General features: G+C 60.8%; 108 protein-coding genes and 4 pseudogenes (1 of these 112 running past the window's edge). 45 read left to right on the forward strand and 67 right to left on the reverse strand.

The genetic code is table 11. The features are described 5' to 3' along the window. Positions 1 to 211 (forward strand): hypothetical protein (locus INR99_RS17445; RefSeq protein ID WP_228098280.1); only part of this gene is annotated, 211 nt, incomplete at its 5' end. Here INR99_RS17445 and INR99_RS12080 read toward each other — a convergent pair. Beyond that, positions 183 to 1208, reverse strand: a complete 1026-nt coding sequence (locus INR99_RS12080) for a CDP-6-deoxy-delta-3,4-glucoseen reductase (RefSeq protein WP_194116602.1) — start codon at positions 1206 to 1208, stop codon at positions 183 to 185. The genes INR99_RS17445 and INR99_RS12080 overlap by 29 nt on opposite strands. A gap of 52 nt (positions 1209 to 1260) precedes the next feature. Between INR99_RS12080 and INR99_RS12085 the strand changes: the two genes are divergently transcribed. Then, complete coding sequence (locus INR99_RS12085; RefSeq protein ID WP_194116603.1) at positions 1261 to 2151, forward strand: NAD-dependent epimerase/dehydratase family protein; 891 nt, start codon at positions 1261 to 1263, stop codon at positions 2149 to 2151. A gap of 69 nt (positions 2152 to 2220) precedes the next feature. On the opposite strand, the gene INR99_RS12090 is transcribed toward INR99_RS12085, so the two are convergent. After that, on the reverse strand, positions 2221 to 2982 hold the full coding sequence (locus tag INR99_RS12090) for a DsbC family protein (RefSeq protein ID WP_194116604.1): 762 nt from the start codon (positions 2980 to 2982) through the stop codon (positions 2221 to 2223). A gap of 15 nt (positions 2983 to 2997) precedes the next feature. Further along, positions 2998 to 4167: a UbiH/UbiF family hydroxylase gene (locus INR99_RS12095; RefSeq protein WP_194116605.1), complete on the reverse strand. Its 1170-nt coding sequence runs from the start codon at positions 4165 to 4167 to the stop codon at positions 2998 to 3000. 31 nt (positions 4168 to 4198) lie between these two features. Here INR99_RS12095 and INR99_RS12100 point away from each other — a divergent pair, with 31 nt between their 5' ends. Together INR99_RS12100 and INR99_RS12105 are read left to right on the forward strand one after the other, a co-directional pair. Continuing rightward, positions 4199 to 6472 carry a DNA internalization-related competence protein ComEC/Rec2 gene (locus INR99_RS12100; RefSeq protein ID WP_194116606.1) on the forward strand — a complete coding sequence of 758 codons (2274 nt, stop codon included), beginning with the start codon at positions 4199 to 4201 and terminating at the stop codon, positions 6470 to 6472. Next, on the forward strand, positions 6472 to 7266 hold the full coding sequence (locus tag INR99_RS12105; protein WP_194116607.1) for an MOSC domain-containing protein: 795 nt from the start codon (positions 6472 to 6474) through the stop codon (positions 7264 to 7266). The genes INR99_RS12100 and INR99_RS12105 overlap by 1 nt, the downstream gene beginning before the upstream one ends. Positions 7267 to 7344: 78 nt before the next feature. On the opposite strand, the gene INR99_RS12110 is transcribed toward INR99_RS12105, so the two are convergent. Both INR99_RS12110 and INR99_RS12115 read right to left on the reverse strand, forming a co-directional pair. Then, a complete protein-coding gene (locus tag INR99_RS12110) occupies positions 7345 to 8250 on the reverse strand; it encodes a response regulator (RefSeq protein WP_194116608.1) in 906 nt (301 codons plus the stop codon). A gap of 80 nt (positions 8251 to 8330) precedes the next feature. Then, positions 8331 to 9110 carry a ParA family protein gene (locus INR99_RS12115; RefSeq protein ID WP_194116609.1) on the reverse strand — a complete coding sequence of 260 codons (780 nt, stop codon included), beginning with the start codon at positions 9108 to 9110 and terminating at the stop codon, positions 8331 to 8333. Positions 9111 to 9277: 167 nt separating this feature from the next. On the opposite strand from INR99_RS12115, the gene htpG reads away from it, so the two are divergent. Beyond that, the gene (gene htpG, locus INR99_RS12120) at positions 9278 to 11182 is read left to right on the forward strand and encodes a molecular chaperone HtpG (RefSeq protein WP_194116610.1); all 1905 of its coding nucleotides are present in this window, start codon (positions 9278 to 9280) and stop codon (positions 11180 to 11182) included. Positions 11183 to 11474: 292 nt separating this feature from the next. Here htpG and INR99_RS12125 read toward each other — a convergent pair whose 3' ends face one another. The 6 genes from INR99_RS12125 to INR99_RS12150 all read right to left on the reverse strand — a co-directional run bounded on the left by INR99_RS12125 (position 11475) and on the right by INR99_RS12150 (position 15239). After that, positions 11475 to 12179 carry a YceI family protein gene (locus tag INR99_RS12125; protein ID WP_194116611.1) on the reverse strand — a complete coding sequence of 235 codons (705 nt, stop codon included), beginning with the start codon at positions 12177 to 12179 and terminating at the stop codon, positions 11475 to 11477. A 61-nt stretch (positions 12180 to 12240) separates the two neighbouring features. Continuing rightward, positions 12241 to 12609 (reverse strand): hypothetical protein, encoded by a 369-nt coding sequence (locus INR99_RS12130; protein WP_194116612.1) that lies wholly within the window; start codon positions 12607 to 12609, stop codon positions 12241 to 12243. Continuing rightward, positions 12609 to 13310, reverse strand: coding sequence for a DUF2461 domain-containing protein (locus INR99_RS12135; protein ID WP_194116613.1), 702 nt, complete (start codon positions 13308 to 13310; stop codon positions 12609 to 12611). Before INR99_RS12135 ends, INR99_RS12130 begins: the two co-directional genes overlap by 1 nt. A gap of 145 nt (positions 13311 to 13455) precedes the next feature. After that, positions 13456 to 14202 carry a GntR family transcriptional regulator gene (locus INR99_RS12140; RefSeq protein ID WP_194116614.1) on the reverse strand — a complete coding sequence of 249 codons (747 nt, stop codon included), beginning with the start codon at positions 14200 to 14202 and terminating at the stop codon, positions 13456 to 13458. 46 nt (positions 14203 to 14248) lie between these two features. Continuing rightward, the gene (locus tag INR99_RS12145) at positions 14249 to 14647 is read right to left on the reverse strand and encodes a YccF domain-containing protein (RefSeq protein WP_194116615.1); all 399 of its coding nucleotides are present in this window, start codon (positions 14645 to 14647) and stop codon (positions 14249 to 14251) included. Between the two features lie 52 nt (positions 14648 to 14699). Continuing rightward, the gene (locus INR99_RS12150; RefSeq protein ID WP_194116616.1) at positions 14700 to 15239 is read right to left on the reverse strand and encodes a GNAT family N-acetyltransferase; all 540 of its coding nucleotides are present in this window, start codon (positions 15237 to 15239) and stop codon (positions 14700 to 14702) included. 184 nt (positions 15240 to 15423) lie between these two features. On the opposite strand from INR99_RS12150, the gene INR99_RS12155 reads away from it, so the two are divergent. Together INR99_RS12155 and INR99_RS12160 are read left to right on the forward strand one after the other, a co-directional pair. Next, on the forward strand, positions 15424 to 16245 hold the full coding sequence (locus INR99_RS12155) for a flagellin N-terminal helical domain-containing protein (protein ID WP_194116617.1): 822 nt from the start codon (positions 15424 to 15426) through the stop codon (positions 16243 to 16245). Positions 16246 to 16309: 64 nt separating this feature from the next. Next, on the forward strand, positions 16310 to 16708 hold the full coding sequence (locus INR99_RS12160; protein ID WP_194116618.1) for a YkgJ family cysteine cluster protein: 399 nt from the start codon (positions 16310 to 16312) through the stop codon (positions 16706 to 16708). A 112-nt stretch (positions 16709 to 16820) separates the two neighbouring features. On the opposite strand, the gene INR99_RS12165 is transcribed toward INR99_RS12160, so the two are convergent. Beyond that, positions 16821 to 17699 carry a Tim44 domain-containing protein gene (locus INR99_RS12165; RefSeq protein WP_194116619.1) on the reverse strand — a complete coding sequence of 293 codons (879 nt, stop codon included), beginning with the start codon at positions 17697 to 17699 and terminating at the stop codon, positions 16821 to 16823. A gap of 135 nt (positions 17700 to 17834) precedes the next feature. Here INR99_RS12165 and INR99_RS12170 point away from each other — a divergent pair, with 135 nt between their 5' ends. Next, on the forward strand, positions 17835 to 18536 hold the full coding sequence (locus INR99_RS12170) for a peptidoglycan DD-metalloendopeptidase family protein (protein ID WP_194116620.1): 702 nt from the start codon (positions 17835 to 17837) through the stop codon (positions 18534 to 18536). Between the two features lie 63 nt (positions 18537 to 18599). Here INR99_RS12170 and INR99_RS12175 read toward each other — a convergent pair whose 3' ends face one another. The 5 genes from INR99_RS12175 to coaBC are packed head-to-tail and all read right to left on the reverse strand — an operon-like array spanning position 18600 to position 22792. Further along, positions 18600 to 19577: an AraC family transcriptional regulator gene (locus INR99_RS12175; RefSeq protein WP_194116621.1), complete on the reverse strand. Its 978-nt coding sequence runs from the start codon at positions 19575 to 19577 to the stop codon at positions 18600 to 18602. Between the two features lie 30 nt (positions 19578 to 19607). After that, positions 19608 to 19856: a hypothetical protein gene (locus INR99_RS12180; protein WP_194116622.1), complete on the reverse strand. Its 249-nt coding sequence runs from the start codon at positions 19854 to 19856 to the stop codon at positions 19608 to 19610. 31 nt (positions 19857 to 19887) lie between these two features. Beyond that, entirely contained in the window at positions 19888 to 21063 is a 1176-nt protein-coding gene (locus tag INR99_RS12185; RefSeq protein ID WP_194116623.1) for a hypothetical protein, read from the reverse strand. A gap of 25 nt (positions 21064 to 21088) precedes the next feature. Further along, a complete protein-coding gene (gene dut, locus INR99_RS12190) occupies positions 21089 to 21538 on the reverse strand; it encodes a dUTP diphosphatase (protein ID WP_194116624.1) in 450 nt (149 codons plus the stop codon). Between the two features lie 51 nt (positions 21539 to 21589). Continuing rightward, positions 21590 to 22792, reverse strand: a complete 1203-nt coding sequence (gene coaBC / locus INR99_RS12195; RefSeq protein ID WP_194116625.1) for a bifunctional phosphopantothenoylcysteine decarboxylase/phosphopantothenate--cysteine ligase CoaBC — start codon at positions 22790 to 22792, stop codon at positions 21590 to 21592. Between the two features lie 69 nt (positions 22793 to 22861). On the opposite strand from coaBC, the gene radC reads away from it, so the two are divergent. From radC to putA, 4 genes are all read left to right on the forward strand, one after another. Continuing rightward, a complete protein-coding gene (gene radC / locus INR99_RS12200) occupies positions 22862 to 23536 on the forward strand; it encodes a RadC family protein (protein ID WP_194116626.1) in 675 nt (224 codons plus the stop codon). Positions 23537 to 23591: 55 nt separating this feature from the next. Then, the gene (locus tag INR99_RS12205) at positions 23592 to 24581 is read left to right on the forward strand and encodes an SPM autocatalytic domain-containing protein (RefSeq protein ID WP_194116627.1); all 990 of its coding nucleotides are present in this window, start codon (positions 23592 to 23594) and stop codon (positions 24579 to 24581) included. Between the two features lie 252 nt (positions 24582 to 24833). After that, positions 24834 to 26039 carry a branched-chain amino acid ABC transporter substrate-binding protein gene (locus INR99_RS12210; RefSeq protein WP_194116628.1) on the forward strand — a complete coding sequence of 402 codons (1206 nt, stop codon included), beginning with the start codon at positions 24834 to 24836 and terminating at the stop codon, positions 26037 to 26039. 124 nt (positions 26040 to 26163) lie between these two features. Next, a complete protein-coding gene (gene putA / locus INR99_RS12215) occupies positions 26164 to 29634 on the forward strand; it encodes a bifunctional proline dehydrogenase/L-glutamate gamma-semialdehyde dehydrogenase PutA (protein ID WP_194116629.1) in 3471 nt (1156 codons plus the stop codon). A gap of 4 nt (positions 29635 to 29638) precedes the next feature. On the opposite strand, the gene msrB is transcribed toward putA, so the two are convergent. Beyond that, positions 29639 to 30043, reverse strand: a complete 405-nt coding sequence (gene msrB, locus INR99_RS12220; protein ID WP_194116630.1) for a peptide-methionine (R)-S-oxide reductase MsrB — start codon at positions 30041 to 30043, stop codon at positions 29639 to 29641. 4 nt (positions 30044 to 30047) lie between these two features. Next, positions 30048 to 30854, reverse strand: coding sequence for an alpha/beta hydrolase (locus tag INR99_RS12225; RefSeq protein WP_194116631.1), 807 nt, complete (start codon positions 30852 to 30854; stop codon positions 30048 to 30050). 70 nt (positions 30855 to 30924) lie between these two features. Between INR99_RS12225 and INR99_RS12230 the strand changes: the two genes are divergently transcribed. From INR99_RS12230 to INR99_RS17925, 4 genes and pseudogenes are all read left to right on the forward strand, one after another. After that, entirely contained in the window at positions 30925 to 31254 is a 330-nt protein-coding gene (locus INR99_RS12230) for a hypothetical protein (protein ID WP_194116632.1), read from the forward strand. 716 nt (positions 31255 to 31970) lie between these two features. Then, entirely contained in the window at positions 31971 to 32288 is a 318-nt protein-coding gene (locus tag INR99_RS12235; RefSeq protein ID WP_194116633.1) for a DMT family transporter, read from the forward strand. A gap of 80 nt (positions 32289 to 32368) precedes the next feature. After that, positions 32369 to 33159: pseudogene (locus INR99_RS17920) on the forward strand (DUF5939 domain-containing protein); the annotation flags it as partial. Then, complete coding sequence (locus INR99_RS17925) at positions 33154 to 33786, forward strand: adenylate/guanylate cyclase domain-containing protein (protein ID WP_265588343.1); 633 nt, start codon at positions 33154 to 33156, stop codon at positions 33784 to 33786. The pseudogene INR99_RS17920 and the gene INR99_RS17925, both read left to right, overlap by 6 nt. Before the next feature lie 135 nt (positions 33787 to 33921). Here INR99_RS17925 and INR99_RS12245 read toward each other — a convergent pair whose 3' ends face one another. Beyond that, a complete protein-coding gene (locus INR99_RS12245; protein ID WP_194116634.1) occupies positions 33922 to 35418 on the reverse strand; it encodes an aminoacyl-histidine dipeptidase in 1497 nt (498 codons plus the stop codon). 809 nt (positions 35419 to 36227) lie between these two features. Here INR99_RS12245 and INR99_RS12250 point away from each other — a divergent pair. Next, positions 36228 to 37214, forward strand: coding sequence for a serine/threonine protein kinase (locus INR99_RS12250; protein ID WP_194116635.1), 987 nt, complete (start codon positions 36228 to 36230; stop codon positions 37212 to 37214). 225 nt (positions 37215 to 37439) lie between these two features. Here INR99_RS12250 and INR99_RS12255 read toward each other — a convergent pair whose 3' ends face one another. Then, positions 37440 to 39176: a carbohydrate-binding protein gene (locus INR99_RS12255; protein WP_228098296.1), complete on the reverse strand. Its 1737-nt coding sequence runs from the start codon at positions 39174 to 39176 to the stop codon at positions 37440 to 37442. 384 nt (positions 39177 to 39560) lie between these two features. Between INR99_RS12255 and INR99_RS12260 the strand changes: the two genes are divergently transcribed. The 3 genes from INR99_RS12260 to INR99_RS12270 are packed head-to-tail and all read left to right on the forward strand — an operon-like array spanning position 39561 to position 43135. After that, entirely contained in the window at positions 39561 to 41807 is a 2247-nt protein-coding gene (locus INR99_RS12260) for a glycosyl hydrolase family 18 protein (RefSeq protein ID WP_194116637.1), read from the forward strand. 49 nt (positions 41808 to 41856) lie between these two features. Then, positions 41857 to 42360, forward strand: coding sequence for a GNAT family N-acetyltransferase (locus tag INR99_RS12265; protein ID WP_308431488.1), 504 nt, complete (start codon positions 41857 to 41859; stop codon positions 42358 to 42360). Continuing rightward, positions 42353 to 43135 (forward strand): pseudouridine synthase, encoded by a 783-nt coding sequence (locus INR99_RS12270; RefSeq protein ID WP_194116639.1) that lies wholly within the window; start codon positions 42353 to 42355, stop codon positions 43133 to 43135. Before INR99_RS12265 ends, INR99_RS12270 begins: the two co-directional genes overlap by 8 nt. A gap of 21 nt (positions 43136 to 43156) precedes the next feature. On the opposite strand, the gene INR99_RS12275 is transcribed toward INR99_RS12270, so the two are convergent. Further along, positions 43157 to 44014: a transporter substrate-binding domain-containing protein gene (locus tag INR99_RS12275; protein ID WP_194116640.1), complete on the reverse strand. Its 858-nt coding sequence runs from the start codon at positions 44012 to 44014 to the stop codon at positions 43157 to 43159. A 182-nt stretch (positions 44015 to 44196) separates the two neighbouring features. Here INR99_RS12275 and lplT point away from each other — a divergent pair, with 182 nt between their 5' ends. Genes lplT through INR99_RS12290 form a run of 3 tightly spaced genes read left to right on the forward strand, consistent with a single transcriptional unit; the run spans position 44197 to position 49693 of the window. Further along, entirely contained in the window at positions 44197 to 45489 is a 1293-nt protein-coding gene (lplT, locus tag INR99_RS12280) for a lysophospholipid transporter LplT (RefSeq protein WP_194116641.1), read from the forward strand. Beyond that, positions 45482 to 46630, forward strand: coding sequence for an efflux RND transporter periplasmic adaptor subunit (locus tag INR99_RS12285; protein WP_194116642.1), 1149 nt, complete (start codon positions 45482 to 45484; stop codon positions 46628 to 46630). The genes lplT and INR99_RS12285 overlap by 8 nt, the downstream gene beginning before the upstream one ends. A gap of 3 nt (positions 46631 to 46633) precedes the next feature. Continuing rightward, positions 46634 to 49693 carry an efflux RND transporter permease subunit gene (locus INR99_RS12290; protein ID WP_194116643.1) on the forward strand — a complete coding sequence of 1020 codons (3060 nt, stop codon included), beginning with the start codon at positions 46634 to 46636 and terminating at the stop codon, positions 49691 to 49693. Between the two features lie 63 nt (positions 49694 to 49756). Here the strand turns inward: INR99_RS12290 and INR99_RS12295 are convergent, their stop codons facing one another. The 3 genes from INR99_RS12295 to hemN form a co-directional block, all read right to left on the reverse strand. After that, positions 49757 to 50098, reverse strand: coding sequence for an FKBP-type peptidyl-prolyl cis-trans isomerase (locus tag INR99_RS12295; protein ID WP_194116644.1), 342 nt, complete (start codon positions 50096 to 50098; stop codon positions 49757 to 49759). A gap of 22 nt (positions 50099 to 50120) precedes the next feature. Then, complete coding sequence (locus INR99_RS12300) at positions 50121 to 50795, reverse strand: sulfite exporter TauE/SafE family protein (protein ID WP_194116645.1); 675 nt, start codon at positions 50793 to 50795, stop codon at positions 50121 to 50123. Positions 50796 to 51044: 249 nt separating this feature from the next. Then, a complete protein-coding gene (hemN, locus tag INR99_RS12305) occupies positions 51045 to 52454 on the reverse strand; it encodes an oxygen-independent coproporphyrinogen III oxidase (RefSeq protein ID WP_194116646.1) in 1410 nt (469 codons plus the stop codon). A 151-nt stretch (positions 52455 to 52605) separates the two neighbouring features. Here hemN and fnr point away from each other — a divergent pair, with 151 nt between their 5' ends. The 4 genes from fnr to INR99_RS12325 all read left to right on the forward strand — a co-directional run bounded on the left by fnr (position 52606) and on the right by INR99_RS12325 (position 56077). After that, entirely contained in the window at positions 52606 to 53355 is a 750-nt protein-coding gene (fnr, locus tag INR99_RS12310) for a fumarate/nitrate reduction transcriptional regulator Fnr (RefSeq protein WP_194116647.1), read from the forward strand. A 13-nt stretch (positions 53356 to 53368) separates the two neighbouring features. Beyond that, positions 53369 to 54073, forward strand: coding sequence for a hypothetical protein (locus tag INR99_RS12315; RefSeq protein WP_194116648.1), 705 nt, complete (start codon positions 53369 to 53371; stop codon positions 54071 to 54073). Positions 54074 to 54108: 35 nt separating this feature from the next. Beyond that, positions 54109 to 54855, forward strand: coding sequence for a dienelactone hydrolase family protein (locus tag INR99_RS12320; RefSeq protein WP_194116649.1), 747 nt, complete (start codon positions 54109 to 54111; stop codon positions 54853 to 54855). 61 nt (positions 54856 to 54916) lie between these two features. Next, positions 54917 to 56077, forward strand: coding sequence for a glycerate kinase (locus INR99_RS12325; protein ID WP_194116650.1), 1161 nt, complete (start codon positions 54917 to 54919; stop codon positions 56075 to 56077). A gap of 126 nt (positions 56078 to 56203) precedes the next feature. Here INR99_RS12325 and INR99_RS12330 read toward each other — a convergent pair whose 3' ends face one another. From INR99_RS12330 to yajC, 12 genes and pseudogenes are all read right to left on the reverse strand, one after another. Continuing rightward, complete coding sequence (locus tag INR99_RS12330) at positions 56204 to 56941, reverse strand: transporter (protein WP_194116651.1); 738 nt, start codon at positions 56939 to 56941, stop codon at positions 56204 to 56206. Positions 56942 to 57218: 277 nt separating this feature from the next. Further along, positions 57219 to 58311 (reverse strand): IS3 family transposase gene (locus INR99_RS12335; protein ID WP_194116652.1). Its coding sequence is split into 2 segments (ribosomal slippage): positions 57219 to 58062 and positions 58061 to 58311, totalling 1095 coding nucleotides; the frame shifts between segments, so codons are not numbered across the junction. A 99-nt stretch (positions 58312 to 58410) separates the two neighbouring features. Next, positions 58411 to 58776: pseudogene (locus tag INR99_RS17990) on the reverse strand (transposase); the annotation flags it as partial. Positions 58777 to 58903: 127 nt separating this feature from the next. After that, positions 58904 to 59974, reverse strand: coding sequence for a porin (locus INR99_RS12345; RefSeq protein WP_194116654.1), 1071 nt, complete (start codon positions 59972 to 59974; stop codon positions 58904 to 58906). Positions 59975 to 60142: 168 nt separating this feature from the next. Next, complete coding sequence (locus tag INR99_RS12350) at positions 60143 to 60898, reverse strand: flagellar brake protein (RefSeq protein ID WP_194116655.1); 756 nt, start codon at positions 60896 to 60898, stop codon at positions 60143 to 60145. 89 nt (positions 60899 to 60987) lie between these two features. After that, the gene (locus tag INR99_RS12355; RefSeq protein WP_228098282.1) at positions 60988 to 61587 is read right to left on the reverse strand and encodes an SCO family protein; all 600 of its coding nucleotides are present in this window, start codon (positions 61585 to 61587) and stop codon (positions 60988 to 60990) included. A gap of 2 nt (positions 61588 to 61589) precedes the next feature. Further along, positions 61590 to 62279 (reverse strand): dethiobiotin synthase, encoded by a 690-nt coding sequence (gene bioD / locus INR99_RS12360; RefSeq protein WP_194116656.1) that lies wholly within the window; start codon positions 62277 to 62279, stop codon positions 61590 to 61592. A gap of 53 nt (positions 62280 to 62332) precedes the next feature. Next, entirely contained in the window at positions 62333 to 63223 is an 891-nt protein-coding gene (gene bioC, locus INR99_RS12365) for a malonyl-ACP O-methyltransferase BioC (RefSeq protein WP_194116657.1), read from the reverse strand. Further along, positions 63220 to 63867 (reverse strand): DedA family protein, encoded by a 648-nt coding sequence (locus INR99_RS12370; RefSeq protein ID WP_194116658.1) that lies wholly within the window; start codon positions 63865 to 63867, stop codon positions 63220 to 63222. Before INR99_RS12370 ends, bioC begins: the two co-directional genes overlap by 4 nt. 79 nt (positions 63868 to 63946) lie before the next feature. Next, the gene (gene secF, locus INR99_RS12375) at positions 63947 to 64882 is read right to left on the reverse strand and encodes a protein translocase subunit SecF (protein ID WP_194116732.1); all 936 of its coding nucleotides are present in this window, start codon (positions 64880 to 64882) and stop codon (positions 63947 to 63949) included. Between the two features lie 16 nt (positions 64883 to 64898). Then, positions 64899 to 66728 (reverse strand): protein translocase subunit SecD, encoded by a 1830-nt coding sequence (gene secD / locus INR99_RS12380; RefSeq protein WP_194116659.1) that lies wholly within the window; start codon positions 66726 to 66728, stop codon positions 64899 to 64901. A 71-nt stretch (positions 66729 to 66799) separates the two neighbouring features. Next, a complete protein-coding gene (yajC, locus tag INR99_RS12385; RefSeq protein WP_194116660.1) occupies positions 66800 to 67129 on the reverse strand; it encodes a preprotein translocase subunit YajC in 330 nt (109 codons plus the stop codon). A 645-nt stretch (positions 67130 to 67774) separates the two neighbouring features. On the opposite strand from yajC, the gene smpB reads away from it, so the two are divergent. Continuing rightward, positions 67775 to 68266: an SsrA-binding protein SmpB gene (gene smpB, locus INR99_RS12390; protein ID WP_265588341.1), complete on the forward strand. Its 492-nt coding sequence runs from the start codon at positions 67775 to 67777 to the stop codon at positions 68264 to 68266. A gap of 182 nt (positions 68267 to 68448) precedes the next feature. Beyond that, positions 68449 to 69537 carry a porin gene (locus INR99_RS12395; RefSeq protein ID WP_194116662.1) on the forward strand — a complete coding sequence of 363 codons (1089 nt, stop codon included), beginning with the start codon at positions 68449 to 68451 and terminating at the stop codon, positions 69535 to 69537. A gap of 29 nt (positions 69538 to 69566) precedes the next feature. Here the strand turns inward: INR99_RS12395 and INR99_RS12400 are convergent, their stop codons facing one another. The 7 genes from INR99_RS12400 to INR99_RS12430 all read right to left on the reverse strand — a co-directional run bounded on the left by INR99_RS12400 (position 69567) and on the right by INR99_RS12430 (position 76580). Then, entirely contained in the window at positions 69567 to 71348 is a 1782-nt protein-coding gene (locus INR99_RS12400) for a M61 family metallopeptidase (RefSeq protein ID WP_194116663.1), read from the reverse strand. A gap of 22 nt (positions 71349 to 71370) precedes the next feature. Next, on the reverse strand, positions 71371 to 72630 hold the full coding sequence (locus INR99_RS12405) for a GGDEF domain-containing protein (protein ID WP_194116664.1): 1260 nt from the start codon (positions 72628 to 72630) through the stop codon (positions 71371 to 71373). 48 nt (positions 72631 to 72678) lie between these two features. Continuing rightward, positions 72679 to 73071, reverse strand: a complete 393-nt coding sequence (locus tag INR99_RS12410; RefSeq protein ID WP_308431489.1) for an RNA-binding S4 domain-containing protein — start codon at positions 73069 to 73071, stop codon at positions 72679 to 72681. Positions 73072 to 73134: 63 nt separating this feature from the next. Continuing rightward, positions 73135 to 73413 (reverse strand): cupin domain-containing protein, encoded by a 279-nt coding sequence (locus INR99_RS12415; RefSeq protein ID WP_194116665.1) that lies wholly within the window; start codon positions 73411 to 73413, stop codon positions 73135 to 73137. A 206-nt stretch (positions 73414 to 73619) separates the two neighbouring features. Continuing rightward, positions 73620 to 74576, reverse strand: a complete 957-nt coding sequence (locus tag INR99_RS12420) for an NAD(P)H-quinone oxidoreductase (protein WP_194116666.1) — start codon at positions 74574 to 74576, stop codon at positions 73620 to 73622. Between the two features lie 81 nt (positions 74577 to 74657). Then, the gene (gene zapE / locus INR99_RS12425; protein WP_194116667.1) at positions 74658 to 75824 is read right to left on the reverse strand and encodes a cell division protein ZapE; all 1167 of its coding nucleotides are present in this window, start codon (positions 75822 to 75824) and stop codon (positions 74658 to 74660) included. 150 nt (positions 75825 to 75974) lie between these two features. Beyond that, positions 75975 to 76580: a peroxiredoxin gene (locus INR99_RS12430; RefSeq protein WP_194116668.1), complete on the reverse strand. Its 606-nt coding sequence runs from the start codon at positions 76578 to 76580 to the stop codon at positions 75975 to 75977. 188 nt (positions 76581 to 76768) lie between these two features. On the opposite strand from INR99_RS12430, the gene INR99_RS12435 reads away from it, so the two are divergent. Next, on the forward strand, positions 76769 to 77647 hold the full coding sequence (locus INR99_RS12435; protein ID WP_194116669.1) for a transporter substrate-binding domain-containing protein: 879 nt from the start codon (positions 76769 to 76771) through the stop codon (positions 77645 to 77647). A 71-nt stretch (positions 77648 to 77718) separates the two neighbouring features. Here INR99_RS12435 and INR99_RS12440 read toward each other — a convergent pair whose 3' ends face one another. The 5 genes from INR99_RS12440 to rlmE all read right to left on the reverse strand — a co-directional run bounded on the left by INR99_RS12440 (position 77719) and on the right by rlmE (position 85201). After that, complete coding sequence (locus INR99_RS12440) at positions 77719 to 80148, reverse strand: EAL domain-containing protein (protein WP_228098284.1); 2430 nt, start codon at positions 80146 to 80148, stop codon at positions 77719 to 77721. A gap of 107 nt (positions 80149 to 80255) precedes the next feature. After that, complete coding sequence (gene glmM / locus INR99_RS12445; RefSeq protein WP_194116671.1) at positions 80256 to 81617, reverse strand: phosphoglucosamine mutase; 1362 nt, start codon at positions 81615 to 81617, stop codon at positions 80256 to 80258. A gap of 31 nt (positions 81618 to 81648) precedes the next feature. After that, positions 81649 to 82476: a dihydropteroate synthase gene (gene folP, locus INR99_RS12450; RefSeq protein ID WP_194116672.1), complete on the reverse strand. Its 828-nt coding sequence runs from the start codon at positions 82474 to 82476 to the stop codon at positions 81649 to 81651. Between the two features lie 85 nt (positions 82477 to 82561). Next, positions 82562 to 84478, reverse strand: coding sequence for an ATP-dependent zinc metalloprotease FtsH (gene ftsH / locus INR99_RS12455; RefSeq protein WP_194116673.1), 1917 nt, complete (start codon positions 84476 to 84478; stop codon positions 82562 to 82564). A gap of 102 nt (positions 84479 to 84580) precedes the next feature. Then, the gene (rlmE, locus tag INR99_RS12460) at positions 84581 to 85201 is read right to left on the reverse strand and encodes a 23S rRNA (uridine(2552)-2'-O)-methyltransferase RlmE (protein ID WP_194116674.1); all 621 of its coding nucleotides are present in this window, start codon (positions 85199 to 85201) and stop codon (positions 84581 to 84583) included. Between the two features lie 38 nt (positions 85202 to 85239). On the opposite strand from rlmE, the gene yhbY reads away from it, so the two are divergent. Then, on the forward strand, positions 85240 to 85551 hold the full coding sequence (gene yhbY, locus INR99_RS12465; RefSeq protein ID WP_194116675.1) for a ribosome assembly RNA-binding protein YhbY: 312 nt from the start codon (positions 85240 to 85242) through the stop codon (positions 85549 to 85551). 57 nt (positions 85552 to 85608) lie between these two features. Here the strand turns inward: yhbY and INR99_RS12470 are convergent, their stop codons facing one another. The 6 genes from INR99_RS12470 to INR99_RS12495 all read right to left on the reverse strand — a co-directional run bounded on the left by INR99_RS12470 (position 85609) and on the right by INR99_RS12495 (position 93000). Then, entirely contained in the window at positions 85609 to 86046 is a 438-nt protein-coding gene (locus INR99_RS12470) for a DUF4149 domain-containing protein (protein WP_194116676.1), read from the reverse strand. Positions 86047 to 86107: 61 nt separating this feature from the next. Next, entirely contained in the window at positions 86108 to 86590 is a 483-nt protein-coding gene (greA, locus tag INR99_RS12475) for a transcription elongation factor GreA (RefSeq protein ID WP_194116677.1), read from the reverse strand. Positions 86591 to 86685: 95 nt separating this feature from the next. Then, complete coding sequence (carB, locus tag INR99_RS12480) at positions 86686 to 89895, reverse strand: carbamoyl-phosphate synthase large subunit (protein WP_194116678.1); 3210 nt, start codon at positions 89893 to 89895, stop codon at positions 86686 to 86688. Positions 89896 to 89907: 12 nt separating this feature from the next. After that, entirely contained in the window at positions 89908 to 91035 is a 1128-nt protein-coding gene (carA, locus tag INR99_RS12485) for a glutamine-hydrolyzing carbamoyl-phosphate synthase small subunit (protein ID WP_028453131.1), read from the reverse strand. Positions 91036 to 91153: 118 nt separating this feature from the next. Further along, a complete protein-coding gene (locus INR99_RS12490; protein WP_194116679.1) occupies positions 91154 to 92515 on the reverse strand; it encodes a C13 family peptidase in 1362 nt (453 codons plus the stop codon). Beyond that, positions 92512 to 93000, reverse strand: coding sequence for a glutathione peroxidase (locus INR99_RS12495; RefSeq protein ID WP_194116680.1), 489 nt, complete (start codon positions 92998 to 93000; stop codon positions 92512 to 92514). The genes INR99_RS12490 and INR99_RS12495 overlap by 4 nt, the downstream gene beginning before the upstream one ends. A gap of 37 nt (positions 93001 to 93037) precedes the next feature. On the opposite strand from INR99_RS12495, the gene INR99_RS12500 reads away from it, so the two are divergent. Continuing rightward, on the forward strand, positions 93038 to 94084 hold the full coding sequence (locus tag INR99_RS12500) for an FIST C-terminal domain-containing protein (protein ID WP_194116681.1): 1047 nt from the start codon (positions 93038 to 93040) through the stop codon (positions 94082 to 94084). Positions 94085 to 94099: 15 nt separating this feature from the next. Beyond that, positions 94100 to 94546, forward strand: coding sequence for a DUF1841 family protein (locus tag INR99_RS12505; RefSeq protein WP_228098285.1), 447 nt, complete (start codon positions 94100 to 94102; stop codon positions 94544 to 94546). Positions 94547 to 94596: 50 nt separating this feature from the next. On the opposite strand, the gene INR99_RS12510 is transcribed toward INR99_RS12505, so the two are convergent. From INR99_RS12510 to cyaY, 3 genes are read right to left on the reverse strand one after another with little or no spacing between them, the layout of a single operon-like run. Continuing rightward, positions 94597 to 96036, reverse strand: a complete 1440-nt coding sequence (locus INR99_RS12510; RefSeq protein ID WP_194116682.1) for a M48 family metalloprotease — start codon at positions 96034 to 96036, stop codon at positions 94597 to 94599. Positions 96037 to 96061: 25 nt separating this feature from the next. After that, a complete protein-coding gene (locus INR99_RS12515; RefSeq protein WP_194116683.1) occupies positions 96062 to 96466 on the reverse strand; it encodes a YqaA family protein in 405 nt (134 codons plus the stop codon). Continuing rightward, positions 96463 to 96783 (reverse strand): iron donor protein CyaY, encoded by a 321-nt coding sequence (cyaY, locus tag INR99_RS12520; protein WP_194116684.1) that lies wholly within the window; start codon positions 96781 to 96783, stop codon positions 96463 to 96465. Before cyaY ends, INR99_RS12515 begins: the two co-directional genes overlap by 4 nt. A 65-nt stretch (positions 96784 to 96848) precedes the next feature. Between cyaY and lptM the strand changes: the two genes are divergently transcribed. Next, positions 96849 to 97037 carry an LPS translocon maturation chaperone LptM gene (gene lptM, locus INR99_RS12525; RefSeq protein ID WP_194116685.1) on the forward strand — a complete coding sequence of 63 codons (189 nt, stop codon included), beginning with the start codon at positions 96849 to 96851 and terminating at the stop codon, positions 97035 to 97037. Positions 97038 to 97087: 50 nt separating this feature from the next. Here lptM and INR99_RS12530 read toward each other — a convergent pair whose 3' ends face one another. The 4 genes from INR99_RS12530 to INR99_RS12545 form a co-directional block, all read right to left on the reverse strand. Further along, positions 97088 to 97741 (reverse strand): Crp/Fnr family transcriptional regulator, encoded by a 654-nt coding sequence (locus tag INR99_RS12530; RefSeq protein ID WP_228098286.1) that lies wholly within the window; start codon positions 97739 to 97741, stop codon positions 97088 to 97090. Between the two features lie 47 nt (positions 97742 to 97788). Next, positions 97789 to 98448 carry a Crp/Fnr family transcriptional regulator gene (locus tag INR99_RS12535; RefSeq protein WP_194116687.1) on the reverse strand — a complete coding sequence of 220 codons (660 nt, stop codon included), beginning with the start codon at positions 98446 to 98448 and terminating at the stop codon, positions 97789 to 97791. 14 nt (positions 98449 to 98462) lie between these two features. Beyond that, entirely contained in the window at positions 98463 to 98858 is a 396-nt protein-coding gene (locus INR99_RS12540) for a hypothetical protein (RefSeq protein WP_228098287.1), read from the reverse strand. Between the two features lie 124 nt (positions 98859 to 98982). Then, positions 98983 to 99339: a dihydroneopterin aldolase gene (locus INR99_RS12545; RefSeq protein WP_194116689.1), complete on the reverse strand. Its 357-nt coding sequence runs from the start codon at positions 99337 to 99339 to the stop codon at positions 98983 to 98985. 78 nt (positions 99340 to 99417) lie between these two features. Here INR99_RS12545 and plsY point away from each other — a divergent pair, with 78 nt between their 5' ends. Further along, positions 99418 to 100044, forward strand: coding sequence for a glycerol-3-phosphate 1-O-acyltransferase PlsY (plsY, locus tag INR99_RS12550; RefSeq protein WP_194116690.1), 627 nt, complete (start codon positions 99418 to 99420; stop codon positions 100042 to 100044). 59 nt (positions 100045 to 100103) lie between these two features. On the opposite strand, the gene INR99_RS12555 is transcribed toward plsY, so the two are convergent. Beyond that, entirely contained in the window at positions 100104 to 100706 is a 603-nt protein-coding gene (locus tag INR99_RS12555; RefSeq protein ID WP_228098288.1) for a thermonuclease family protein, read from the reverse strand. Beyond that, entirely contained in the window at positions 100699 to 101568 is an 870-nt protein-coding gene (gene hpnC / locus INR99_RS12560; RefSeq protein ID WP_194116736.1) for a squalene synthase HpnC, read from the reverse strand. The genes INR99_RS12555 and hpnC overlap by 8 nt, the downstream gene beginning before the upstream one ends. Before the next feature lie 116 nt (positions 101569 to 101684). On the opposite strand from hpnC, the gene INR99_RS12565 reads away from it, so the two are divergent. From INR99_RS12565 to INR99_RS12595, 8 genes and pseudogenes are all read left to right on the forward strand, one after another. Beyond that, positions 101685 to 102008 carry a ComEA family DNA-binding protein gene (locus INR99_RS12565; protein ID WP_194116691.1) on the forward strand — a complete coding sequence of 108 codons (324 nt, stop codon included), beginning with the start codon at positions 101685 to 101687 and terminating at the stop codon, positions 102006 to 102008. 194 nt (positions 102009 to 102202) lie between these two features. Further along, positions 102203 to 102934, forward strand: a pseudogene (locus INR99_RS17935) (methionine ABC transporter ATP-binding protein); the annotation flags it as partial. Positions 102935 to 103000: 66 nt separating this feature from the next. After that, the gene (locus tag INR99_RS17995; protein WP_308431492.1) at positions 103001 to 103216 is read left to right on the forward strand and encodes an NIL domain-containing protein; all 216 of its coding nucleotides are present in this window, start codon (positions 103001 to 103003) and stop codon (positions 103214 to 103216) included. Then, complete coding sequence (locus INR99_RS12575) at positions 103216 to 103884, forward strand: methionine ABC transporter permease (protein ID WP_194116693.1); 669 nt, start codon at positions 103216 to 103218, stop codon at positions 103882 to 103884. The genes INR99_RS17995 and INR99_RS12575 overlap by 1 nt, the downstream gene beginning before the upstream one ends. Before the next feature lie 169 nt (positions 103885 to 104053). Beyond that, a complete protein-coding gene (locus INR99_RS12580; RefSeq protein WP_194116694.1) occupies positions 104054 to 104836 on the forward strand; it encodes a MetQ/NlpA family ABC transporter substrate-binding protein in 783 nt (260 codons plus the stop codon). Between the two features lie 527 nt (positions 104837 to 105363). Next, on the forward strand, positions 105364 to 107385 hold the full coding sequence (locus tag INR99_RS12585) for a BCCT family transporter (RefSeq protein WP_228098291.1): 2022 nt from the start codon (positions 105364 to 105366) through the stop codon (positions 107383 to 107385). A gap of 65 nt (positions 107386 to 107450) precedes the next feature. Beyond that, complete coding sequence (locus tag INR99_RS12590) at positions 107451 to 107822, forward strand: nucleotide pyrophosphohydrolase (RefSeq protein WP_194116695.1); 372 nt, start codon at positions 107451 to 107453, stop codon at positions 107820 to 107822. A gap of 133 nt (positions 107823 to 107955) precedes the next feature. Then, the gene (locus INR99_RS12595) at positions 107956 to 108615 is read left to right on the forward strand and encodes a hypothetical protein (RefSeq protein WP_194116696.1); all 660 of its coding nucleotides are present in this window, start codon (positions 107956 to 107958) and stop codon (positions 108613 to 108615) included. Between the two features lie 60 nt (positions 108616 to 108675). Here the strand turns inward: INR99_RS12595 and INR99_RS12600 are convergent, their stop codons facing one another. Beyond that, positions 108676 to 109644 carry a threonine dehydratase gene (locus INR99_RS12600; protein ID WP_194116697.1) on the reverse strand — a complete coding sequence of 323 codons (969 nt, stop codon included), beginning with the start codon at positions 109642 to 109644 and terminating at the stop codon, positions 108676 to 108678. Between the two features lie 63 nt (positions 109645 to 109707). Here INR99_RS12600 and INR99_RS12605 point away from each other — a divergent pair, with 63 nt between their 5' ends. Next, the gene (locus tag INR99_RS12605) at positions 109708 to 111078 is read left to right on the forward strand and encodes an aminotransferase-like domain-containing protein (protein WP_194116698.1); all 1371 of its coding nucleotides are present in this window, start codon (positions 109708 to 109710) and stop codon (positions 111076 to 111078) included. A gap of 92 nt (positions 111079 to 111170) precedes the next feature. Next, entirely contained in the window at positions 111171 to 111845 is a 675-nt protein-coding gene (locus tag INR99_RS12610) for a DUF502 domain-containing protein (RefSeq protein ID WP_228098292.1), read from the forward strand. Between the two features lie 479 nt (positions 111846 to 112324). Here the strand turns inward: INR99_RS12610 and INR99_RS12615 are convergent. Both INR99_RS12615 and INR99_RS12620 read right to left on the reverse strand, forming a co-directional pair. Then, positions 112325 to 113497: pseudogene (locus INR99_RS12615) on the reverse strand (BaiN/RdsA family NAD(P)/FAD-dependent oxidoreductase); the annotation flags it as partial. Positions 113498 to 113587: 90 nt separating this feature from the next. Next, positions 113588 to 114461, reverse strand: the 3' portion of a protein-coding gene (locus tag INR99_RS12620; protein WP_194116700.1) for an aspartate kinase. It continues 353 nt past the right edge of the window; only the last 874 of its 1227 coding nucleotides appear in the window; its start codon lies off the right edge, out of view — the gene reads right to left on this strand; its stop codon occupies positions 113588 to 113590.

Here is a 114461-nt window from a genome sequence, read left to right on the forward strand (position 1 = left end):
ATTTGTTAAAGATCGTTGCCCTGACGCCGCCAAACTCGCTAAACTCGTCGTTTCGCTTCGTTTGTTTCGCTGCGTCAGCAGCAGAGAGGCCGAACTATACGGCTCAACCCTCAAAGCGTCAACACCCGCAGCACGAAAAAAGCCGCATAAATCGATAAGCGGCTGTTTCTTAAGACAACAAATCAGGGCTTGGCTAAATCACGCGCAGTAAAAAAGGCGTCGGAGAAGAATTCTTCTTCAGGCAGACCCCGCGCGACAAAGTGTTTGTATGCCGCCTCCACCATCACCGGGGCACCGCAGGCATAGACCTGATGATGCGCCAGCGAGCCGAAGTCTTCGAGCACCACCTCATGCAGGAAGCCGGTTCGTCCCTGCCAGACATCTTCCGGCGCCGGCTCGGACAACACCGGAATGAAGGTGAAATTCACATACTGCTGCTGCCATTGCCCCGGCAACTGCGGCATATAAAGATCCGCCAGCGTACGCGCACCCCAGTAAAGAATGATTTCACGCTTGATACCCTTATTGAAGGCATGCTCGAGAATGCCCTTGATCGGCGCAAAACCGGTACCGGTAGCCAGGAAAATGATCGGCTTGTCACTCTCCTCACGCAAGAAAAATGACCCAAGTGGCCCGGTAAAACGATAGATCTCCTTCTCCTGCATCTCGTTCCAGACGTAATTGGAGAACTCGCCCCCCGGCACATTGCGGATGTGCAGTTCAAGATACTCGGCAGCATGCGGAGGATTCGCGATCGAGAAACTGCGCTTCTTGCCTGTTTTGGTGTGAATATCGATGTACTGTCCAGCCAGAAACTGCAGACGCTCGGTGGTTGGCAGCTTCAATGACAATACCGCCACGTCGTGCGACACCTTGTCAATTTTCTGCACACGACAAGGCAGCGTCTTGATCTGGATATCTTTGGTCGCCGCGATTTCGCGGCACTCGATGGCGACATCGGTCTCGGGGTGCGCACAACAAAAGAGCGCCCAGCCATGCTCGGCCTCGAATTTCGAAAGGGCCGAATCCGAGTGACTATCGTGCTGCACCTCACCGGAAAGCAGCTTGCCCTTGCAGGCGCCACAAGCACCATTCTTGCAGCCATAGGGCATATTGAAACCGGAACGCAATGCGGCATCCAGCAAGGTCTCGCCGTCACGAACCTCGATTTGCTGGCCCGAAGGCTCAATGGTAAGTTGCTTGCTCATACTCGATATACTCTCGCAATGGCGCGCAGCGCCAGACACCGGAGACCCAGCGATGCGCAAAAAACGTCTACTGATAATCGGCTGCGGCGATGTCGTACGCAGAGCCCTGCCGTGGCTGAGTCAGCGCTTCCAGCTGTTTGCACTGGTTCGCAGCATCGAGCAGCCTGCATTGCGTGCAGCTGGAGTACATTTGCTGCACGGGGATCTGGATGATCGCACTAGCCTGAAGCGGCTGGCCGGCCTGGCCGATTACGTGCTGCACTCAGCCCCGCCCTCTGCAGAGCACCCCGAGGATTTGCGTACAGTCAGACTCTGCCAGGCGCTAGGCCGCCCACGCCGTAAGGGAATGGTATCACACCCCCCCCGGCATGCCGTCTACATCAGCACCAGTGGCATTTATGGAGACTGTCAGGGTGCACGGATTGATGAAACCCACCCCGCCGAGCCTGAATCCGCCCGCGCCAAGCGACGGGTGAGTGCCGAGCGTACGCTACGTCGCTGGGCACAGCGACAAAGCATCCAGCTTGCCATCCTGCGCGCACCGGGAATCTATGCGGAAGATCGACTGCCGCTGGAGCGACTGTTACGCGGAACGCCGGTGTTGCACCAAGCCGAAGACAGTTTCAGTAATCATATCCATGCTGATGATCTGGCGAAAATCTGCTGCCTGGCGCTCTTTCGTGGCAGGCCATTGCGCAGTTACAACGCCAGCGACGACTGTCCGGTCAAAATGGGAGACTGGTTCGATGCTCTGGCTAACACTTATCAGCTGCCGCTCCCGCAACGCATCTGCCGGCAGGAAGCGCCCGCACTCGTCGGCACCAGTCTCTGGTCATTCATGCGCGAATCCAGGCAACTGGATAACCAGCGAATGAAAACAGAACTGCGCGTCCGGCTGAAACACCCCTGCGCACTGGATTTTGTCAAAAACGAAGGGGTATGAGCCGGAAAACCCTTTTATAAAAGGAACCCCAGGCCATACCCCTTGAACAGCAGCGAAAACCGCCTGCTCTTATTTCTTCTTGCTGGCCGCCTCGGCCTTGGCCTCGTTCAGCAAGCGGTCAATCACGTCTCCCGGCACCGCACCCGCGACGATGCGACCGTTTTCGAAAATCAGCGCCGGCGTGCCGTTGATGCCCAGCGATTCACCCAGTTTCAGGTTCTTGGCCACCGGATTCGGGCACTCACCCTTGTTATCCGGAAGCTGATTCTGGAACATGAAGCCTTTCCATGCTGTAGCCTGATCGTCCGCACACCAGATCAGGCGGGACTTGCGCTCGGCATCAGGATGAATCGACAGCGGGAAAAGGAAGGTATAGATCGTCACGTTGTCGATGCTGGCCAGGCTCTGTTGCTCCAGCTTCTTGCAGAACGGGCAATCCGGATCCGAGAACACCACCAGCTTGCGTGAACCATCGCCGCGAATTTCCTTGATGCCATCAGCCAGCGGTATCTTGCTGAAATCCGTGACGGACAACTCGGCTTCGCGTTCCTTGGTCAGGCTGATGCGCTTGGCCAGATCAACCAGATCGCCCTGCACAATGTATTCGCCTTTGGCATCGCTGTAGATGATCTCGCGCTTGTCGATGACGACCTCGTACAAGCCCTTGATCGGGGTCTTGCTGATCGAGGTGATTTCGCGGTTGATGTGCTTGCTCAGTTTGGCCTTCAGGTCCGCTGGAGGCGCACCACTGTCAGCCGCCGCCGAGCAACCGGTGGAAATCAGTGTGCCGGCCAGCAGCAAACCCAGGGCAATACGACGATGTTGCAACATTGCAATTCCTTTCAGTCAGGCATCCATGGCATGGCGGATCAGTTGCTGCTTGACCCAGGGCAGGCTGTTGGTCAGCCCCAGCCCCCAGTTGCGCAAACTCCCCAGTACCGGGTTTTCATTGTTGAAAAGCTTTTGCAGGCCATGACAGACACCCTGCATCAGCAGCACAGCTTCACGACGCTCCCGTTCGTAGCGGCGCAACACCAGATAGTCGCCAACCCGCGCGGGAAGTTCCGTTGTAAGAATACCAGCAAGTGATGCCACATCGCCAAAGCCAAGATTCACTCCCTGACCGGCGAGCGGATGCACCGTATGGGCGGCATCCCCAACCAGCGCCACCCTTGAGCGCACGATTTCGGGAACATGATTCAGCCGCAACGGAAAGGCTTGTGCCGGCGTAATCACCTCCAGATTGCCCAGCAGTCGCCCCCCTGCCGCAGCCACCTCGGCAGCCAGCGCATCCGGGCTCAGGCCCAGCAGCTCATCCTTGCGGGCCTGATTGCATGACCAGACCATCGACATCCGCCTACCCGGCAACGGCAGCCAGGCCAGGATGCCGTCGGTGCGGAACCACTGGCGCGCCAGCCCCTGTGGCGGGCGCTCGGTCGCAAAATTGGCCACCACACCAAACTGCTCGTAGGGCATGATCTTCGGCGTAATCCCCAATTGCCGGCGTACCCAGGAATTCGCGCCATCGGCCCCGACAATCAGGCTCGCACGCAGGCGGCGACCATCCTTGAGCTGCAGGGCAGCACAGGACGCATCGATCTGCAGCGTCTCGGGCTGAGCCGGGGTGATCACGGTCACGTTCGGACTATCCGCAAGCCCTTGCCACAGTGCATGTTGCAGATGGCGGTTTTCCAGAATATGTGTCAGCGTTTCGCTGCCGGCCTCCAGCGCATCAAAGCGCAGATGGGCATTGCGATCGCCCCGGATGTCCATAGCCACGACCGGCGCGACACGGGACGCATCCAGACGCTGCCAGGCGCCAATGCGCTCCAGCAGGCGCTGGCTGGCGCGACTAATGGCATAGACCCGCGCATCCCAGTCTTCGGGAACGTCCGCGACTGGCGGAGCGCCTTCCAGCAACGCCACCTGCAGCGGCGAATTCCGCAGCGCCAGCGCCAGCGCAGCGCCAACGAGCCCCCCACCAACAATGATCACGTCGAAATCAAGCTTATCCATGCCGGGCAGTTTAACAGCCTAGACTGAAACCATGTTGCTGCGCTTGCTTCTTCCCATGGCGGCTTTTGTCGCCGGCGTGGTTCTGTTGCACCAGCAGACCAGCCTGCCGGCAGCATCCAGCCTGCCACTACTCTTTCTGCCCGGATTGCTGGCCATGAGCTTGCGGCGCACGCGAATGCTCGGGTCGCTATTGCTCGCCCTGGCGCTGGGCATCTGCCATGCCAGCTGGCAGGCCAGAACTCGCCTTGAACAACGCCTGCCCGCCGCACTGGAAGGACAGACAATGGAATTGCGCGGCCGGATTGAAGGATTGCCACAGAACGCCCGCAATGGCCTGCGTCTGGTGTTTGCCCCGGATCCTGGCCAGCAGGACGGATTACCCGCGCGCATCCTGTTGCGCTGGTACAAACCTTCAATCACCCCTGTCCCCGGACAACGCTGGCAGTTCACGGTCTCGCTCAAGCGCCCGCACGGCATGCAGAATCCAGCCAGTTTTGATGCCGAGAGCTGGCTGTTGCAGGAGAACCTCGGCGCCACCGGCACCATCCGCAGCGGCACACCCTTGCAGGACTCGAGATTGTCCGCACCTGTGGATCAGCTCCGCAGCCTGCTGCAGCAGCGCATGGAAACAGCACTAGGGCACAGTGAATACGCCGGGGTCATCATCGCGCTGGCAATTGGCGAGCAGAGCGCCATTCCAGCCGAACAATGGCAACGCTTTGCCGCAACGGGCATCACGCATCTGGTCAGCATTTCCGGCCTGCACATCACCTTGCTGGCAGCACTGGCGGCGCTGGCAACCCGCAGCATCTGGCGCCGAATACCACGACTATGCAGCCGTTTCGGCGCGCCACGCGCCGCGATCATTGCCGGGGTATGTACTGCCATCATCTATAGCCTTCTTGCGGGCATGAGCATACCCACCCAGCGTACTCTGATCATGCTTTTGCTCGCGGCGCTCGCGCTCTGGCAACAGCGCCCCTGGCCCGGCAGCCTGATCTGGCTGGCGGCACTGGCATTGGTGGTCACTCTTGATCCCTTTGCCGTGCTTAGCCCCGGCTTCTGGCTTTCCTTCCTGACGGTAGGGGCACTGCTCTGGGCTGGCCTCGCCTCCCTGCGGACCGGAGCACGCTGGCAAGGCTGGATCCAAACCCAATGGGCGGCCACACTCGCCACGGCGCCCCTGCTGCTGCTGTGGTTTGGCCAGTTGCCCCTCTATTCGCCACTGGCGAACGCCATCGCGATTCCCCTTGTCAGCCTGCTGGTCACCCCCTTGACCCTGCTGGGTTTGCTCGACCCCAGCGACGAACTACTGCAACTGGCCGCAAAACTGTTTGGCTGGCTGGATCTTGTATTGCAGCAACTGGCCGCTGCGCCGCATGCCACATTGCGACTGGCCGCCCCCTCTGCCTGGGCACTACTGCTTGCAGCTGGCGGCGTGACATTGTTACTGGCACCGCGCGGGCTCAGCGGTCGCTGGCTGGGAGGCATAGCCTTATTGCCGGCACTGACTGGCTCGCCCCCACAGCCACTGGCTGACGGTGAATTTGCCGTCACCGTCTTCGATATCGGCCAGGGATTAAGTGTACAAGTGCAAACCCGCTCGCACTCGCTGCTGTTCGACACAGGCCCGCCCGGCAGTGAGCGCCTGCTTGCGAGCCAGTTTCCAACTGCACCCGATGTGCTGGTGTTATCGCACAACGACAACGATCACATCGGTGCTGCCGCGGCCCTGCTGGCGCAGTTTCCACACAGCACGCTCTGGCATTCACTCCCCTCTCATCATCCCTTGCTGGCTGGGCGCACCGTTCACAGTTGTACTGCAGGACAAAGCTGGGAATGGAATGGCATCGCCTTTCGCTGGCTGTGGCCGCCGGCCGGGTTTAGCGGCAGCGACAACGCCAGCAGTTGCACGCTGCTGATCGACAACGGCCACCAGCGGATACTGATTCCGGCCGATATGGGCCTCCCCGAAGAGGCTCTGCTGCTGGCCGATGCACTGCCCGATATCGATGTGCTGGTTGCCGGTCACCATGGCAGCAAAAACTCGACCGGCAGCGACTGGCTCGCCGCGTTGCAGCCCGAGCATGTGATCTACTCTGCCGGCTACCGCAACCGCTTCGGCCACCCGGCAGCGGCGACCCGGCAGCGCGTTCAGGCACAAGGCAGCCGGGAGTGGCGTACTGACCTGCAAGGCGCCATCCTGATTCGCGGCGGAAGGCTGCTGGAGCTCCATGCCTGGCGCGAACTGCAGCCGCGCTACTGGTACACTGCGGGGAACGCTGACTCTCCGGATGCTCCCTGATGCGCCTTTCCGCCCTGTATCACTACCCGCTCAAATCCGGCCGCGGCCAGGCGACTGCGGCAACAACGGTCAGCCCGCAGGGGCTGGCACTGGACCGGCAGTGGATGGTCGGCACGGCAGACGGGCAATTCCTGAGCGCGCGCAGCTGTCCCGAACTGCTGCTGATCGATGCCCAGGCCGATGCACAGCAGATCACGCTGACGGCCCCCGGTCTGCCGCCGGTGTCGGTACGCAACGGTGAATTCAGCGAGCAAGTCGACTGCGAGGTCTGGGGCACCCGGTTTAGCGGCTGGCGGGGTGCGGAGCATGGCGATCGCTGGCTGTCGCGCTACCTGCAGCGCGACGTGCAGCTGTACTGGGCCGGCGCCGCGCCGCAGCGGCGAGTCAAACACACCAGCGATGTCCCGCTGGGCTTTGCCGACGGCTATCCCTTGCTGATCATCGGGCAGGGCTCGCTCAACGCCCTGAATGACACCATCGGCCGCAAGCTGCCCATGCAGCGGTTCCGCCCCAATCTGGTGATCGCTGGCAGCGACCCCTACGCCGAAGATCGCTGGAAACGCATCCGCATCGGCGAAATCGACATCGAGCTGGTCAAACCCTGCGAGCGCTGCATCATGACCACCCTGGATCCGATGACCGCACACCCCGATCCGGAACAACAGCCACTACGGGCGCTGAGCAAACTGCGCCGCGGCGAAAAAGGGGTGATTTTCGGCATGAACGCCATTGCCCGCGGACACGGCATGCTGCAGGCCGGCATGGCCGTGGACATACTCGAATACGTTGATTAACGGGTATACGGCTGCAGGCAATAAAAAATGAGGCCTGCAGGGCAATACCTGCAGGCTTTTGCATTTCATGGCGGGCAATCAGCGCCGCACGCGCGCCACCACGCAATTGCCCCGCCCTTGATATTCCAGCTCATCGAAGGACATCAGCTTGGCCATCGAAATGCCGCGGCCATGGGGATCGAATGCCCGCTCGGGCGAAAATTGCAGATAGGGCTGCCAGTCGAAGCCCTCGCCCTCATCTTCGATGCGAATACTCACATAATCCGCACTGGACTCGACCAATACCCGCACCCGGCGTTCGCCGAACAAGGGATCGCGCAGCCGGTTTTCGATTTCCTCCTGCCAGCGCCCGGTTTGCAGCAACCGCGTTTTATCGCTGTAGCGGATACCCAGATTACCGTGTTCGACCGCGTTGACCAGCAGCTCGGAAATCCCCAGCGCCACGCGCTGCGGCTCCGGGCAGGTCTGGGACAGCAGCAGCGTCAACTGCCGTGCTTCATCCAGCGAGCGAAAGCTGAATTCGCCGCGCTCCAGCATGCGGTAGGCACCGACCTGCTCGGCCAGCTGGCGCTCCAGCAGTACTCGCTCGTGATGGAAACTGACCGCGGCCGACACAATCGCCAGCAACATTTCCCGCTGGAAGGGCTTGATCAGGTAGTAGTAGGCACCGGCTGCCAGGCCTTCCTGCACATTCTCAGCCGCCCCCACTGCCGTCTGCATGATCACGGGGACATGCTGCAGATCACCTCGCTGCTTGATGCGCGCCAGCAACTCCATCCCGTTCATGCGGGGCATCATCCGGTCCAGCAAAATGGCATCGAAGCCCTGCTCGTCGCTAGTGAGGATTTCCCAGCCCTGCAAGCCGTCTTCTGCCAGCACCACCTCATACCCGGCATCCTGCAGGTGTTCCGACAGAATTTCCAGATTGAAGGGCTCGTCATCAACGACCAGAACACGGCCTGCCGGCCGGCTTAAATCTGTCATGCTGTTTTCCACTTGAGTCTATCCATACCCTACCGGGTAATTACGGCACTATATCAGTATTCGCCCATCTAGCCGGCAGCTCAGGCCGGGGCTGTCGCCAATTCACCATAGAGGGCTACGAATTCCTGGGCCAGCTTGTGGCGCGGGTCGAGTGCAATCAGCGGGACCGCCTGTTCATGCGATTCCCGCACTTTCACCGAACTGGACAGCCGGCACTGCAGCACCGGTAAGCCCTGTTCTTCCAGCTCGCTGACCAGACGCACCGGCAAGGAAGCGCGCGGCTGGAACTGGTTCACCACGATGCCCTCAACCTGCAGGCGGCCGTTGTGATCCTGGCGGATTTCCTCGACCCGGGCGAGCAGCCCCAGCAAGGCATCGCGCGAGAAGGAATCGCAATCGAAGGGGATCAGGCAGCCGCTCGCGGCAATCAGCGCCGAGAGCGTAAAGAAATTTAGCGCCGGCGGCGTATCGATATATACCTCGTCGAACTGCCCATCCAGTTCATTGAGGGTTTCGCGCAGCTTGTAGATCTTGTAGCGCGCTTCCAGCTTGGCCTGCTGCTCGGCAATCAGCGGGCTTGAAGGCAGCAGATGCAGATTGGCGTGCTGAGTCGCATGAATGAATTCACGCGGCGGCTTGGCATACAGGCTGAAATTGAGCACCTGCTCGAAGAAATCCGCCAGATTCGGGCTGATTGCGCGGGCAGCCTCGCCAAGCAGGTAATGCGATGCATTGCCCTGCGGATCCAGATCGATCAGCAGCACCCGGCGTCCGGTGCTGGCGGCCACCGCGGCCAGATTGACCGCAATCGTCGACTTGCCCACCCCGCCCTTCTGGTTGAAAACCACCCGTACCTGCATATCGTGCCCCGCTACGTGTTTTCGGCAATATAGCACGGCAAGTCTGACGAAGGTCATCAGCAAAACAAGGCCCTGTTGCACCCAGGGGTACTTGAAGCGCTTTCATCCCGCCCCCATGTGCTGCACACAACACCCACCAACTCATTTTTTGACGGAGTTTTCACACCATGGCCAAGGAAACACTCGGCTTTCAGGCAGAAGTGAAGCAACTGCTGCAACTGATGATCCACTCGCTGTATTCCAACAAGGAAATCGCCCTGCGCGAGCTGATCTCGAATGCCTCTGACGCCTGTGACAAACTGCGCTTCGAGGCGCTCAACCATGCGTCCCTCTATGAAAACGACGGCGAACTCGCCATCGCAGTGTCTTTCAACAAGGACGCCCGCACGCTGACCATCGCGGACAACGGCATCGGCATGAGCCGCGAAGAAGTCATCAGCAATATCGGCACCATCGCCCGCTCGGGCACCAAGGAATTTTTCAGCCAGCTCTCCGGCGACGCCAAGAAGGACGCCAACCTGATCGGCCAGTTCGGCGTGGGCTTCTATTCGGCCTTCATCATCGCCGACAAAGTCACCCTCACGACCCGCCGCGCAGGTGCTCCGGCGACTGAGGCCGTGCGCTGGGAATCGGCGGCCGATGGCGAATTCACCATCGAAGCGGTGGAAAAGGCCGGCCGCGGCACCGAAATCGTGCTGCACCTGAAGGAAGGCGAAGACGAGCTGCTGTCCGACTGGCGTCTGCGCAGCATCATCAAGAAATACTCGGATCACATCACCCTGCCGATCCGCATGCAGAAAGCGCCTGGCTACGACAAGGACGGCAACGTCGAAATCAGTGACGAAATCGAAACCGTCAATCAGGCCAGCGCCCTGTGGGCCCGCCCCAAATCCGAAATTTCTGACGAGCAATACAACGAGTTCTACAAGCACGTCGCACACGACTTTGAAGACCCGCTGGCCTTCAGTCACGCCAAGGTCGAAGGCCGCCAGGAATACACCGAGCTGCTCTACATCCCGGCACGTGCACCGTTTGACCTGTACGACCGCGAGCGCCGCCACGGCGTGAAGCTGTACGTGAAGCGCGTTTTCATCATGGAAGACAGCGACAAGCTGATGCCGCAATACCTGCGCTTCGTGCGTGGCGTGATTGATTCCGCCGATCTGCCGCTGAACGTCAGCCGCGAAATCCTGCAGCACAGCAAGGACATCGAGCAGATCAAGTCCGGCTGCGTGAAGAAGGTGCTGGGCCTCTTGGAAAGCATGGCCACGTCCGACGAGCAGGCCGAGAAGGACAAGTACGCCAAGTTCTGGAAGGAATTCGGCCGCGTACTGAAGGAAGGCGTCGGCGAAGATTTTGCGAACAAGGACAAGATCGCCGGCCTGCTGCGCTTTGCCTCAACGCACCTCGATACCAACGAGGAAGTCGTCAGCCTGGCGGACTACATCGGCCGCATGAAGGAAGGCCAGGACGTGATCTATTACATCACCGCCGACTCCTTCGCCGCCGCGCAACACAGCCCGCACCTGGAAGTGTTCCGCAAAAAGGGCATCGAAGTGCTGCTGCTCGGCGACCGTGTCGACGAGTGGGTGGTATCCAGCCTGCACGAGTTCGACGGCAAGAAACTGCAATCCGTCGCCAAGGGCGAGCTGGATCTCTCCAAGTTCGAGGACGAGGAAGAGAAGAAACAGCAGGAAGCCGCCGCTTCTGATCTGAAGGACGTGGTGGAAAAAGTGAAGGAAGTGTTGGCCGACAAGGTCAAGGACGTGCGCATCACCCATCGCCTGACCGACTCCGCCGCATGCATCGTGGTGGACAACGCCGACATGAGCGCCAATCTGGAACGCCTGCTGAAATCCGCCGGGCAGGACGTAAAGGGTGCCAAGCCGATTCTGGAGCTGAACCCCGAGCATCTGCTGGTGAAAAAGCTCAAGAGCGAAATCGCCAGCGCACGTTTCCACGACTGGACCGAGCTGCTGTTCGATCAGGCGCAGCTGTCCGAAGGCGCCCAGCTCGACGACCCGGCCGCGTTTGTAAAGCGCCTCAATAGCCTGATGCTGAGCATGGCGTAATACATGACCACGTATTGACCTGCAGGCCTTTCCAATAAAAACCCTCAGGAACATACCCAAAGAAAACCGGCCACTGGCCGGTTTTCTTTTCCCCGCGCATGCAACTATGACGACGGAAAGTTGGGTTTCGCTTTGCTCAACCTACGCTATACCGTCACAGACCTTTTTTTGAAATACAGTAAGCAATTTGTGTGAGGCACGCGGTGCTTAAGTTGCGAACTTCTACAAGCAGTGAGTTGCCCAGGAGTTCGAGCCAGGCAGGATTCCGTTTCTGTCAGCCACGATCCAACCGTCAATCTTGCTGCCGCGCCACCAGCCGCAGGCGCACCCGCACCGCATCATCAACGCTCAATCCACCGCCCAGTACGCTCAGCGGGGTAATGCCGAATTCGCGCTGGCGGATGGTAAACAATGCCGTAGCGTGCAGCGTTTTTCCCTCGCGCTCGATGGCAACCGGGATGGTCTGGATCCGGCTGACACCGTGCAGGGTGATGTGCAGGGTGGCATCCAGTCCCCAGTCCGGGCCACTCAGCGCCAGTGATTCGATGCGGATTTCGGGGTAGCGCCCGGCATCGAGTACCCGTTCACCGAGCATATTGCGCGTAGTGCCGGCAATGGCTTCGTCATCGGGGAGAATGGCAAATTCCTGCCCTTCTTCCTGCCGAGCTTGCGGTTCGTCGACACGAAAAGCCGCTACGGGAATCCGCAGCCGGAATTGCGATTGCCGCAGATCCTCGGCCACGACGATATCGCCCTGCAGATCATTGCTGCGGATCACATGATTATGTCCCAGCCGTGCCAGCGGGCCGGCGCGGTAGACCAGCAGGCGCAATTCGCTGGCCTCGGGAATGATGGCATAGGCGACGCCCGCAGGAATGACGGCGCGGTCGGTGCTTATTGCCGCCGCAGTAGCGGGCTGGCTGAGGCTGGCAGTCGGCGTCTGGCAGGCTAGCAGCAGGCTGCAGCCGAGCAACGCCACACTGAGTGCTGGCTTCATGATTGGTTCCGGGTGTTCTGGCCGCCAAGCCTCTGGCGGAACTGTGCATAACGATCGAGAACTAGCAACTGAAATTTCCCTGCAAGGGATGGCCCTCCAGCACACGGCAACTGGCGCTGCAGGCCTCAAGCTGCAACTCGCCCCCTTGGGCAAAGCAAATGTCACAGACAATCGGGCCGGTCAGATGCCCCCCGGGGCCGAACTGTGCTTGCGGCATGCCTGCGAGCTGCAGCCGCGCTGAAACGATGCGCCCCAGCCAGTCGGCCGGCGTGCCCCGTACCTGGCTGGCCGCAAATTCGACGACAAGCCCGCGCTGCCAGCCTTCATCACCGCGGGCATCACGCAGCAAAGCGGCTGAAAAGTGCAGCGCGAGCAGGCCATCTGCGTGTTCGACTCGGGCGAGTTCGCTATCTGCCCAGATCAGCCGCATCAGCGCTCACCCTTGCCGGGGGCATAGCCGGCCTCGCCCAAGGCGCCGCGCAGGAAATCAAGCATGGGGCGCGCTGCGGCAAACGCTGAAGGAATCCGGGCGATACAGTCAGGCTGCTGGTAGGCATCCGGGGGCAGTGGCTGGCTGCAGGTGAAACTCTTCAGCCGCAACAGTTCGGCGTGCGGATGGTCTTTGGCAAAGCCGCGCGGCATGGTTTTCAGCACGGCATAATCGTCGAAACCGGCGAAATGCTGCTGGTAGGCCGGTGCAGCCAGCACGCCCTGCAGCACGTCACCGCGCGCGGCGATCGCCATGCGGATCGCTTTCAATCCGTCGGCAGGCGGCATCCACCAGCCAGCCGCGATAAAACAAGCGTCCGGTGCGATGTGCACGTAATAGCCCGGCTCGACCAGCTTGCTGCCAAAACGCGAAATACCGATGCCGAAGTTGGTCTTGTACGGAGCCTTGTCCTTGGCAAAGCGGGTGTCGCGAAACAGCCGCATCACGCACTGGCTGCCCTTGAGCTGGGGCGGGATGAGCGGATCAATGCACAACACCTCTTCAAGTACCGCAGCGGCAAATTGCTGCACGTCAAGGCGCGCCGCGTCGTAGCGATCACGCTGGGCAGCAAACCATTCGCGCCGGTTGTTGGCCGCCAGATCAGCCAGAAAGGTCATGGTCGCGGAATTCAGGGTTGTCATGCAGTCTCCTAGTGCCAAGGCAGAGCGCGAAGGCCTACGGAGATGATCACACTCGCGGCCGGCGCTGTCACCCCTGGCGAACGGCAGACGCCTCCGTGCGAACCCTGTTGTTCCGGCTTGCGGCAACCTGGTGGCAATTGCGGCGTCAGCCCGCCAGTTCGACCTGGTAGTGGTAATAGTCGCTGCGGAAATAGGAGTGCGTAAGCTCGACCGGGCGCCCGTCGGCCAGATAGGAAATCCGCGTCAGCCGCAGCATGGCCTGCCCGCTGGTCAGCCCGCACTGAATCGCCATCGCCGGATTGCAGGTTTCTGCACCGACTTCCTCGCTGGCCCGCACAATCACCAGCTGGTGCTTTTGCATCCAGTCGTACAAGGAATGCTCGACTTGCTCGGGATACGGCAGCAAGCTCGCCGGAATGCTGCTGCATTCGTAGCCGATGGCAATGTCATTGGCGAGGCGGATGCGCTCGAGCCGCGCGACACGCTCGCCCTCATCCAGATCAAGCCGCCACTGCTCCTCACGACTGGGTTCAGCCAGCTCGCGTCGCAGCCAGACCGAATTCGGCGTGAACCCGCGCTCCCGGATCAGCTCGGAAAAACCGGACGCCCGGCTGATGGGCTGGTTGATTTTGGGCGTGATCTGGTAGCCACCCCACTCGCGCCGCACAATCCAGCATTCCTGTGCCAGCAGATTGAATGCCACCTGCACGGTGGGCAGCGGCAGCCCGGCAAGCCTGGCCAACTCTTCCGGCGAAGGCAGGATATCGTCCCCCTGCCAGTGACCGGAAACCACCAGCTGCTTCAGATACAGGAAGAAGCGGATTTCCGCCGGCTTGCCGGCTTGGCCGGCGGGCAGGTCAGGCAAACTGAGTGCGGTATCGGATAAGGTCATGACGGGCACCGTGCAAGGCTACTTCGTCACTATAGAGCATCCGCGCTCAGGCTCGCGTGATGATGGTCTTGCCGATCGGCGCCAGTGCAATTCCCGCCAGCTTGAGGTGCTGCAGGGCGAATGGAATGCCGATCAGCGTGCAGAACAGGCCGACCGCAGCAAACAGGTGCCCCAAGGCCAGCCAGAGGCCCGCCAGCAGACACCAGAGGATATTGCCGATGGTGCCAAGGCTGCCGGTGCCGATGTCATCACGGCCTGTGAGCTCACGCCGGCTGACCGCCTCGCGTCCGAAAGGCCACAGCGCAAAACCGCCGATCACGAAACAGGCGCGCCCCCAGGGAATGCCGACAAGCGAAATGAAACACAGCAGGCCGGCCAGCCACCAGCCCAGCGCCAGTGGCAAGCCTCCCAGCACAAACCACAGTACATTCAGCAGCAGACGCATGGACCAGTCCTCGATCAAATTGACCGGCCAGCATACCACGCTGACAGCCAGCTTAATGCATGGCGGCGGTAATGAGTGTGCGTGGTGAACATGCCCAAGGGAGTTGCAGACGCTCGGGCGGAACCGCATCCGGTTGCCCCAGCGAACGCGCCAGCAGCAGATGCTCGCGCGCCTCGGGCAGCACATTCTTGCCCGACAAGGGCTGAAAGCCCTGGGCGGTGAACCAGGGACTGCCCCCCAGCACCAGACAACCCGAAGCCCCCTGGTGGGCGAGCGCGGAGCAGGCGCAGCGCATCAGCGCCGAGCCGATGCCGAGCTGCCGTACTGCTGGCGCGACGACCAGCGCCTGCAGCAAATGCCACTGCTCCTGAGCCGTATCGGCACTGACTGGCGTAAAGGCGATATAGCCGGCCAAGCTGCCCGATACCGTGGCCACCCGCACAATACTGAGCTGGCCCGCCACGCGCAGCGCCAGCAATTGCGGCAGCACACTGGCCGGCCAGGGGAGCGATTCGTTCAGCGCAGCCTGCAGCAGGGCTTCGACAGCTTCCCGGTCACAACTGCGTTCGGGATGAAGAATGGCGTGGGTCATTGGCGCTCCCCTAACTCCGATGCGTGCATCGTAGCTGCAAAATCGGCCTTGGCCAGCCGGCACGGCGGCCTTCCGACAGGCGGCATGAACCGCCTGTCTGCGGGGCGGTCAGCTTGCTGGCGCCGCAAGAAAAATGCGGAGTATTATCAATGGAATCAGTCACCTGCAAACGCGGAGGTGCATCATGATCAGCAGCATCGGCAGTAACACTCTGTCCCTGGCCACCCAGCGTTTCGGCGATACCGCCGGCATTGCCCAGAACAAGACACTCAGCGCGCTGGCCTCCGGCAAGCGCGTCAACAGCGCTGCCGACGATCCCGCCGCCAGCGCCATCATCGAGCAGTTTGCCGCGCAGATCGCCGGCAATAACCAGGCCGTGCGCAATCTGAATGACGGCATCTCGCTCAGCCAGACTGCCGAAGGGGCTCTGTCCGGCATTTCGGACAATACCCAGCGACTGCGCGAGCTCTCGGTCGCCGCCGGCAACAGCACGCTCTCGGCCAGTGACCGTCAGGCACTGCAGGCCGAAGCCGACCAGCTCAGCCAGGCCAATGACGACATCGTGCGCAACAGCCAGTTCAACGGCCAGCCCTTGCTGCAGGGCAACAGCTTCACCCTGCAAAGCGGCCCCAACACTGGTGACCGGCTCACGATCAACACCGACAATCTCTCGGGCAGCCAGGGGCTTGCCAGCACCCGCGGGCGGGTTGACCTCTCCAGCCCTGCCGCGGCCAGCGCCAGCATCGACGAGCTGGATGGTGACCTGCAGCGCCTGAGTGAGCAGCGCAGCAATCTTGGTGCCGTGCAAAGCCGTATCGAGGCCGGCATCGGCAATCTGCAGACCACGGCCATCAATCAGGCCGCCAGCAAGAGTCGCATCGGCGACACGGATTATGCGGCGGCGACCTCCCGGCTGGCACAAGAGCAGATCCGCCAGCAAGCGGCCAATGCCATACAGGTGCAGGCCAACGCCCAACCGGCACAGGTACTGAGCCTGCTGCGCTAAGCGGCAAGGGTTTACACCAAAAGCGCAGGTATAATCCTGCGCTTTTGGTATTGCGGCTGAGAGCATGGCGCAAAAACTGATCTACCTGGCCACTCTGGAACGTCTGGACACCTGGGTGAAATACCGCAGCAGCCTGTGCAATGACTGCCAGGCGACCTGCTGCACCATGCCGGCCGAAGTCAAGCTGCCCGATCTGGTGCGCATGGGCGTGGTTGATCCCTTTGAAGCCGAGCACGATGCCCCGAAAAACATCGCGAAGCGACTCGAAAAGGCTGGCGTGATCGAGCATTTCAACTTCAAGCAGAGCATTTTCACGCTGGCCCGCATGGCCAACGGCGATTGCCGCTATCTGGATAATGAGACCCGGCGCTGCACGATTTACGAGTTGCGCCCCAACACCTGTCGCAACCATCCCAAAATCGGCCCGCGCCCGGGCTACTGTGCCTACCGCAGCAAGCCCTGAACGGCCCGTTTGGGTATTGCCGCACAAGCCATCAACAGCAAGGCATGCAAAGCAATACCCAATAAAAACGGGAAGCCAAGGCTTCCCGTTTTGCTGATTGTCCCAAGCAGCATCAGGACAATTGCTGGATACCTGCCACCACCCATTGCTGGCCGCTATCGCGCCACTGGGTGAAATGCCACAGCTCGTCAAACGGCTGCGCCACACCACCGGTCTCCTCGCGGATCAGGCCGTTGAAACGCACGCTGGCAATCTGGCGATTCCCTTCCACGGCAAAATCCACCAGCGCAGCATCAATATTCACCACATCGGTCTGCTGAGCTGCATTGCCGCGCTCGGCCAGTTGCAGCTTGATTTCGGCAAACATTTCCGGCGAGGTGAACTGGCGCAGATCGTTCAGATCACCGCTGTCATTGGCCGCCTGCATGCGGATGAAGGTTAGCCGGGCTTCCCGGGCAAAGGCCTCGGCATCGAAACCAGCGGGCAGGGACAGCACCGGGGCAGCGGCCACAGCGGCAGCACCAAAACCGGCATTGCTGAACTGGGCAGGCACCGTCCCCGGCTGAGCAGCGGGCTGAGCGGCCTGCCAGGCAGGAGCATGACCTGCGGCAGCGTAGGGGCTGGCCTGGGCCGGGGCACTGCGGCGACTCATGATCCAGCGAATCACCATGAAGATGGCCATGCCGGCCAGCAGCATCAGGATGAAGCTGCCCATGCCCTCACCGATCCCCAGCGAGGAGAACAGTGCAGCCAGACCGAGGCCAGCCGCCAGACCAGCCAGCGGGCCCATCCAGGAGTTCTTTTTCGGCTGGGCGACGGCGCCAGGGGCTGTCTTGCCCGGCGCCGGCGCGGGAGCGGCCTGCTGTTGTGCCGGCGCCTGACGCTGGATGCCGGAATTCTTGCCACCACCGACGCGCTTGGCTTCGGCTTCGGGTGCCAGCAACCCGAACGACAGGACGACTGCAAACAGGGCAATCAGAATACGTTTCATGCGCGAGATATCCTCAAAGCAGGGCCGACATGGCCACACGGACCGATAGACCAGTGGCTGTGCAAAAGGTTCCAGAGACGGCAAATGGTGAAAACTGACACGCAGCAAACAGGCAGATCCCCTTAGAATGACGGCATGCTCACGCTTTCCAGATCCCTGCGCCCTCTTCTATCGCTGCTGCTGGCCACCCTGCTGGTTGCCTGCAGCAGCACGCCCGCGCCAGTCACCGGGCCGACGCCGGCTGGACACTACCGGGTGAAGGCGGGTGACACGCTCTACCGGATTGCCCGTGCCAACCGCCAGTCAGTAAGCAATCTGGTGCGCTGGAACGGGCTGAAATCGGCCGACGCCATCGAAGTCGGTCAGCTGCTGCGCGTGAGCCCACCGGACGGTAGTCGCCCCAGCTCCGGCAGCGCAAACACCACCCCGCGTCCAACACCGACGCCAACGCCAAGCAGCTCGCCCGCGGCCACCCCCATTCTGCTCTGGCCGGGTGACGGCGCACTGCTGTATCGCTATGACGGCCAGCGCCGCAAGGGCATCGGCATCGCCGCGACGAGTGGCAGCCCGGTCAAGGCCGCTGCCGCCGGCAAGGTGGTTTACACCGGCGACGGCATCCGCAGCTATGGCCTGCTGCTGATCATCAAACACAGCAACGGCCTGCTGACCACCTACGCGCACAATGCGAAATTGCTGGTCAAGGAAGGGCAGCAGGTCGAAGCCGGCCAGACCATCGCCCAGGCCGGCAGCACGGGAACCGATCGGATAATGATCCACTTTGAAGTCCGCCGTGACGGCAAGGCGGTCGACCCGCTCCCCTGGCTACCGGAACGCTAGACTTGGCGTATAGGGCTAAAGCCCAATACCAGCAAAGGCTTCAAGACCATACCTTGCACACAATCAGAGAGGCCGTACCGGAATGGCAATCTGGCAGCCGAAGCGGCGCGTTTCCGCCTCGAAGCCGTGCCGTGGCAGGTAGATTTCGAAACAGGGGCGATCATCCAGCTGGAAGCCACTGTCAGGCAACCACTCGCGGAACAGGGTCATCCACATGTCGCCGCATTCCTCGGGAAGTCCGAAGAATTCATACAGCGCATAGCGCCCGCCCGGCAGTTCGCGCACGGCCGCTTCGCCACCAACCGTGAAATCCGCATCAACGGCCACCGCGGCATCGTAGCGGCACTGCTCGGGTGCGGTGATGGTCGGGTCATCCAGACTGATGCCGTACATCGCCCGCCCGCCGTGCAGGCCGTGCGCGCCGCACCACTGGTTGAAGCGCTGCCAGAGTTCCCAGATACCCGGCCCGCCATAGGGGCCGGTGCGGCGCAGGTAGGCAATGCGCACCGAGGTCAGGGTTTCAATGCTGATAGCGTATCGGTCAAAGCTCATGATGGTCTCCTCAAACCGCTGCAGCGACGGCGCCGCAGTCATGCCACCATCATCTCCGTACCCTGCCGCGATGTCCTGATCCAGCTTGCGATCGACCTGACCAAACTTGCTATTGCCATGCCGCGACTTGCGCTGTGCCGCGTAGCCTTCCTTGCGCCAGGCACTCGGCGAGCAGCCGAATTGCTGGCGAAAGGCCCGCGCAAAACTCTCGCCCGAGCCAAAGCCGCAATCCAGCGCAATCGTCAGCACCGGCTTGTCCGCCTGCATCACCAGGCGCATCCCGGCAATTTCCAGCCGGCGGCGGCGGATATAGTCTGCCAGCGTCTCCCCCTGCCAGGCCAGAAACAGGCGGTGAAAGTGAAACGGTGAAAACAGCGCCAGCCCGGCCAGCGTCTCCAGCCGCAGTTCCTCGGCCAGATGATGGTCGATGTGATCAAGCACGCGGTTGAAGCGCGCGGTGTACTCGCGGCGAAACAGGGAATCATTCATTGGAAAATGCCCCCCCCTGACGTTGCAGATTCAGAGCGAGGAATAGATCAAGACGGCCACGATCAGGATTGCCAACAGCATCAGCAGGCCTTGATTACTGATTGGCTGCGTGGGCGGCATCAGACCCGGATGCCGAACCAGATAGCGCTCAATCTGCTCCTTGGCCTCTTGCAATCCCAAGCCCTGCTCAGTGCGCAGCCGCTTGATGGCGGCAATCTTGTTGCCCTTCGCCAGCTCAGCGTGCACGGCCGTTGATACCACCACATCCTGCTCTTGCATGGTCACTCCTTTTACCACTGAGGGCGAGAAATCACACACAGCCGCGTTGTTTCAGTGTCGCCCAATGCTCGGCAGGTAGCCGGGCTTTGATCGCTGACAGCGGATCGACCGCTCCGGTGTTGTCGGCATAGGCCACCACAAAATCATCCGCCAGCTTCAGCCCCGCCGCCCTGACCATCTCTTCCAGTGGCGTCATCACCTGCTTGAGCACCCGCAGCGCGGACGCATCACTTTGCTTCAACTGCATCAGCTGGGCATGCAGCAGGCAGGTCTCTTTCAGTGCCGGTTCGTCAAGCCAGTAGTCACAGCCAGCCACTTCCGCAGTTATTTCGTCAGGTGCCCACAGGTAATAACTGACGTCTTCTCCTGCTGCCAGAATGTTCTGACGGTAGGATTCGCGCCCGCAGACCAGAAACGGCGGCCAGGTGGCGGTCACATCCCCACTGGTGTAACACAGCAGCAGACAATACAGCGGCTCGTCGCGCGGCAGTCGCGCAAGCGCGTCCTGCAAAGCCGCCAGCAGCAAGTTCTGCACGCGCGCTTCAATCGATTTCAGCGTTTCGCCCCTGGGCAAGGCCAGATAGAGCAGGCGCTCAGTGGCGGGCTTGACCTCTCCAGCCGCGTCCAGATATTGCAGATCGATTCTTGCCAGTTGGCCGGCGGCGTCATAGCTGTATAGCTCACGGCAATCCCAGTGCGGTTCACCTGCCGTCCAGTTGCGCGTCACCGTGCATTGCAGGCGCTCTCCCTGATAGACATAGCGTGTCGTGAACCCGTGACTGCGAAAGTGCACCGCATACTCCAGCAATCGACCTGCGTCATAACGGGACATATCAATCGAAGCCAGCCGGTCCCCCTCGCCGCAATCGAGCCGAACGCAGCACTGAGGTGTGTGCAGGCTGGCTTGCAGGCGGTGCCCGTTCTGCGAAAACTCGATCAGAATGCGGCCGGCAGCATCCAGCCCGTGGCGGACATGCTTTTCCGGTTTGGCCTTGTCGTCGGCCAACCAGCGTGCGGGCGCCGCTCCGTACAATTCACGGGCGAACGGGGCAGCGAAACTCATGGATTCCGTCGCCCAGCGCCAGCTCACAACCTGAGCGTGCGCAGCGGCCAGCAAGCGCTCCACCTCTCCAGGCCCGGAGTAATGGGCAAACAGCCCAGCAAGCTCTTCATCCGGACTGGCTGTGTCAGCGATGTGCTCAAGCATGGCAGAGATTGCCCTCTTGGCCGACTTAGTGCTTGCCGGTACTGCCAAAACCGCCCTCGCCACGGTCGGAATCAGCAAATTCGTCCACCACATTGAACTCGACCTGCACCACCGGCACGACGATCAGCTGCGCGATGCGTTCCATGGGCTGGATGGTGAAGCTGGCCTGCCCGCGGTTCCATACCGAAACAAACAGTTGGCCCTGATAGTCGGAATCGATCAGGCCGACCAGATTGCCCAGCACGATGCCGTGCTTGTGGCCCAGCCCAGAACGCGGCAGGATCATCGCGGCCAGACCGGGGTCGGCGAGATGAATCGCCATCCCGGTCGGCACCAGCGTGGTCGCGCCGGCGGCCAGCTCCAGCGGCGCTTCAAGGCAGGCGCGCAGGTCGAGACCGGCCGAGCCCGGCGTGGCATAGGCCGGCAGATTGTCTTTCAGACGTTCATCGAGGATTTTCACATCGAGCGTTGCCATGGGTATATCTCCGTAATCAATTATCTTTAATGCTTAAACGCCATTACCTAGTCAGGTATTGGAGTTGCGCTGTTGCTGCCAGCGCGGATACAGGCGGGCGATGTGGCCGATCAGGCGCCGGGCAATGTCCATCTTCGGCGCGCGCGGCAGGCGATGCTGCCCGTCGTCATCCATCAGGATGACCTCGTTGTCATCCGCGCCCATCGCGGTCTGCACCAGATTGGCCACCAGCAGGGGCAGCTGCTTGCGCTTGCGCTTGGCCTCGCCGTACTCGAGCAGATTCTCCGATTCGGCGGCGAAACCGACGCAAAACGGCGGATTCGCCGCACAGGCCACGCTGGCCAGAATATCCGGGTTCGGCGCCAGCTCCAGAGTAAGGATGTGCGCGTCTTTCTTGATCTTGTGTTCGCTCTGGTTGAGCACGTAGTAATCCGCCACCGCAGCGACGCTGATGAAGAGGTCGCAGGCGACAACGCGCGGCTCGACCACGGCCAGCATGTCCTGCGCCGATTTCACATTGATGCGTTCGCAGCCGCGCGGCGTGGCCAGCGGCGTGTCGCCCGCAACCAGCGTGACCATCGCACCGGCTTCGGCTGCGGCACGGGCAATCGCGAAGCCCATTTTCCCCGAGCTGGTATTGGTGATGCCGCGCACGGCATCGATGCGCTCGAAGGTCGGCCCGGCGGTGATGAGCACACGTTTGCCGGCCAGCAGCTTGGGCTGAAAGAAGGCCTCGACTTCGTCGAGCAGTGCTTCAGGCTCCAGCATGCGGCCCATGCCGACTTCGCCGCAGGCCTGGCTGCCGGACGCCGGTCCGAGAATCAACGCGCCATCTTCCTTCAGCTGCTCGATATTGCGCAGATTGGGCGGGTTATCCCACATTTGCCTGTTCATCGCTGGCGCGACCAGCAGCGGGCAGGTGCGCGCGGCAGCCAGCGTGGTCAGCAGATCGTCGGCCAGGCCATTGGCCACGCGCGCGATGAAATTGGCCGACGCAGGGGCGACCAGCAGCAAATCGGCTTCGCGGGTCAGATTGATGTGCGCCATCGAATTCGCCTGGCTGTTACTGAACAGCGAGGTATGCACCGGATTGCCCGACAGCGCCTGGAAGGTCGCAGGCGTCACGAATTGGATGGCCGATTCGGTCATCACCACCTGCACCTCAAAGCCGGCCTTGACCAGGAGACGGGTAAGCTCGGCGCTCTTGTAGGCGGCGATGCCGCCGGTAATGCCCAGAACGATGCGTTTCGACATATTTTGACTGCACCTGTAAGCACTGCTATAGCAATGAGGTAGTGTAACGCAAGCGGGAGCAGAACACGCATGTCCATCACCGACTGGCCCGCGGAAGATCGCCCCCGCGAAAAGTTGCTACAACACGGAGCGGCCGTGCTGAGCGATGCCGAGCTACTGGCGATTTTCCTGCGCGTCGGTGTCACCGGTTACTCGGCCGTCGATCTGGCGCGCCAGCTACTGCGTCACTTCGGCAGCCTGCAGGCCTTGTTTGCCGCCCCAGCCAACGAACTGTGCCAGATTCATGGCATGGGTGTGGCCAAATTCGCGCAGCTGCAGGCGGTGCTTGAAATGGCACGCCGCGCGCTGCACGAGGAGCTGAGCGAACGTGATGCGCTTACCAGTCCCGAGCGTGTGCGCGCGCTGCTGGGGCTGCGCCTGCGCGGCCTGCCGCATGAGGAATTCCATGCGCTTTTTCTGGACCAGCAGCACCGCCTGCTGGCGGCCGAGCTGCTGTTCAAGGGCAGTCTGGCAGAAACGCGCGTCTACCCGCGCGAAGTGGTCAAGCGCGCACTGGCGCACAACGCTGCCGCGGTCATCGTCGCGCACAACCACCCGTCCGGCCAGGCGCACGCCTCCGCCGCCGACCTGGCGCTCACCCGCCAGCTGCTGGCGGCGCTGGAGCTGGTGGAAATCCGCCTGCTGGATCATTTCATCGTTGCCGCCCATCGGATCGAATCGCTGGCCGAGCAGGGGCAGCTCTAAGTCCGGGTAGCGCGGGGCCGATAAGGTCTTATCGATACGCCAGCGGAGCGCCATCATGCGCATCACCGACAGCAGCGTTGCCATGACCGCAGCGCGCCAATACCAGCGCGAGCAGCAGGAATCCCTGACCGTGCGCATCGAGCGCCCCCGCCCGCCCGCCCCGCCACGCGAGGACGTCACACTCTCACCGGCTGGCAAGCAGGCCGTCGCCGCCAGCGGCGCGGCCCGGGACGAGGAACAGCTCGACCCGCGCATGCAGCTGATCAAATCGCTGCTGGAGGCGATGCTGGGGGTGGAAATTCGGCTGGCCCAACCGGTCGATGCACAGGCTGCAGGCGCCTCCCCAGCACCAGCTGCTGCGCCAGACAACGAAGGCGGCAGCGAAATCAACTACCAGTACCGCTTCAGCGAAGCGGAAACCCTGCAATTCGCCGCAGCGGGAGTGGTTCGCACCGCCGACGGGCAGGAAATCAGTTTCAGCAGTGAACTGACACTGGCCCGCAGCTATCAGGAAGAAAGCGCGCTGCGCCTTGCTACCGGCAGCCTGGCGCGACCGAAGAAAGACCCGCTGGTGCTCAATTACGCGGGAACGGCTGCCAGCCTGAGCAATGACACGATGCGCTTCGATCTGGATGGCGACGGCCAGCAGGAACGCGTGGCCACGCTCAATGCGGGCAGCGCGTATCTGGCGCTGGATCGCAACGGCGACGGCAGGATCAACGACGGGCGCGAATTGTTTGGCACGCAAAGCGGTGACGGCTTCGCCGATCTGGCGCGGTTCGACGACGATGGCAACGGCTGGATCGATGCGGGGGACCAGACCTTCACCCGCCTCCGAGTGTGGCTGAAAGACAACAAAGGCCAGGAGCAGCTGCTGTCACTGGCCGATCTGGGCATTGGCGCCCTGTATCTGGGCCGGGTAAAGGGAGATTTCAGCCTGACCACGGCCACCAATACCGAACTGGGGCTGGTGCGCAGCACCGGCGTTTTCCTGCGCGAGAACGGCAGCTCGGGCACCTTGCAGCAGATCGACCTCTCGGTCTGAAGCGGGGGCGTTGCGCAGGACCAGCACGGGCAACGCGCGGCTGAACGGCACAAGGCAGCATAACAGTTCGCCCAGATCCGAACTGTGCCAGCCGCATTAACGGCCAACTGTAATGGTCATTACAGGAAAGCCCCAATACCGCTGCGCGAATCACAACCCCCAATATCCGCCCATGACCGGCGGCCGAAGGCCTCTTCGCGCACCCGGCACACAATTAGATTCCGCATCGAATTCGCGCACCAAGGATAGATCATGACGATTGCCCGCTACAGCCTGATGGCCGCTGCCACCGCCCTCGCCCTCACCGCCTGCCAGAAGCAGGATGCAGCCCAGAACGCCGCATCCGAAGCCGCCGCCAGCAGCCCCGCTGCCGGCGCTGAAGTGATCAAGATCGGTGTGGCCGGCCCGCTGACCGGCCCGCTGGCCCACATCGGCAAGGACACCGAATACGGCGTGCGCATGGCTGCGGACGACATCAATGCAGCCGGCGGTCTGGAACTGGCAGGCAAGAAGTACAAGATCGAAATCGTGGCCGAAGATGACCAGGCCGATCCCAAGACCGCCACGGCCGTGGCCCAGCGTCTGGTGGACGCCAAGGTGGCCGGTGTGGTCGGCCACGTGACCTCGGGGGCGACCATCCCGGCATCCAAGATCTATTCCGAAGCCGGCATTCCGCAGCTGACCCCGTCATCGACCGCGATTCCGTTTACCAATCAGGGCTTCAAGACGACCTTCCGCATGATTGCCAACGATGCCGCCCAGGGCAAGGTGCTCGGCAGCTACGCCGTCGAGAAGCTGAAAGTGAAGAAGGTTGCGATCATCGATGACCGCACCGCCTACGGCCAGGGCCTGGCAGACGAATTCGAGAAGGCCGCCAAGGCCGCCGGCGCCGAAGTCGTGAAGCGCGAATTCACCAGCGCGCAGGAAACCGATTTCAGCTCCATCCTGACCAACGTGAAATCGGCCAAGCCGGAACTGGTGTTCTTCGGCGGCATGGATGCCCAGGGCGCCCCGCTGAAGAAGCAGATGACCAAGCTCGGCGTGAATGCCCAGCTGCTCGGTCCGGACGGCCTGTCCACCGGTGAATTCCTGAAGCTGGCCGGCAACGATGCCGAAGGCACCATCACCAGCCAGCCTGGCCAGCCGAAGGAACAGCTGCAAGGCGCCCAGGATTTCTTCACCAAGTTCAAGGCCAAGTTCAATGTGGATGTGCAGCTGTATGCACCGAACTCCTACGACGCCCTGATGGTGCTGGTTGAAGCGATGAAGCGTGCCGGTTCGGCTGATCCGGCCAAGTATCTGCCGGAAATGGCCAAAACCGACTACACCGGCCTGACCGGCAAGATCGCCTTTGACGAAAAGGGTGACCTGAAGGATGGTGCGATCACCGTCTACCAGGCCAAGGGTGGCAAGTGGGAAGTACTGGAAGTGGTTGGCGGCAAGCCGGCGGCCAAGTAACCCCCGACTGGCTCCGCAGCAACAGGGTGGCTTACGCCACCCTGTTTTTTTATCTGCGGGCAGCCGAAAGTGGCGGCAGCTGCTAAGTTGAAACCATCGTTTCGCACTGCACCATGCCGCCATCATGCCGTCGCACTCCAAGCTTGCCGATCTCGAACGCTATCTGCAGCAGGATGAAGCCACTCTGGTGCGCTACCTGCAGCAAAACCTGCCAACCCATAGCCCTGAAAGCATTGAAGAACGCCGCATTCTCGGCAATACCCTGACCAGTGAGCTTGGCAAGGCAAGACGGCACGCCGGCGGCATCGATGCGCTGCTGGCCGAGTTTCCGCTCAGCAGTCCCGAAGGCCGGGCACTGCTCGAACTCACTGAAGCTCTGCCACGCATTCCCGACCAGCACACGCAGGATCTGCTGATCCGCGAAAAACTGCAGCAGTCCAACTGGCGGGGGCGCAAGGGCAGCAACAGCCCCTGGCTGGTTCGACTGGCCAGCTGGGCCCTGCAGCATGCCCGCGACTGGTCCGCAAGCAGCGCCGGCGAAACGCTGGTACGCCCGGCGCTGAAGCTGGCCATCGAGCAGCTGGGCGAGCAATTCGTGATTGCTGAAGACATCCATACCGCGCTGCTGCGACGCAAGAACGATTTTCTGTATTCCTTCGACATGCTGGGCGAAGCCGCACTCGGTTATGCCGATGCCGACCGTTACTTCGCCAGCTACCGCGATGCCATCGCGGCTGTCGGCACGGCAGCCAACGGCAGCGGCGCACGCATGGGCCCCGGCATTTCGGTCAAGCTGTCGGCATTGCACCCCCGTTACCACCCCCTGCAGCGCGATGAGGTCTTTGCCGAGCTGCTGCCACGCTTGCTGGAGCTGGCCACACAGGCTCGCGACGCCGACATCGGACTGACCATCGACGCCGAAGAAAGCGAGCGCTTGCTGCTGTCGCTGGAGCTGTTCGAAAAACTGGCACTCTCGCCCGCCCTGCAGCACTGGGATGGGCTGGGGCTGGCGGTGCAGGCCTACCAGACCCGCGCACCGGGCGTAATCGACTGGGTCATCCAGCTCGCACACCGACGGGGAACTCCACTGATGCTGCGTCTGGTGAAAGGCGCGTACTGGGACAGCGAGATCAAGCGTGCCCAGCAACTGGCGCTGCCGGGCTATCCGGTCTTTACCCGCAAGGCTCATACCGATCTGTGCTACGAATTCTGTGCGCTGCGTCTGCTGCAGGCCCAGGACTGGATCTACCCGCAATTCGCCACGCACAATGCGCACACCATCGCCATGATCCGCCAGCATGCCGATCCGCTGCAGGACTACGAATTCCAGGCACTGTTCGGCATGGGCGAAACGCTGTACCGCCTGCTGCCGCAGCACGACATCCCCGTTCCCTGCCGCCTGTACGCGCCAGTGGGCGAACAGGCCAGCCTGCTCCCCTATCTGGTGCGCCGGCTACTGGAAAATGGCGCAAATACCTCATTTCTGCACCAGCTGCATCAAAGCGAAGCCGATGAGCCCACTGGCACATCGCTCCCCGCTCCGGATCGGCTATTTGCCGGTCGGCGCACGGCGGCCATGCTGGATCTGAACCGGCCGCAGCAACTGGCGGCCTTGCTGGATGCGTGCGAGCACGATGCCCCCCACCATCTGTCAGCCGCACCACTGCTGGCACAGGGTTACCCTGAAGGGTATAAATCCGAAACCGCCTTCAATCCTGCCGATGAAGCAGATACCCTTGGAAGCATCACGATAAGCAGTGCACAGGATCTCGGACAGGCACTGGCGCTGGCAGCTACCCCGCCGAATACGCGCCAGGCTGCGGAAACCGCGAGCTGGCTAGAGAAAACCGCCGACCTGCTGGTGGAACAACAAGCCCGGCTGATCCAGTTGCTGATCCGGGAGGCCGGCAAGACGCTGGCCAATGCCCTGGCCGAGTGGCGCGAAGCCATCGATTTCTGCCGCTATTACGCCCTGCAGGCCCGCGGCAACTGGCCGGATGCCCCGCTCTGCCCGCTGGGAACACTGGTAGTGATCAGCCCGTGGAATTTTCCGCTGGCCATCCTGACCGGACAGATCGCCGCCGCACTGGCTACCGGTAACCGCGTGCTGGCCAAACCGGCACCGCAAACGCCGCTGATCGCCACGACACTCGTGCACCTGCTGCATCAGGCCGGGGTCCCGCGCGAGCAACTGCAGCTCCTGCCCGGCGATGGGGAAACCGGAGCCGCGCTGTGTAGCGATCCTCGCATCGCCGGCGTGCTGTTCACCGGTTCGCTGGCCACCGCGCAAGCCATCCGTCGCACCCTTGCAGCCAGTCCGGCCCGACGTCTGCTGATTGCCGAAACCGGCGGGGTCAACGCCTTGTTTGTCGACAGCAGCGCCCATCTCGATCAGGTTGTTGCCCAGGTCATGGAATCGGCCTTCGACAGTGCCGGCCAGCGCTGCTCGGCATTGCGCCTGCTGTGTGTCCAGGACGATGTCGCGGATCTGCTGTGGGAGCGTCTGTGTGCGGCCCTGCAGACGCTGGTACTCGGCGATCCCTGGCGGCTGGATTGCGATGTCGGTCCGGTCATCGATGCAGCCGCCCGCCAGCGTCTGGAAGGCTGCATCAGCACCCTGCTGTCACGCAGCCTGCGCAGCTGCCAGCTGGCCGTACCATTGGATTGTGCCACCGGCTATTTCGTACCGCCCACGCTGCTGGAAATCAATGAGGCGGATCTGCCTGCCAGCGAGATCTTCGGCCCCCTGTTGTGCCTGCTTCGTTACCGGCGCGATGATCGCCCCCGGCTGCTGGGCAGGCTGCGCCTGTCCGGATACGGGCTGACCATGGGTATCGCCACCCGGTTGGCCAGCGAGGCCGACGCCATCATCGCCACCAGCCATATCGGCAACTACTACGTGAACCGCAACCAGATCGGCGCGATTGTGGAAAGCCAGCCCTTTGGCGGCACCGGCAGATCCGGCACCGGCCCCAAGGCCGGCGGCCCGTGGCTGCTGTGGCAGCTGGTGCAGGATGGCAGCCCGCCAATGCCGCAGGCTCGCTGGCACGCGCCACAGGGCTTGCAGGTCTTGCTGGATCTGGAGCTGGATTTCACCGAACGCGAGCAGCTCGGAGCACTGTTCGCTCGCTATCCGGCGCTGGGCGCAGATGAAGCACTGCCGGATCGTCCCGGTTGTACCGGCGAGCGCAACCGCTACGGCCATCGCCCCGCCGGCAAATTGTTCTGCACCGCCAGCAACACCACGGAGCTGCTGCATCAGATCGGCGCGGCACTCGCCACCGGCAACCAGCCTCTGGTCAGCGATTGCGAGCAGCACCGCCGCTGGCAACAGCACCTGCCTGCCCTGCTGCTCACCGCCGATGCGCACCCCGAACATCTGGGGGCGGTACTGGCAAGCACCAGTGACTATACGGCTCGCGAGCACCAGTGGGCACACACGGCACGTGATCTGGTGCCTGTCATTGCCCCTGGCAACGACGGCTGTTACCCTTGGCATCGCCTGCGGCACGAATACTGCATCACGATCAATACCGCAGCCATCGGCGGCAACACCGAGCTACTCGGTCAATCAGCCGGGCAAATGCCAGATTGAGCACTCAATCCTGCAGGGTTACCCCGTCATGACCGCGAAACTGCAGCGCAACCGAATTGATGCAGTAGCGCTCGCCAGTCGGCTCGGGACCATCCGGGAACACGTGCCCCAGATGTGCATCACACTGCGCACAGCGCACCTCGACACGGACCATGCCGTGGCTGTAATCGGTAATGCGCCGGATGCGGCCATCGCCCTCCTCGGCCCAGAAGCTCGGCCAGCCGCAGCCGGCATCGAACTTGGTATCGGCGGCAAACAGCAGGGCGCCACAGCAGACGCAGTGATACGTTCCCTGCCCCGCATGCCGGTACAGCACCCCGGAAAAGGGTGGCTCGGTGCCTGCCTCGCGGGTCACGCGATAGGCCAGTGGCGACAGCTCGCGCCGCCAGTTGTCATCCCGTTCGCTCATTGCTTCACTCCCTGAATGCCGGCAGCCGGCCCAGCCAGTCCAGCAGCAGTTTCATCATCTCGGGAAAATGGCTGTTGCACATCAGCGCATGCCCCGCCTCGGGAATCATCTGCGGCCGCGTTCCCCAGGATTGCGCGGTCAGCCAGATATCGGAAAACGGCAGAATGCGGTCGCTGCCGGCCCCGACGACCAGCACCGGCAGATCGAACACCTTGGGAAACAGCCGCCACGGCTGCGGCAACCACAGTTGCGACAGTGCCTGGATCGATTCCGGCTGTGCCTGTGCGGCGAAGCCGGCCAGATGGCTGCTGTCGGTATCCGGGGCAAACAGCAGCTCGCGCACGAATTCCAGGTCGGGCTCGGGGTCGAAGCCGCTGGCAAAGCGCTGCAGTGACATCAGCAAGCCCGGATAGCACGACGCCATATAGGTCAGCGAACCGGAAAGGCCATACGGTGGCACCGGGGCCAGCAGCGCCAGTCCCGGCACGCGCACATGCTCGGCGATCCGCTGCAGCAGATAGCCGCCCAGCGAATGCCCGACCAGCACCGGAGCACGGCCGATCTGCTCCAGCGCCCATTCGATATCCTGCAGATAATCGGCCAGCGTCAGCGCATGCAGCTGCTCGCGCCCGGCACTACCACCATGCCCGGACAGGCTCAGCGCATAGCTGTCCCAGCCCGCATCGGCCAGAGCCGTCTGCGTGGATTCCCAGCACCACGCCCCGGCAAACGCACCGTGCACCAGCAGCACCGGCGGGCGATCACCCGGCCGGGCCGCTGGCACATGCAGCAATTCCAGTTCATCGGCCATCCTGCCGTCCCATTTTCATCAGAGACTGCTACTATCGTGAAACCACATGCCGAATGCAAGGAGCACGCCCATGCCCTACGTACGCCGCAACAGCCAGGGTGACATAACCGCGATCTACCGCGAGCCGGAGCCGGGCGCCGACGAATTCCTGCCGGCCCACAGTGGCGAACTGGCCGAATTCTTCGGCCAAAGCGGCGACGCCGCGCAATTCCAGGAACTGGACATCAGCCTCATCCGCGTGCTGGAAGACCTGATCGACGTGATGATCCAGAAAAACCAGCTGCGCCTTACCGACCTGCCACCACCCGCCCAGCAGAAGCTGCTATCGCGCAAGAACCTGCGCCGCAGCCTCGCCAACCAGCTCAACTTCACCATCAGCCCGGATGACGGGGTGATCTGATTGGCGCTCGCACATGACTGATTCGGCCAGCGGAGGTCCTTCACTCGTCATCCCGAAAGCTGTGACCTATCTTTCATGGTTTTGAGGTCGCTCCCAAAATCGAATAAGTTAAAGTCAGCCGAATGATTAGTTCTTCTTCCCTATTGGGGCTTGTACTTGAATCTGTCTGGATGACTCCGTTGCAAGAAGTACATTCTGCATGGGTTAACGAGGCCTCTGCCGCCATGTCATATGGCGTGAACTTGTCCTTTGAGAAGGCTACGTCCATTCAGATTAGGCCTTGTGAGGTTTTCTTACCTGACGAACGATATCCAGCATTGGGAATCGAATGCGGTGCTCTTTCTGGTCCTTTGGATGCGCTTGTGATCAACGTGGCTGGCGGGCTTCCTGCCTCCATTCACATGGTGCAATGCAAAGAGCTTCAAAATGCGCTCCCTGCTTTGATTACAGGGGTAAAGGTTTGGGACTGCATAGGCGAGGGCGCTGACTCGGCCATCCAACTTGTTCTACAGACTGGTTTGACACTGGCTATCAGACATCAATTCCCACCGATGACACTGGGGGTCGAGATAGTTCGACAGAGTACAGCGCACTAGTAAATAGTTCCCCCCTGTCATGCTTGCCGCATACGCGCTGCCTAGCCGATAATCCTGCCCGCTGCCTCTTGCGGGTTTCCGGCAGTACTCCCGACCGAGCCCGATCTTCTGGAGGCTCTCATGTCAGGCTGGCTCGTTCTCTCCCTTGCCGTCATTACCGAAATCATCTGGGCTCTGTCGCTCAAGCTGGTGCAGGTGTCCCCCAACCGCTGGCTGATTGCCGGATCGGCGCTGCTGTCTTTCCTGAATATGGGCCTGCTGTCGTGGGCGATGCGTGATATTCCCGCCGGCACCGCCTATGCGATCTGGACAGGGCTGGGCGCCATTGGCGTGACCATCGGCGGCATCATCTGGTTTGGTGATCCGCTGGGCGCGGCACGCATCGCCTGTCTGGCGCTGATTGTCGCCGGCGTAGCCGGGTTGAAACTGGTTAGCTGAGCTCCAGCCTGGCTGATCACGGTCCTCCACCCGGTGCGCTGTGCCTATACTGGCATCTGCTGCTAGCCGGGAGTGCCGCCATGTTTGATGCCGAAGTCGAAACCCGTTTCCAGTCGCTGGCGCAAAGCACGACACCCGCATTTGCGACTGCATTAAGACGGCTGGTACAGGAAGGCAGTGATCGGGAACTCAACCGGGTTAACGTCCTGGATTTTGCCAGCCGCTATGGCGTCGATGAGGAGGATGCCATTACCGGCTTTGTGCATGCCGTGCGGGCCGGATTGTTTGATCTGTCGTGGAATCGCTTTGCCCCGGCTGCGGTGGCGTGCTGGGTGCCAATGCCTCGCTGAAGTCCATGCGCCGGGACGAATACCAGTGCGTAATCTGCAGTGTCGGCTACGCGCCGACACTGGATGAGATGGTCGAGGCCAGCTTCAGTGTCCACCGGCGGGTTCGGCACATTGCCGGTCACGAGCCGGATTCACTGCCATTCTGGGAATACCTGCGCCAGTTTTTCTGGAGTTCCGGGCTGAAACTGCCGGAAGGCGACCAGTTTGACCACTTGGCAAGCCAGATTGCCCTTGATACGGTCGAACTTGCTCCCGGCGAGAAATGCCAGATTTCACTGGTGCTGCAACCTAACCATCTGCTGGCTTTCGAGCCGGTAACGCATACGGCGCAACATCTGAACGTGCGCGGGGAGCAACCCGAGCAAAGGCATGAGTTGTCCATTGTATATACCTGCGACGATTTGCAGCTGCCGCCGCGCAAACTCAGGCCGGGCCCGGTACGGCTAACGCTGGAAAACCGCACCAAGCAGCGACTGCTCCCCGGCATCTACATCGGCGGTCCCGTGTTCAAGGATATGGTTTCCCATCACCGCCGCTATCTGACTGCCTCACGCTTGCTGACTAATCAAGCTTTCCGTGACATTTACCGGGGTGACACACTGGATGTCGACCAGCGCCTCAAGTTGACCAGCCTGAGCTTTCTCTTTACCGATCTCAAGGGCTCGACCGAGCTGTACGAGCGGGTCGGGGATCTGCAGGCATTTGATCTGGTCCGGGCGCATTTCGGGGTGCTGACCGAAGCAGTGAACGCGGCGCACGGTGCAGTCGTCAAGACAATCGGAGATGCGGTCATGGCCACCTTTACGTCACCGGAGCGGGCCGTTGCAGCGGCACTGCAGATGCGCACTGCGATGCGTCGACTCAACGAGGAGCGGGGGCGCGAGGATTTGCTGGTCAAGATCGGCATCCATGAGGGGTCGTGTCTGGCCGTATCGCTTAACGACCGGCTGGATTATTTCGGTCAGACGGTCAACATCGCAGCCAGGGTGCAGGCGCTGGCGAATTCACAAAGCATCTGCGTGACCGAGCCCGTGTTGCGCCAGGACGCCGTGCTTCGCTTGCTGAATGCCAAACAACTGGTACCGCAAGCGCAGCAGCAGTCGTTGCGTGGCCTGAGCGACTGCATGACCGTCTACGAAATCCCCTGAAGGCAGCACAGCCTCAGCGGACGCGCCCCCCTTCACAACTTCCCGCAGCAAACCACAAAAGACCTGCCGACTCCTTGATACTCCATGCCGTATTATCCTGCAGGTCTTATATGTCAAAGCATATAACGCAATACATTACGCATCTGCCATTTCAGCAGTCGTAGCCCCCACACGTGCCAGCGGTACCGCAGCGAGAGCGGCACAGAGCAGTTCCCAGAAGCTGGCCACAGTGGAAATCTCGACGCCTTCGTCGGGCGAATGCGCGCCGCGGATGGTCGGACCGAAGGACACCATCTCCAGCCCCGGGTAGGCCGCTCCAATCAGGCCGCATTCCAGCCCGGCATGGATGACTTTGACTGCGGCATCCTTACCGTAGTGGCTGCGGTAAACATCCTGCAGCAGTGCCAGCGCGCGGGAAGCCGGCTTGGGCGCCCAGCCCGGGTAGGCGCCTTGCAGCTCGCAACTGCAACCGGCCAGTCGCGCCACCGCAGCGATGCTGCCAGTTAGCTCCTGCATGCCCGAGTCGGTGAGCGAGCGCACCATCAGGTCGATGTGCAGCTTCTTGGCCTCGACCTTGACAACACCAAGGTTGTTCGAGGTTTCCACGACACCGGGAACAGCCTTGCTCCAGCGGCGAATGCCGTGCGGCAGCGATTGCAGCAGATTGAGCACCAGCCGCGAATCCGTCGCCGACAGTGCAATACCGGCCGCAGCTGGCCGTACCAGCACTTCCACCTTGTCATCGGTTCCCGCCAGCTCGGCACGGAAGACACGGGTGAATTCGTCCGCGAGCGCCGCCAGCAGCGGCAGATCGCAGGCCGGCACCGCCAGCATGGCAAACGCTTCACGCGGCAGCGCGTTGCGCAGCGTGCCGCCGCGCAGCTCGACCAGACGACCGCCGAAACGCTCGTCCGCCGCCTGCAGCACACGAGCCAGCAGCTGGATGGCATTGCCGCGCTCCAGGTGGATGTCGACCCCGGAATGCCCGCCACGCAACCCTTGCACGACGAATTCCGCCGCCTGGTAGCCCGAGGGCATGGGCTGGCTGATCAGATTGCGTGCAAGCACGGCATCCACACCACCGGCGCAACCGAGATAGAACTCGCCCCAGTCTTCGGTATCCAGATTGAAGAGCAGCTCGCCCTGCAGCCAGCCAGGCTGCAGGGCGCGCGCACCGGTCATGCCGGCTTCTTCGTCGACGGTGAGCAGCACTTCCAGTGGCCCATGTGCAATACCGTCGTCTTCCAGCACCGCCAGCGCCGCGGCAACGCCAATGCCGTTGTCTGCCCCCAGCGTGGTGCCGGTGGCATAGACCCAGCCACCGTCGATACGCGGACGGATCGGATCGGTATGGAAATTGTGCGCGGTGGCTTCGTTCTTCTGCGCCACCATGTCCAGATGCCCTTGCAGCACGACGCCCGCACGATCTTCCATGCCCGGGGTCGCCGGCTTGCGGATCAGCAGATTGCCGCAATCATCCTGCTCAACCCCGAAACCGCGCCCGCGCGCCCAGTCGGCAATATGCCGGCGCAAGACGGCCTCATGCCTGGAGGGCCGCGGAATGTCGCACAAGGTGGCAAAGTGCTGCCACAGACGGGCAGGCTGCAGTAGATCGAGAGGCGATTGACTCATTTCAGGCACAACCTTACAAACAATTCGGGTAGCGTAGCTGGCCAGTGTGCGCCGGGGCGAACAGCTTGTCGCTTGGCACAATCCCGTAGAGTTTCGGGGACTTTGCCGATGGCGCCGCAGGCCTACGCAGAACAGGCGCGCACTTTATCACAAACAGATCAGCAACTTAGCGACAGGCGACAGCCGTAGCACAAAAAACAGGCATCACCAAAAAGTACCGGATAAACGGGTACTTAGCCTGCTTTTCCACAAGCCCCTCACACCACTGTCCACGCGGCCTGTGCATGAATTTTTCCGCCCAAAACCTGCGCAAATTTTAATCAATTTCGTTTTTTCCTTACGAATCAGGGCCCCCATTAGCTTATCCACAAGCACTGCACATCCCTGTGCACGGTGGCTGTGCAAACCCGCTGGGGCTTGACCAAAAAACAGGCAGTGACAAGAAGCGCTTTGGGTTCAGTAGCTTGGAACTACTATCCACAGCCGCCTCACACTGCCGTACACCGCCACTGTGAACATTGGTGATGCCTGTGCACAGCGGCCCCTGCCGACTTGCTGGCACTCGGAATTGCACAAAAACCAGGCAACACCTCCCAAGGGCTTTGCCGCCAGGCACTTAGCCCGCTTTTCCACAGGCGCTTCACACGGCTGTGCACCTCGCCTGTGAGCGACTCATGGCGGCGCACAAAAAACAAGCAACAAGAAAATACCTTCTTTGATCAGTCACTTGCACACTCTTTCCACAGGGCACTCACACCACTGTGCACGGCGGATGTGGAATTCGCAGGCCAGCGCGGTAAACTGCGCCGATGACATCGCATCCCTACTCCCGCCTCACCCCCGATCTGGTGCTCGCCGCCATCGACAGCACCGGCTGCTACACCGATGGCCGCCTGCTGCCGCTGAACAGTTTCGAAAACCGCGTTTACCAGGCCGGACAGGAAGAGGGTCCGCCGCTGATTGCCAAGTTCTACCGTCCGGAACGCTGGAGCGATGCCGCGATACTGGAAGAACACGCCTTCGCCCTGGCGCTGGCCGAAGATGAAATCCCCGCCGTGCCGCCGCTGCAGATCCAGCACCAGACGTTGTTTCATTACGAGGGCTACCGCTTTGCGCTGTTTCGCCGCCAGGGCGGGCGCACGCCGGAGTTCGACGATCCGGCCGTGCTGGAATGGCTGGGGCGTTTTCTGGCGCGCATTCATGATGTTGGTGCCCGCAGCGCCTACCAGTGCCGTCTGCCGCTGGATCGCGCACATTTCGGCGATGCCGCGCAAGCTTCTGTTCTGGCCAGCGGGCTGTTGCCACCCGAGCTGGTCAGCCCCTATCGCGACATCAGTACTGCGGCGCTCGCAGCAATCGACGCCTGCTGGCAGCGAGCCGGCCAGCCCGCAACCCTGCGCCTGCATGGCGACTGCCATCCCGGGAACCTGCTGTGGACCGACGGCGGACCGCATTTTGTCGATCTGGACGACAGCTGCACGGGGCCGGCGGTCCAGGATCTGTGGATGCTGCTGGGTGGCGAGCGACAGGAAATGAGCCAGAAGCTCGGCGACCTGCTGGCCGGCTACGAGCAGATCCGCGATTTCGATCTGCGCGAACTGCACCTGATCGAAGCGCTGCGCAGCCTGCGCATGATTCACCACGCCGCCTGGCTGGCCCGCCGCTGGGATGATCCGGCCTTTCCGCCAGCGTTCCCCTGGTTCAACACGCACGCCTACTGGCAGGAACACATCGGCGCTTTGCAGGAGCAGCTGGAGCGGATGAACGAAGCACCGCTCTGGTCAGCCACCTACTGATACCCGCAACCCTATCAACGTCCAATCATTATCAATAAACAGCCATCACGACATACCCTGATGAAAATCAGAGCTAATCGTGCCTGCTGCGGCAGAGGCAACCCGGGCGAACCACCGCGGCCAGCCAAAAAAAAGCCCGGCAGACAGGCTGCCGGGCCAGGGCCCCGAGGGCACGGGGTTGCTGCAAACCGGCGGCCGCTTGGCCGCCGTGGTTGGTTTGTGCGTCTAGCGCAATTCCACCTTGCCGGCGAGCGGATCAACCGTGACGAGATACTGGTTGTCGCGCTTCACCACCGGCAGATCCTTGCCGTTCTGGCTGGCAGCCAGTGGTGCTGCGGCATTGATCGGGTTGAGCTGCAGCGTGATCGGCGTGGCGTACTTGCCGCACTCCGGCGCGCTGGTATCAAAGGTGACACTGCGCAGATCGCTGCCCAGCAAGGGCTTGCAGTATTGGCGGGCATAGCGGTAGCGGATCACATTGCTCGGGGTATCCATCCACAGCAGACCGGCATCGACCTTGGCCTTGGCATAGTCCAGATGAGCCTGGTAGCGAGCGAGCGGAATTACCTCCCAGTAGCCGGTATCCACGCTATGCGACGTGCGCGTTGCCCAGCCGCCCTGATTGATCGCCGCGTCGATATGCAGATTGAGGATTTCGCTGCCCATCGGATAGAGCGACCACTTGCCATCAACCGTAAACAGATCCCACAGCACGCGATACGGGTTGCCGAAATCAGGCGCGTTCACCCCGGCCGGCATGGTGGTGTAATCCACCGGATTATTCGCTGCGGAGCCATCCACCAGATGCGTGGCACGCCCGCCGATGAAATTCGGCTGCGCCTTCAGGAATTCGATCGCCTTGTTCGAGGCCACATCACCCGGCCAGATGAAATAGCTGGGCTTGTAGCCATTGAGCTTGGCAGCCATATCCGCCGTGGCCGCATTGATTTCGGTTTCCAGGCTGGCATCCGGAATATAGGGATTGGGATGGCTGCGGCTATGGTTGAGGATTTCGTGACCGTGCGCCATGAAATCCCTGGCGGCGGCCCAGTGCTGATCCGAGCAGTTGCTGGTAATCATGCCGAAGCTCGCCACCAGCCCGCGCTTGGTCAGCTCGGGATCGATGATCTTGATGTAGGGATCATTGGCGTAATACATCGAGCAATAGTCATCGTGCACCAGCGAATACGCGCCCTTGGCACCGTTTTTCCAGTTGGTGGTCGACACATAGCCGACCAGTGCACCACCGGTGGGCGTAGGCGTTGCCGTGGGTGTCGGAGTGGCAGTCGGGGTGGGTGTTGCCGTGGGAGTCGGAGTAGCCGTCGGGGTTGGCGTGGTGGTCGGCGTCGGGGTCGCAATGCCACCAATCAGTTTCCACACGCCCCATTCGCCGGATTTGGACGGATCGTCGCCCTGCGTCCACCACTTGGCTTCGTAGTATTTGCCGTTGTAGCTGACCCGCTGGCCACCGTTGTACTGCTTGGCAGGGTCCCACGGCAGAATGGCCGGAGCAATCGGGGTCGGAGTCACGGTCGGGGTTGGCGTGCTGGTGACCGTCGGAGTGGCTGTCGGCGTTGCCGTGACCGTCGGCGTCACGGTCGGGGTGGCCGTCGCCGTCGGAGTCGGTGTGCCCTGCCAGTTCCAGCCGATGGTGCAGCCGTTCTGGTCATAGATCGGGGTGGCATTGGCACCGGGAGGCGTGGGGCCGGGCGGGCACACGAGCGGCGTCGGCGTGGCGGTGCTGCCGCTGACTTCCTTCCACAGCGTCGGCGTGCCGGCCGGATTCCAGTTGGCGCCGACATAGGCCGTATGCGTCGTCAGTGCCTGGTAGGTTTTGCCGTTGTAGCTGACCTGGGCGCCGGCCTGATACGTTGTCCCCTCCTGCCAGGCAGGTGCCGCAGCCAGGGCGATCCCGGCAAAGCTCAGTGCCGCCAGTGCTGTGGTGATGTGCAGCTTCTTCATCATCAAAAGGTCTCCATCTTCCTGTTGTTGTTCGTGTCCCGCGGCAATGCCGCAAGAGGCCGCACACCGGTCTGATGCCGGATTAGTCAGCCGGAACCGACTATTACCGTGTCAGCGGCACTTGCCTACCGGTGCACAGGCCTCTTTTCACGAACAGCAAGAAAATCACAACTTATCCATTTATTATCAGTAACTTGCACTCACACCCGCCTCCAGGCATTTCACGAATGGCGCAGCAAAGTGTATGCACGATGCGACGCCGGGCGCGCGCGCATGGACGCGCAGCAGTCCACACCGGACAATCCGCCTCCATGATTTCCCGTAGATGGAAACACCCGATATCGCCGCACAGATGGCGCATCGAGGAATGGATGGAGAGTTCTGATGTCACCCCTGCGCCTGCTGGCCGCGCTGGCGGCTTGCTGCATCCTGCTGGATGCTGCAGCTGCCCCGCGCGTCGTCGCCTATTACCCCTTCTGGGCCAGTTACAACCGCGGTGTCGCGCTGAGCGCCACACCGGTCGAGCAGCTGACCCATCTGGTCTATGCCTATGCCGCACTCGACGAGCAGGGGCAGATCATTCCCGGTGATGCCTTTGCCGACACGCTGCGCGTCGAAACCGGGCCGGATGGCCGTACCTGGCAGGGCAATTACCGCGTGCTGGCCAGCCTGAGGGAGCGCAATCCGGCACTGAAAATCCTGCTGGCGGTTGGCGGCTGGGATCGCTCGGCACGTTTTTCCGGTGCATTTGCCAGCCCGAAGCAGCGGCAGGCCTTCGTGCAGAGCTTTCTGCAGCTGCGCCGTGACTATGGTTTTGATGGCCTGGAAATCGACTGGCGCTTTCCGGTCGGTGGCGGCGCGGCCGGGAATCCGGTGAGTCCGCAGGACTGGCAATCGCTGCGCGATACGCTGGCGGCACTGCGTGCCGCATGCCGCGAGTGCGAATTCAGCATCACGGCCGGTCCCCATGCCACCCAGCGTCAGCAGGCTGACTGGCCGGCATTATTGCTCTATGCCGATTTCATTACGCTGCTGGTTGGCGATTACCGGGGACCATGGACCCCGGAAACCGGGCATCGCTCACCGCTTTTTGCCCCCAGCGGCCAGCAGGCCGCCATAGCACCGTTGGTTGCGAAATTGCACGAAGCCGGCATTCCGCCGCAGCGCATGGTGCTGCAGCTCTCGGCGCTGGCGATGAGCTGGGAAGGTGTGGCGGCCGACAATCATGGCATCGGCCAGCCAGCCAGCGGAGCCAGCCGCGGCAGCTGGGATCGCCCCGACTGGCCGGCCAGCGGGCAGATTGCGCTGGCGGATCTGCCGCGGCTGGCTGCCCTGCCCGGTACGCAGGCCTATTACGACACGGCCAGTGCGGCCGACACCCTCTATCTGCCCGGGTCAAGCCAGTTCATCAGCTACGAATCACCACGCAGCCTGCAGGCCAAGCTCGATTTCGCCAGCCAGCACGCGCTGGGGGGTATCGGGCTCTGGGATGTCAGCAGCGACCGCAGCGGCAGCGAGAGCCTGGTCGCGCAGAGCTTCCGACACTATTACCCTACCACCTATTGGCTGCAACGCTCGACAAACATGGCGTCCGGCCTGATACCCTGGCTTATCGGCATCATTCTCGGGGCAGCCGGCTGTCTGGTTGGCCTGTGGTGGCTGTGGCGGCAGCGCCAGCAGTTCCGCCAGCAGGACGAAGTCCGTACCGTGCGGCGGCTGCAACAGCAATTCCGCCAGTTGCCCGAACAGCTGCACGCCACCGCCGTGCACGCAGCCCTGCTCGCGCAGCGCTTTCCGGATGCGCCCGATACCGCACAGGCTGCATTGCATCAGGCGCGTCATGAATTGCAGCTGCTGCAGGCTGCCATGCAGCCCTTTGCCGTTCCCGGCATCCCCCTGAGCGGGAACGATGCCACGGCGACGACAGCGCTGCCCGCGGCAGATGACCGCCAGCCGGACAGCTGGCAGCAGCTGGCAGGATTTACCCGGGCACTGCAGGGCCAGCGCAGCGTCGAGGAGCTGCTGGCGGTGCTGCAGCGCTTTGCAGCCGCCGATCCGCGGGTGTGCGAGAGCACGCTGCGGCAGGATGACGAAGACAAGGATGCGCTCGCCGACGGCCTTGTCGTCAGTGACGACCGGCACACAGCGCAGTTGAGCCACCCGCTGCTGGGCGATTACACACTGGCGCTGCGCTTTCATGCACCACTGCAGCCTGACGCGGAAGCTTACTTCCGCCAGCTCGCCGAGCAGATCCTGCTGCTGCGCCAGCAAGTGCAAGGACTGCTGCGCCATCAGCAACTGCTGGGCGAACTGTTCGAAGTGGCCAGCCGACGCGACCGGCTGCATTTCATCGAAGCCAGCCGAGGCTACAGCGGCATTCACGCCGCCGACCTGCGCGAGCCGCATTTCATCACGCTGCGCCTGCGCACGCTGCGGCAGTATTTCGACGACACGGTGTTGCTGCAGGTGCACCGCTCGTATCTGGTGGCGCCAGCCGCCGTCACGGGCGCGGTCAAGGTACGCGGCGGGCTGGCGCTGTCGGTGGCCGGCAAGCTGGTTCCGGTAGCGCGCTCGCAGCAAATGCGCATCCGCCAGCGCTACCCGCAGTGGTTCGAGGCAGTATCTGCCTGAGCACCTTTCAGGCAGACTGGCCTCGTTTGAGTTCTGAAGAACGTGCATGGTGATCAACCCCATTCCCAGCAGCCTTCAACAAGCTGATGAAGCCGCCGTCCTCGAATTGCTGCAGGATGCGGAAGTGATGCGCTTTCTCGGTCCGCGCCGGCCTCTGAGCACACCCGAAGCGCAGGCTTGGTTTGAATCCGAGTTGCAGCGCCCCTCACGGCGAGTATTCCGCAACGACGCCGATGGTGAGCTGATCGGTTTCTGTGGTGTCAAGCAACTCGACGGCCGGCTGGACTTTGGCTATTTTCTGCGCCGGTGCTTCTGGGGGCATGGTCTGGCCAGACAGATGTGCCAGCACACCTTGGGCGCGCTCGCTAGCGAGCTGGATCTGGCAAGGTTGCATATCTTCATAGCCAGCGACAATCACGCCAGCCTGAAGGTGGCCGCGGCGCTGGGCTGGCGGCGCGGACAAACCTGGCATGATGGCCATGATGCCGGGTGGCTTTTCCATCTGCCGGAGGGACAAACAAGCCACTGCCCCGTACAATCCGCCGATGCGTGAAGAACTGCCCATCCTCTACCGCGACGAGCATCTGGTCGCCGTGCACAAACCCTCCGGACTGCTGGTACACCGCACCAGCCTCGACAGGTGGGAAACCCGGTTTGCCGTGCAGATCCTGCGCGACCAGCTCGGCCAGCGCGTCTATCCGGGACACCGGCTCGACAAGGGCACTTCCGGCGTACTGCTGTTCGGCATGAACCCCGAAGCCGGGCGCGCACTGGCGATGGCCTTTGAGGCGCAGCAAGTGGACAAGACCTATCACGCGCTGGTGCGCGGCTGGCCTGCTGCCGAGGGACTCATTGATCATCCGCTGGAGCGCAAACTCGACGATGCCGAGCTGTATGGCGGGCCGGTGCCGACCGGTGTACAGGAGGCGCAGACACGCTACCGCACCCTGGCCACCGTGACACTCCCCTGGCAGATCGACCGCTACCCGCAAAGCCGTTACGCGTTTCTCGAGCTGGAGCCGCTGACCGGTCGCCGCCACCAGCTGCGGCGGCACTTGAAGCACATCAGCCATCCCATCATCGGCGACGCCACCTACGGCAAGGGCCAGCACAATCGCCGCTTTGCCGCCGAATACGGCGTCAGCCGCATGCTACTGGCGTGCTCGGCCATGAGCTTTCCGCACCCGCAGGACGGGCGGCGAATGCGGATTGCCAGCGCACTGGATGCCGGCTTTGCCAGCGTGCTGCAGCAGATCGCTTGGGAGACGGGGCAAATGGCCGTCGAACAAATACTAGGAAATGTATCAACCCACAGCCATTTAGAGTAAAGGGCTACAGAGACATACCCATCAGGGTCGATAGAGAGAGGGATTCAGCAAGCGCCAGTTCTCCACCCTGCGATTGAAGAAACCACCGTCACTGTAGGCACGGCGGATGCGGCCTTCGCGGCGCAACTGGTTCAGCCCCTTATTGAGCGCAAGCAGCACCCGGTCGCCCTCGGCTCCCGGCGCCACCAGAAAATGCCGGCTACCGGGCATCGCCACCTTGATTCCCTGCACCGGCACCAGCCGGATGCCTTCAACCTCGAAGGCCATGTCCGGTGTCGGCTTGAAGGAAATCATGGTGAAATCGGCACGCCCACCATTGAGCATGCGCGCAATCAGCGGAAAGGTTGTGGCACTGATGATGCGGGAAATACCGAGACTTTCCAGCGTGGCAACATCGGTTTTCCAGGCCTTGTTGGTAATGGCGGTGAGCTGGCGCAGTTCATCAATCGTGGCGTTTTCCACCTTGCTGTTGCCAGCAAGCGTATAGAAGCCGACCACGTACTCGCCTTCGCGGATCAGGGGCTCTGACAGGCGGGCCGGGCTGGTTTTGACATCGCTGGCCCACACCGAGGTTGCCGTCGCCAAGAGCCGCGCCTGTTCAACCTCGACCAGATTGCGCTGGTAGCTGTCGACGGGGACAAAGCGGATTTCATCGCTGACGCCCCCCAGACGCAGGGCCTGCTGGAACAGGATCAGCTCGACCGTATCGCGGCGGGCGCCCTCGCCACTGTAGTCACGGATGGCATCGATATCGCGTCCGGCAGGCACCAGCCGCAGATAATCGCGCAGTACATCGTTGGGCACAGCCACTTCGATGGCGGCCAGCGAATTCATCGCCAGCGCGAGCCAAGCCAGCAGCAGGCAGCAGATTTTTCTCATGACACTCCGTGCCGGCTGCAGCCGGTCTGTTCCTCAACCTTACTGTGACACGTTCCCACCATGCTGGAAAGCGCCACGCAGCCGGACGGCAAATTGTGTCTTGTCAGCGTTCTGACATCCTGCCCATGTAGAGTGTCGGGTTTCGTGGTATAACCCCGCAACGCCATCTCCGACCGAGCACAATGGATCGAGGCTTTTTCACTATTCTGGGCGCGCAGTTCCTGTCTGCGCTGGCCGATAATGCGCTGTTCTTCGCTGCCCTTGCCTTGCTGAAGGAACAGCACGCACCGGAATGGCATCTCTCGATGCTGCTGTGGTGCTTCACCGTCTCCTACGTCGTACTGGCCCCCTTTGCCGGATCGTTTGCCGATTCGATGCACAAGGGTCGCGCCATGATGATCTGCAATGGCATCAAGCTGGGCGGCTGTGTGCTGATGCTGGCCGGCGCACCGCCGATTCTGGCTTACGCGATGGTCGGTTTCGGCGCCGCCGCGTATTCGCCGGCCAAGTACGGCATCATTACCGAATACCTGCCCCACGACAAACTGGTTGCCGCCAATGGCTGGCTCGAGGGAGCAACGGTTGGGGCCATCATTTTCGGCACGCTTTTGGGTGGCATGCTCGCCAGCCACACCGTCGATGCCTGGCTGCAAGGCACACTGATCGGCAGCCATTTCTCCGTTGCCGAGTTCGCGATTGCCGTCATCGTGCTGCTGTATCTGGCGGCGGCCTGGCTCAATCTCTACGTTCCGCAACTCAACGTCGTTCTCAAACCCCTGTCACTGCGCCCCAGCAAGCTGGTGGCCGAGTTCTGGCATTGCGTCAAACGCCTCTGGCAGGACCCGCAAGGTCAGCTCTCGCTGGGGGTGACCACGCTATTCTGGGGCGCTGGCGCGACCATGCGGCTGGTGGTACTCAACTGGGCGGTAATCTGGCTGACACTGACCATGCAACAAGCCACCCAGCTCGTTGCCATTGTCGCGGTCGGTATCGCGGCTGGCGCCGTGCTTGCCGGCCACTACATTCCGCTCAAGCGTGCCTTCAGGGTGCTGCCGGCGGGCATCGCCATGGGCGTGGTCGTGATCTCGATGCTGTTTGTCAACCAGTACTGGCTGGCAGCGTTACTGATGTTCATCGTCGGGGTGCTGTCGGGCTTCTTTGTGGTACCGCTCAACGCCATGCTGCAACACCGCGGGCATATGCTGATGGGAGCGGGCCATTCGATTGCCGTGCAGAACTTCAACGAGAATCTTGGCATTCTGGTCATGGTGGGCCTGCACATGCTGCTGGTGAAATTCTTCAGCAGCCCCGTTCCCGTCGATGCACCGGAAGTCATCCACACGGTTTTCCGGGCCAGCGGCCTACCGCCGATGCATGCCATCATCATCGGCTTCGGGCTGTTTGTCGCCCTGACCATGATCTATATCCAGCGCCGCTACCGGCGCGGTGTTGCTGCGGGAATCATGCATGACTGACAGGAAGTATTTCCTCCCTGCCGCGGCCAGCCTAGTGCTGGCCTTTTCACTGACAGCCTGCCAGAAAGCAGCCGAAACCGACGGCAAGAAAACCCGCCCCCCGGCACTGGTCAGCGCTGTCACGGCGGAAAAGCGCGACTTGCCGGTACTGCTGGCCGCAGAAGGACATATCGCTGCACTGAATACGGTCGAAATCCGGCCGCAGCTCACCAGCATCATCCGCGACATCCATTTCCGCGAAGGCGACATGATCAAAGCGGGGCAACTGCTCTTCACCCTGGATGCCGCAGACGACCAGGCCTCACTCAGCCGAGCCCAGGCGCAGGCGAAACAGGTCAAGGCACAACTGGTGGAGGCCGACAAGAATCTCAAGCGCGCCCGCGAGCTGGCTGCGGCGAAATTCCTGTCCGATAGCGCCGTCGATACCGCCGCGAGCAAGCTTGATGCGCTGCAAGCCCAGCTGGCGGCGGCCAGTGCCGATGTCGCGGCGGCCCAGGTAAAGGTCGGCTACACCCGCATCACTGCCCCCATGGCCGGCAAAGCCGGTCGGGTCGATGTGCATCCGGGCTCACTCGCACAACAGAATGCGGCTACCGCGCTGGTTACCATTACCCAGCTTGACCCGCTATCGGTCGAGTTTTCGCTACCGGAGCGCGATCTGACCACAGTACTGGCTGCCCGTGAACAGGGCCAGGTCAGCGTCGTAGTCACGCCGCAGGGTGGCCAGCCGCGCAACGGCGCACTCAGTTTCATCGACAATACGGTCGATCGGGCCACCGGCACCATCCGCATGAAAGCGACCCTGCCCAATCACGACCAGCGTTTCTGGCCGGGACAATTCGTCCGGGTCAGCGTCACCGCCGGTATAACCCCGCACGCCGTCGTCCTGCCAGCCGAAGCGGTCCAGACCGGACCGGACGGCCGTTTTGTCTACCAAATTGCCGGCAACAACACGGTAAGCACTAGACCTGTGACGCTCTTGCGCCTGCAGGACAGGCTGGCCATCATTGACGGACTGCAAGGCGGGGAAAAAGTCGTGCGGGATGGAGGGCAGAACCTGCGCCCCGGCAGTGAAGTACGCATCGCCAGCAAACCGGCCAAAGCCTCGCAGGCAAGACACGCCTCCGCCAGCGGGGAATAAGCCATGAATCTCTCCGCATTGTGCATGCAGCGTCCGGTTGCCACGATCCTGTTCTGGCTGTCGATCAGCATTGCCGGTTTGCTGGCCTGGTTCAAGCTGCCGATTGCCGCGCTGCCAACGTATGACACGCCGACCATCAGTGTATCGGCCAGCCTGCCCGGTGCCAGCCCGGAAACCATGGCGACGTCGGTGGCCACGCCACTGGAGAAACAGTTCTCGACCATCCCCGGCTTGGCGCTGATTACCTCGTCCAGCACCCAGGGCAGCGCCTCGATCACGCTGGAATTCGAACCTGACCGCAATATCGACGCCGCCGCCGCCGATGTGCAGGCGGCACTGTTCCGCGCCAGCCGCTCGCTGCCGGACGACATGACCAGCCCGCCGTCGTATCGCAAGGTGAATCCGGCCGATGCCCCCATCCTTCTGATCGCACTGAATTCCCCTTCGCTGAGCCTCGCCGAGCTCAACGATTATTCCGACAATCTGATTGCCCCTTCGCTCTCGACCATCAATGGCGTAGCCCAAGTGCAGATCTACGGGCAGAAGCGCTATGCCGTGCGGATCCAGGTACGCCCCGACCGCATGGCAGCGCTCAATATCACGCTCGACGAGCTTTCAAAAGCGCTGAAAACCGCCAATGCCAACACGCCAATCGGACAGCTTGATGGCGCACGGCAGACGCTGGCGCTGGAAACCGGCAGTGATCTGCTCAAGGCCGCCGATTTCGGCAAGCTCATCGTCACCAGCCGCGACGGCCTGCCGGTGCGCCTGTCCGACATCGCGCAAGTCGAGGACAGCGTGGAAAACATCAAGAGCGCCAGCTGGATCAATGGCGAGCGCTCGATCATTCTGGCCATCCAGCGCCAGCCCGGTGCCAATACGGTGGCCACCGTCGATGCCATCCGCGCGATGCTGCCGCGGTTGAAGGAGCAGATGCCGGCTTCGGTGGAGATACGCGAAGTGAATGACCGCTCGGCATCCATCCGCGAAGCGATTCACGACGTGAACCTCACGCTGCTACTGACAATCGCGCTGGTCATTCTGGTCATCCTGATGTTCCTGCGCCGCCTCTCGGCAACGCTGATCCCCGCGATCAGCCTGCCGATTTCGCTGCTGGGCACCTTTGCGCTGATGTACTGGCTGGGGTTCAGCCTGAACAACATCTCGCTCATGGGGCTGACCATCGCGGTCGGTCTGGTCGTCGACGATGCCATCGTGGTGCTGGAAAACATCATGCGCCATGTCGAGGAGGGCATGCCGGTACGTCAGGCCGCGCTGCTGGGTGCGCGCGAAGTCGGCTTTACGGTGATCTCGATTTCGGTATCTCTGGTCGCCGTGTTCATCCCGATTTTCTTCATGCCAGGCACGATCGGGCTGCTGTTTCACGAATTCGCGTGGGTCGTATCGCTGGCGATCCTGACCTCGGCCGTCGTCTCGCTCACCCTGATTCCGCTGATGGTGCCCCGCTTTGTGCGGGAACATGACCAGGAAATCATGCAGGCGCCGCCTGCATGGAGCCGCTGGTTCGAGCGCGGCTTCTCCACTTTGCTTGAAGCCTACAGCCGCACGCTGGATCGCGCGCTGCAGCACCGCAAAGTGGTGCTGCTGGTGGCACTGGCGACCTTCGGCCTGACCGGCTGGCTGTATGTCAGCTCACCCAAGGGTTTTTTCCCGCAGGAAGACATCGGCCAGATCCAGGCCACCATCCAGGGCCCCGAGGATATTTCCTACGACAACCTGCGCGATAAGCTGCAGCGCATCGCCAAACGCGTCGAAGAAAACCCCAATGTCGCCTTTGTCGCCGCCAGTATCGGTAGCGGCAACAGCGCGCGGCTGTTCATTACCCTCAAACCCCGCCAGCAGCGCGCCGAAATGGAAGGAGTGCTGGCCAGCCTGCGCAAGGACACCGGCGCAGTGCCAGGCGTGAGCGCATTCTTCCGCCCGACGCAAAACCTGAGCATCGGCGGGCGTTCGAGCAACAGCAAATACCAGTACACCCTGCAATCCGTAAACCCGCAGGAGCTCGACGTCTGGGTTGATAAATTGCAGCGCCAGCTGCGCGAGAGCCATGCCATCACCGACATCAGCTCGGATGCGCAAAAACGCGGCCTGCAGGCCAGACTGGCCATCGACCGCGACAAGGCAGCATTGCTCGGCGTGGACATGCAGACGCTACGCGACACGCTCTACGCCGCCTATGGCGGGCGCAAGGTCAGCACCATTTACGCGCCACAGGACAGCTATTCGGTGATTCTGGAGCTCAATGACGATGACCGCCGCGACGAAAGCGACCTGACGCGCCTGCAGATCCGCAGCAATAGCGGTGCGCTGGTACCGCTGTCGGCCTTCGTGAAGGTCGACCGGGTGGTCGCGGCTACGGCAGTCAACCATCAGGGCCAGCTGCCGGCAATCACGCTGTCGTTCAATCTGGCTGCGAATGCGTCGCTGTCGGACGCCGCGCGCGACATCCGGCAGGCGGGTGAAGCCATCGGCCTGCCCACACATGTTTTTGGTGCGTTCGCTGGCGAAGCCGCGCTTTACCAGTCTTCGCAGACCAGCCAGCTGTGGCTGATCGCCATTGCCATTGCGGTGATCTACGTGATTCTCGGCATGCTCTACGAGAGCTGGATCCACCCGGTTACCATCTTGCTGGGCATTCCCTCCGCGGCAGTCGGTGCCCTGCTGGCGCTGCGGCTCACCGGCCTGGAAGTCAGCTTCATCGCCATGATCGGCATTCTGCTGCTGGTGGGGATCGTGAAGAAGAACGCGATCATGATGATCGACTTTGCACTGGAGGCGCAGCGCGCTGGCAGCTCGCCACGGGACGCCATCCGTGACGCCTGCGTGAAGCGCTTCCGCCCGATCATGATGACGACGCTGGCCGCCATCATGGGCGCTCTGCCGATTGCGCTGGGCATCGGCGCCGGTGCCGAGCTGCGCATGCCGCTGGGCGTCAGCGTGGTCGGCGGGCTGATCTTCTCGCAGTTGATCACGCTGTACATCACACCCGTGATCTATCTGACTTTTGACCGGCTGGCGCATACCCGCCGCATTGCTCTGTAATACCCCAACACCCATAAGCCCGAATCCTTTTCATTAAAAAGAATTCGGGCTTATACCCATCAATCACTCGTCGCGTGTCAGCACTTCCAGCAACTCGATTTCGAAAATCAGATCGGAATTCGGCTTGATGTGCTCGCCGATCTGCCGCTCGCCGTAGGCCAGTGCGGCCGGTACCAGCAGTTTGCGGCGCCCCCCGACCTTCATGCCCATCATGCCCAGATCCCAGCCCTTGATGACGCGGCCGGAGCCGATCACGCACTGAAAGGGTTTCCCACGACGGTGCGAGGAGTCGAATTCCGTGCCGTCTTCCAGCCAGCCGGTGTAATGCGCGGTAATCAGTGCGCCCTTGACGCAGGCCTTGCCCTCGCCTTCGACCAGATCAATCAGCTCCAGTGTTTCAATCATTGCAATCTCGCTTTTGTTTCCATCAAATCAGAATTCCGGCAGGCAGCATCGCCAGCAAACGCCACAGCCCCAGCGCCACCAGCAGCCCGCCGCAGAGCTGCCGCCACAAGGGGCGACGCAAGGCGCCGGCAAGCCAGCTGCCCGCACCGCCGATCAGCAGCAGATTGGGCAGAGTACCCAGCCCGAAAGCCAGCATGACCCCGGCACCAGTCAGCGGACTGGCGCTGGCCAGCGCGGACAGGCTGGCGGTATAGACCAAGCCACAGGGCATCCAGCCCCACAGCAGGCCTACCGTCAGGCTTTGCCCCAGATGGCGTACCGGCAGCAGGGTGCGCAATCGCGGCTGGATGTGTCGCCACACCGGCGCCCCCAGCTTTTCCAGTCGCAACAGCCAGGCATTCCAGCCGGCAACATAGCAGCCCATCAGGATCAGCAGCAGATTGGCCAGCACATACAGCACCTGCTTCAGACCCTGGAGTATACCGATGGAGGCAAACGATGCCAGAGCCCCCAGCAACATACCAATCAGCGTATAACCGGCGATCCGCCCGATATTGAACGCCAGCTGATGTCGCCAGCGCGAGCCGGCCGGCAGGTTCAGACTGAAAGCCGTGACCACGCCGCCGCACATGCCCAGACAGTGCCCGCCGCCCAAAAGGCCGGCCAGAAACAGCGCAAGGAAGTTTAGTTCGGGCATCCCAGACCTGTAAAAATGCTGCGGGGCACGACGGTGATCCGCCCTGCCCCGTGGATACGGATTGCTGCGCAGGCAGCTAGCCATGAGTTGAAAAAGTCGGTTTTTCCTCTGACATCAAGCACCGGACAAAGCACGGCGCGATGCACTCACTGAAAAATCAACGACTTATTTTTTGCTTTTCATACATTTCTCCCGGCTTTGCCGGGAAAAATGGATCGCAGGCTGTTTTTCAACAGCCTGCCAGGCCACTCAGATCAGTTTCGAGTAGCGTGCCTGAGTTTGCCGCGTGCGCAGGTAGCGGTCAAATACCATGGCGACCGAGCGCACCAGCAGGCGCCCGCGCGGCAGCACCCGCACAGCTTCGTCGGTGATTTCGACCAGCCCGTCATCGATGAACTGCTGCAAGAGGCCGAACTCCTCCTCGAAATAGCGCGGAAAATCGATCATGTAGCCGACTTCGAAAGGCTGGAAATACACCTCGAACTGGCACATCAGCGCCTGGATTACCGCGCGCCGCAGCAGATCATCGGGCCCCAGATGCATGCCGCGCACGACCGGCAAATCACCGGCATCGAGCCGAGCATAGTAATCGTCCAGTTCCTTGGTGTTCTGGTTGTAACTCGCGCCAACCTTGCCGATGGCCGAGACCCCGAATGCCAGCAAATCACAATCGGCATGGGTGGAATAGCCCTGGAAATTGCGGTGCAGCCGGCCACGGCGCTGCGCGATGGTCAGCTCGTCGCTGGGCAGCGCAAAGTGGTCCATGCCGATAAACACGTAGCCCGCGTCTTCCAGCCGGGCAATGGCCATCTGCAGGATATCGAGCTTGGTTTCCGGACTGGGCAGCTCCGCAGCATTGATGCGTCGCTGCGGCATGAACCGCTCGGGCAGGTGCGCGTAGTTGTACAGCGAAATGCGCTCGGGGCGCAGCTGGATCACCAGCTCCAGCGTGCGGGCAATGCTGTCGAGCGTTTGTTTGGGCAGACCATAGATCAGGTCGACGCTGACCGACTTGAAGCCGTACATGCGCGCGGCCTCGATGACCACGCGGGTTTCATCGTAACTCTGGATTCGGTTCACCGCCTCCTGCACGGCCGGTTCGAAATCCTGAATACCGACACTCATGCGGTTGAAGCCCAGTTGCGCGAGCAGCTGCACGGTATCCATGCCGACCTTGCGCGGATCGATTTCGATCGAGAACTCGCCGCCCTGCTGCAGGTCAAAGCGCTGGCGGATGGCCGCCATCAGGCGTTCAAGCTGTTCATGGCTCAGAAAGGTGGGCGTGCCGCCACCAAAATGCAGCTGGCGCACCAGTCCCTTTTTCGGCAGCAGGTCGGCCTGCAGGTTGATTTCGCGGATCAGGTAGTCCAGGTACTGGTCGGCGCGGGACTTGTCCTTGGTAATGACCTTGTTGCACGCACAGTAGTAACAGACGGTGTTGCAAAATGGCAGATGGAAATACAATGACAATGGCTTGGCTAGCGTGCCCGGTGCCCGCTGCTGCAGCACATGACGATATTCGGCGGGACCGAAGCCCGGGCCAAACCGGTCGGCGGTCGGATAGGAGGTATAGCGCGGGCCATTGCCGTCGTAACGGACAATCAGCTCGCGATCAAAAACCAGATGTTCGGTCTGGGCAGGGGGCAGTGGTAATGCCATGGCACGCTCTTATGCTTTTAATGGGTAAGTCTTGCGCATTTTGTCGCGCGGAGAATGCAGCAATCCGCCCTATCCGAACTTGACCTGAATCAATTAAAATGGGTGTATCAAACCGATACCCTATGATCGACTAAGCCTTTCGGACTACTCCATGTCAATTCAATCGCCCATCCCCGTTCGTGACGTTTCCTTCCGGGGTTTGCGCCAATCGTGCTCCAACTGCAGCCTGCGCGAACTGTGCCTGCCCATCGGCCTGAACCAGGATGAACTGCGCCAGCTGGATACCATCATCGCCCAGGGGCGTCCGGTCAAACGGGGGGAGGCACTCTACCGCGCAGGCGAGCCTTTCCGTTCTTTGTACGCCGTGCGCCTGGGTTTCTTCAAGGCCAGCGTGATTTCCGAGGACGGCCGCGAGCAAGTTACCGGCTTTCACATGACCGGCGAGCTGCTGGGCATGGATGCCATCAGCACCGATTTCCACACCTGCGATGCGATTGCACTGGAAGACAGCGAAGTCTGCGAGCTGCCGTTTGCCGATATCGAGACACTGGCACGCGATGTGCCGGCACTGCAGCACCATCTGTACAAGGTGATGAGCCGCGAAATCGTCCGTGACCACGGGGTGATGCTGCTTCTGGGCAATATGAAGGCCGAAGAACGCCTGGCGGCTTTTCTGCTGAACCTGTCGCAGCGTTTCGCAGTTCGCGGCTATTCCTCATCGAGTTTCCACCTGCGCATGACCCGCGAGGAAATCGGCAGCTACCTGGGCCTGAAGCTGGAAACCGTCAGCCGTACGCTGTCGAAGTTCCAGGATCAGGGTTACATCAAGGTGCAGAACCGCCTGATCGAGCTCGTCGATGTCGACAGCCTCAAGCGTCTGCTGAACAGCTGCCAAGGCTAAACGGACCCCCGCCATGGCGCGCCCCGCTTTGCTGGTCATCTGCCAGCCGGACATCGGGGCGCTGCTGACCCGGCGCTGGGAAAATCGCCCACCGGATGCACAGTGGCAACTGTGCTCACCCGAACAATTGCCCGGGCAGCAGGCCGATGCCCTGCTGCTGGTCCAGCAACCGCTGGCAATGGCACTGGCCATGGCGGCGACCTGTCAGCTGCCGTGTGCGGATGTTGCACTCCTCCCCAACCCGGCGGCAGCAGAGTATGGCTTCATGCTGGCGGCAGGCGGACAGCCTGCGGCGCTCGATCTGTTTGCCCCCCTGCTGGATACCCTGGCTCCGCTGCCACAGGGCTGGCTGCACAGCGGGCCGATCGCGTCGGCCAGTTTCTGCGGCGAACTCGTGCTCCGCCTTGGCAGCAACGGACTGGCACCACTTTTGGCTGGCTTGAGCCAGCAATTCCAAGCGCAGCCGCTGGGCAGTCCCACGGATCAGCAGCAATTGCTGCTGGCCCTGCAGCAATTCATGGGTACCCAGCTTGATAGTTTGCGCAGCCTGCGGATGCTGGCGGAGCACTATCTGCAGCAAACGGGTGACGGGATGCAACCCTTTGTCCCGCATCACCACCAGACTCGCCAGTTCGGCCTGTATGCCGAATCGGCCAGCCAATCACCAGCCGCCCAGCTGGCCCGGCTGCTGCTGGCCATCCTGCCGGCAGGCCAGTAAACCCCGTTTCAACCTCCCTAACCACGGACTCCAGCATGCTGATCAAGAGCGAATTCGTCGACCTGTCAACCCCCACAGGCGTAATGCGCACCTATGTGCACCGCCCGCAGGCCGAAGGCCAGTACCCCGTCATCCTGCTGTATTCGGAGATTTTTCAGCAGACCGGCCCGATCGAGCGCGCAGCGCGCCTCATTGCCGGCCACGGCTACGCCGTGCTGGTACCCGAAGTCTTCCACGAGCTGAACCCGATCGGCACCGTGCTGGCTTATGACGATGCCGGCCGCGACAAGGGCAATGCCGACAAGGCAGCGAAGGATGTCAGCGGATACGACAGCGACAACCGCGCGATGCTCGACTGGGCCAAGCAGCAGCCTTGGTCGGCCAAGCGCTTTGGTGCGATGGGCTTCTGCATTGGCGGCCACCTGGCCTTCCGTGCCGCACTGCAGCCGGAAATCGAGGCCACCGCCTGCTTCTACGCCACCGATCTGCATTCGCAAGTCATCCCCAACCAGCCAGGCCAGCACAGCATGGACCGCATCGGCGAAATCAAGGGTGAGATGCTGATGGTCTGGGGCAAGCAGGATCCGCACATTCCGCCGGCCGGGCGTGCCAAGGTCTACCAGGACATGGCCACCGCGAATCTCGAATTCACCTGGCATGAATTCAACGGCGTACATGCATTCATGCGCGACGAGGGTGACCGCTACGATGCGGCACTGGCGCTGCAGGGCTACCAGCTTGCACTGGAGCTGTTCGGCCGCAAGCTGCGCACCATCCGGTAATACACCCCCCTGTATCAGCCTGCAGGCCACAATGAGAATAGCCTGCAGGAATATACCCATAATGAAAATCCTGATTGCTCCCGATTCCTTCAAGGAAAGCCTCAGCGCCAGTGCCGCCGCGCAGATCATCGCCAACGGATTGCGGGAATCCCTTCCTGATGCCGAACTGATCTGCCTGCCACTCGCGGACGGTGGCGAAGGTACACTGGACACGCTACTGGCCAGCGGCGGAATCCGCCATTCGCTGAGTGTGCAGGATCCGCTCGGCAGGCCGACCCGGGCAAGCTGGGGCCTGCGCGGCGACATGGCCATCATCGAAATGGCCGAGGCTAGCGGCCTGACCCGGCTGGCAGAACACGAACGCAATCCCCTTTTCACCAGCAGCTATGGCACTGGCGAGTTGATCCGCGCCGCACTGGATGCGGGAGCCCGCCATATCCTGCTAGCCCTGGGCGGCTCGGCCACCAACGATGGCGGCTGTGGCATGCTGCAGGCATTAGGGATGCGCTTTCTGGATGCGCAGGGGAACGCACTCCCGGCCGGTGGGGCCGCACTGGCACGACTGGTGCGCATTGATATGACTGGCTTCGACGCACGGTTATCCGAGTGCCGTTTCGAAGCAGCCTGCGATGTCGACAACCCGCTGACCGGAAATCTTGGCGCCTCCGCCGTGTTCGGACCGCAAAAAGGTGCCACAGCGGCCATGGTCGCCGAGCTCGACACCGCACTGGCTAACTATGCCGAACGAGCGCGCCATCTTCTTGGCCGCAATATAGCCGGCCTGCCCGGCGCTGGCGCTGCAGGCGGGCTGGGCGCGGCCGCAGCTGGATTTTTCAACGCGCAGCTGCGCCGTGGTGCAGACATGGTGATGGATGCCGTAGGGCTGGATGCCCAGCTTGCCAACACAGACCTGCTCATCACCGGCGAAGGCCGACTGGATGGCCAGAGCTGCCATGGCAAAGTAGCAGTCAGCGTTGCGCGCCGCGCTCGCGCCGCCGGCGTTCCTGTTATTGCCCTTGCAGGCTGTTTCGGTGAAGGCGTCGATACTGTGCATGAAGCCGGAATTGCCGCGGCGTTTGCCAGTGTCGATCGCTGTATGGACCAAGCAGAGGCCTTACATCTGGCGCACGCCAATCTGGCACGACTGGCTCGCAATATTGGCGCGATGCTCTCCCTGTCGACTTGCTGCTCTTCTCGCTTCGGATCGGCAAGCGCAAAGTAGTAACAAACTAACGCATGCACTTTTTCAGTGCGCAAACGGCTACATCACAACATCACCAGCTAACACATATCAAAAGCAGACCCTATCATTCACCAAGGACTTTTCTTCCGGGTGACCTCGGCGCCATCAAAGATGGAAGGTCAATCCGGCGCTGATGACATAATCATCCGCCGCGTCGTTCAGCCCCCATTGATAGCCGAGATCAATGTCGATCAATTCACTTGGAGTGATGGTCACTCCCAAGCCGGCCGACAGCGGATTTCGGTGGTTTTCCTTGCTGGCATTGCGCTGCGACGCCAGTTCGACATTGGCGGCAAACTGCTCGCTGAAGGCGTACTCAGCCGCGATGGCCGCAGTCCAGAGATGATTGCGATCTCCCGCCTTGTTATTGTTGAAGACGTAACCGGCATTGCCATACAGGGTCACATCACCCAGAGCATACTCGGCAATCAGAGTGGCATCCGCGCCCAGGCGGTCATTGCCCAGACCCTTGTTCGGATTGGCAGTAGGCAGTACGGCATTGGCACTGAGAGCCAGGGACAGGCCCTCCTCCTGCTCGAGGAAACGCCATTTGAACCCGGCACTGATGTCGCCGATGCCGCGCGCCGCGGCGGAGTCAGCGCCACCGCTGCGGGAATCGACATAGGGTAGCGAAGCGCTGAGATCCAGTTCCTCGCTCAGGCCATAACTGGCCGTCAGCGCCGTTGTCCAGCTGCGATGTGCGTCAGCCTTCACCACTGCTTTTTCCGTTGCGATTTCCAGATCCACGTTCCCTGCCCCGGTCGTTCCGGCATCATCATAAGCAAAGGCACCACCACTGATGGCCAGCAGGGAAACGACGATAAGACGTGGCAAAATGGGCATGATTCAGTCCTGAACAGGTTGCACTAATGACGATGGATTATAGCGGGATTCAGTAGCTAAAACTTAATAAATGATAATGGCTATTAATATCAAATTCGGCATGGGCCTCTTGCCACTCGCAAGCCGAGTGCCCAACACGAAGCTTGCCAAGTAAGTCGTCCCTGCTCTCGAGCTGTTGGTATTTTTGCTTCTCAAACCCTACCGGTAATAGCCCGGTTGAGGAACAATTACTTCGCTTCGGATTGCCACGTCACCCCGGTTTCAGTAGCACACGACTTTAGAGACCGGAGTTTAATGTAGCCAACTTTGCGGCCAGTTGTCTGGCATACGCAGACGGCGTCAGGCCGCCCAGTGATTTCTTTGGCCTCTCCTCGTTGTACTCGCGTCGCCAGGATTCAATCAGTACCCATGCCAGAGCCAGGCCTGTGAACCAGTGTTCATTCAGGCATTCGTCGCGGAACCGTCCATTGAATGACTCGATGTAGGCATTCTGATTGGGTTTGCCGGGCTCGATATGGCGTAACTGAATGCCACGCAGTTGCGCCCACATCAGCATGGCCTGACCACAGAACTCCTTGCCGTTATCGGTCCGGATCACCTGCGGCAAACCCCGTGTGCTGGTCAGTTGATCCAGCAGGCGCGTCAGCGGATATCGTTCCGCCACGATGGCAATGGATTCATGCGTCGCATCATCGACGATGGTCAGGCACTTGATCACTCGCCCTTCGGCGGTACGATCAAACACGAAATCCATGGACCAGACTTGATTGGCTGCAATGGGCCGGACCAGGGGTTGACGATCCCGCAACGGCACCTTCTTGCGCTTGCGCCGCCGCACCTGCAAACCCGCCAAGCCGTATAGCCGCTCTACCCGTTTGTGATTCACCACCCAGCCCGACTGACGTAGCTTCAGATAAATCATGCCGGCGCCATAGCGACGATGTCGATGGGCCAAGAAGAGGAGCTGTTCGCGCAGTGGTCCGTTACGATCCGGTCGTGGCCGATAGCGCAACGCACTGGCGCTCATGCAGGCCACCGACAAGGCTCGTCGCTCACTCAGGCCACGCCTGGTCATATACCGCACCAGCTCACGTCTTGCCGGTGCGGCTACCACTTTTTTGCAGCGCTTCTTTGATGATTTCGTTCTCGAGTAACGCGTTGGCAAGCATGCGCTTGAGCCGGGCATTCTCAGCCTCCAGTTCCTTGAGCCGTTTGGCATCGGAGACGCTCATGCCGCCGAACTTGTTACGCCACAGGTAAAAGCTGGCCTCGGAAAAGCCATGCAGGCGGCAGAGTTCCTTGAGCGGGATGCCCGCTTCGGCCTCACGCAAAAAGCCGATGATTTGTTCTTCCGAATAACGCTTTTTCATGTCCAGTCTCCTTGGATAGGGGGATTGGACTCCAAAGCAGCCTTCTGCTCAAACTCGTGGGGGGTGGGCGTCGGGATGTGAATGCGGCTTTGCTTTTCAGGTGTAGTAACCACAAGGGAGCACAGACATGACAAGGCACAGGCGTAGAACTGCAAACTGCTGCTCGTGGGCCAGGATGAAGACATACCTTACCCGGACTCCTTGGCAGAGTATGCGGCGGCCGTTATTAGGATGTCGCGCTCATCGGTCACCCGTTTCAGTTCAGTCCTGTGCCCCAGATTTCGGCTTGCCGGTCGACTGAGTCAGCTGGTTTGGAGCGACTGAGACCTAAAGTTTCAGCCATTGATACACACTGTAGGCAGATACGCCAAGATGGCCTGCGACTCCTGAGACGGGATAGCCGCTTCCAGTGATCTGTTTGACGGCTTCGATCTTGAACTCTTTGGGGCAGAGAGGATTGATCATACCCACCTTACGAAAGCAGCGTGAGGCTCTTGAGTTGTTTAGGTAAGAAAAGGCGATAAATACATGTAAAAAGGGTGGCTTGCGCCACCCTTTTCATCTAAGCAGTAAGACTCATGCAGTCAAACGATTAGAAGCCGGTCCAAGTACCAACCAAGATACGGGTGGCATTATCTTCGGAAGCGATCTTGCCATCAGCATTTTGCCATACAACTGCGTTGGAACCCCAGTTCTTGCCGACCATGTTGTGACGGATCTGCAGGAAAGCACCGGTATTCTTGGAGAGACCGTAGTCCCACTGGAAGCCGATAGTCTGGAAGTCATTGTCGTTTTGGTCCGCGCCATCACGCTCTGCTTCTTGGAACATATAGCCCAGGCTGATCGCGTGCTTGCCGAAGCCATAAGTGCCGCCAATCAGATAGCCGATTTGGCTAGCATCAGCACCACCTTCAACATTTACGTCTGCACCGCGTACGGCCAGACGCAGACCCAGATCACCGATGTTGCCGCGAGCGCCAACGATCCAGTTGTCATAGTCAGTGCCCTTGGCGCCGCTCAGGCCATTCGGACGACCGGAAGTAGCACCGCCAGCCCAGTCACGACCAGCCGGAACCGGAGTGGAATCAACGGACTGATACCAGCCTGCGTCGATGTTCCAGCCACCCAGAGCCAAGTTACCAGTTACTTCGTAAGCATACGGGCTACCAGCATTGTTTACGGTATCACCGAAGTCATACTGAGCAGTGAAGCTGAACGGACCGAAAGCCGGGGAAGCATAGGAAATGCCTTGACCGAAGCCTACGTTCGGAACTTCACCCATAGTGCCAGAGAAACCCTTGGAACCATACGGCCAGTCTTGGATCAGGTAGGTGTTGGACCATTGGTTACCAAACTTCAGGGTACCCCAGTCACCACCGTAAGCAATCCAAGCTTCACGGATGCCCCACGCATCGAAACGATCCGGGGTAGCAACCTTCTGAGCCAGACGCCAGGACAGAGTGGAACCATTGTCCAGCTTGTCCTTACCGTCAACGTTGATCACGATTGCAATTTCTTGCATTACCTTAGGATCGCCATCAACAGTGTTGTTGGTGCGAACGAAAAAGTCCATTTCAGCGGAACCGCTGATGGAAACTTCGGCCATTGCCGGAGCGGCGAAAGCAGCTGCTACAGCAGCAGCAACCAGAACACGCTTGAACATTTAGTTTTCTCCTAGACACGAGAGGTTTTATAAACCACCTGTATTAACACCGACCATCTCTGATCAATGTCTACGATTCGCAGCATACGCACTCACCGCCGACCACGCAAAGCCGCACCCCATCGATCCCGCATTCTGTTGGCAAACTGCAACAGAATGCGTACAAACTCAGCCAAGCAGCGCCTTGCGGTCACGCTCGAGCTGCACCAGCAGGCGCTGGATTGCGGCCTCGGCATTACGCGACAACCCATCAAATTTGGCCCCGACAAACCAGCGTTTTACATTGCCACGATCCAGCTCACGCAGGCTGCGCACTTCGAAAGCGAGTTTGAGCTGCCCGAGGGGGCCCATTTCGAACCAGGCTTCCGGAAAAAGGCTTCCCGGCTCGAAGCTGGCCTGCAAGCCATCCGGGACCCAGCAGCCAAAACCTCCCAGCGACAGATCGTGTAATTCCAGCCCGGTCTTGCGGCCATCGGGCAACATCACACTGCAGCGGTACGGGTTGGCTAGCGGGGTAGGCAGGCGGAAATACTCACGCCGCTGCAATTTGATGAGATCGACAGGAAATGGCGCCACAAAGGCAGGCTTGCCCTCGAACGTGCAACGCTTGGCGGCCTGGATGGTGAACTGCACTTTGACCCCTTCGGGAGCCGCCACCAGCAGAATCCGGTTTGCCTGACTCAAGGCCGCATTGGTCGGTTCATGCCCTGCGAGATCGAAAATGAACTCGCGGGCCTTGTTATCCACATCGAGCACCCGCGTAATCATCATGCCCTGCCCGTTGTTGAAATAAACCGCAATCGGCACATTATGTGCAGCAAGCTGACGCAACTCGTAACCGATGGCCAGCGGCGCCTGCTGGACGAAAGGTGAAATATCGATTTCTGAGGGAATGGGCTGGGAATGGTCGGCAGATGTACTCATGGCATTGCTACTAGCTGGTTATGCGGTTATTCAGGGCATCATTCTAGCCAAGAGCAGCCAGGCCGCGCTGTCCTAGCCGGGAAGATGCTTCAGTCAGCTCGTTCTTCAAGCAGCAACTGTAGATCATGGCGCAATACCGACGGGTCACTGCCGTAGTTGATCATTACGCGGACCCTGCCTTGCCGATCAAGCAGATAGGTGCCAGCGGTGTGATCCATCGTATAGTGCTCGCCCTCTCCGCGTCGCTGGTAAGCCACGCCGTACTGGCGCGCAACCTGCGCCACGGCTGACGCAGAGCCCGTCAACCCCAGAAAATCAGGGTGGAATGCGGGCACATACTGCGCGAGCAATTCCGGCGTGTCGCGGGCTGGATCCACCGACACGAACAGCACCTGGATGTCCCGTGCTGCGGCCCCGAATTGTGGCAGCAGATCACGCAATTCGGCCAAAGTGGTCGGACACACATCCGGGCACTGGGTATAGCCAAAAAACAACACCACCACTTTACCCTTGAAGGAGGAGAGCGTTCGCGGTTTACCCTGGCCATCAATCAGGGTGAAATCACCGCCATAACGCTGCTCGCTAAGATCCACGCCTTGAAACTGGGCGCTTGGCCCGCAGGCAGTCAATCCCGCAAGCATTGCTGGCAGCAGCAATTGGCCCAGCAAAATTCCAAATCGGCTCGGCATCGTCATCCTTCCAGTTGATCCAGCAGGGAAAGCAAGGCCGGACAAGGCAAAGCCTTGTTGGCGGCATCAGGCTCGTAAAGCACTTCGGCCAGCAACGGCACCGGCATTGCCTGCTTCAGATAGGTCAGATTTTCGTCATAGCGCAACATGGCAGGATCCAGCTGGTTGGCCACCCAGCCCAGCAGGCGGCACTGGCCTTGCATGATCGCCCTGGCGCTGAGCAGGGCATGGTTGATGCAGCCCAGCTTCATGCCGACCACCAGCACCACCGGGAGTGCCAGCTCATCAGCCAGATCAGCCATGCTCATCGTGTCTGACAGGGGCGCCAGCCAACCTCCAGCCCCCTCGACCAGCACGAGATCGCTGGCTTGGCGCAGCGCATCCAGCGCCGAACGCAGACGCGCAAGATCAATCAGGACTCCCGCTTCGCTAGCAGCAATATGTGGTGAAACCGGCGGCTCGAACCGGTAAGGCGACGTCAGGGCACGGTCCGCCTTCAGCGAGCTGGCGCAGGCATGCAATGCCACATCCGAACTCCACAAATCACCATCACGCGCTTCACAGCCAGACGCCACAGGCTTCATCCCGACGGTACGCAGCCCTTGGCGCGCCAGTCCGCGCAGCAACTGTGCGGTTACCACGCTTTTGCCGGCATCGGTATCGGTGCCTGTTATGAATACCACCTTACCCATCAACCTATCACCCTGCACATCAATATTCTTGAGGAAATCAGTCGCATACCCTGCTATTTACGCGGCCTGAACTCGATAATCTGTGCACCGTCGGCAAGCGTCCTGCTGGCTGGTGCATCCGTTTTCCAGGCATGGCCATAGATGACTTCGTAGGTGCATGGCAGCACGCCGTCACGGCGCAATGCCTCATACTGCGCAACCACACGCTGCCAGGCTGCGCGCCCCATCATGCCGCTGCGCCGGCCATGCATGTGATTTGCGGCACCAATGTCCTTCAGATCACGCATGACGGCGCGGGCATCCGGATAAGTCAATGTCAGGTATTCCATATCCATTACCGGGCCGCTGAAACCCTGCTGACCCAATGCATCGCCCAGATCATGCATGTCGATGAACTGGTTGACATGACTGTAACCATCCACCCCTGCAAAGGCGGTGCGCAATTCATGCAACGTATCCGGCCCCAGGGTCGCGAACAGCAGCAGTCCACCCGGCCTCAAAACCCGACGGAACTCGGCAAATGCGCGATCCGGCGTATTGCACCACTGCAAAGTCAGACTCGACCAGATGACATCCACCGAGGCATCCGCAAGTGGCAGTGCTTCGATATCGCCACACAGGGGCAGCGCTTTCTGCCGATCCAGCAAGCCGAACAACTGCCGAAACCCCGACTGCTTCTGCTGGACAACTCGCAGCATGCCCGGCGCCAGATCCAGCGCCAGCAATTCGGCACTACCAAAACGCTGCCTCAGCCCCGGCAGGGCATACCCCGTACCACAACCGGCATCCAGCACCCGGACGGGCTCAATGCGCATCAGCGCCAGGCGTTCAAGCATGCGGTCGGCGACTTCGCGTTGCAATACCGCTGCAGCATCATACGATTGTGCGGCCCGATCAAACGCGGCTTGCACCGCCTTCTTGTCGGTATAAAACGCCTCGCTCATGCCCCGCCCTTGCGTTGTTGCAGCTTGTGCTGCACGAAATGGATGCACATGGGCAACAAGGAAATTCCAATGATGCCCAAGACCATCAGGGTAAGATTCTTGCGGATGATCTCGACATTTCCGAAGTAGTACCCCAGCGAGACAAGACTGCCAACCCAGACCAGGGTGCCAAACACACTGAAGCCCAGAAATCGCAGATAGGGCATCCTGCCCATCCCGGCAACAAAGGGCGCAAAAGTACGCACGATCGGCACAAAGCGCGCCAGCGTGACCGTTTTGCCACCATGGCGGGCATAGAATGCCTCGGTGCGCACGAGGTAATCGCGCCGGAAGATTTTCGAATTCGGGTTGCGGAACAGGCGCTCACCCAGCGTTCGGCCAATCAGGTAATTGGTGCTGTCCCCCAGAATTGCTGCCGCAATCAGCGTTGCCGCCAGGACCAGCGGATCCATTTTCCCGAGCGCAGCCACCAGGCCGGCGACAAACAGCAGTGAATCGCCCGGCAGAAACGGCATTACAACCAGGCCGGTTTCACAGAAAATGATCAGAAAGAGCATCAGGTAAATCTGCGTGCCATACAACATGGCCCATTGCTCAAGCACCTGATCCAGATGCAGAAACAGATCGATAAAATTGAATTCCATGAGTTCTCTCGCATAGCCCCCAGTAATGGCAAACGCCGACGAAGCATCGTCGGCGTTTTGCAGTCATCCCAAATAACGATCAGACGACAGCTTCTTCCTTGATGACGACCGGCTTGGCCATGTTCTCGCGGGAAACTCCGAACATCAGCAGCAGCGGCGACGCGACCAGTACCGACGAATAGATACCGAACACGATACCGATGGTCAGCGCCATCGAGAAGCCATGCAGGGCGGCACCACCGAATAGCAGCATGGACAGCACCATCGCTTCGGTGGACGCGTGGGTGATGATGGTACGGCTCATCGTCGCAGTAATGGCATTATCGATCACCTCCGGAACCGTCTTGCCGCGCATATTGGGCTTGTGAAAATTCTCACGGATCCGGTCAAACACGACGACCGATTCATTCACCGAGTAGCCCAGCACAGCCAGCACCCCTGCCAGTACGGCCAGCGAGAACTCCCACTGGAAGAAGGCAAAGCAGCCAAGAATGATGACCACGTCGTGCATGTTGGCAATCACGGCTGAAACGGCGAAGCGCCACTCGAAGCGGATCGCCAGATAAGCGATGATGCCGAGACAGACGATGGTCAATGCGGTCAAGCCATGCGTGACCAGCTCTTCACCCACCGACGGGCCGATGAATTCGACCTTCATCACCTTCACGTCGGGACGAGCGGTTTTCAGCACGTTGAACACTTCTTCGGAGATCTGTGCACTGCTCTTGCCCTTGATGTTCGGCAGACGAACCATTACGTCACGCGCAGTGCCCAGCGACTGGACCTGCGACTCACCGTACTTGAGACCATCGACCTGATGGCGAATCTGCTGAAAATCCGCCGGCTGCTCATAGCGCAATTCAACAACCGTACCGCCGGTGAATTCGACACCGAAATTGAGGCCTTTGAACACCAGGAAAAAGACGGCAACTACAAAGGTCAGCAGCGAAATGGCCGTCGTGAGCTTGCCATAGCTCATGAACGGGATGTCGCGCTTGATATGGAAAAATTCGATCATTTGCGTACTCCGATTAGACCGCGAGCGCGGACAGGCGGCGACGGTAGCCGTAAACCAGATTGATCAGGCCACGCGAGAAGAATACGGCGCTGAACATGGAGGTCAGAATGCCCAGGCAGTGCACGACGGCAAAGCCCTTGACCGCCCCGGAACCGAACAGGAACAGGGCCGCACCGGCAATAAAGGTGGTCACGTTGGAATCCAGAATCGTCGCAAATGCATGACGATAGCCCTCGGAGATTGCCAGCTGCGGTGTCACACCATTGCGGATTTCCTCACGCACACGCTCATTGATCAGTACGTTCGAGTCGATCGCCATACCCAAAGCCAGTGCAATCGCGGCGATACCCGGCAGCGTCAGCGTCGCCTGCAGCATCGACAGCAGCGCCAGCAGGAACAGTACGTTCATGCCCAGGCTGATGGCCGAAACCACACCGAACATGCGGTAGTAAATCATCATGAAGATGGCAATCGCGACAAAACCGTACAGCGTCGAATCAAACCCCTTCTTGATGTTTTCCTTGCCAAGGCTCGGGCCAATGGTCCGCTCTTCAACGATATTCATCGGTGCGGCCAACGATCCGGCACGCACCAGCAGCGAAATGTCGCTAGCCTCCTTCACCGTCATGCCACCGCCTTCGATCACGAAGCTGCCCCCCAGTTCGCCGTTGATGCGCGGCGAGGTAATGACTTCGCCCTTGCCCTTTTCGACCAGCACGATCGCCATGTACTTGCCGACATTCTCGCGGGTCAGATCACGGAAGATGCTGGCTCCCAGCGAATCCAGCTCGATCCCGATCACCGGGTTGTTGTTCTGGTCATAGCGCGGCTCGGCCTTGACGATGTTGTCACCGGTCAGTTCGACTTCCTTCTTGATCAGGATTTCCTGCACCTGCCCCTTGCGCACGCCAGCCATGGGCAGCAGCTCGAAGCCCGCGGGTACATTTCCCTGCTGCGCTTCGGCGATCTTGCCCGGATCCATTTCTGCCATGCGAACCTCGAGAGACGCCGTGCGTCCCAGGATATCCTTGGCCTTGGCGGTATCCTGCACACCCGGCAACTGGACGACGATACGGCCTTCACCCTGCTGCTGGATGATGGGCTCGGCCACACCCAGCTCATTCACACGGTTATGCAGTGTGGTGATGTTCTGCGCCACGGCGTCAGTCTTGAGCTGGGCAAGCGAGGCAGGACTGAAGGACGCGACCACCTTGAAATTGCCCTCGCCCTTGCTCGGGGTGAGCTGCAGATCCGGCATCGCCTTTTTCAGGGCTGCCATGGTCGCATCGACGGTCTGGTCGTCGCGAAGCTGAATCGTGATGCTGTCACGATCCACACTTACGCGCCCGTAGCGCACTTTGCCATCCTTGAGTTCACGACGGATGCTGCTGGCAGTCTTCTGCAGCTTCTTGTCCACCGCAGCCTTCATGTCCACCTCCAGCAGGAAGTGCACGCCACCACGCAGATCCAGACCGAGGAACATCGGCTTGGCCCCAATCTCAGACAGCCATTGCGGGGTGTTGGACAAGAGATTGAGGGCAACGATGTAGCTTTCACCCAGCGACTGCTGAATGATGTCCTTGGCCTTGATCTGTTGCTCCACATCCTTGAAGCGCAGCTTGAGGGTGTCCGCCCCCGGCAGCACGGCGGTAGGTTCAAGCCCGGCTGTTTTCAGATCGGCAAGCACCCGCGCCTGCAGGGCAGCATCCAGCTGGGCAGATGAGCGAGCGGCGGAAACCTGTACCGCAGGGCTTTCGCCATAAAAATTTGGAAGGGTGTAGAGCAGACCGACGACCAGTGCCACCAGCATCAGGCCATATTTCCACCAAGGATAACGATTCATGGGGCTTCCCCTGGGCGTGAAGATCACGCAAAGCAATGGCCGGTCGCGCCGGCCAATTTTTTGTTATGGACTTACTTGTTGTTCTTGATGGTGCCTTTTTCCAGCTTCTGGCCAATCGCACCACGCTGAACCAGCACTTCCACACCGTCAGCGACTTCGACAGTGACATAGGCATCGGAGATTTTCACGATCTTGGCGACTGTACCGCCAACGACTACTTCATCACCCTTTTGCAGTGCCTGCAGCATGGACTGGTGCTCCTTGGCTTTCTTCTGTTGCGGGCGAATGATCAGCAGCCAGAACAGCGCAAAAATCACCACCAGCGGGAGAATCTGAGCAACAAAGGAAGGCGCCTGAGCCGCAGCAGCAGCGGAATCGGCATAAGCGGGAGCGATAAACATTGGATACACCCTGTAAGTTGAAAACTGACAAAACGGCCAATCATAGCCCTAGGTGAGGGCAAAATCCACCGCCACGACCGGCCACGGAACCGCTATCTGACAATCGTCACGAAAAAGGTTCATGCCGCGCGCAAAAGCAAAACCCCTGCCACAGCAGTGGTCAGGGGTTTTGCAGATCTGGTGGGCCCCCCGGGAGTCGAACCCGGCACCAACGGATTATGCTTACCAGCTACGGCTTTCGCCGCCCCTTTCGGGTTTGTGGTCTGGACTGTCTCTTGTCATTACGACCTGCCCGTACAGTCTCTACACGTTCCCGGCCTGCGCCGGGCTTCGCTCGGGATTACCACGGCGACCAGCGCCAGAGGCTTCCCCGAATTTGAGCAGTTCTACCAACCAGCAGAGCAAACTTGCCAGAAGGCAACCCATACGTCTGAATGCCATACCTATCAAGGCTTAGGCACACATACCCTCAAGTCCGCTGCTCTAACCAAGCATGAGCTAGAGGCCCTTTCAGTTTCCGCCAATTGGCTGTTACACCCTCAACAGAAGGATGCCGATTGTAGTTGAAATGACTGGATGCGCCAAGCCATGTCGACTGGCTTCTTGTCAGTCTGTACATAGCCAAGCGCGAGCGGTTTACTTAGAATGTCGCTTTTGCCGCACAGCACAGAATCCACCCCCATGGTCATCGCCGATAATCGCAAGGCATTTCACGAGTATTTCATCGAAGAGCGCTTCGAGGCTGGCTTGGTGCTTGAGGGCTGGGAGGTCAAGGCCATTCGCGCCGGCCGTATCCAGCTCAAGGAATCCTACGTCATCTACAAGAATGGCGAATTCTGGCTCTTCGGCGCCCACATTTCTGCATTACCGACCGCATCGACTCACGTCAAGCCGGACCCGACCCGAACACGCAAATTGCTGCTCAAGCAACGAGAAATCGAGCGCCTCGGCGGCAAGGTCGATCGCTCCGGTTACACCGTGGCAGCGCTCAATCTGCACTACACCCGCGGCTACATCAAACTGGAAATCGGCCTGGCCAAGGGCAAGAAACAGCACGACAAGCGCGAAAGTGAAAAAGAACGCGAATGGCAACGCGAAAAAGCCAGGCTCGTGCGGAACGAAGTCAAGCGCGGTTAAGCGTCCACGACTGTTACATATCCCCCACACTAACTAGTCACGCCAGCCAATTGGCGAGACCTGTCACATCTCTTTAACGTTACGATCAGACAATACACCCGTTTCCAAGGCATCGCTGCGGACAGGGGCTACCGAACCACTGCGTTCAACAAGCCGCAATAACAATCAAATCGGAGAGTTTCATGCAAAAGATCATCGCAGCCGCCGTTGCTGCAGCCTTCCTCGCGCCGGCCGCCATGGCGGAAGTTACCGTTAGCGGCTCCATCCGCACGGCCATCGACTATGTTGACGTAGACCACGAATCGGAAAAAGACCCTGCCGGAAAAATCCGTATTGCAGATCAAAGTTCCCGTATCCGCTTTGCAGGCAAGGACAAATTCGACGATCTGGGCGGCAGCCTGATCTGGCAAGTGGAAAGCGGCGTCAATGTTGGCTATGGCGGCAGTGCTGGTGTCTTCGGTACCCGCAATACATTTATCGGTTATCAGTTCGCTGACATGGGTACCCTGCGCTTCGGCAAGTACGACAACGCATACAAGAACTGGTCAGGCGATGCAATCCAGGCACTCGACGGCTACTTCAACGATGACTCTGGCTACTTTGGCGGCAGCCGTATCCATCGCCGGATGGGTGATCGGATGGATCAGATTGTTTCTTACGAAAGCCCGAAGTGGGCTGGCTTCAATGTTCGTGCCGACATTGATTTCGATCAGAACAAAACCGACATCACAAACCAGATGAGCTATACCATTGCTGGTGCATACAAGCATGAATACTTTGCTCTCGGCGCTGCCTACGCACGTGCTGACGACCGCGAAATCAAGCCGGGATCCGTTAGCTTGAAGAAGGAAAAGGCGGTTGAGGGCACAAGCATTGATGGCTTCATGATCGGCGGATCCGTATTCATTGACGCCTTCACTCTCAGCGCGCTTTACGAACGCATCAACTGGGATGATGGCAAAACTGATTACGATCAAGATTCCTACAGCCTTGGCCTGATGTACAAGTGGAACAAACTGACTTTTCAAGGCGCATACGCTGTAGCTGATGATGTCTCCGGCAAGGATGATTCTGGTGCCAAGCAGTTCACTATTGGCGCCCGCTATGCGCTAAGCAAGCAAACCAGCATCAACCTGACCTATGCAAACCTGAACAACGACAAGAATGCGAAGTTCAAGACCGAAGCCTATTACGAGAAGGGCACCCCTAGCGACCCGCTCAATGGCTCCGACCAACAACTGATCACCCTGGGCGTTCGCACAGACTTCTAAACCTGGGGACCCCCTATGAAAAACCAGCCTTAAGGCTGGTTTTTCATTTGATCGGATAAGCCCATTCCAAGAAAAACCAAGCCACTCGCACTACGCAATCCAATGGTCAGTTCAGGTTGGCACTGCAAAACAACAACTAAACAGTGCAGCTGATTTCGCCTGAATGCATGAACTAGCATGCCCTCCCCCTGTCTGGCTGAGGGAAACTGCAGCTGACTCTCTCCGCCAACCTTGTGGTTTTCTACAGCCATGATGACATCACCAGCTGCCAATCCTGCCCGCTCGGCCGCAGAACCGCTGGGCACCTGCACTACTTTCAGCCCCTCGGGTACTGCCTCGACCTTAATACCCAGCCCGGCGCGCGGCTCTGGAAGGCGCTCCAGCCAGCCTCCCTTATCAGCCTGATTCAGCGCCTGCCGCTGCTGCCATTCGATCCCCTGCTCGGCCAGCAACTCCCGCAGCGGCAACTCGTGCGAAGAGCGCAATGCCAGCTCAAAAAATGCCGACAAGTCTTCGCCAGCCTGTTGAGTCGCCAATTGTTCGAAAGCCCCCGGTGGGACGCCCAGCCCGGTCTGCCCGTAATGCAGCCACAACGCACGCATCACATCGTCCAGTGAACGGGTTCCGCCGCTGTGCTTGCGGATCAGCAGATCGGTGCACAAAGCCACCAGTGCGCCCTTGGTGTAATAGCTCACCAGTGAATTCGGGCTATTCTCATCCTGCCGGTAGTACTTGATCCAGGCATCCAGACTGGCTTCCTCCAGCGTCTGCACGGCCGAGCCGGGATTGCGCCAAACGGCAGTAATGGTTTGCGAGAGCGTCTCGAGATACTCATCCGCAGTAATCAAGCCACTACGCAGCAACAGCAGATCATCGTAGTAAGAGGTTACCCCTTCGAAGAGCCACAGCTGCCTTGTGTAGTTCTCCTGCGCAAGATCGTAGGGCACAAACTCCATGGGCTTGATGCGCTTGACCAGCCAGGTATGGAAATACTCATGACTGATTAGACCGAGCAGCTGACGGTAGGATTGCTTGCGCGCCGTTTCATGGGGCTGCGGCAGATCCTGCCGGCTGCACAGCAAGGCGGTGGAATTACGGTGCTCCAGTCCGCCATAGCCGTCGGCGGTCACCATGGTCAGAAAATGGTAGGAGGAAAAAGGCGCAGGCGCCCCCCAGAAGCGGATCTGGTATTCGCAGATGGCCTTCACGTCAGCCACCAGGCGCTCGGCATCCTCGCATACCGCGCCAGACAAAATAAACTCGTGCGGAACATCGCAGGCCTTAAACGACAGGCGCTGGAATTGAGCGATCTCGACCGGACAGTCAATCAGCTCATCATAATCGTACGCCTCATAGCCCCCCGCAGCGAGCGGGCGGAGCCCCGTAGCAATCTGCCAGTGCGCGCATTGCACTGGCAGACGGATATCGACACGGCAAGACTCCTGCTCACGCCCGAGCACGGCCAGAAACACGCTGGTGCCATTGAAAAACGCCCGGAACTGATCCAGATATGCGCCACGCACCGACAAATCATAGGCATAGACCTGATAGCGGATCCGTACGCTGCCAGCGTCGGCCTCGGGCATCAGTTGCCAGCGATGCTTGTCGACTTTGCGCACCGGCAAGGCTGAGCCGCCCTGCTCGGCCTCCAGCCGGACAATGTGACGGGCAAACTCGCGCACCAGATAACTGCCAGGAATCCACACCGGCAAGGAGAGCATCACCCCTGCCGGATCGGGGTCGCCCAATTCGAGTTCGACATGGAATAGATGGGTATGGGGCTCGGGAAATGACAGCGTGTACTGCAACATGAATGATCAAAATTCCGGAAAATCAACTTGCCATGCCGACCTGATTACGGCCAGCGCGTTTTGCCTGATACAGGGCCATATCGGCCGCTTCGACCAGCTGTGCGGCCGACATGTTATTGCCCAGCACCGCGACACCGGCACTGAACGTCGCCTGCAGCGCCCCGCCGCCATCCAGATGCTTCAGCGCGGCAAAGGCTGCGCGCATCTCATCGACACGCTGGGCGGCCCGGATCTGCGAGAGCCCGGGGAAAATCACGGCAAACTCTTCCCCGCCATAGCGACCGATCAGATCCGCCGAGGGGGCCATCTGGCGCAACAGCCGCGCCAGACTCTTGATCACCCGGTCTCCGACCGCGTGACCATGCTGATCGTTAACCTGCTTGAAATGATCAATATCGATCATTGCATAGCTCAAGGGCACGCTCTGCGTCGCCGTCGCGGAAATCTGCATTTCCAGTTGCTGGATCAGATGGGTGTGATCAAGTAGTCCGGTCAACCCATCACGCGTCATCCAGTGCCGCAGGCGCCGGTAACGTTCGACGGTAATCACCACCGAGGCCAGCAACTCCTCGCTTTCCTGGTTCTTGATCAGGAAATCATCGCCCCCCATGCTGCGTGCGAGCCATTGCCGTCCGCGGCTGGTTTCGGTCGAGAGAAAAACGATGGGTACGCTGTCGAACTGGGGGTGCTGACGGATCAGCCGTGCCATTTCATCACCGCCGCACTCGGGCATATACACATCCATCAGGATGATTTCCGGGCGGAAACGCTCCAGTGCGATAAAGATGTCCAGCGGATTATGCAGGCTGCGCACCTGCATGCCGGCCTGCTGCAAGATCTGGCTTACCCAGCGGGTAACCGTCTCAGAGTCATCGACAATCAGTACTCGGTACGGATTATGCCGTCCCGCTTCTTCCAGTTGCTCGAGCCGGTCGATCAGCACCTGGACATCCACCGGCCAGCTCATGAATCCGGTAACCCCCAGACGCATCAGCGCAATCTGGCGGCTGACTGTCAGCTCAGTACCGGCGCAGAGCACCGGCCCCTGGAAAAGACGTCGCAGCAGCGGGAGCACATCTTCGGTCGCGCCATCCTCCAGGCCATCGGCATCCAGCAGTACTGCAGCAGCCGTCTGCGCATGCAGGGCCGCAAGCAGGGCACTTTTGCGGCCGAAAACCTGTACCGGAAAGCCGTAGCTGCTTAGCTGAGCCTGCAGCAGCTCAATCGATTCGCGGCGGCTGGTGCCGATCAGGAGCGGGGAGGAAGTAGCGGGAGCATTCATGGAAGGATCTGCGTATCAGCATACACGCACAGCATAGCAGCAAGCCGCCTAGCTGCCCGAATTGAATCGATCGAGCTGGCGACGGTGTTTCTTCGTTGGTCTCCCGCGGATCTGCGCGTGATCCAGCTGCGGGGCCAGACTACGCTCGAATGCCAGCTGCTCGCGGCGCAGCCGGCTGTCCTCGCTTTCCGTGTAGAGTGTGCGGGCAAACTCGGCCGGGCCTCGCCGCTCGGCGAGCGCCAGCACGGTCAGCGTGAATTCGCCATGCTCGACCTGTACACGTACGAGATCCCCCGCCTTCACACTGCGCGCCGGTTTGACCCGTTCGCCGTTCAGATGGACCCGCCCCCCCTCCACGGCATCCGTCGCCAGTGAACGGGTCTTGAAGAAGCGCGCCGCCCACAGCCATTTATCAATCCGTACCTTATCTACCAAATCCACGATACCCACCCATCTATTTAGCAGAACCCCTCGAAATACAAGGATTAATCAGCCATACCCGCCTCAGGCAAAGCAATAGTGCTTGCGCAGCGGCTCATGAATCTGCCACTCGCAGGACAATCCCGCAGCAAACGTCACCAGATTACCGGCAACCAACTCGACGGGCTCCCCATGATCCGGATACACCGTCACCCGACCGCTAAGCAGATAGCAGGTTTCGCTCACGTCATAGTGCCAGGGAAAACGACTCGGCTCCTTTTCCCATACGGGCCAGTTGCGCACCCCCAGCTGTTGCAGCCTCACTTCATCCAGGCCCCGTTCAACCCGCACTGCATCCTCCATCACCCGACTCCTTTCATGTCACCGTCACGTCATGTAACAGCAATCGCCATTACACATAAACCATCTACCGTATCACCATCAAAACCAGCCATGGAGCTAACTAATGGGCAATACCCTGCTTATTCTGCAAATCATGACCATCCTGGCGTGGCTGCTTTTTATCAGCTGTGCCGCACTCCTCGCGCGCCAGTGAGGCGGCGTAAGGCTTACATCTGCAACACCACCTTGCCGAGATTCTGATTGGCGGCGATATAGCGATGCGCTTCTGCCACCTCGGTCAGTGCAAAAATCTTATCCAGCGTCAGGCGATAACGTCCCTGCTCCAATCCGGGCAACAAATCCGCATACAGGTCGGCACTCAGGCGAGCTTTCTGCTCCAGTGGCAGACTGCGCAAGGTCGAGCCTTGCAGGCGCTGCCGTTTCACCAGCATCAGCCCCAGATTCAGCTCGGCCAGCGTACCCCGCAACAGGCCGATCAAAATCAGTTGCCCATCCGGATTCAAACAGCGCTGGTTTGCCACCAGATAATCGCCACCCACACCATCCAAGATCAGGTCCGCCCCCCCTGCTGCACGGATTTCGGCTGCAAAATCATCACGGGCGTAATCAAGCGCCAGATCTGCACCAAGCCCCCGACACCAATCCAGCTTGCCGGCACTGGCCGTGGTCGCCACCCACGCGCCACGCGCCTTGGCCAGCTGGATTGCCGCGGCGCCGACCCCACTGGCCCCGGCATGAATCAGCGCCCGCATTCCAGGCTGAATCCGCCCGATTTCGATCAGATTCAGCCAGGCAGTCAGCCAGGCTTCCGGCAGGCTGGCGGCAGCAGCCCAGTCAAGCCACTCGGGCAGAGGCCGGGCCAGTGCGGCATCCAGAAGACAGCATTCGGCATAGCCTCCCCCCGCCACCAGCCCGAAGACCCGTGCTCCGGGAGCAAAGCCCTTTACCTCCGGTCCGATCGCGATGACCTCACCGGCGATCTCCAGCCCCAGAATCGCCGACTCGCCCGCCGGAGGCGGATACTTGCCGGCGGCCTGCGCCAGATCGGCGCGATTGATGCCTGCCGCCCGTACGCGGACCAGTAATTGCCCGGCTGCCGGCATGGGCACTGGCTGCGCAGAAAGCTGCAGATCTGGGTAGCTAGCGGGATCGACGGCGAGCATCCGCTCAGGCACCCCGGATACATTGCAATGTATAGAGCCCAATGCCATTACATTCTTAACCCTGCAAACAATACCCCTTGACTACCCATCAAGCCCTGCCAACTGGCTACTCCCTTGCTCATGCGGCAGCGCCAGATACTCATGGGATTGCATTTCGGTCAGGCGGCTGGCCGTACGGAAAAACTCGCCAGCCTGCGGCCCCTCACGATAGAGCTCATCAACCGGCACATCAGCCGAAATGATCAGCTTGACACGATGGTCGTAGAACACATCCACCAGCCAGGTAAAGCGCCGTGCCTGATTGGCTTGCGCGACTCCGAGCTTCGGGATATTGGAGAGGATCACCGTGTGATAGAGCTGCGCCAGCTCCAGATAGTCGGCCTGACCGCGACCGTCACCGCAGAGCACGGCAAAATCGAACCACAGCACCCCGGGCGCCTGCCGGTGCACCTTGAGGCGGCGACCGGCCAGCATCAGCGTTGCCCCCCCATCTGTCGCCGTAGCAATACTGCTGAACAATCGGTCGAGCTCGACCTCGGTGTCCGGCCCGATCGGTGAGATATAGGTGCGGGCTGCACTGAGCGTGCGCATCCGGTAATCCGTCCCGCCATCAACATTGAGCACATCCAGCTGCCGCTTGAGCAACTCAATCGTCGGCAGAAAATTCTGCCGCTGCAGCCCATTCGGATACAGGCCATCCGGCGGGTAATTGCTGGTTGCCACCAGCACCACTCCGCGCGCGAACAATTGCTCCATCAGCCGGCCAAGGATCATCGCATCGGCGATATCCGAAACATGGAATTCGTCGAAACACAGCACCCGAACCGATCTGGCCCATTTTTCGGCGACCGCGAGCAAAGGATCAGCCGCCCCCTGTTGCGCACGCAATTCGGCATGGACTTCCTGCATGAAACGGTGAAAATGCAGACGCTTCTTGCGCCGATAAGGCAGGCTGGCAAAAAAGGCATCCATCAGGAAGCTCTTGCCGCGCCCTACCCCTCCCCAGAAATACAGCCCGCGCGGCAGGGACGGCTGCGGCAGCAAGGGCTTGCCGAAAAGCTCGGTCTTGCGAAACGGCCGGCTGCGCACTTGCTTGAATTCGACCAGTTGCTGCCAGAGGGTGTCCAGACGGGCAATGGCATCATGCTGGGCCGGATCGGACTGGAATGCGGGATTACCGGCCAGACTCTGATACCAGGCCAGCGGGCTGATGCCCTCGACAGGAGGAGGAAGCTGATGCTGCGACATGAAATGGCCATGTTCGTGAGAATACCGCGATTATACGGATGCCGCGGTCAGGGACGAAGCAGGCATACCGCTTAAGCGCGACAACTCCGCACAGCAATACAAAAGGGCGCCATCGGCGCCCTTTTTTAGTCACTGAATCAGGAAACCCGATTACAGTTCTTTGGCATTGTTGGCCAGATAGTCAGCCACACCATCAGCGGACGGCTTCATGCCCTTTTTGCCCTTGTTCCAGCCGGCCGGGCAGACTTCGCCATGCTCTTCAACAAATTGTAGTGCATCGATCACACGCAGCAATTCGTCGATATCGCGACCCAGCGGCAGGTTGTTCACCACTTGGTGCTGAACAACGCCATTCTTGTCGATCAGGAAGGTACCGCGCAGAGCCACGCCGGCCGCTTCCAGTTCAACATCGTAGGCCTTGCAGATTTCGTGCTTGACGTCGGCAACGAGGGTATAGCCAACCTGGCCGATACCGCCCTTTTCCACCGGGGTGTTGCGCCAAGCGCTGTGGGTAAACTGGCTGTCGATGGACACGCCGATAACTTCGACGTTGCGCTTCTTGAATTCTTCCAGACGGTGATCGAAGGCGATCAGTTCGGACGGGCAGACAAAGGTGAAGTCCAGCGGGTAGAAGAATACGGCGGTGTATTTGCCGGCAGTAGCCTGCTTCAGGTTGTAGCTGTCGACGATCTGGCCATTGCCCAGAACGGCGGCTGCAGTGAAGTCGGGGGCTTGTTTGCCTACGAGTACGGCCATGCTGAATCTCCTGATGGGTTGAAAAAACGCTTAAGGCTAAGATGTGGTTGCGGCAGCGTCAATTCAAGAGTTTTCATTCTACTGATAGATGGAAGCTATACACCCTCAGTGCGCCGCTCCCGAGTTGCCAGTTATGCACACAGCAGTCATGATGTAAGCACCGCACTGAACAAGCATGGAGGAGTGCCATGACCCTCAGCCGTAGAAACCTGCTGGCCATGCTGCTGCTTGCAGCACTGAGCCCGTTCGCCAGCGCCGAAGACAATACCATCACCATCCTGACCCAACAGGATGTGCTCAGTGACTACCAGAAATTCCTGAAGGGCCGCGATCCACTCGGCATCACCCAGTTCGGCGGCGAACACTCCCGCCGGGACGTGGTCGAACTGGTGCTGGTGCAGCAGGCGCTGAAAGCCGGCGGCAATACCCGACCGCTGCGTCTGGTAACCGTCAACAACACCAGTGATTCCTACAACCGCTATCTGAAGGAAGTCTCAAGCGGAAATGCGTCACTGGGTGGCAACTCGGTCTGGCTGATCGACCTCAAACCGCTGGCAGACAAGGTTTACATCAGTGAGCCCAGCATCCGGCAAGGCGAATTCACTGCGGGCCTTTACACCACGCCGGGCAACAAAGCCGCACTCGCAGCACAGGACAAGGCCGCGGTACAAAAATTAACCGCCGTGGTCGCAGACAGCTGGAAACCGGATATCGCAACGCTGGAGAGCATCCCCATTCCGAATGTTCTAAAAACCCAGAGCTGGGAATCGATGGTGGGCATGGTCAGCAAGCAACGCGCCGATGTGATTCTGGCCCCCTTTCAGCCAACGCCAGACCTCTCCTTCGAGGCGGCCGGGCAGAAATTTGTGCCCATTCCCAACATTCGGGTTGGCCTGCAAGGCAGCCGGCATTTCTTTGTCAGCCGCAGTTTCCCCAATAGTGCGCAGATAGCCAAGGCACTCAATACCGGGCTGGATCAATTGCGGGCCAACGGCACAATCGAGAAGGCCTATCGCGAATCCGGCTTTTTCAATGAGGCGACCGCGAAGTGGAGCAAGATCAACTGATCGCCCCTGGTTTGATGCGTGTAAAAACGCCGGCGCATGCCGGCGTTTTTGCTTTGTTCATCCATCCCATCTCAGAGCAGCGGCTCGGGTTTGCCGATGTGATAGCCCTGCGCAAAGTCGACACCAATCGCCGCCAGGTGGCTGCGGATGTCTTCATTTTCGACAAATTCCGCAATCGTGCGCATCCCTAGACTATGCCCGATGTCATTCACCGCGATCACCATCTGTCGGCTCACCCGGTCATTGGCAATATCCCGGACCAGGCTGCCATCAATTTTCAGGTAATCGACGGCCAGGTTTTTCAGATAATTGAATGAAGAAAAGCCGCTGCCGAAATCATCCAGCGCAAAGCGGCATCCCCGCTCGCGCAACGTTTCGATAAACAGCGAGGATTCTTTCATGTTCGAAATGGCACTGGTCTCGGTAATCTCGAAACAGAGCAGTGAGGCCGGAATCCGTGCAGTGTCGAGCTGCTGCAAAATGAACGAGAGCGTCTGCCGGTTCAGTGATTTGCCGGAAAGATTGATAGCGAGATGCGGCAGGTGCTTGCCATTTGCCTGCTGGCTGGCCAGATAGGCAATGCTGTTGGCCACCACCCAGCTATCGACCTGCGACATCATGTCATAGCGCTCAGCCGCAGGAATAAAGGCGCCAGGAGCAATGATCCGCCCTTGCGCGTCGCTCATGCGCAGGAGGATCTCCAGATGCGTTCCGCCACTGGCAGAGGGGCGCAGCGGTTCGATTTTCTGGAAATACAGCCGGAAGCGGTTTTGCTCGATGGCCTCGCGCAAAGTCGCCAGCAGCTGCAACTCGTTGTGCCGCTCCTGCAAATCATCCTCGCCTCCGGCATACCAGCTCAGACGGTTGCGGCCCGCATCCTTGGCGGCAAAACAGGCGACATCGGCCTGACTCATGGCCTCTTGCGGGCTGATGGTGGTGGCATCGATCAGAACCAGACCAATACTGACCGTAACCCCGAACGGCCGCCCCTCCCAGACAAAGCGGTATTGTTGCAAGGCATGCAGAATACTCTGAGCGAGCTGGCGCGCATGATCACGATTGCCATCGGCCAGCAAAATCCCGAACTCATCACCACCTAGACGCCCTAGCAGGCCAAAACTGGGCGCGACCAGCACCTGTAACTGCTCGGTAACCTGGCGCAACAGCTCATCGCCGGCTTGATGGCCGCAGGTGTCATTCACCAGCTTGAACTGGTCCAGATCAAGCAGCATCAGCACATAAGAACGCGCCCCCGAAGATGCCCGGCGACATGCATCGTTGAGCTGAGCATCAAAGCCGCGGCGGTTGATCAGCCCGGTCAGATCATCATGATTGGCCTGATACGCGAGCTTTTCGGTCAAGGCCTCGGCAGCACTCACATCGTGCAGGATAAGCACCATGCCGACGACATCCCCATCCCAGTCACGAATCGGCGCAACCGCATACTCAACAGTCATGCGCAAGCCCTGCCGGTTGATGATCCGGGCCTTGTTCCCCCTCAGGGATTGACGCCCATCACGGGCTGCCAGCAAAGCCGTTTCCAGTACCTCCGCAGTCAGCTCGCTGCCGGGCGAACACAGTACTGCACTCACCGGCTGACCACGACTGTCGTTATGCGACTGGCCGATGAGTTTTTCAGCCGCCGGATTCAGCAGTTTGACCCGGAATTCCGGAGTGGTCGTGATGATGGCGTCGGTGATCGAAATCAGCGTTACTTCAGCCAGCTCTTTCTCCAGAAACAGCGCCCGCTCGGCATCATCCCGCTCCTGAACCCCCTGCAGCAGATTGCCACGCATGGTATTGAAGGCATTCACCAGCGTCTGCAATTCATCGCGCTTGCCGGAGGTTTGACGGCTGAGCACCAGAGGGGCAGGCAAATTGCTGTAATCGAAGTTACGGGTGTAGGCCGTTATGTGCTTGAGGTGTCTGGCAATCAGGCGGTGATAAAGCCCCAGGAACAGCAATGCGGCAACAGACAGCCCGACCCCTTCGATCAACAGGATGGAACGGAACGTTTCACTGAGCCGGCTGCGCAATCCATCCAGACCCGCATACAGTTTCATCTCGCCGAGAATCACGGTGCGATTGGTCAGTGGATGCAGATAGGCAACCTGAAAGGTCTCGCTCAGGTACTGGGTATCGGGATCGAGCGTGCGGCCGGCACTGAAGTGAGCCCCTTCGCTTTCGGTTAGCTCGACTCGGTCTACCGCTCGTGTCTGCAGCATGGCGGTAAGCTGGGTCTGCACTGCATCGGTATTGACCAGCCAGAGGTTGGCAGCAAGTTGCGGTGTGGTGCTTTTGCCCAGGGCAACCAGATCAGCACGGATCTGATGCAGGCTGCGATCATACTCGCGCTTGAGCAGAAACAGCGTCAGCGACAGGCAGACAGCCAGCCCGGCGAGCACGGTAGCAAGTACCAGCCGTGCAGCAAGGCGGTTTTCCTGATAAGCGCTTTGCGCGCGTTGGAGAAATGGAATCTGCACGGCAACTCGGAACGTCATTCGTCCGTTCAGGATAAACGGCGTCCGCGAAGCTGACAACCCGAACCGTGCAGGATTGCTCAGGAAACAAACGCCCCTTCAGTTGCTGACGCATCAGGGGCCGGGCATCAGTCCTGTTCGGCCTCGGCAGCCACTGCCAGGGCAATGCTTGCGGCGTACGCCTCAGCCTGAGCTGCATCGAGATGCTCGACCATCACCCGAACCACCGGTTCGGTTCCGGAGGGGCGCAGCAGCACGCGCCCATCCTGACCCATCGCGGCTTCGGCGGCAGCAACAGCGTCACGGATTGCCTGGGAACCATGACAGTCGAAGCCCTTGCGAATGCGCACGTTCTTCAGGACTTGGGCATAGAGCTTCAGCCCGGAACAGAAGTCTCCCAGCGAAAGCCCTGAATCCTTGAGTGCTTCAAGCACCTGCAAAGCCGAAACAATACCGTCCCCAGTCGTGTGGCGATCCAGACACAGCAAGTGGCCAGATCCCTCACCGCCAACCACCCAGTTGTTTGCCAGCAGCTTTTCCAGCACATAGCGGTCGCCGACCTTGGCGCGCTCAAATCCGATGCCGCGCTGCTTCAGCGCGGTTTCAACCCCCAGATTGGTCATCAGCGTGCCGACTACTCCTGCGCCCAGCGTGCCCTTTTTCTGCCGGTGCAACGCCAGAACATAGAGCAACTGGTCTCCATCGACGATGGTGCCATCACGATCGACCATGATCAGGCGGTCACCATCACCATCCAGTGCGATCCCCAGATCCGCCCCCTCGGCCAGCACACGACGACGCAGCGTTTCCGGATGCGTCGCGCCGACATCCTCGTTGATATTGAAGCCATCCGGCGTGACGCCGATGCTGATCACTTCAGCCCCCAGCTCGTGGAAGACGTGTGGCGCAACCTGATACGTTGCACCGTGGGCGCAATCGACAACCAGCTTCAAACCACGCAGATCCAGCTCGTTCGGGAAAGTGGACTTGCAGAACTCGATATACCGTCCTGCAGCATCGTTCACCCGCCAGGATTTGCCGATTTTTCTCGGGCCCACACAGGGCTGGGTGTCATCGATGGCCGCTTCGATCGCCAGCTCGACGGCATCATCCAGCTTCTTGCCACCAGCCCCGAAAAACTTGATGCCATTGTCATGATAGGGATTGTGCGAGGCAGAAATCACCACGCCTGCCGAGAGACGCAACGCGCGGGTCAGATACGCCACACCCGGGGTCGGAAGCGGGCCGGTAAGGTAGACGTCGACACCGGCAGCGTTAAATCCTGCCTGCAGCGCAGCTTCGAGCATGTAGCCAGAAACCCGGGTGTCCTTGCCAATCAGGACGGCAGCATGCTCCTGATTGGGGCGCTTGGCCTCCGCAGCCAGAATACGGCCAGCGGCATACCCCAGCTTCATCGCAAAATCCGGAGTAATCGGATACTCACCGACCAGACCACGCACCCCGTCAGTACCGAAATATTTGCGCGCCATACCCATCACCCTGTCAGCAGATTTAAGAAAATCAGGATTGTAATGCGGCCAGTACCCGCAATGCATCCACTGTTTCACTGACGTCATGCACGCGGATCACTGCGGCACCGGCTTGAGCCGCAAGTAGTGCCGCAGCAATACTCGCCGGCATGCGCTCGCCCGTATCACGACCGGTGATCTCTCCAAGCATGCGCTTGCGCGACACCCCGATCAACAACGGCGCCGGCAAGTCGTGCACCAGCTGTGGCAATGCACGAAAGAGTGCCCGATTATGCGCAAAGGTTTTGCCGAATCCGAAGCCCGGATCAAGCAATATACGCTCATGGGTAATTCCAGCTTGAAGGCAGGATGCATAGCGCCCAGAAAGATACCCACAAACCTCAGCAACAACATCGTCATAAACCGGCGCCTGCTGCATCGTCTGGGGCTCGCCTTGCTTGTGCATCAGGCAGACGGCGGCATCACTTTGCGCCAGCAGCGCCAGCGCGCCCTCCCCTTCGAGAGCAGCAATGTCATTCACCAGATCGATCCCCAGAGCCAATGCAGCACGCATCACTGCCGGCTTGCGGGTATCGATGGACAGGGGCACGCCCGCCGACTGCAACCCCTCCAGAACCGGCAATACCCGCTCGAGCTCAAGCTCGACGGGCACATGTGCCGCGCCAGGACGCGTCGATTCACCCCCGATATCCAGCAGATCGGCACCAGCAGCGAGCAACTGCTCGGCATGCGCAAGCGCGGCATCACGGGCCACATAGCGGCCGCCATCCGAGAACGAATCCGGGGTCACATTTACAATCCCCATCACCAGCGGGCGATCAAGGGACAAACGAAAACGACCACAATGCAACTGGGACATCCGCAGCAACCTCAGCAAGACATGCGGCCAAGATGCCGCAAAGAAAAAGGCGGCCTGACGGCCGCCCTTGCATTACAAATTCCGATCAGGCCTCGGGAGCGGCCGGAGCAGCCGGAGCAGGAACATCGCCACTGGGCTTGTCATCCGAAGGCAGTGTCAGCTTGGGCGCTGGCGGGTTTTTCGGCGGGCGCGGATCGCGGCCTTCCATGATGTCGCGAATCTGTTCGCGATCGATGGTTTCCCATTCCATCAGCGCGGTGGTCATTGCCTCCACCTTGTCGCGATTCTCGTCCAGCAGCTTCACGGCCAGCGCGTACTGCTCGTCGAGAATACGGCGGATTTCCGCATCGACCTGCTGCATGGTTGCTTCCGACAGATTCTTGTGCGTGGTAACCGATCTGCCGAGGAACACCTCACCATCATTTTCGCCGTACACCATCGGCCCCAGCTTTTCGCTCATGCCGTAGCGGGTCACCATGTCACGGGCCAGTTGCGTGGCACGCTCGAAATCGTTCGAGGCACCGGTCGAAATCTGTCCAGTGAACAGGTCTTCCGCCACGCGACCACCAAACAGCATGGTGATCTGCGCCTGCATCTGATTCTTGTACAGACTGAAACGATCCTGCTCGGGCAGCGACCACGTCACCCCAAGCGCGCGGCCACGCGGAATGATGGTGACCTTGTGCACAGGATCGCAGCCCTCAAGCAGCTCACCGATGATGGCGTGACCAGATTCGTGATAGGCCGTCTTTTTCTTGTCGTCGGGCTGGATGATCATGGACTTGCGCTCGGCCCCCATGAAGATCTTATCCTTGGCATCCTCGAAGTCCTGCATGTCAACCAGTCGTTTGTTGCGACGGGCGGCAAACAGTGCAGCTTCATTGACCAGATTCGCCAGATCGGCACCGGACATGCCCGGCGTGCCACGTGCCAGAATGCTGGCATCGACATCGGCATGCACGGGGACCTTGCGCATGTGCACCCCAAGAATCTGCTCACGACCACGGATATCGGGCAGCGGCACGACCACCTGACGGTCGAAACGCCCCGGGCGCAACAGCGCCGGATCCAGGACGTCAGGACGGTTTGTTGCGGCAATCACGATGATCCCGGAGTTGCCTTCGAAACCATCCATCTCCACCAGCATCTGGTTAAGCGTCTGCTCACGCTCGTCATTGCCACCGCCGAGACCGGCGCCGCGCTGGCGGCCTACTGCATCAATTTCATCGATGAAAATGATGCAGGGTGCGTTTTTCTTGGCGTTTTCGAACATGTCGCGCACGCGGGCGGCACCGACACCGACAAACATTTCCACGAAATCCGAACCGGAGATCGAGAAGAACGGCACCTTGGCCTCGCCGGCAATTGCCTTGGCCAGCAAGGTCTTGCCGGTACCCGGCGAGCCGACCATCAGGATACCGCGCGGCATGCGGCCGCCCAGACTCTGGTATTTGCTCGGATCGCGCAGGTAATCGACGATTTCGGCAACATCCTGCTTGGCTTCGTCACACCCGGCCACGTCCGCGAAGGTCACGGCATTGGTATCCTGATCCAGCATGCGGGCACGGCTCTTGCCGAAGCTGAACGCCCCACCCTTGCCGCCACCCTGCATCTGACGCATGAAGAAGATCCACACGCCAATCAGCAGCAGCATCGGGAACCAGTTGATGAAGATGTTCATCAACAGCGACGGCTCTTCTTCCGGCTTGGCCTCGAATTTCACGTTGTGCTTGATCAGTGTGTCGACCAGACGGAAATCGAACGGCGCCAGGGTCGTGAAGACCTGACTATCATTCTTGCGGGTAAACTTGATCAGCTGCGGGCGCAGCGGACTGCCCTCGATCGAAACCTGGGCAATCTGCTCATTTTCGACTTCCTGCATAAACTGCGAGTAGGCCACCGAATTGGTCTGCGCCTGCCGCTTGGTCATCTGATTGAACACGGTCATCAGCACCAGACCGATAATCAGCCAGATGGCGATATTCTTGCCGAGATTGTTCACGGCCTTGCTCCTTCAATCCGGCCTGTGCCGGGATGATTCATTGTAACGGCCTGAGCCGTGCATTGCCCCGAAAAATTGCTATCGCCGCCATAGGCTGGCGACTCAAGCCTTCTTGCCCTTGCCCAGCAGATAAATTTCACTGCTGCGATCGCGTGAGGCCTTGGGCTTGCGCGTGACGACCGAGGCAAACTCCTCACGCATGGCATCCAGATATTCGGTGAAACCGCTGCCCTGAAATACCTTGACCAGAAAATGGCCGCCGGGTTTCAACTGCTCGCGACAAAAATCCAGTGCCAGCTCGCACAGATACATGCTGCGGGCCTGATCCGTCACGGCATTCCCACTGATATTGGGCGCCATGTCACAAATTGCAAGATCCACCTGGCGCCCACCCAGCAATTCCAGGTAACGGGCCAGCACATCCTCCTCGCGAAAATCGCCCTGCACGAATTCGACCCCGGGAATCGGGTCCATATCCAGGATATCCAGCGCAAACACCCGTCCGTTATCCCCCATCAATCGCCGGGCGACCTGACACCAGCTTCCCGGTGCGGCCCCTAGGTCGGCTACCCACATGCCAGGCTTGATCAGCTTGTCTTTTTCGTTGATTTCCAGCAACTTGTAGGCGGCGCGGGCGCGGTAGCCATCTTTCTGTGCCTGATGCACATAATGATCGTTCACATGTTCCTGCAACCAGGCGTTACTGGTTTTACTTCGAGCCATCGGGTAAACTTCCCTGTTTTTTCAAGGATTTCGAATTTATGGATATCACAGCAGATCAGCGTCGCTATCTGAAAAGTCTGGCTCACCACCTCAATCCGGTGGTCATGATCGGCAATAACGGCCTGACGGACGCCGTCCTGCGTGAAATCGCCGTCAACCTGGACGCCCACGAACTGATCAAGATCCGTGTTCTGGGCGACGACCGCGAACTGCGCGCCCAGTACATGCAGCAGATCTGTGATGATCTGCAGGCTGCGCCGGTTGGGCTGCTTGGCAAGCTGCTGATCATCTACCGCCCGACCGAAGAAGGCAAATCGCGCATCGTTCTGCCGAAGCCGAAAAAAGCCTGATCAGCACCAGCAACAGCACAAAGGCAGCGGAACCTCGCTGCCTTTTTTCTGGTCTGGCTAACGCCCGCCCTCGCCCCAGACATACAGCAGACCAAGCACGGCCTGCAGCAAGTAAATGAGGGTTGAGATGGCATGCCAGGTGGCAAATCCACCACCGAACAAGCCCTCGCTGGCATTGACCATCGCCGGCTTCAGGCCTGCGATGATCGGGAAAACGGCAAACTGGTTGACCAGGGTACAGGCCAGCATCACCAGCACCAGCCAGAATCGGCCATTGCGCAGTGCGCGCAGACCTTCCGCCCACAACCACCAGATGGTGAGGTAGCTGCCGGCCACAATGCCGACCCAGCCCATCAGATGCAGGATGCGCCCAGCCACCATGCCTGCCGTGGCACGCTCCAGCGAGTCGAACAGGGTTGGCGCGACCAGCACCCCCACCACCCACATGCCACCGATCCAGAAGGTGGTCATCAACTGGCGAAAGCCGTTACCCATCAGATACCCTCACAGCCATCCGTTCACAAGCCTTTAAACTAAAAGCCTGCGTAGACATACATCAGATATATTTCACATCAAGTACTTCGTACTCGCGCTCGCCACCCGGAGCCATCACCGTTGCGACATCGCCGGCATATTTGCCGATCAGGGCCCGGGCGATCGGGCTGGATACGGAAATCTTGTTGACCTTGATGTCGGCTTCGTCGTCGCCGACGATCTGATAGGTCACCCGTGCTTCGCTTTCCAGATCTTCCAGCTCCACTGTGGCACCAAACACCACGCGGCCATCCGCCGTGTCGGCCAGTGTTTTCGGGTCGATGATCTGGGCATTGGACAGCTTGCCTTCCAGATCGGCGATACGGCCTTCGACAAAGCCCTGCTTTTCCTTCGCCGCATCGTACTCGGCGTTTTCCGAGAGATCTCCCTGCGCACGTGCCTCGGCAATCGCCTGGATCACGGCCGGACGCTCGACACTCTTGAGGTGTTGCAGTTCCTGCTTCAGTTTCTCGGCACCAGCCACGGTCAGCGGGATAGTAACCATCGTCTTCGATTCTCCTGAACGGTGCTGCACCGGCAGCACCAAAAACAACAGCCGCCGTCACGAGGACGGCGGCTTTTCAATTAAGCAATACCTTATCAGCGATTCAGCGCGCGATGCAAGCCCTGTAGATCGTAGACCTTCATCTCGCCCAGTTCCTTGATGCCGATGCACGCAGCACGTGCGCCAGCAATCGTGGTGAACACCGGCAACTTGGCCTTCATCGCTTCGTGTCGGATCGAGTAGCTATCCTGGATGGCCTGGCGACGCTCTTCAACCGTATTGAAGATCATCTGGATTTCGCCATTCACAATCATGTCAACGATGTGCGGACGACCTTCGGTCACCTTGTTGACCGCAGTCACCGGCACACCGGCGGCATCGATGGTGGCGGCAGTGCCCTTGGTTGCCACAACCTTGAAGCCGATACCGGTCAGCACGCGAGCACACTCGACCGCAGCAGCCTTGTCGCCATCCTTGACCGAAATGAAGACATTGCCCTTGGTCGGCAGCACCAGGCCAGCCGCCAGCTGCGATTTGACGAAGGCTTCGGCGAAGGTGTCACCCACGCCCATGACTTCGCCGGTCGACTTCATTTCCGGCCCGAGGATCGTATCCACACCCGGGAACTTGTTGAAGGGGAAAACGGCTTCCTTCACCGAGTAGAACGGCGGAATCACTTCCTCGGTCACACCCTGATCAGCCAGCTTCTGGCCAAGCATGCAGCGCGCGGCCACTTTCGCCAGCGGCACGCTGGTTGCCTTGGAGACATACGGCACGGTACGCGAGGCACGCGGATTCACTTCCAGCACATACACCGTTTCACCCTGGATGGCGAACTGCACGTTCATCAGACCGATCACGTTCAGCGCACGGGCCATTTCGACGGTCTGGCGACGCAGTTCGTCCTGCAGTGCCTTGGAGAGCGAATATGGCGGCAGCGAGCATGCAGAGTCACCGGAATGCACGCCGGCCTGCTCGATGTGCTCCATGATGCCGCCGATAATCACCTGCTCGCCGTCGGAGAGCGCATCCACGTCCACCTCAATGGCATCGTTCAGGAAGCGGTCCAGCAGCACCGGCGAATCGTTTGATACCTTGACGGCTTCGCGCATGTAGCGCGCCAGATCGTCTTCGGAATGCACGATCTGCATGGCACGGCCACCCAGAACGTAGGACGGGCGCACCACCAGCGGATAACCCAGCTGTGCAGCCAGCGCCAGCGCGTCCTTTTCGGTGCGGGCAGTGGCATTGGGCGGCTGACGCAGCTGCAGATCCTGCAGCAGCTTCTGGAAGCGCTCACGATCCTCGGCAGCATCAATCATGTCCGGGCTGGTACCAACAATCGGCACACCGTTGGCTTCGAGCGCACGTGCCAGCTTCAGCGGCGTCTGACCACCGTACTGCACGATCACGCCAACCGGCTTCTCGACAGCCACGATTTCCAGCACGTCTTCCAGCGTCAGCGGTTCGAAATACAGGCGATCGGAGGTATCGTAGTCGGTCGACACGGTTTCCGGGTTGCAGTTGACCATGATGGTCTCGTAACCATCGTCGCGCAGCGCCAGTGCGGCGTGCACGCAGCAATAGTCGAATTCGATACCCTGACCGATGCGGTTCGGACCACCGCCCAGAATCATCACCTTCTTGCGGTCGGTCGGCTGCGCCTCGCATTCTTCCTCGTAGGTCGAATACATATAGGCTGTATTGCTGGCAAACTCGGCCGCGCAGGTATCAACGCGCTTGTACACCGGACGGATGCCGTGCGCGTGGCGCGCCTTGCGCACCGCATTCTGGTCGCAGCCCAGCAACGCGCCGAGACGGCGGTCGGAAAAGCCCTTGCGCTTTAGTGCGCGGAATTCAGCCGCTGTAATGCTATCCACCGCACGGCCGCGCAGCGTATTTTCGGTCTTGACGATGTCTTCGATCAGCACCAGGAACCACGGATCGATTTTGGACAGCGCATGTACTTCGTCGACATTCATGCCAACACGGAAGGCATCCGCCACGTACCACAGACGCTCGGGGCCCGGTGCCGCGATTTCGGATTCGATCAGCTGGCGGTCAGTGGTGATTTCGTCAAACCCCGACATGCCGGTTTCCAGACCGCGCAGGGCCTTTTGCAGCGATTCCTGCTGGGTGCGGCCCATGGCCATGACTTCGCCGACCGACTTCATCTGCGTGGTCAGGCGGTTGTTGGCCTGCGGGAATTTCTCGAAAGCAAAACGCGGGATCTTGGTGACCACGTAGTCGATCGACGGCTCGAACGACGCCGGGGTCTTGCCACCGGTGATGTCGTTTTTCAGCTCGTCCAGCGTGTAGCCGACAGCCAGCTTGGCGGCCACCTTGGCAATCGGGAAGCCGGTGGCCTTGGAGGCCAGCGCCGAGGAACGCGACACGCGCGGATTCATTTCGATGACGATCAGACGGCCATCCTTCGGATTGACCGAGAATTGCACGTTGGAGCCGCCGGTATCGACACCGATTTCGCGCAATACCGCGATCGATGCATTACGCATGATCTGGTATTCCTTGTCGGTCAGTGTTTGCGCCGGGGCCACGGTAATCGAGTCACCGGTATGCACGCCCATCGGATCCAGGTTTTCGATCGAGCACACGATGATGCAGTTGTCGTTGCGGTCACGCACGACTTCCATCTCGTACTCCTTCCAGCCCAGCAGCGATTCTTCGATCAGCAGCTCGTTGGTCGGCGAGAGGTCGAGACCACGGGTACAAATCTCGATGAATTCCTGGATGTTGTAGGCAATGCCGCCACCGGAACCGCCCATGGTAAATGACGGACGAATGATCGCCGGAAAGCCGACCTGCGCCTGGACGGCCAGTGCTTCTTCCAAGCTGTGGGCAATACCGGAACGCGCCGAACCCAGGCCGATCTTGTCCATCGCCACCTTGAACTTCTGGCGGTCTTCGGCCTTGTCGATGGCTTCCGGCGTGGCGCCGATCAGTTCGACCTTGTACTTGTCCAGTACGCCATGACGCCACAGGTCCAGCGCGCAGTTCAGCGCGGTCTGCCCCCCCATGGTCGGCAGGATCGCGTCGGGGCGCTCCTTGTCGATAATCTTTTCGACCATCTGCCAGGTAATCGGCTCGATATAGGTCACATCAGCCATGTTCGGGTCGGTCATGATGGTGGCAGGGTTGCTGTTCACCAGAATGACCTTGTACCCCTCTTCGCGCAGCGCCTTGCAGGCCTGGGCACCAGAGTAGTCGAATTCGCAGGCCTGGCCGATGATGATCGGGCCAGCGCCAATGATCAGGATGCTGTTGATGTCGGTACGCTTGGGCATGCTGATAACCTCTTACTTGCGCTCAGCCATGCTGGCGATGAATTTGTCGAACAGGTAGGCCACATCGTGCGGGCCCGGGCTCGCTTCCGGGTGCCCCTGGAAGGAGAAGGCCGGCTTGTCGGTCAGGGCGATACCCTGCACGGTGCCGTCAAACAGCGAACGGTGCGTCACGCGCACGTTGGCCGGCAGGCTGGTTTCGTCCACCTGGAAACCGTGGTTCTGGCTGGTGATCATTACATGCTTGCTGTCCAGATCCTGCACCGGATGGTTCGCGCCATGGTGGCCGAACTTCATCTTGCTGGTCTTGCCGCCGGCAGCAATACCAAGAATCTGATGCCCCAGACAGATGCCGAACAGCGGCAAGCCCTTGGCCAGGAATTCACGGGTGGCGTCGATGGCATAAGTACACGGCTCCGGATCACCGGGGCCGTTGGAGAGGAACACGCCATCCGGATTCAGCGCCAGCACCTCGGCAGCCGGGGTCTGCGCCGGAACGACGGTCAGCTTGCAGCCACGCTCGGCCAGCATGCGCAGGATGTTGTGCTTCACGCCGAAATCGTAGGCAACCACATGGTATTTCGGGTTGGACTGCACGGTGTAACCCACGCCCAGCTTCCACTCGGCGGTATGCCACTCGTACTTGTCGCTGGCGGTGACCACCTTGGCGAGATCCTGACCGGCCATCGAGCCGAAGGACTTGGCTTTCTCCACCGCCGCAGCGGCGTCGATGTTGTCACCGGTCACGATGCAGCCGGGCTGGGCGCCCTTTTCACGCAGAATGCGGGTCAGCTTGCGGGTATCGATATCCGCAATTGCCACGACATTGTTCTTCACCAGATACTCGCCCAGGCTCATGTCGGCCCGGAAGTTCGAGTGAATCAGCGGCAGATCGCGAATGATCAGGCCGGCGGCAAAAACAGCGCGCGATTCGGCGTCTTCGGCATTGACGCCGTAGTTGCCGATGTGCGGATAGGTCAGGGTCACCATCTGTTTGGTGTAGGACGGGTCGGTCAGGATTTCCTGATAACCGGTCAGCGAAGTATTGAAAACGACTTCGCCGATGGTTTCACCGTCAGCACCGATACTGGTGCCGTGAAACAGGGTGCCGTCAGCAAGCGCAAGAAGGGCGGGTGTGGACACGGGCGGCTCCTAATGGGGGGAATTCTGGGGGCGCTAGGTGCAAAAACGGGACAGGTCGAGCCCATCCCGTTTTTCGTGCGCAAAATTGGCCGAATTCTACCCGAACCACCCTTTTCTTTCAATCCGGTCGACGGAACCAGCCCGCCAGCTTCGGCGCGATGGCCGCCCCGGACTGCCACTGCGGATTCGACGGCGTCAGCCCCTGCTGGCGTTCACGCTCGCGCACCGTGCTGGCCGCACTGGCAAATGCCTCGCGCCAGCCCGGGGATTTGGCCAAACCGGCATACAATGCCTGACCAAAATCGGTGAATTCATTTTCATCGGCACAACCAAACGATGTATTGCGTGCATCAGCAGCGGTCATCACCAGGGTTTCCGGACTGGCCAGCGGTGCCAGATAGCCGCCGGAATAGCATGCCGAAACGATGATGATCCGCCAGCGCACGCCCACTTCATCCAGCGTTCGGCGCAACCAGCGGGGGTCTAGCTGCTCGAGCTCAACACCCGGATAGCTGAGCAGCAGCTGATGCCCGGGTGCAGCACTGCCGTGCGAGGTCAGATATAGCAGCAGCGCATCTTCGTCGCGATTCATTTGCGCCGCCATGCGCCGGATTGCCGCATCAATGCTGGTCAGACTCGCCATCGGCACCCCTTCCGGCGCCTGCGGCGAATTGGCCAACCACAGGGTATGCGCCTGTGAACCATATTTCTCAGAGATCAGCGAAGCATACCTACCACTCTCACGCAAAAACACCTGCTGATCGCCATCACCACCGACACTGATGGCAAACAATTCCGGACGCCCCGGTACGCCGGACGCCACGCCAGACAAACGCTCCTGCAGCACCGCAGCCTCGCTATACAGGCGCGACTCGGAAAGCCTCGCCGGCGGAGCAACATCCCCACCTTCTTGCACCTCCTCGGGCCAGGACCACAGCCGGCTGCTATCGCCGTACAGCCAGATCTGCGCCAGCGACACCAGCAGCAGCACCGCCACCAGAATCAGCGCCCGCCAGACCCCCAGCAACTGCCAGCGCACCAGGCAGAACGCCAGTGCCAGCAACTGCCACAACTGAATCAGCAGGTAGAAGACCAGCCCGCCCCACCCCTGCGCCAGTGCAGTCAACCCCGGGCTGACCCACACTAGCACGGGCAGGAACAGCAGCACCGTCAGCAGCATGCCCTGCGCCCAGTGCAGCTGCAATGCCACCCACCCCGCCGGACTATCCGCCCGTGCAGCCAGCAGACTGGTCAGCAGCAGCACCAGAAAGGCCTGCAACAACCAGCCCGGCAAAGCCCACCAGTTCAACTCACCCAGCCGATCTGCAAAGGCCAGCTGCCCAGCCAGCGCAGTCAGCAACAGCAAAGCCAGCAGCGGCAGCACCGGCCAACGCGGCACCGGCGCATCCCTGACCGGCACACGCAGAAAACACAGCGTGCGCAACGCGGTCGTGAAGGGCGTGGCCAGTGCCTGCCTCATGCCTGCTCCAGCAACGCCACGATGTCGTCGGCAATCGCCTCGGGCGCCGTCTGGGGGGCATAGCGGCGCACCACCCGCCCCTGCCGGTCGAGCAGGAACTTGGTGAAATTCCATTTGATTGCCTCACTGCCAAGCAGGCCCGGCGCCTCCTGCTTGAGCCAGACATAGAGGGGATGAGCCTGCGTCCCGTTCACGTCGATACGGGCAAAGAGCGGAAAGGTGACGTCATAGCTGGTGCGGCAGAACGCAGCGATTTCGGCCTCACTGCCCGGCTCCTGCCCGCCGAACTGATTACAGGGAAAGGCCAGCACGCTAAAGCCGCGCCCGGCAAACCGACGCTGCAGGGCCTCCAGCCCTTCGTACTGCGGGGTAAAGCCACAACGACTGGCCACATTCACCACCAGCAACACCTGCCCCTGCCAGGGCGCCAGTGAATTCGCCGTCCCATTGATCTGTGCGACCGAAAAATCCTGTAGAGCTGACACGCTGATTGACTCCGATTTGACGTATGCTTGCCAAACTATGCCACAACACACCGCAGAACAAGCCCAGATTGCCTACAGCGGCTTCGCCCATGCCGCACGGGCTACGCCTGCCGTGGCCACTCAGGCACTGCAACGGGCCCGCAGCCAGAGTCCGACACTGGCCCTGACCGGCAACTGGCGCGTCTGGCTGCTGCTCAGCTCGCATTTCCAGCATTGCGCCAGCGCCTGTGTCGAGCAAGTCGCCCGGGAAACCGGCAGCCTGAATGTCGTGGGCTGCCTAGCCAGCGGCGTATTCAGTGATGAGGACTGGTCACTCGACTCGCCAGCCGCCGTAGTGCTGCTGGAGCGCCTGCTGCCCAGCCATCCGCGCTGGCGCGTTACGCTGGCCGCACCAAATGCACTGGAAGGCGACTGGCAGCGCGACGGCAAGCTGCGTCTGGGCGGCATTGCCGGCGATGCAACCGGCGGCGGCCCCTACTGCCTGTGGCAGGGGCGCCACATCAGCGCCGGGCGCATCGACCTGCCCTGCCGGCAGCCACGCTGGCTGCTGGTCGACGGATTCATTCCCGACGGCCCGACCCACCGCGTCTCCGCCAGCGACGGCCTGCACGTCACCCGGCTCAACGGCCTGCCCGCCCTACCCCAACTGCAGCACTGGCTGCAGATGCACCAGCACGAGCGCGCCAGCATCGGCGCCCGCTGGACCCCCGCTGGCAGCCGCCACTCACGCTGGCTCGCACTGGTCGGGCAGGATGCGGCGCGCCAGAGCCTGCTGCTGGCAGCCGCCACGCACGCGGGCGACCGACTGACCTGGGGGCAACAGCATCCGGCACAGTCGGCTCGCCGCCTGAGTCAGGAACTGGCACGCTTCTACCGCCAGCGCCGCCCCGGATTCGCGCTGGCCATCGCCAACCAGCAAGGCGGCGCCTACAGCGGCGGCGGACGCGACCCGGTGTGGCAGGCACTGCGCGAAGGGCTTCCCGGCGTCCCCTTTGCCGGTTTCTACGGCAATGGCCAGCTGGCGCCCCTAGCCAAGGGGCTGCAGGTTCTCGACAATAGCGTGCTTGTCATCCTGTTTGACTGACCAAGGGAATCCACGATGTTGTTCAATCCAAGCCGGGAAGAAGCCCGCCGCTTTTTCATCCATGCCTGGCAGAAACACCTGCGCAACCAGCCCCTGGCCGACCTGGAGGCCGTGGTAGTCGATATTCTCGAAGCACACCCCGAATACCACGGTTTTCTGAGCGAGGATTACCTCGACCGGGACTGGCCGCCCGAACACGGTGACACCAACCCCTTTCTGCACCTGAGCCTGCATCTGGCCATTGCCGAGCAGTTGGCCATCGACCAGCCGGCAGGCGTGCGCGGCCTCTATAACGAGCTGCATGCCCGGCACGGCGATGCGCACAAGGCGCTGCACGACATGCTGGAATGCCTAGGTGAAATGCTCTGGCAGGCACAGCGGACCCAGAGCGCACCCGACCCGGCCGTCTACCTGAATGGCCTGAGGCAAAGACTGGGGCTGGAGCCACAGGCATACCCATAACCCCATATGCCCACTCCCCATAAAAACCCGAATCCATAGCGCAATACCCGTTAGTTCTTGCGCATGGACTCCAGATCGCGGATGCGCGCCTCGATGGCGGAAAGCAGGTAGAAATCATCGCCGGGCTGCTGCAAGGCCAGCTGGAACTGCTCCAGTGCCGGGGCATACTCCTGCAACCGGACATAGTATTCCCCCATGGCCTTGTGCTTCTGCATGCGCTTGTCCTGCAAGCCATAAACGCGGGCGGCCCGCAGATACAGCCAGGCGTCCCCCGGATACAGCGACAGGCTGTCATCAACCAGCGCCTGGGCTGCCGGCAACTGGCCAGCAGCCGTCAGCGCATCAATGGTGCCGTAGGTCAGCGCCCGGCTGCCGACGAACTGCGCCGCGGCGGCCTTCAGCAAGGCCACCGCCTCGGTATTGCGCCCCTGCCCCTGCAGGATCTGGCCGCCCAGGTACTCCAGCGCCGGATGCGATTTGCCGCCAAACACCGAGCGGGCCTTCTGCAGTGCAGCCGCTGCCTGCTCATAATCGTGTGCCTGGTAATAGGCGTAGGCCAGCCCGTAACGCGCAGCGGCCTCACTGGCATAGCGCTTGTCGGCCAGGGTTTTCTGGAAAAACTCGACCGCGTTGCGATTACCCAGTTGCTGCGCACGCAACTTCTCGCGCAAGAACAGAAAATCCGCCGAATCGGGAACCGCACGGAAGGGCTTGTCATCCAGCCGGCTCTGCGCATCGGCAATCCGCCGGTAGGTCACCGGGTGAGTGCGCAGAAATTCCGGCGCATTCGATTCGACCGCGCGGTTATGTTTCTGCAGGCGCTCGAAAAAGGCCGGCATGCTCGCCGGATCATAGCCGGCCGCCTGCAGCGTCTGCATGCCGATACGGTCCGCCTCCTGCTCGAAGGCGTAGGTATAGTCCAGTTGCTTCTGGACATTCATCCCCATCCCGACCGCCAGCGCCGCCCCCCCAAGATCACCCCGCCCGGCCTGCGCGGCCAGAATCGCCAGTCCCAGCGAGGCCAGCGACATCCACACGCCGGAGCGCGTCCCGTCCAGCAGCCGCGCGACATGGCGCTGGCTGACGTGGGCAATTTCGTGGGCCAGCACGCTGGCCAGCTCGGATTCGTGCTGCGACATGACAATCAGGCCGCTGTGCACACCAATATACCCCCCGGGCATGGCAAAGGCATTCACCGACTTGTCGCGCAAACCAAAGAAGGTATAGCGCGTATCACCAGCATCAGCAGCGTCCACCAGCCGATACCCCACCTGATTCAGATAGGCGACCACCTCGGGATCATCAATCATGGCGCCGCTGCGACGGATTTCCACCATCGCCGCCTGGCCGATCTCGCGCTCCTGCTGCGGACTGAGCGTCTGCGAGGACACATCGCCGATATCGGGCAGTGATTGCGCCGCTTGCAGCGGCGCGCCGAGCAGCTGACAGAGCAGCAGACCGCCCAGGACAGTAGTACGCAGGATTGCCAAAATCGCCCTCTCCTCCAAGACCGTGTTACAGCAGCTGCAATGCCAGTCCGGCCAGCAGCAGATAGCGCAGCGCCTTGCCCAGCGCCAGCCAGACGCATACCGCCCCCCAGGACCAGCGCAACCAGCCAGCCAGCCCGCACAGCGCATCGCCAGCCACGGGCACCCAGCTCAGCAGCAGGCTCACCGGCCCCCAGCGCTCGGCCAATCCGTACAACCGCCCCTGCCGTTGCGGCGCCGGCAGGCGCCGGCCAAGCCATACCGTCAGCAAGCCCCCAAGCACATTGCCCACGGTGGCTACCAGCACCAGCAGCAGCCAGTCGCGCTGCGTCTGCCCGAGCAGCGCCAGCAGCACCGCCTCGGAATTGCCCGGCAACAACGTCGCCGACAGAAAGGCCGAGGCAAACAGACCGGCCAGCAGCCAAAAGGTCATGCTGCGCTGACCACCACCGGTTCACCCGCATGCAGACTCAGCGCGGCAGACAGATCCGCGAAGAATTCACCTTCGCCGCGGGTACTGCACCAGCGCCCCGCCTGCCAGCGATAATGGAAACCGCCATTGCGGGCCGCCAGCCACAACTCCTGGTTCGGGGTATGCCGGTTGACGATCACCTTGCTGCCGTCATCACACTCCAGTTCCAGCACATTGCCGGCACGCAAGGAGTCGATATCGAGATCCTGTTCATCCAGACAGGTTTCAATGCGGGCAAATACCGCATCGGTCAGCACCAGGAATTCCCCTTCGGTCATGGCCTCATCCAATAGCATGGTAAAATCGCGATTTTGCACCATCTGCAGCGGCAAGCGGAGCCTTCATGCGCAAATTCATCCTGATCAGTCTGTCCCTTGGCCTGCTGGCCGCCTGCGGCTACAAGGGGGCGCTCTATCTGCCCGACAGCGAACAGGGCAAGAAACGCGCCGAGAACGAAAAGAAGCGCGCTTCAGCCGCCGCCGAGCGGGAGCAACGCGCCAAGGGCAGCGCCAGCGCCCCGTCAGGGCAGTAATGCAATAAAAAAGGCGGGATTGCTCCCGCCTGCTGGCTGACCTCGCGGGATCAGAATCGTTCCGGCAGCTTCTGCAACAGGATGATCCGCTTGTTCTCCAGCCGGATATAACCGCCGAAGACCAGCTCCTTGAGAATGCGCGCGATCATTTCGCGCGAGGAACCGACGCGGTCGGCAATCGCCTGCTGCGTCAGCGGCTCGGTCACCTGCTCCTGGCCGTCGACCTCGACTGCCAGCGACTCCAGCAGCGCCCTCAAACGACCATAAACATCCAGCAGCGCCAGATTCTTCATGGTGTAGGACAGGCGGCGCACGATGCCGGCCAGATTGACGATCAGCAGATCTTTGACATGCGGAAAGGCTTCCAGCGCCGCATGGAAATCGCTCTTGGTAAACATCAGGAATTCGCAGTCCTCTTCCGCCTGCGCCGACCAGCCACGCGGCTCGTCATCGATCAGCGAAATTTCGCCCATCGCAGTGCCGGGCTCGCCAATCATGAAGACGAACTCCTTGCCCTGGGCATCGCTGTGGAACATGCGCGTACGCCCATCAGTGAGGATATACATCGCGTCGGCCGGATCCCCTTCGCGGAACAGGAAACCACCCTTGGGAATATGGCGGCGCACCACGGCGCGCATCACATAATCGAGCTCTTCATCATTGAACCCGGCAAAGAGCGGAATGCTGCGTAACAGTTCTTTCATCGGATCATCCATGGCGTTATGGCACTTGGGCCGTGTTGTATTCGGGTTTAGAAACGTTCGGGCAGCGGCTGCAGCAGCACCAGCTGCCGATTGTCGATTCGGACATACCCGCCAAAAACAAGTTCTTTCATGATTTTGGCAATCATCTCGCGGGAGGCGCCAACCCGGTCGGCGATGGCCTGCTGGGTCAGCGGCTCGGACAGCATGGTGACGCCATCGCGCTCGACGGCCAGCCGCTCGAACAGTTGCCGCACCCGGCCGTAAACATCCATCAGCGCCAGACTCTTCACCATATTGCCCAGCGCACGGCATTTGACAATCATCGAGTGCAGCAGCTGATCCTTGATCTGCGGACAATCGTTGAGCAGGGTATCGAGGTCGCGGCGATGAATCACCAGCAACTCGCAATCATCCTCCGCCAGGGCATTGGCACCGAAGGGCTCTTCCAGCAGCATGGCGCCCTCACCGACCAGCGCACCACTTTCCACCGTTCCCAGCACGAACTCCTTGCCGGACTCGTTGGAGGCATAAAAGCGGATTCGCCCGGAGGCCACAATGCAAAACTGCTCCAGCAGCTCGCCGTCGGTATACAGCAGCTGCCCCTTTTGCAGCCGCCGGCGGATCGCCAGCGCCTCGATACGGGCCAGCGATTCTTCCGTCAGATTGGCAAAAATATCAAACGCGGTCAGCGGCGAAGCCTTGCTCATCAGTTGCTCCTGCCTTAGTGGGCTTCGGTTTTGGGGGCAGCCTTGGCATCATGGGCCGCAGCATCCTTGGCTTCGGTCTTGGGCTCTGCGCCATGCTCGCTGAATGACGAGGCCGCCGGCGCATCGACATCCTGCTTGCTCATCTGCGCATCGGGCGGCGGCGGAACGATGTCGATCTTCTTGCTGACCATGTATTCGTTCATTTCACGCCAGCCGGCGTAGATGTCGGCCTTGGCGATCTTGGGGTTGCGGCGGTAGCAGTCCTCCAGCGCCCGTCCGCTGTGCCGGCAGGCGGCGCCGATGGCTTTGCCGTTGGCCTGTTGTTTGTTCAGTGCCTGATTGATCTGGTCACACCCCTGCAGCGCCAGAACCAGGGGCAGCGCCAGCATCAGCTTACATAGTGTTTGCACAAGACAGCCCCTCGCTAAATCATTTCCCTAATGATTGTAAGCGAAGAAATACCGCTTGTGCAGTAATCACATTCCCCGATCCGCACCGCGCACCACACTGCGCCGGAATGGACTCGCCCTGCACTCAGGCGCGGTGCCCGCGCTCGATGCTCACGCCAACACGGGCCACTTCGGTGAGAATGCCCGGCTTCACCACCGTCACCTTCACCCACGGTGCGCCGAAGTCATGCAGGATCACGTGGGCGATGTGCTCGGCCAGCGCCTCGAGCAGCAGAAAATGCTGCTCGGCGAGCACGCGGCGCAGGTGCTGTACCAGCTGGTCGTAGTCAATCGTATCGCGCAGCTCGTCGGTCACGCAGGCGCGTGCCGAGGGCAGGCCGACATCCAGATCGATCTCGACCGCCTGCGGGGCGGTGCGTTCCCAGTCGTACCAGCCAATGACGGTACGGGCACGGATACCGTGCAAAAAGATGATGTCCACGCTACAAATGTCGCCAGCCTTGGCCGGCATCCTCAAGAATCGCTAGAATCCGAAGCTTTCGATTGTAATGGAATCGGCATGACCCCGCTTGTCCTTACCCTGCTTTGCACGCTGGCCGCCTATCTGCTGGGCTCGCTGTCCTTTGCGGTCATCGTTTCGCGCCTCTCGGGGCTGGCCGATCCGCGCACCTATGGCTCGAACAACCCCGGCGCGACCAATGTGCTGCGCAGCGGCAACAAAAAGGCTGCCGCGCTGACGCTACTGGGCGATGCGCTCAAGGGCCTGATTGCCGTCGGCGCCGTGCGCCTGCTGGCCGCGCCGCTGGGGCTCACGAACGAAGACATCGCGATTGCCAGCGTGACCGTCATCGTCGGCCACATGTGGCCGGTGTTTTTCGGCTTCAAGGGCGGCAAGGGTGTAGCCACCTCGCTGGGCGTGTTGCTGGCGCTCAATGGCTGGATGGGGCTGGCCGTGCTGGCGGTATGGCTGTTTGTCGCCAAGGTGATGAAAATCTCGTCGCTGTCCGCGCTGTGCGCGGCGCTGGTCGCGCCGCTCGCCTGCTGGCTGTTCACTCAGAACCAAAGCTGGCTGATGGCAGTATCCATCATCGCCGCACTATTGATCTGGCGACACAAATCGAACATTACCGGGCTGCTCTCGGGCAAGGAAGGCAAAATCGGCCAGAAAGCCGACCCGGGCAACTAATACTCTACACCCCATACTGCCGCAGGCTTTTCCAGAAAAAGCCTGCAGGCACATACTGATCAGTTCTCTTTCTGCTCACGCCGCCACTGCCACGGTGGCGTCGGGCTGCCATCCTGCCACAGGCCACGCTGCGCCGCTTTCGCTGCCTCCTCGGCAGCAACGAACTCCCGCAGCTCCCCCGCACTCAGATCCTTCTTGGCGTACTGCCGGTACACCCAGGCATAACCGGCGGCGACCTGCTCCAGATTCACATAGCGGCCATTCAGTCGCAGCTCGGCCACGCCACGGCCGTAGCGATCGACATCGGTAATCGTGGCCTCGATCTGCTGGCGATACACCATATCGGACAACGACTTCTTGGCCTGCTGGCCAAAAGCCTGCTTTTTCTCCGGGCTATCGATGTACGCCAGGCGCAGCTTGTATTCGACCCGTCCCTCGCCCAGCAAAGTGACCGTATCACCGTCGGAAACCCCAACCACTTCGCCCTGCAATACCATGCCGCGACTGAGCTTGCCCTTCTCTGCCGGCCCCTGCAGTTGCGGCAGGCAGGCCGCCAGCGCCAGCAACAGCACTACTGCCGCAACAATCCGCTGCGGCCAGCTGCGTGCACGCAGCAGCTGACTGAAACCACGCAGCACGCCGTTCATTTGCCGATTAGCCATGACAGCCTCCCTGTTCCGGCTTGGGGCGATACCACGGCGCGACGGCCGCCAAGACGAGAATACGCGGCCAGTCCAGCCCCCCGAGCATCGGCCGGGCGCTGAAGACGTCGTAATCCACCTGCTTCAGCTTCGTCAGCACCCGATCGGCCGACAGCACGATGGTGCGGATTTCCAGCCCCACACGGCCGGGCAGCGTCAGCCCCAGTGGCGAGCCGGCGCGCAGCATCTTCCAGGTGCGCTCGCACTGGAAGGCCTGCAGCCGGCGAAAGGCCGGCGTCGCCACTCCGGCGGCCAGATCGTCTTCGCTCACCCCAAAGCGCGCCAGATCGTCCTGCGGCAAATAGATCCGCCGGCGCGGCTTGTTGAAGTCGATGGCCACATCCTGCCAGAAATTCACCAGCTGCAAGGCCGAGCAGATGCCATCCGACATCGCCAGCTGGCGGCTGTCCATCTGGCCAAAGATGTGCAGCAAAATGCGTCCGACCGGATTGGCCGAACGGCGGCAGTAATCCATCACCTCGCCAAAATCCTGGTAACGCTGCTTGGTCACGTCCTGACGGAATGCCGACAGCAGATCCTCGAACAATTGCAGCGGAATCGCGTAATCGCGGATCACCGGCGCCAGCGCGGCGTAGCGTGCCGTCAGCGGATCCAGCCCGGCATCGATGCGCGCCAGCTCGGCGCTGCATTCGGCCAGCTGCGCCAGCCGCTCCTCGACGCTGGCCTCCCCTTCGTCGGCCAGATCATCGGCATGCCGGGCGAAGTGATACACCGCGGCAATCGGCTTGCGAAACCGTTTGGGCAGCAGCAGCGAGCCGACCGGAAAATTCTCGTAGTGTTCGACACACTGGTTGGGAGTCAGCCCGGCCAAGGTCCATTCCTTTTGAAAATCTGACACTAAATTGATGAACACAAAAAGCCTGCTATAGTGAGCAGGCAATGCAATTGCGCCATTCTAACCGACCGGAGATCGAACTCATGCTGAAAAAACTGCTCCTTGCCCTGTTTGCCGGCCTGGCGTTAAGCGCCGGCGCACTGGCCGCTGTCGACATCAACACCGCCAATCAGCAGCAACTGGAAAGCCTGAAGGGCATCGGCCCGGAAAAGGCCAAGGACATCATCGATTACCGCAGCAAGAACGGCCCGTTCAAGACCACCGAAGACATCATGAAGGTACCCGGCATCAAGGAAGGCACCTACGCCAAGATCAAGGGCGAGATCAGTGTCGGTGGCAAGGCGGCTGCGCCGGCAGCCAAAGCCTCGGCGCCTGCGGCCAAGGCATCGGCTCCGGCCAAGAAATAGCCCGCCAGCCGGCAGCCAGGCCCCGCCAAGGCGGGGCTTTTTTGCGCCCGTACTGGGGCTTTCCCTGCTGCCGCCCGCCGTGCGCAGCCGGTATGCTGGGCGAGCCTGCGCATTCCCCCGGCATTATTTCCGGATACGGCTTTGGCGCAGGGTGTTATAACAAAACCATCCGCTTACCCCTGCAAGGTCACCCCTTGATCGCACTAAGCCAGATTCACAAATCCTACCGCGTCGACGGACGCGACATTCCGGCGCTCAACGGCATCGACCTCACGGTCGCGGCCGGCGAAATTTTCGGCATCATCGGCCATTCCGGTGCCGGCAAATCAACGCTGATCCGCCTGATCAATCTGCTCGAGCGCCCCAGCGCCGGCAGCATCCGCATCGACGGTGCCGACATCACCGCCCTCGATGGCGCGGGCCTGCGCAGCTTGCGCCAGCAGGTCGGGATGATCTTTCAGCACTTCAACTTGCTGGGCTCGAAAACCGTCGCACGCAATATTGCCTTCCCGCTGGAAATCGCCGGACAACTCGGCCGCGCCGAAATCGACGCCCGCGTCGATGAACTGCTCGAGCTGGTCGGGCTGGCGGAGCACAAGCACAAATATCCCTCGCAGCTCTCTGGCGGGCAAAAGCAGCGCGTCGGCATTGCGCGCGCGCTGGCCAACCGCCCGAAAGTCCTGCTGTGTGACGAGGCTACCAGCGCGCTGGATCCGCAGACCACCCAATCGGTGCTGCAGCTGCTGGCGAAAATCAACCGCGAGCTGAATCTGACCATCGTGCTGATCACGCACGAAATGGACGTGATCCGCAGCATCTGCGACCGGGTCGCCGTCATTGATGGCGGCAAAATCGTCGAAATGGGGCCGGTGACGCAAGTCTTCCTGTACCCGCAGCATCCGACCACGCAGCGATTTGTCTCGGAGGCCGAGCACATCGACGAAACGGCACAGGCCGAAGCCTTTGCGCATGTTCCGGGCAAGGTCGTACGCATGACCTTCATCGGCGAGACCACCTACGAGGGCTTTCTGGGCAATGCCGCACGCGAGTTCGGGATTGATTTCAGCATCCTCTCCGGGCGCATCGAGCGCATCAAGGACACCCCCTGCGGGCAGATGCTGCTCGCCTTCACCGGCTGCGAGGCCGCACTGGCCGCCGCCTTTGCCCAATTCCGCAGCCGCGGCATCGACATCGAGGAGCTCCGCTGATGGACCTGAGTTTTCTGAGCGACATCGACTGGCCGGAAATCGGCACCGCCAGCATCGATACCCTGCTGATGCTGGGCGGCTCGCTACTGTTCACCGTCCTGCTGGGCCTGCCGCTGGGCATCGTGCTGTTCCTGACTTCGAAAGGCCAGCTGCTGGCCAACACGGCACTGAACCGGGCACTGGGCTTGGTCGTGAACGTGCTGCGCTCGATCCCCTTCATCATCCTGCTGATCGCGCTGATGCCGGTCACCGAATTCATCACCGGCACGCGCATCGGCCTGCTGGGCATGATTCCGCCGCTGGTCATCGGCGCCGCGCCCTTTCTGGCGCGGCTGGTGGAAACCGCACTGCGCGAAGTCGAGCACGGCGTGATCGAAGCGGCACAGGCCATGGGCGCCAGCACCCGCCAGATCCTGTGCGGCGTACTGCTGCCGGAATCGCTGGGCGGGCTGCTTGCCGGCATCACCGTCACCGCCATTACGCTGGTGTCCTACACCGCCATGGCCGGTCTGGTGGGCGGCGGCGGGCTGGGCGATCTGTCGATCCGCTATGGCTACTACCGCTACCAGACTGAAATCATGATGGTCACCATCGTGCTCTTGCTGGTACTGGTGCAGATCCTGCAGATGGCGGGCGACAAGCTGGTACAGCACTTCAGCCGCAAGTGACGCCACTAATAACCAATGACGCTGTAGTTATCGCAAATCAATCTTTTTGATTTTATAAGCCAATGATAATCTCCCTCTTCAGCAAAGGCGCGAACACAAATGTATGCGCCTGTACGCAAAAGCCTTAAAGGGCTGTAGCCATATACCCATCCCAAAAGGAAATGACGCCATGAAAAAACTCTTTGCTGTCGCCGCTGTTGCCGCCGCCTTTACGGCCTTCACCGCCTCCGCCGCAGAAAAGCTGACCGTTGCCGCCACGGCCATTCCGCACGCCGAAATCCTCGAATTCGTGAAGCCCGCACTGGCCAAGCAGGGTGTTGAGCTGAACGTGAAAGTGTTCACCGACTACGTGCAGCCGAACGTCCTGGTTGCCGAGAAAAAGCTCGACGCCAACTTCTTCCAGCACCAGCCCTACCTGAACGAATTCAACAAGGGCCGCGGCACCAATCTGGTCAGCGTGGCCGGCGTGCACGTCGAGCCCTTCGGCGCGTATTCCAGCAAGGTGAAAAAACTGGCCGACCTGCAAGAAGGCGCCACCGTCGCCATCCCGAACGACCCCACCAACGGCGGCCGCGCCCTGCTGCTGCTGGAAAAGGCCGGCGTGATCAAGCTGAAGGACAGCAAGAACATCCTCGCCACCCCGAAAGACATCGCGCAAAATCCGAAGAAGCTGAAATTCAAGGAGCTGGAAGCCGCCACCCTGCCGCGCGTACTGAACCAGGTTGACCTCGCGCTGATCAACACCAACTACGCGCTGGAAGCCAAGCTCAACCCGAGCAAGGATGCGCTGGTGATCGAAGGCGCCGAATCGCCGTACGTGAACATCCTGGTGGTGGAAGCCGGCAGCAAGGACAAGGCCGCGGTGAAGAAACTGGCCGCCGCGCTGAAAACCCCGGAAGTAAAGACCTTCATTCTGGACAAGTACAAGGGTGCCGTCGTACCGGCGTTCTGATCGCCAAAGCCGCATCGCCCTGTCGTTGCAGCCCAAAGCCCCGCATTGCGGGGCTTTTTCGTTGCACCCACCCCAATACCCAAACACGGATAGCGCCACAGCCCTTACCAGCAAATGGCAACAGCGACATACCCGCCACGGCCACCCGTTTCCTCTCGGACGGCATGCGGCTGATCGCCGAGCTGGAGCCCCACCTCAGCCGCAGCTACGGCTACCACCGCGCCCCCCCGACACCCCGTGCGGCAAGAACCTTTGCAGAGTGCCGTGCAGCCCGCTGGTGCGCACTTGATAGCTGCATGCGAGCCCTTGCCTCTGCCAGGCACTGGCACATCCCATCCCTCGCTCGGGAAAGCACTCCGAATTTTGCCTAATCAGGTATGCAGGATAGGACGGGCGAGCGGCGACAAGACCCCAAGGGAAATATGCCACAGTGTGCAGGTGCCTGATTATGCGACACTATGCGGACCCCTCAACTGTGATCTTTTGCAGCCGGGGTGGCCACTATCCACACTAACAAGGAGGAGACGTTGGACACACCGCAGACCAACACGGCACGTCGCCGCACCACATTGTCGATGCCGGTTTTCATCCCGAGCATCATCATCATCGCCAGCCTGCTGGCCGTCTGTACCTTCAACCCCAAAGCCGCCGAGGCGTTCTTTGCCGCGGGCCAGAGCTGGATCACCGGCCATTTCAGCTGGTTCTACGTGCTGGCAGTGGCCACCTTCCTGATCGTGCTGATCACCATTGCGATGAGCCGCTATGGCGACATCCGCCTGGGTGCGGATGATGCGCGCCCCGATTTCGGCTTTACCTCCTGGCTGGCGATGCTGTTTGCCGCCGGCATGGGCATCGGGCTGATGTATTTCGGCGTGGGCGAGCCGATGATGCACTTTCTGGCCCCGCCCAGCGCCGCAGCCGGCAGTAGTGCCGGTGCCCGCGAGGCAATGACCACCACCTTTTTCCACTGGGGCTTCCATGCCTGGGCGATCTACGCGATGGTCGGGCTGGTGCTGGCGTATTTCGGTTTCCGCTATCGCTTGCCGCTGACGCTGCGCTCGGGGCTGTATCCGATTTTCAAGGAGCGCATTCACGGGCCGATCGGCCATGCCGTGGATGTGTTCGCGCTGGTCGGTACCGTGTTCGGCATTGCCACGACGCTGGGCTACGGCGTGATGCAGCTTTCGGCTGGCCTGCACCGGCTGACCGGCTGGGATACCTCCGGCAATGGTTTTCTGTTCGGGCTGATTGCGCTGGTGGTGCTGCTGGCTGGCATTTCGGCGGCCACAGGGCTGGACAAGGGGGTGAAACGCCTGTCCGAGCTGAATCTGCTGCTGGCCATCGGCCTGCTGTTGTTCGTGCTGTTTGCCGGCCCGACGCTGGCGGTGCTGGGCATGTTCAGTGAGAACATCGGCAATTACCTTTCCAGCATCGTGCAGCTGACGTTCCGCACCTTCAGTTATGAAGCAGCCAGCTCGGAAGGCTGGTTTGGCGGCTGGACGATTCTGTACTGGGCCTGGTGGATTTCCTGGTCACCGTTCGTGGGGCTGTTCATTGCACGCATTTCGCGCGGGCGCACCATCCGGGAATTCATCATTGGCGTCCTGCTGGTGCCGACAGCCTTCAATCTGCTGTGGATGACCGTATTCGGCAATACCGCCATCTGGCTGGACATGCATTCCGCAGCCGGGGCGCTGGGTGCGACAGCGGGCAATGTCGATGCGCTGCTGTTCAATTTCTTCGATCTGCTGCCGTTCGCCGGCGTCACCTCGACCGTGGCCATCGTGCTGATCGGGGTGTTTTTCATTACTTCGGCCGATTCGGGTGCCTTTGTGATCGACAATATCGCCAGCCAGGGCAACGAACGCTCGCCCGTGTGGCAGCGTCTGTTCTGGGCGGCGCTACTGGGGCTGACCGCGGCGCTGCTGCTGGGGGCCGGCGGACTGAAGGCGCTGCAATCCATGACGCTGATCGCCGCACTGCCGTTTGCGATGATCATGCTGCTGCTGTGCGTCGGGCTGTGGCGGGGGCTCCTAGCGGATCGCCTGCATTTCTCGCGCGAGCTGTCGCCGGCGACCAATTTCTGGAATGGCCAGCTGTGGAAATCCCGGCTGGATCAGCTGCTGCGGCTGCCGGAAAAGGCGGATGTGGCAAATTTCATCCGCAATCAGGTCCAGCCGGCGCTGGCCGAGGTATCGGCCGAGCTGAACCGCCGGGGACTCACTAGCCGCGTCGAGCAGGCCGATGAGTACCAGATCACGCTGACAGTCCCGCAGGAAAACGGGCGGGATTTCGTTTACGGGGTTCAGACAGCGGCGCGGCCGGCTCCGGCATTCAATCCGCTGGCAGCAGCGCACAGCGGCCGGGGTGATGATCCGATCCATGAGCCGGTGACCTTCTTTGCCGATGGCCGCGCCGGGTACGACATCCAGTACCTGACCCGCCAGGAAGTGATTGCCGACGTGCTGCGCCAGTACGAACGCTATCTGCTGCTGGCGCAAAGCAGCGGCACGCAGCTGCTCAATTCCGCGCCGGGTCATACCGACTGATTGCGCATGGCGAAGCCGGGCCGAAACCCCGTATCATCGGGGCTTTCTGCCCGGCTTGTTCATTCATGGATATCTCCGCCATCCAGCAACAATTGCGCGCGTTCAGCGCCGAGCGCGACTGGGACCAGTTCCACAATCCGAAGAATCTGGCCATGGCGCTGTCGGTCGAGGCCGCCGAACTGGTCGAGCTGTATCAATGGCTGACGCCCGAACAGGCCGAAGCCGCCAGCCATGATCCGGCCTTTGCCACGCGGCTGGGCGAAGAGCTGGCCGACATCCTGCTTTACCTGCTGCGACTGGCCGACCGCACCGGCATCGACCTGCCGGCAGCCGTGGCCCGCAAGCAGCAGCTCAATGCGCAGAAATACCCGGCAGATGCGGTCCAGGGACAGGCCAAATCCGCGCTGAACAGCGGACAGCACCATTCATCGACCTGAAACGGCCGGGTGGCTCAAGTCCGGAGGATGGCTGCCGACAATGGGTAATACGCTGATCCGGCGTGATTATTTGTCTATCCGCAGCCTTGGCTATGCACCAGACTAAGCGGAGCAAGCACCAGGAGCGACCGCCATGAGCCTCACCCTTTCCAGCCTGAGCGTCGAACAACGCAGCAGCAGCAGTCTGAGCATCACCACCAGCCGCAGCAGCCCGCCTGCACCGGCGGAGCAGCCCGCCGGCGTACCCCAGGAGCAGGTGAAGCTGAATCAGGGCAGCAGCGAAGCACTGACCTATGACAAGCCGCGCACCACCGCCACACCGCCCGACATCATGGCCATGCTGGATGAGTCCAGCCGGAAGGCCGATGAAATGATCGGCATGATCCGCTCGCTGCTGGAGCAGCAGGGGCTGAAAATGGGTGAAGTGGTCAGCGGCCGCCAGCAGCTGAATGTTGATCAGGCCACCATCGACAAAGCCAAGGAGGCCATCGGCGAGGATGGCGAATTCGGCGTGCGCAAGGTGTCCGAGCGCATCCTCAGCTTCGCCAAGTTTGCCATGCAGGGTGATCCGGCCAATCTGGACAAAATCCGCGATGCCGTGAAGCTGGGTTTTGATCAAGCCAAAGAAGTGCTGGGCGGCGAATTGCCGGAGATCAGCAAGCAGACTTACGACACGATCATGGCGGAATTCGACCGCTGGGAAAAAGAAGGCCTGCCCGAAGGCGACAAGGTCGAGCTGCCCCGCAAGGGCAAGGATGGCGAAGGCAGCGCCGGCGGCGTTAGCGCCGCCTGATTACCCAGAAGGGTATGTTCACAAAGGTCCTTCAGGTAAAGATCTTCAAATACATACCCATCAATGCCAGTCAGCCTTTGCCAGCACACTGGCAAACTGACCGTGATCGACATTGGCGCCGGTCAGGATCACGCCCACCCGGCGGCCACGGTTGCGCGGGGCTTCCTGCATCGCGGCCGCCAGCGATGCCGCGCCAGCACCTTCGGCAACATTGTGCGTATCGGTGTACAGGCAGCGCATGGCCTCGGCGACCATGGCATCACTGACCGTAACAAAGTGACTGACGCCCTTGCGGATAATGGCCAGCGCCAGCGGATCGGGCGTGCGGCACGCCAGGCCGTCGGCCAGCCGCGTGGTTGCCGGGCAGGACACCGCCTGGTTGCTGGCAAACGACAAGGCATACGCCGGTGCATGCGCCGACACCACACCAACAATTTCGACGGCATGGCCAAGCGCGGCCTTGGCAGCCACCATGGCACAGATGCCCGAGCCCATCCCGACCGGGACGTAGACCACCTCCAGTCGCGGCTGCGCCTGCAGAAATTCCATGCAATAACTGGCCACCCCGGCGATCAGGTCAGGATGCAGTGCAGGAACCGCATGCAAGCCGGCGCATTCGGCATGGCGCTGCGCCAGCTCGCGGGCGGCCTGGAAGTCTTCGCCCTGCTCGATCAGCTCAACCCCCAGCGCCCTCATTGCGGCATTTTTTTCGCGGCTATTGCCATGCGGGACCACAATGGTGGCCGCCAGCCCCAGCCGCTGCGCGGCAAAGCCGATCGACTGGCCATGATTGCCGCGGGTTGCGGCGATCAGCCCGGCTGGCCGCTGCCGCTCAAGCAGGCGCTGCAGATAGACCAGCCCGCCCCGTACCTTGAACGAGCCGGTAGGCAAATGGTTCTCATGCTTGACCCAGACTTCGGCACCGAGCCGTTGCGACAGCTGCGGCCAGTTGTATTGCGGGGTAGCCGGCAGCAGCTCGCGCACCAGTGCGGCAGCGTTATCCAGTTCCTTGCGATCCGGCAGTGGCATGGCGCGCTCCTTGAGTGATGTGTATGCTGCATTGTGTATGCATCGAACAGGTAAAGTGTCTGCATGACAACGTGGATTCCTGATCTGAGCCGTTTTCCAGGCCCGGTGTATCGCGGCATCGTGGCCGCGTTGGCTCATGATATTGATACCGGGCGGCTCCCCGCCGGCAGCCAGCTGCCACCGCATCGCCTGCTGGCGGATTTGCTGGGCGTGAATGTCAGCACCGTGACGCGTGCCTACAAGGAGGCCGCCAGCCGGCACCTGATCGGCGGCGAACACGGACGAGGCACCTATGTGCTGGGGCATGCCGACAGCCTGAACCTGTTTGCGCTGGCCGACCGCGGGCGGCTGATTGATCTTTCGACCAATACCCCGGCGTATCCGCAGCACGACGACGATCTGCAACAAGCACTGGCCGCACTGCTGGCGCGTGGCGATGCCGGGCTGCTGCTGCATTACCAGAGCAATCTGGCCTGGCAGCAGCAGCGGCTGGCAGCGGCACGCTGGCTAGCCCTGCGCGGCATGCCAGCCAGTGCCGAGCGCATCATTCTCTGCGGTGGCGCGCAGCATGCCGTTGCCTCCGCACTGGCGCTGCACAGCCGGCGCGGCGACACGATTCTGGTTGAAGCGCTGACCTACCCGGGCATGATGGCGATCGCCCGCCAGCTTGGCCTGCAGCTGCACCCGCTGGCGATGGATGCCGCCGGAGTGCGCCCGGATGCACTCGATGCCGCACTGAGCCAGCGCATCGGACGCATCGCGGTATTGATGCCGACCCTGCACAATCCGACCACGATCACCATGCCAAGCGGGCGCCGCCGCGCGATCGCCGAAGTGCTTTCCCGCCACGATGCGCTCTTGATCGAAGAGGATGTATACGGGCAGCTGCCGACCGACGCGCCACCGCCAGTGGCCACACTGCTGCCACAGCAGGTGATCTATGTGACCAGCCTCTCCAAGAGTGTCGCCCCAGGCTTGCGCTTTGGCATCCTGCATGACCCCAACGCCAGCCGTCAGACACTGGACGATGCCCTGCACAACACCAGCTGGCTGGTCAGCCCGCTGGCGGCACAGCTGGCCTGCAACTGGATCAACGATGGCACCGCCGAGCGCCGGCTGCACTGGCAGCGGCAGGAACTGGCTGCGCGACAGGAAATTGCGCGCAATGCGCTCGCGCCCCTGACCGGACAGGGCATTCACTTTGATTTGCCCGATGCCAGCCCGCACGGCTGGCTGCGACTCCCTGCCGGACGGGATGCCGAACAGACCCAGCAGCAATTACGCCAACAGGGTATTGCCTGCTCAGCCGGCTATCTATTTACCGTTCAGCGACATACCCCATGTAACGCACTGAGAATCAGCATCGGCGCAGCGAATGGCCGTGATGACCTCGCCCGGGCGATGCTGCTGCTGCAAGCGCAGCTGGCCGGCTAATACGGGACAACTCCCGGACAGCGCTGCAAGCACTTCGGTGGTAAAGTGGGTGCGCCAAGACCAACCCAGCCCGGCCAAATGCCGGCCAGTTCATGATCATCAAACGCAGTCTGAAAGCCATTCTCGCCACCTGGTTCGCCGGGTTGCTTGCCCTGCTCCCCCTGATTCTGACTATCTCGCTGCTGGGATGGGCTGCCAATCTGCTGTATCAGTACATCGGCCCCGGCAGCAAGATCGGCAAGCTGTTTGCCTATCTGGGCCAGCATTTCGTCAATAATCCGCTGCTGGAATACCTGCTTGGCAGCGTTCTGCTGATTGCCGCCATCTACCCGCTCGGCGTACTGGTGCAATCACGATTGAACCGGCCACTCACCCGCCTGGTAGACAGCACACTGCGCAAGATTCCGCTCTTTGGCAATCTCTACAATCTGGCGGATCGTTTTGTCAGCCTGCTCGACCAGAAACAGGATGCCGATATTGGCGCCATGAGCCCGGTCTGGTGTTTTTTCGGCGGCGAGGGGGTTGCCGTACTGGCGCTGCTGCCCAACCCGGAGCCGGTGGAGCTGGAAGGCCGCAACTACCTGGCGATTCTGGTTCCCACCGCGCCGGTGCCCATTGGCGGGGGCTTGTTGTATGTTCCCAGTGAATGGATCCGCCCGGCCCAGATTGGCGTCGACCGCCTGACGAGCATCTATGTCTCGATGGGCATCACCCCGCCCCCGGCACTCGAGAAAGCCCTCGCGGCACAGAAAGTACAGGCTGGCTAGCAGCCAATGAAAACGGGGTGCATCTGCACCCCGTTGATACCGCCGGATTCCGCTGTCCTGCTTACTGCCTCACTTCAATGCACAACCTTGTATCAAACAATCGGCGTTGAACAAAACAGACTGCTCAGGAACTGCGATGACCAAAGATCGATGCCTCCACCTTACTGCAAACTACGCACGCTTTGTGCTCCTGCCACGGATGGCAGCGAATCGGGAGGCTTGCGGTACTTCATACATCCATACATCGACTACCTGTATCCAACTGCAACATCTACTGCAAACACTGCAACTGCTTCAGCAGGAACCCGGTTACGGCAACCCTTGGGCGGGTCAGCTTAGGCGGCCACGCAGGCCGCGTCACGAAACTGCGAAATGCTCAACTTCAAGCTTTCCTCCTTCCGTGTGTTATCGATGCATTTCCAACTTAGCCCACGACTGACACGAATACCAGCCGAAAAACGCGCCAAAACGACCGTCTGTCAGGCATTCATTCCCGCCACATAGCCGGACGACCAGGCCCACTGGAAGTTATACCCGCCCAGCCAGCCCGTTACGTCGACCACTTCACCGATAAAGAACAGCCCTGGCACCTTGCGTGCCATCATGGTCTTGGATGAGAGTTCGTTAGTGTCGACCCCACCGCGCATGACTTCGGCCTTGCGGTAGCCCTGCGTGCCCGATGGAATGAACTCCCAGTGGTGCAGCCGTTGCAGCAGCGCGGCCACTTCTTTGGGGGCAAGCTGCTTGAGCGGACGCACCTCGTCCCCCAGTATCGCTTGCGCCAGCCGGCGCGGCAGATGCTCGGCCAGCAGATTAAGCACTGACTTGTCGCGTCCGGCATGCGGAAAAATCGCCTCATCATCGAGCCCCGGCAGCATGTCGATCACGATGGCTTGCCCGGGCTGCCAGTAGCTGGAAATTTGCAGAATGGCCGGCCCGGAAACCCCCTTGTGCGTCAGCAGCATGGCCTCGCGGAAGGTAATGTCCGCTGTGGAGGCCGCGCTGTGCTCCAGCGCGATCCCGGCCAGCTCCCCCCAGAGATCGGCCGGCTGAAATGTCAGTGGCACCAGTGCGGCCGCAGTGGGTATAAGCTGCAAACCGAATTGTTTTGCTATATCCAGGCCAATACCTGTTGCCCCTATCTGCGGAATGGACAGGCCGCCGGTGGCGACGACCAGTGACTGGCAATGCCAGTTTTCCCGGGATGTACGGACGATGAAGCCGCCATCCGGATGCGCTTCGACGTCGAATACCTGTGTCGCCATGCGCCAGAGCACCCCGACCGCATCGGCTTCGGCTTTCAGCAGGGCAATGACGGCATCCGATCCCTGGTCGCAGAACAGTTGCCCCAGTGTTTTTTCTGTCCAGGAGAGCCCATGCTTCTGCATCAGTGCCATGAAATCATGCTGGGTGTATTGCTTGAGCGCCGATTTGCAGAAATGCGGGTTGGCCGACAGAAAACACTCGGGACGCACGTACAGATTGGTGAAGTTGCAGCGTCCACCTCCGGAAATCCGGATTTTCTCGGCCAGTCGCTCGGCGTGATCGATCAATACCACCTGCCGCCCCATCTGGCCTGCCGTCGCTGCACACATCATGCCCGAGGCACCGGCGCCAAGAACCACCACATCGATCTGCTGCATTGTGTTTACCCCGCGTGCATTGCTTACCCGTGCGCAATAAAAAACCCCGGCATGGTCACCGGGGTTTCTGCCTGTTTCGCCACCCGCTGGTGGCTCCGATCAGGCGGCCTGTTCCAGACCGAAAGCCTTGTGCAGTACGCGCACGGCCAGTTCCAGATATTTCTCGTCGAGCACCACCGAAATCTTGATTTCGGACGTGGAGATCATCTGGATGTTGATGCCTTCTTCCGCCAGGGTGCGGAACATGGTGGAGGCTACGCCGACATGCGAGCGCATGCCCACGCCGACGATGGAGACCTTGCAGATCTTGTCGTCGCCGCTGACTTCACGGGCACCAACGTGCTTCTTCACTTCTTCCAGCACCTTCAGTGCACGCGGGTATTCACCCTTCGGTACGGTGAAGGAGAAATCAGTCGTGCCATCCTGACCGACGTTCTGGATGATCATGTCCACGTCGATGTTGGCATCGGCCACGGGGCCGAGGATCTGGTAGGCAATGCCGGGCTTGTCCGGTACGCCGATCACGTTGATGCGGGCTTCGTCACGGTTGAAGGCGATGCCGGAAATGACTGGTTTTTCCACGGTAGAGTCTTCCTCGAAAGTGATCAGCGTGCCCTCGCCTTCTTCCTGGAAGGAGGACAGCACGCGCAGTTTCACGTTGTACTTGCCGGCAAATTCGACCGAGCGGATTTGCAGAATCTTGGAGCCAAGGCTGGCCAGTTCGAGCATTTCCTCGAACGTGATGGTCTTGAGCTTGCGGGCTTCCGGCACGACGCGCGGATCAGTGGTGTACACGCCGTCAACGTCGGTGTAGATCTGGCATTCGTCGGCCTTCAGCGCCGCGGCCAGCGCCACGCCGGAAGTGTCCGAACCACCACGACCCAGTGTGGTGATGTTGCCCTGGGCGTCGACACCCTGGAAGCCGGCAACGATGACCACCTTGCCGGCATTCAGGTCGGCGCGCATGTTAGCG

Source organism: Chitinilyticum piscinae (genome assembly GCF_015223195.1).
In the GTDB taxonomy this organism is placed as follows: Bacteria; Pseudomonadota; Gammaproteobacteria; order Burkholderiales; family Chitinibacteraceae; genus Chitinilyticum; species Chitinilyticum piscinae.

Coding starts and splice junctions, on each gene's coding strand:
- INR99_RS12080 (WP_194116602.1), bottom strand. CDS start 1,208: ATGAGCAAGCAACTTACCATTGAGCCTTCGGGCCAGCAAATCGAGGTT.
- INR99_RS12085 (WP_194116603.1), top strand. CDS start 1,261: ATGCGCAAAAAACGTCTACTGATAATCGGCTGCGGCGATGTCGTACGC.
- INR99_RS12090 (WP_194116604.1), bottom strand. CDS start 2,982: ATGTTGCAACATCGTCGTATTGCCCTGGGTTTGCTGCTGGCCGGCACA.
- INR99_RS12095 (WP_194116605.1), bottom strand. CDS start 4,167: ATGGATAAGCTTGATTTCGACGTGATCATTGTTGGTGGGGGGCTCGTT.
- INR99_RS12100 (WP_194116606.1), top strand. CDS start 4,199: ATGTTGCTGCGCTTGCTTCTTCCCATGGCGGCTTTTGTCGCCGGCGTG.
- INR99_RS12105 (WP_194116607.1), top strand. CDS start 6,472: ATGCGCCTTTCCGCCCTGTATCACTACCCGCTCAAATCCGGCCGCGGC.
- INR99_RS12110 (WP_194116608.1), bottom strand. CDS start 8,250: ATGACAGATTTAAGCCGGCCGGCAGGCCGTGTTCTGGTCGTTGATGAC.
- INR99_RS12115 (WP_194116609.1), bottom strand. CDS start 9,110: ATGCAGGTACGGGTGGTTTTCAACCAGAAGGGCGGGGTGGGCAAGTCG.
- htpG (WP_194116610.1), top strand. CDS start 9,278: ATGGCCAAGGAAACACTCGGCTTTCAGGCAGAAGTGAAGCAACTGCTG.
- INR99_RS12125 (WP_194116611.1), bottom strand. CDS start 12,179: ATGAAGCCAGCACTCAGTGTGGCGTTGCTCGGCTGCAGCCTGCTGCTA.
- INR99_RS12130 (WP_194116612.1), bottom strand. CDS start 12,609: ATGCGGCTGATCTGGGCAGATAGCGAACTCGCCCGAGTCGAACACGCA.
- INR99_RS12135 (WP_194116613.1), bottom strand. CDS start 13,310: ATGACAACCCTGAATTCCGCGACCATGACCTTTCTGGCTGATCTGGCG.
- INR99_RS12140 (WP_194116614.1), bottom strand. CDS start 14,202: ATGACCTTATCCGATACCGCACTCAGTTTGCCTGACCTGCCCGCCGGC.
- INR99_RS12145 (WP_194116615.1), bottom strand. CDS start 14,647: ATGCGTCTGCTGCTGAATGTACTGTGGTTTGTGCTGGGAGGCTTGCCA.
- INR99_RS12150 (WP_194116616.1), bottom strand. CDS start 15,239: ATGACCCACGCCATTCTTCATCCCGAACGCAGTTGTGACCGGGAAGCT.
- INR99_RS12155 (WP_194116617.1), top strand. CDS start 15,424: ATGATCAGCAGCATCGGCAGTAACACTCTGTCCCTGGCCACCCAGCGT.
- INR99_RS12160 (WP_194116618.1), top strand. CDS start 16,310: ATGGCGCAAAAACTGATCTACCTGGCCACTCTGGAACGTCTGGACACC.
- INR99_RS12165 (WP_194116619.1), bottom strand. CDS start 17,699: ATGAAACGTATTCTGATTGCCCTGTTTGCAGTCGTCCTGTCGTTCGGG.
- INR99_RS12170 (WP_194116620.1), top strand. CDS start 17,835: ATGCTCACGCTTTCCAGATCCCTGCGCCCTCTTCTATCGCTGCTGCTG.
- INR99_RS12175 (WP_194116621.1), bottom strand. CDS start 19,577: ATGAATGATTCCCTGTTTCGCCGCGAGTACACCGCGCGCTTCAACCGC.
- INR99_RS12180 (WP_194116622.1), bottom strand. CDS start 19,856: ATGCAAGAGCAGGATGTGGTGGTATCAACGGCCGTGCACGCTGAGCTG.
- INR99_RS12185 (WP_194116623.1), bottom strand. CDS start 21,063: ATGCTTGAGCACATCGCTGACACAGCCAGTCCGGATGAAGAGCTTGCT.
- dut (WP_194116624.1), bottom strand. CDS start 21,538: ATGGCAACGCTCGATGTGAAAATCCTCGATGAACGTCTGAAAGACAAT.
- coaBC (WP_194116625.1), bottom strand. CDS start 22,792: ATGTCGAAACGCATCGTTCTGGGCATTACCGGCGGCATCGCCGCCTAC.
- radC (WP_194116626.1), top strand. CDS start 22,862: ATGTCCATCACCGACTGGCCCGCGGAAGATCGCCCCCGCGAAAAGTTG.
- INR99_RS12205 (WP_194116627.1), top strand. CDS start 23,592: ATGCGCATCACCGACAGCAGCGTTGCCATGACCGCAGCGCGCCAATAC.
- INR99_RS12210 (WP_194116628.1), top strand. CDS start 24,834: ATGACGATTGCCCGCTACAGCCTGATGGCCGCTGCCACCGCCCTCGCC.
- putA (WP_194116629.1), top strand. CDS start 26,164: ATGCCGTCGCACTCCAAGCTTGCCGATCTCGAACGCTATCTGCAGCAG.
- msrB (WP_194116630.1), bottom strand. CDS start 30,043: ATGAGCGAACGGGATGACAACTGGCGGCGCGAGCTGTCGCCACTGGCC.
- INR99_RS12225 (WP_194116631.1), bottom strand. CDS start 30,854: ATGGCCGATGAACTGGAATTGCTGCATGTGCCAGCGGCCCGGCCGGGT.
- INR99_RS12230 (WP_194116632.1), top strand. CDS start 30,925: ATGCCCTACGTACGCCGCAACAGCCAGGGTGACATAACCGCGATCTAC.
- INR99_RS12235 (WP_194116633.1), top strand. CDS start 31,971: ATGTCAGGCTGGCTCGTTCTCTCCCTTGCCGTCATTACCGAAATCATC.
- INR99_RS17925 (WP_265588343.1), top strand. CDS start 33,154: ATGGTTTCCCATCACCGCCGCTATCTGACTGCCTCACGCTTGCTGACT.
- INR99_RS12245 (WP_194116634.1), bottom strand. CDS start 35,418: ATGAGTCAATCGCCTCTCGATCTACTGCAGCCTGCCCGTCTGTGGCAG.
- INR99_RS12250 (WP_194116635.1), top strand. CDS start 36,228: ATGACATCGCATCCCTACTCCCGCCTCACCCCCGATCTGGTGCTCGCC.
- INR99_RS12255 (WP_228098296.1), bottom strand. CDS start 39,176: ATGAAGAAGCTGCACATCACCACAGCACTGGCGGCACTGAGCTTTGCC.
- INR99_RS12260 (WP_194116637.1), top strand. CDS start 39,561: ATGTCACCCCTGCGCCTGCTGGCCGCGCTGGCGGCTTGCTGCATCCTG.
- INR99_RS12270 (WP_194116639.1), top strand. CDS start 42,353: ATGCGTGAAGAACTGCCCATCCTCTACCGCGACGAGCATCTGGTCGCC.
- INR99_RS12275 (WP_194116640.1), bottom strand. CDS start 44,014: ATGAGAAAAATCTGCTGCCTGCTGCTGGCTTGGCTCGCGCTGGCGATG.
- lplT (WP_194116641.1), top strand. CDS start 44,197: ATGGATCGAGGCTTTTTCACTATTCTGGGCGCGCAGTTCCTGTCTGCG.
- INR99_RS12285 (WP_194116642.1), top strand. CDS start 45,482: ATGACTGACAGGAAGTATTTCCTCCCTGCCGCGGCCAGCCTAGTGCTG.
- INR99_RS12290 (WP_194116643.1), top strand. CDS start 46,634: ATGAATCTCTCCGCATTGTGCATGCAGCGTCCGGTTGCCACGATCCTG.
- INR99_RS12295 (WP_194116644.1), bottom strand. CDS start 50,098: ATGATTGAAACACTGGAGCTGATTGATCTGGTCGAAGGCGAGGGCAAG.
- INR99_RS12300 (WP_194116645.1), bottom strand. CDS start 50,795: ATGCCCGAACTAAACTTCCTTGCGCTGTTTCTGGCCGGCCTTTTGGGC.
- hemN (WP_194116646.1), bottom strand. CDS start 52,454: ATGGCATTACCACTGCCCCCTGCCCAGACCGAACATCTGGTTTTTGAT.
- fnr (WP_194116647.1), top strand. CDS start 52,606: ATGTCAATTCAATCGCCCATCCCCGTTCGTGACGTTTCCTTCCGGGGT.
- INR99_RS12315 (WP_194116648.1), top strand. CDS start 53,369: ATGGCGCGCCCCGCTTTGCTGGTCATCTGCCAGCCGGACATCGGGGCG.
- INR99_RS12320 (WP_194116649.1), top strand. CDS start 54,109: ATGCTGATCAAGAGCGAATTCGTCGACCTGTCAACCCCCACAGGCGTA.
- INR99_RS12325 (WP_194116650.1), top strand. CDS start 54,917: ATGAAAATCCTGATTGCTCCCGATTCCTTCAAGGAAAGCCTCAGCGCC.
- INR99_RS12330 (WP_194116651.1), bottom strand. CDS start 56,941: ATGCCCATTTTGCCACGTCTTATCGTCGTTTCCCTGCTGGCCATCAGT.
- INR99_RS12345 (WP_194116654.1), bottom strand. CDS start 59,974: ATGTTCAAGCGTGTTCTGGTTGCTGCTGCTGTAGCAGCTGCTTTCGCC.
- INR99_RS12350 (WP_194116655.1), bottom strand. CDS start 60,898: ATGAGTACATCTGCCGACCATTCCCAGCCCATTCCCTCAGAAATCGAT.
- INR99_RS12355 (WP_228098282.1), bottom strand. CDS start 61,587: ATGCCGAGCCGATTTGGAATTTTGCTGGGCCAATTGCTGCTGCCAGCA.
- bioD (WP_194116656.1), bottom strand. CDS start 62,279: ATGGGTAAGGTGGTATTCATAACAGGCACCGATACCGATGCCGGCAAA.
- bioC (WP_194116657.1), bottom strand. CDS start 63,223: ATGAGCGAGGCGTTTTATACCGACAAGAAGGCGGTGCAAGCCGCGTTT.
- INR99_RS12370 (WP_194116658.1), bottom strand. CDS start 63,867: ATGGAATTCAATTTTATCGATCTGTTTCTGCATCTGGATCAGGTGCTT.
- secD (WP_194116659.1), bottom strand. CDS start 66,728: ATGAATCGTTATCCTTGGTGGAAATATGGCCTGATGCTGGTGGCACTG.
- yajC (WP_194116660.1), bottom strand. CDS start 67,129: ATGTTTATCGCTCCCGCTTATGCCGATTCCGCTGCTGCTGCGGCTCAG.
- smpB (WP_265588341.1), top strand. CDS start 67,775: ATGTCGCTTTTGCCGCACAGCACAGAATCCACCCCCATGGTCATCGCC.
- INR99_RS12395 (WP_194116662.1), top strand. CDS start 68,449: ATGCAAAAGATCATCGCAGCCGCCGTTGCTGCAGCCTTCCTCGCGCCG.
- INR99_RS12400 (WP_194116663.1), bottom strand. CDS start 71,348: ATGTTGCAGTACACGCTGTCATTTCCCGAGCCCCATACCCATCTATTC.
- INR99_RS12405 (WP_194116664.1), bottom strand. CDS start 72,630: ATGAATGCTCCCGCTACTTCCTCCCCGCTCCTGATCGGCACCAGCCGC.
- INR99_RS12415 (WP_194116665.1), bottom strand. CDS start 73,413: ATGGAGGATGCAGTGCGGGTTGAACGGGGCCTGGATGAAGTGAGGCTG.
- INR99_RS12420 (WP_194116666.1), bottom strand. CDS start 74,576: ATGCTCGCCGTCGATCCCGCTAGCTACCCAGATCTGCAGCTTTCTGCG.
- zapE (WP_194116667.1), bottom strand. CDS start 75,824: ATGTCGCAGCATCAGCTTCCTCCTCCTGTCGAGGGCATCAGCCCGCTG.
- INR99_RS12430 (WP_194116668.1), bottom strand. CDS start 76,580: ATGGCCGTACTCGTAGGCAAACAAGCCCCCGACTTCACTGCAGCCGCC.
- INR99_RS12435 (WP_194116669.1), top strand. CDS start 76,769: ATGACCCTCAGCCGTAGAAACCTGCTGGCCATGCTGCTGCTTGCAGCA.
- INR99_RS12440 (WP_228098284.1), bottom strand. CDS start 80,148: ATGACGTTCCGAGTTGCCGTGCAGATTCCATTTCTCCAACGCGCGCAA.
- glmM (WP_194116671.1), bottom strand. CDS start 81,617: ATGGCGCGCAAATATTTCGGTACTGACGGGGTGCGTGGTCTGGTCGGT.
- folP (WP_194116672.1), bottom strand. CDS start 82,476: ATGTCCCAGTTGCATTGTGGTCGTTTTCGTTTGTCCCTTGATCGCCCG.
- rlmE (WP_194116674.1), bottom strand. CDS start 85,201: ATGGCTCGAAGTAAAACCAGTAACGCCTGGTTGCAGGAACATGTGAAC.
- yhbY (WP_194116675.1), top strand. CDS start 85,240: ATGGATATCACAGCAGATCAGCGTCGCTATCTGAAAAGTCTGGCTCAC.
- INR99_RS12470 (WP_194116676.1), bottom strand. CDS start 86,046: ATGGGTAACGGCTTTCGCCAGTTGATGACCACCTTCTGGATCGGTGGC.
- greA (WP_194116677.1), bottom strand. CDS start 86,590: ATGGTTACTATCCCGCTGACCGTGGCTGGTGCCGAGAAACTGAAGCAG.
- carB (WP_194116678.1), bottom strand. CDS start 89,895: ATGCCCAAGCGTACCGACATCAACAGCATCCTGATCATTGGCGCTGGC.
- INR99_RS12490 (WP_194116679.1), bottom strand. CDS start 92,515: ATGAGGCAGGCACTGGCCACGCCCTTCACGACCGCGTTGCGCACGCTG.
- INR99_RS12500 (WP_194116681.1), top strand. CDS start 93,038: ATGCCACAACACACCGCAGAACAAGCCCAGATTGCCTACAGCGGCTTC.
- INR99_RS12505 (WP_228098285.1), top strand. CDS start 94,100: ATGTTGTTCAATCCAAGCCGGGAAGAAGCCCGCCGCTTTTTCATCCAT.
- INR99_RS12515 (WP_194116683.1), bottom strand. CDS start 96,466: ATGACCTTTTGGCTGCTGGCCGGTCTGTTTGCCTCGGCCTTTCTGTCG.
- cyaY (WP_194116684.1), bottom strand. CDS start 96,783: ATGACCGAAGGGGAATTCCTGGTGCTGACCGATGCGGTATTTGCCCGC.
- lptM (WP_194116685.1), top strand. CDS start 96,849: ATGCGCAAATTCATCCTGATCAGTCTGTCCCTTGGCCTGCTGGCCGCC.
- INR99_RS12530 (WP_228098286.1), bottom strand. CDS start 97,741: ATGAAAGAACTGTTACGCAGCATTCCGCTCTTTGCCGGGTTCAATGAT.
- INR99_RS12535 (WP_194116687.1), bottom strand. CDS start 98,448: ATGAGCAAGGCTTCGCCGCTGACCGCGTTTGATATTTTTGCCAATCTG.
- plsY (WP_194116690.1), top strand. CDS start 99,418: ATGACCCCGCTTGTCCTTACCCTGCTTTGCACGCTGGCCGCCTATCTG.
- INR99_RS12555 (WP_228098288.1), bottom strand. CDS start 100,706: ATGGCTAATCGGCAAATGAACGGCGTGCTGCGTGGTTTCAGTCAGCTG.
- INR99_RS12565 (WP_194116691.1), top strand. CDS start 101,685: ATGCTGAAAAAACTGCTCCTTGCCCTGTTTGCCGGCCTGGCGTTAAGC.
- INR99_RS17995 (WP_308431492.1), top strand. CDS start 103,001: ATGACCTTCATCGGCGAGACCACCTACGAGGGCTTTCTGGGCAATGCC.
- INR99_RS12575 (WP_194116693.1), top strand. CDS start 103,216: ATGGACCTGAGTTTTCTGAGCGACATCGACTGGCCGGAAATCGGCACC.
- INR99_RS12580 (WP_194116694.1), top strand. CDS start 104,054: ATGAAAAAACTCTTTGCTGTCGCCGCTGTTGCCGCCGCCTTTACGGCC.
- INR99_RS12590 (WP_194116695.1), top strand. CDS start 107,451: ATGGATATCTCCGCCATCCAGCAACAATTGCGCGCGTTCAGCGCCGAG.
- INR99_RS12595 (WP_194116696.1), top strand. CDS start 107,956: ATGAGCCTCACCCTTTCCAGCCTGAGCGTCGAACAACGCAGCAGCAGC.
- INR99_RS12600 (WP_194116697.1), bottom strand. CDS start 109,644: ATGCCACTGCCGGATCGCAAGGAACTGGATAACGCTGCCGCACTGGTG.
- INR99_RS12605 (WP_194116698.1), top strand. CDS start 109,708: ATGACAACGTGGATTCCTGATCTGAGCCGTTTTCCAGGCCCGGTGTAT.
- INR99_RS12610 (WP_228098292.1), top strand. CDS start 111,171: ATGATCATCAAACGCAGTCTGAAAGCCATTCTCGCCACCTGGTTCGCC.